The organism is Flagellimonas marina, assembly GCF_042651185.1.
Taxonomy (GTDB): domain Bacteria; phylum Bacteroidota; class Bacteroidia; order Flavobacteriales; family Flavobacteriaceae; genus Flagellimonas; species Flagellimonas marina.
In genome coordinates, this window is the sequence record NZ_JBHSCL010000004.1 from 286953 (window position 1) to 402295 (window position 115343).

The following is a 115343-nucleotide window of genomic DNA, read 5'->3' on the forward strand; positions in this document are numbered from 1 at the left end:
TTTGTAGCAACACGCCAATCAATGGGGGTACCAATGGTTATGGGGTTGACGATTTTAATGGTGCTAGTTCCAGTGGGTGTTTGGAGCAGACGTTATCTGGATCCATAGAATCCAATTCGGCCTGGTACCGATTCAGGACCGCAGCTTCGGGGCAGTTGGGTTTTAATATTGGGCACAATAGTAACGAAGACTGGGATTTTGCACTTTATCGCGCTTCTGATTGTAACATGTTAGGTGAGCCCATTCGTTGTAACTTTTTCGATAACAGTGAAAACAAAAGCTTTATTGGAGTGGGGGTGGACCCTACCGGAGATGAAGATTCCGTACATTATGAAGATTGGCTTCAGGTAAATGCTGGTGAGGATTATTATCTCCTTATCAACAACTTTAGTAATGTGAACTCCGGTTTTTCCATTCAATTTACCGGAAACATATGGATTACCAACCCTAATGATGCCTTGGATTGCTCCATTATCAATAACCTTTTGGGGCCACCCATAGCCGCTTGTGAAAATGATCCTGTAGTGTTGGATGCCGCCACCTCTGGAGCTATGAGCTATGAATGGTATAGTGATACAGGAAGCGGGTTCCAACTTATATCTGGAGCCACTTCTTCAACATATTCTGTTCCATATTCGGCACAATATCGTGTTGTGGTCACAACGGGGATGGAAACAATCATCAGTGATGTTCAAGTTGGATTTACGCCCACGCCCACTACAGCTACTATGGCCGATACGGTTTATTGCCATGTCCCCAATATAGTTTTTGACCTTGGCACTAAGGATGCAGAGGCATTGGGTTCCCAAGATTCCAATGATTTTATGGTCAGCTACCATAGTTCTCAAGCGGATGCCAATTTGGGAATCAATCCACTTCAAAAACAATATGAAAAAAGTCCTGGACCGGAAACCATTTATGTACGGACCACTTCTTTGGCGAATCCAGATTGTTACGATGCTTCACAAAATTTTGTTTTGGATTCCATTGAAACCCCTGAAATTACCTTTGATGAGGAAGCGGTTATATGTGAAAGCTTGGGATTTGTTGAAATTGGTGAGACCATGCCCAATCCTGCATTTACCTATTTGTGGAGTACCGGGGAACAATCGCCCAGCATTATGGTTTCTGAGGAAGGTGAATATACCCTTACCATAACCAATACGTCAAGCAACTCATCTTGCGAGGTCACCAGTACAATTGCAGTAAGCATGTCCACTCTACCTAGCATTGCTGATGTGGCCATAGACATACAAGATTTACGAACCAATAATATGGTTACCATCATCACAGAAGGGAATTCTGCAAATTTGGAATACCGAATGGATGATGGAGCCTATCAATCCAGCAATGTGTTTGAAGGCGTTACCCCGGGAAACCACAGGGTATACTTGCGCGATATTTATGGTTGCGGCGAAGTGGAGGATGACATAGTGGTGGTTGGTTTTTTGACCTCTTTTTCACCCAACGGCGATGTCCTTAATGAAAGCTGGCAAATTGAAGGGCTTTCTGAACTCAATTCTCCCATTGTTACCATTTATGACCGCTATGGAAAATTGATCAAGCAGATGACCGAATTTGATTCAGGGTGGGATGGTAGCTTCAACGGAAAACCGCTTCCGTCTACAGACTATTGGTTTAAACTGTCCTATATAGATGACGATGGTGTTCGCGTAAATGCCAAATACCTACAGAGCCATTTCTCCTTGGTTCGATAAGATGGCATGCAGTTTATCGATTAACTGCATATTTTTTCGTCCAGCGTATACTAAAACCATGGCGTAGGGAGTTATACAGGTTAGAATATAGAATAACCTTATAGCCCCAAAATTCTATGAGAGCTCTATTAAGTGCTATCTGTTTACTTCTGTTTACCATTGTAGCGAGCGCTCAAAACTCCCCAGATTGTAGAACTGCCATTCCTGTTTGTGCCGATGCTCCTATCTTAGGAACCACTGATGGAGGGGGTGATATCGACGATTTTGACCCTGAGGTGATTACCCAGACCGGTTGTTTGGAAAAAGGGAGCAATAGTTCTGCCAATATAGAGAACAATACAGCATGGTATGTCTTTAGGGCCGGAACCGATGGACAGATAGGATTTGATATCGAAGCGCTTCCCGGACCAACCGGAGTGGTGACTGCAGAATGGGATTTTGCCTTGTATGGACCCTTTGATGAAACCTCTGGGCAGACGTTTTGCACCATTATTGGGGATGGAAGCGCCCAACCGATTCGATGTAACTACGAAACCAATGACACCAACTTTACTGGAATGGGCGTAAATCCGGTGGATGGAAGAGTGGGGGCTCCTTTTGTAAAGCAGAGCCAGAACACTTATGATGAATGGTTGGACGTTACCGCCGGTGAAATATATTACCTCTACATCAATAATTACAATACCAATTTTGATGACGACCCAGAATCTTTTGAGTTGACCTTTACCGGAAGTTCCGTTGATGCCGATCAGGACAATGCCTTGGATTGTACGCTTCGAGATCAATTTTTAGGATTGGATATTGTAGCCTGTGAGGGTGATCCTGATATTGTCCTCAGTGCCCTAAATTCTCCAGCCGGCCCAAATATTGCTGATATCACTTGGGAATTGGATGCAGATGATGACGGAACCTACGAAACGGTTCTTGCTACTGGGGCGGGGCAGACCGAATGGACGGTTTCCAGTCCAAACTCTGGAAGGTATAGAGTGACTATTGAATCCACCTTTGGAAATACCATTCAAGATGATATCCTCATTACTTTTTATGGAATTCCAGAACTGGATGAGGTACGGGTCTTGGATGATTTGGTCAATAGTGATCAGACGGACCCCTATAATATTGAAATTGTTCCTGTGGGTGATGGCGACTATGAATATGCCATCAATGGTGGGGAGTTTCAAGATGACCCTATTTTCATGGATGTGCCTCCTGGGCTCAATACAGTTATCATTAATGATAAAAATGGTTGCGGCACCAGTGAACCCTTTGAGTTTTTAGTAGTGGGTTACCCTAAGTTTTTTACGCCCAATGGAGATTCATTTTACGATACATGGAATGTTTTTGGCATTGAGGAATTGAACAATCCTGTGGTGTATATTTTTGACCGCTATGGAAAATTATTAAAGGAATTAGATCCCAGTCTTGGGTGGGACGGCACCTATAATGGCAGGGACCTGCCTTCTTCAGATTATTGGTTCCGGTTGGACTACGACCGAGATAATAGCGGGGTAATTGTGGCGCGTTCGGTACGTAGGCATTTTTCTTTGGTGCGATAGTAAACAAAAAAGGCCAGAATTTCTTCCGACCCTATTTTTAGTATTCTTTTTTCGATTAAAATTTAAAGGTGTACCCCAATGAGATGTTGGTATTGATTCGGTTGACCATAGCGGCATTGTCGATGCCTGAGTCAAAAAAGAAAGCATTTACATCCTGCTCTGTTCTGCTGAAAGCCAAATCCAGTCGGCTTCCGCCAAAACTATATCCAACACCTCCAGAGAACCCGTTAAGGTCACCTACCAGGTCGCCATCTTCATAAGGACTGCTCTCAAAGCGATATCCTCCTCGTAAGCTTATTTCATCAAATCGAATTTCCCCACCCAAACGATACGTGTTCACCACACCCAACGTGCTGGCGATAAAATCATTTTCAGCAGAAAAATTAGGGTCCGAAGCAGGCCTAAGCTCCGCTTGCGACATATCTTGATAGCCATAATCAAAGCTCAAAAGGCCATCTTCACCAAAAACCACGGCAACACTTCCGGTCAGTTTTCCCGGAGTTTTGATTCGGTATTCCTCATAAAGGTTCACAATGCCAAAATCTATGAAGTTGATGTCAGAAACCGCAAGGGTAGAGTTGATACGTTGTGAAAAATCGTCGGTAAGTTCATACCAAGTGGGCGACTGATAGCTACCCCCCACACGGACACTTTCATTCAATTTTGCTATGGCTCCTAAACTAAATGAGAACCCATATCCTTCAGTGTACAATAGATTGTCAAAAGAAGTAAATTGAACAGGTGAATCTTGGTTATATCCGCTTTCATCCAAAAAGCTTATACGCTCATAGACAACACTATGGAAATTCAAAGAAGCCCCTAAATAGAGATTTTCTTCGTATTGACTGGCAAAGTTCAGGGTAAACTTACTGTTGTACCCCGAGGTTCTCTGTAAGTACTCTTGATTGACACTATTGTAATCGGCATTTGAAAAATAAGAGGTATTGGTATCATCGTCCTCTGTAGGTTCAATAATACCTGCCTGAAAACCAAGAAACGCCTGCTGTGCTCCAAAGCCAAGGCTTGATCCGATATCCAAATAAGCTTCTTCTATAAACTCACCTTGCTGCACGCGTAGTGGACCCAAGGGTTCTCCTTGGGCAAAGTTCAAAAAGTAATTGTCAATACCCAGTGCTGTATTCCCTGCAGCGAAAAACTCGTTGTCAAAGTTTTGTACCATGTCATAGTTAAAGGCAAGTGCGATTTTCTTCCAAGGGCTATTGTTGGATTTAAAAACAAGAACTCCTCCCACCTGATTCAGCTCTAATGAGTTGAGCGTTGTGTTGCTGACGCTGTTTCCAAAAAGGGCATCATTGTTCCTATGATAATTAGACCCTGTGACACTTAGTTCACTATAATTGAAAACCGCAGAACCCGCAGGGTTGACGTTGAGAGAGGACAGATCGCCCCCCAATGCTCCAAATGCACCGCCCATGGCTTGGAACCGTGCGGTTCCTATTGTATTATCCGTGCTATATCTTAGTACGTCATCAATGTTCTGGGCGCTTGCATATACGCATACCAATGTCATGATGAGAGTTGAAATTCGTTTCATTTCCCGAGATTTAGTTTAACGTTAAAATTAGAGGAATCTTAGTTTCTTCCGTTACCTCTTCCACCCCTTGAGGAGCCTCCAGATCTACTGGCACCAGAACTTCTGGAGCCACCACCAGAGCTTCTGTAACTTCCGCCTGAGCTTCTGGAACTTGACCCACTGCTTCTGTAGCTTCTAGAGCTTGAACCACTGGAAGAGCGACTATAGTTGCTTCTACTGGGTGTTGACCTAGGTGAAGATTGATAGCTTCGTGTGCTTCTGCCCGAACTTCTGTATGTGGGTGAAGAAGAACTTCTGTTCACACTGCCACTCCTACTTCTGCTATAAGAGCTATTGCTTCTGGACGAAGGCGATGTACCGTACGAACGATATGACCTGGAATTGCTGTTATAGTTAGGTGAGGTACGTGTACTTCTACTTGATCTATAATTTTGATTTCTGGCGACAGCATCTGCACTAACAGCTCTTCTTGCTGTAGTTCCATTGCTATATGACCTTGATGTTCTTGATGAAGACCTAGCCACCGATCTATTGGAACGTCCGCTATCCGCCCTATATCTGGAGGTATAACCGCTATTTCTAGAGGCTAAGTTAGACCTTCCTCTAAGTGAAGTGCCAGGAATTCTGGAATCGCTGTATCCTCTGCGACCACGTGTAACGGCGTAGTTTCTTCCGTAATAGTTGTTGTAATAATAGGGATTCCAACCCCAATTGTTCCAGCCCCAACCGAGACCTCCCCAGCCCCAATTGCCAGCATAGCCCCAACCCCAATAGGGATTGTTCCAGCCGCCGTAGAAGCCACCCCAGCCCCAACGGTTCCATCTCCAAGGGTTGTTCCATCCCCAGCCGAGACCTCCCCAGCCCCAACCGGCATTCCATCCCCAACCAGCGTTCCAAAGCCATGGGTCGTTCCACCCCCAACCTAAGCCACCCCAGGCCCAACGGTTGTCATATACATTAATGGAAACATTGGTAGGATTGTCTCCCCAACCGGGATTACCGTTGTAATTGTTGTTGTAGGCAAAATAATCGGTTTGTTCACCGTAAGGAATGGTGTCATTTTGTGATTGACTTGAATAGCTGTCAACATCGGTAAAAATCTCATCATCTAGAATTTCTGCATATTCATCGGCCTTTGCGCCGAAATAATCACCATAGATGTTGCTTTCTCGTTCTTCAATTCGAACGGCCTCTACAGATTTTTTTTCCACATGGACCACTCTATTGCCGCTGGCATAGATGCCATCATCATAATAAGAGGCTTGCTGGTACGATCCACATGAAGCCGCAAGGAAAGCGGCCACAAGGAGTATGGCAAAAACCTTAAATTTTGGAAGGGGTGTAGACTTTATCATTGTGCAATTTTTATTGTTGAACATACTAAAAATAATTAGTTTTACCGAATTATTCTTGCTAATAAAAACACAAGTTTTGTGCCAAACTACAGTAGATGGGTAAAAATTTAACAAGTCGAGCCGAAGATTATTCCAAATGGTATAATGAACTTGTCGTAAAATCGGATTTAGCTGAAAATTCAGGAGTTAGAGGTTGCATGGTCATAAAACCCTATGGATACGCCATATGGGAAAAAATGCAGGGCCAGTTGGATAAGATGTTCAAGGAAACAGGTCATGAGAATGCCTATTTTCCACTTTTTATTCCAAAATCGTACTTGAGCAAGGAAGCCAGCCATGTGGAAGGTTTTGCCAAGGAATGTGCCGTTGTAACGCACTACCGTCTAAAGAATGCCGAGGATGGAAGTGGTATTGTAGTGGATGAAGATGCCAAACTGGAGGAGGAGCTGATCGTTCGCCCTACATCAGAAACCATTATTTGGGATACGTATAGAAGATGGGTGCAATCTTACCGTGATTTGCCCATTTTAGTAAATCAATGGGCCAATGTGGTCCGATGGGAAATGCGTACACGACTTTTCTTGCGTACTGCAGAATTTTTATGGCAAGAAGGCCACACCGCCCACGCTACAAAACAGGAGGCAGTCGAAGAAGCTGAGCTTATTATGAACTTGTACGCGGAGTTTGCCGAAAAACACATGGGGGTTCCTGTGATCAAAGGAACCAAAACGGAGAGCGAACGTTTTGCCGGAGCAGAAGAGACGTATTGCATTGAGGCCTTAATGCAAGATGGAAAGGCGCTTCAGGCTGGTACATCGCACTTTTTGGGCCAAAATTTTGCCAAGGCGTTTGATGTGAAATTCGCGAACAAGGAAGGGCAACAGGAATATGTTTGGGCAACCTCGTGGGGAGTTTCCACTAGACTGATGGGAGCTTTGGTGATGACACATAGTGATGATAATGGATTGGTGCTCCCTCCTAATTTGGCACCGATTCAGGTGGTGATTGTGCCCATATACAAAGGATTGGACCAATTGGATGCCATTTCTGAGAAAGTGGAACCCTTGGTAAAGGAACTTCGTGCTAAGGGTCTTTCCGTAAAATATGACAAAAGGGATACCCATAAGCCAGGTTTCAAATTCAATGAATACGAATTAAAAGGGGTTCCGGTGCGTTTGGCCATTGGGCAGCGCGATTTGGAGAACGGAACCTATGAGGTGGCCCGAAGGGATACGCTTCAAAAAGAATCGGTCAAGGCAGATGAGGTTGTGGACAAAGTGGTCTCCCTCATGGATGAGATTCAGGAAAATATTTTCAACAAAGCCTTGGCGTATAGGGAACAGCATGTTACCGAAGTTGACTCCTACGAGGATTTTAAGCAGGTGATTGAAGAAAAAGGCGGATTTGTATCCGCACATTGGGATGGTACATCGGAAACCGAGGATAAGATAAAAGAGGAGACCAAAGCAACCATTCGCTGCATTCCTTTGGACGCAAAACAGGAAGATGGAAAATGCATGGTGACCGGAAAGCCATCCACCCAGAGGGTGTTGTTTGCAAAGGCCTATTAAACAGTGTGCCAAAAAATAAAAATTACTGTTGCAAGACTTAAAAATAGTTGTATTTTTGCATCCGCAATTGTGCAACCTTAATGGCCCGTTCGTCTAGGGGTTAGGACGCCAGGTTTTCATCCTGGTAACAGGGGTTCGATTCCCCTACGGGCTACGAAGAAAGTGTGAAGGTTAAAATACGAAGTTTGAAGTATTGAATTCGTCCTTTGTCGTTTTAACTTCGTACTTAAATTAAGGCCCGTTCGTCTAGGGGTTAGGACGCCAGGTTTTCATCCTGGTAACAGGGGTTCGATTCCCCTACGGGCTACAAAAAAGAAATTTGAAAGTATAAATTAAGACAATGGCAAATCATAAGTCAGCATTAAAGAGAATCAGAAGAAACGAAGCGGTTCGTTTGCGTAACAGATATCAGCACAAGACCGTGCGTAATGCCATCAAAAAATTGCGCACCGAGGAGGACAAGAAAGCTGCTGAAGCCTTGTTGCCCACTGTGGTTGGGATGATTGATAAACTGGCGAAAAAGAATATCATTCACACCAATAAAGCCGCCAACTTAAAAAGTAAATTGATGAGCAAGGTTGCAGCAATGTAATCCCTTTGTTCCTTTTAAAATATGAAAAGCTCCATTTTTGGAGCTTTTTTTGTTGGTGCGAAGTTGATGAACCTACTGAAAATCCCTCCTTCTGTGGAACAGCACCCCTACCAAGAAAGTTCCGTATAGTACAAAGATGAGGGCAATTAGCCAGTCATGTAAATGCAGTTTCGTATATAAGTCCGGCCCCAAATACAGGAACAATAAAGTGAATGGAAAATAAGCGTAGAATATGCCCAACCCCACACTCGTCCAAAACATTAAATTGTATCTCAGCGATTTGAAACTGTGCCACTCAAATTTTTCCTTAAAATATAAAGCTATCACCGACAACAGAATCAACGCGGAAATGAGCTCTGCAATGTACAAATGGGAGTAGTTGGGATTCTGAAAGAACAAACTGATGAGGAAACTTGCCATACTCATACATCCTCCATACGTTACCCATTTTTTGTGTTTTTCAGAGCTTAAAACATTCCAGTAGATGTAAAAGAAGTACATATATGTGACCACGGAATAGATATTGTAAATGATTACGTTGTACCAGTGGTACCTATCATCAGATACCAATTGAAAGCTATCTGTGTACTTCACCAAATACCCCAACAACTCGGTAAGCAGGGTATACATAAGGTAAATGGGGTGGTATTTTAAAATAGTATCATAATAGGTGCGGTACTGGATAACCGCAATCAGCCACGTGATAAGATAAAAGGGGAGAATTATAAAATCCGTATTTAAAGTTTCTAAGATTTCCTCTATCATCTACACTTTGGTGGTTTGGAACTAAGAAAATGGTATTTAGGTTGAATATATAAAAAAAGCCCCAATGTTTGGGGCGTTAATTTTTAAGGGTTCAGCGTTTTACCGAAAGGCTTGTCTCTTTCCAACCAAAAGACCAATAATAAAACAGCCGTACATTACACCGATCATGGAGAGCAAAATTCGTCTAAAATAGAATTGTACCTCAATGCTTATATTTCCAAAAATCAGAAATAAAGGGAAGATACTATAAAAGGCAAACAGACCAATACTTACCCAATACATTAAATTTTTCATTTGGGAGAACATACTTTCTTCTGATTTTTTCTCCAAAAAATAAAAAAGAAGAATACCGATTAAAATGAGTGATCCAACTACATGGGCATAACTTAACCGGTTGTGCAATGGATTGGTTATAAAAGAATTAATTACATAGGCCAAAACACAAAGATAACCTCCATACTTCACCCATGTTCTATGAGATGCTTTTTTAAGAGTTCTACGGTAGACACGATAGAAAAATAGAAAGAAAATCAATTGGTACACATTGTATATGATTACATTGTGCCAAGCATATCGATCATCAGAAAAAAACAAAAAATCATCATTGTACTTGATAAAATAGCCCAGCAGCTCAGTAAAAAAAGTGTAAATGATAAGCATGGGAAGGTACTTAAGGGGTGTATCAAAAAACCTCTTGTACCTAAAAACCGCAATTATCCAAGTGATTAGATATAGTGGTATGTAAAAATGCTCTGTTAAGAGTCTGACTAGCTCTTTAGGCATCACTTTTTAAAAATCTCCATCAGGTGGGGGTCCTGAGGAACCGTGATTCTTATTGAGACTTTTGCCATCTTGTAACATTGCAGACGTTGTAATATTGGGTACAAAACTTGCATAGGATTTCTCCTGATTTTTTGCTGTACTACCCACTGCAGTTTGGCCAACGGCATCTTTAATGAGTTTTGCCTTACCGTCCCCTCCAATATAAAACCCATAATCCTTGCCGTCAACCTTCATGGTGGGCACAATAAATATGGAGTTTTGCCTAGGGTGTACAATTTTGTTTCCATCTGGGAAATCGGTTTTATCTGGATAGTTGGCAAAATAAAAACGTAAGGAAGAAATATCCACTTGCGCCTCCTTGGCCTCTTGTTCAATGTAGGCCATATAGTGTTTCATGTCAGCGTAGGTAAACGAAGTGAAACGCGCAGCTTCAAACTTCTTTTCTGGGCTCCGCTCAGCCTCATACTGCTGGATAATCTCTAAACGGTTTTTGGTGTAATTGTCATAAAGGGACTTTGACTCTTCCAAAGAAATAATGCCCTCCGGGGGTGATACCCTTTCTTGTTCTACAGCAGCTTTGGATTCAACGGGTTCTTCTTTTTTAGGACCTTGTTGGCATGCGCCAAGCGTAAATAAAAAAGCACCAAGCAAGATGGCGGCAACTTTTTTTAGGTTTTTCATAGTTGAAGTGTTTTAAAGTTCGGTTTTGAGGAAACTGATTTAAAGATAGGTTTTTTCTTTAATACTATTCAAGAAAAAACCCTTTGAAAAATTCCAAAGGGCTTATAATTAACTGTAAATCAATTAATTGATTTATTCATTCATTGTAAGTAAAAACTCTTCGTTGTTTTTGGTCTGTTTGATGCGCTGCTCCATAAATTCCATGGCTTCAACAGGATTCATATCTGCCAAATACTTGCGCATAATCCACATGCGTTGAATGGTATTTTCATCCAACAATAGGTCGTCCCTTCGCGTAGAAGAAGAAATAAGGTCGATGGCAGGGAAAATCCGTCGGTTGGAAATTCGTCTATCCAACTGAAGCTCCATGTTGCCCGTACCCTTAAATTCTTCAAAGATTACCTCGTCCATTTTTGAGCCTGTTTCTGTCAAAGCCGTGGCAATAATGGAAAGAGACCCTCCATTTTCAATATTACGGGCCGCACCAAAGAAACGTTTTGGTTTGTGCAATGCATTGGCATCCACACCACCACTCAATACCTTACCGGAAGCAGGTTGTACAGTGTTGTAAGCACGAGCCAAACGAGTTATGGAATCCAAAAGGATGACCACATCATGGCCACATTCCACCAAACGTTTTGCTTTTTCCAAAACGATATTGGCCACACGAACGTGTTCCGTAGCTTCCTTGTCAAACGTAGAGGCAACGACCTCACCACGCACATTACGTTGCATATCGGTAACTTCTTCAGGGCGTTCATCAATCAAAAGAATGATTTGGTACACCTCTGGGTGGTTGGCTGCAATGGCATTTGCGATATCTTTCAACAACATCGTCTTACCCGTTTTTGGCTGGGATACGATCATGCCACGCTGTCCTTTACCGATAGGGGAGAAGAGATCCATAATCCGTGTGGAAATGGTACTCTGCCGTTCCGCCAATTTAAATTTTTCCTTTGGAAACAAAGGCGTAAGGTGCTCAAAGGATACACGGTCACGAACCACTTGAGGGTCCAGGCCATTAATTTTGTTCACTTTGATCAGTGGGAAATACTTTTCACCCTCTTTTGGAGGTCTAATGTTGCCTAAAACCGTATCACCTGTCTTCAATCCAAACAATCTGATCTGCGACTGCGATACATAAATATCATCTGGTGAAGAAAGGTAATTGTAATCAGAAGAACGCAGGAATCCATAGCCATCCTGCATGATATCCAATACACCTTCACTCTCAATAATGCTGTCAAACTCAAACTCGGGCTCCTTATATCGGTTCCTCAAGTCCTTGTCAAAATTGCTATTCTTTTTGTCGTGGCCACCACCTTTTTGGTGCTGGTTGTTTCTTTTGGTGTTGTTTTGGTTCTGATTCTTTTGGGAGGTATTGGATTTGCTCTCCTTTTTCTGGGGCTGTTGTGCCCTAGAATCTTCTTTTTTCTCGTTGGAATCTCCCTTAGCTTGTGTGTCTGCCGTTTCAGGAGCCTTATTTTTTGGCTCACTCTTGGGTCTTGGGGTCCTTTGTCGTTTTGGTTTTGGTGCAGGGGTTCCGTTGTTCTGTGGAGCTGCGGCACTTTCTGCCACGGCTTTTGGGTTGGAAGCTTGGACGTCCAGTATTTGGTATACAAGGTCCAGCTTTTTCAAAGATTTGAATTTGGGAACATTAAGATCCTTGGCAATTTCTTGCAACTCAGGAAGCTTTTTAGCTTTTAGATCTGAAATCTCGAACATTAAATAATGAATAAATTAAACGTGTCTTAATCTGAAAATATTGAAGTAAAGTTATTTGAGTGCTACTGGAGGAAAGATTTCCTAGGTAAGTGCTTCGATAATAACGTCACAAGTATACAAATTATTTTTCAAGAATTACGCCTCATTTCTCAAAAAGACGCCTATTTTTGCGTTTTGAAATCAATTTGCACAATGATTCAACGAATTCAGACGTTTTTTTTAGTGGTTGTTGCCCTTTTAACAGGTGTGCTGCCTTTTTTTCTGAATTTATGGATTGATGTGGACGGAAAAGAAATCTACGCCGAAAACGAACTTTGGATCAGTATTGCATTTTACGCATCCGCAGTTTTGGCGGTGTTTTCTATTTTTATGTACAAGAAGCGACAAAATCAATTTGTGGTAAACAGGTTGAATATGATATTGAATCTTTTTTTACTAGGATTTTTCGTTTATCGATCGCTAAGCTTATCCGGAGAAGCTGTTGTTTCTGAGAAGGGTATTGGGATGCTGATTCCTGTATTTTCTATCGTTTTTCTGGTCCTGGCCAACAGGGCTATCAAAAAGGATGAAGATCTTGTAAAATCTGTTGATCGCTTACGTTGAACCTAACATCTTAGTAGTATTAGTGCGAAAAAACCCTGGCTTTGGCCGGGGTTTTTATGTTTTTACCGTTTTCCGAGCTCCACTACTTCCAAATCGGATATGTTTTTTCCATCAATCACAAACCGTAGCATGGTTCGCACCTGATGAAATCCGTGCTTTCCGCATGCGCCTGGATTCATATGGAGCAAGCCCAGTTTTTTGTCGTTCATCACCTTCAGGATATGTGAGTGCCCAGAAATAAAAAGTTTCGGTGGATTCATTCTGATGTCGTCTCTCACCCTAACATTGTAACTGCCCGGGTATCCGCCAATATGGGTAATCCAAACATCGACCCCTTCGCACATAAACCGATTGTGTTCCGGAAACTCTTTTTGGATAACATGGTCGTCAATGTTCCCAAACACCCCTCTGACCGGCCTCAAAACCTTTAATTTATCGGTGACTGAAAGGTTGCCAATATCACCTGCATGCCAGATTTCATCGGCCAGGGCTGCGTATTTTAAAATGGTGGAATCTATATGGCCATGGGTGTCTGAAAGCAATAGAATTTTGGTCATAACGCTAAAAATATGCTAAAAAATAAAGGTTGGATTCCTGTTGGGAGGGATTGAATTATCTTTAACGACTTAAAAATAAGGAATCCCATTGAGATATTTTATCCAATTTTCCTATTTCGGGAAAGCATACCACGGATGGCAGAACCAACCCAACGCCTTAACCGTGCAAGAGGTATTGGAGAAAGCCCTGTCCACGCTATTGCGACAAAAAGTGGAAGTCGTTGGTGCCGGCAGGACCGATACCGGTGTGCACGCCAAGGAAATGTTTGCTCATTTTGATTTTAATGAAATTGAAGATCTAGAGGAATTGGTCTACCGCTTAAATGCATTTTTGCCCGAAGATATTGCAGTTCAACAGATTTGCAGGATGTCTCAAGAGGTCCATGCCCGGTTTGACGCGCATGAACGTACCTATGAATATTGGGTGTTTCAGAAAAAGAATCCTTTTTACGCAGATTCTGCCCATTTTGTGAAATATCCATTGGATTTAAAAGCCATGAATCAAGCAGCATCCCTTTTACTTGAACATTCAGATTTTGAATGTTTTTCCAAATCCAATACAGATGTGAAAACCTATATCTGTGATGTTCGGCATGCCAAATGGGAGGAAAAGGAAGATAGATTGGTTTTTACTATAACCGCGGACCGCTTTCTTCGGAATATGGTACGGGCCGTGGTGGGAACGTTATTGGACGTAGGTGTGGGCAAAATGGCTCCAGAAGAAATCCATACCATCATCGCAAGCAAGAACAGAAGTGAAGCCGGGGTATCTGTCCCCGCAAAAGGATTATATTTGACCAAGGTTTTGTATCCAAACGAAATATTTGATGAGCAAAAGTGACGAAATAGGCAAAGCGTTTGATTATCGGTTGTTCAAACGGGTCTTTGCACATACAAAGCCCTACAGGCTTATTTTTTGGGTGGTGGCCATTGCTGCCATATTATCCGCTGGCTTTGCTGTGGGAATCCCTATTTTGGTGCAGGACATTATCAATGAAGCCTTGGACAGCAAGAACTCACAAGCCCTGTTTTCAGCTGTAATGTTGATGTTGGGTCTGCTTATCGGGCAAGTGACCATGCAGTTGGCTTTTAACTACTATGCAAACCTTTTGGGGGAATCAGTAATTAAGGATATTAGAGTAAGGCTCTTCCAAAAAATGATGAGCTTTAAAATGACCTATTTCGATAATTCATCCATTGGTGTTTTGGTAACGCGCGCCGTAGCTGATATGCAGCGCATCGGAGAGATTTTTAGTCAAGGCTTTTTTATGATTGTGGCCGATGTCCTCAAGATGATTTCAGCCGCTATCATTATGACTATCATGAATTGGAAATTGGCATTGATCGTATTTGCCATTCTTCCAGTGATCTTGGTCGCGACTAGATTGTTCCAACAGGCCATGAAGGTAGCTTTTGTCGAAGTTAGGGCACAAGTGTCCAACCTCAATTCCTTTGTACAAGAACGTATAGCGGGAATGAAAATAGTTCAACTATTCAACCGAGAGGAGATAGAGAAGGAAAAGTTTCGTGTAATCAACGAAAAGCATCAAAATGCCTGGTTGAAAACAGTCTGGTACAACTCCATATTTTTCCCCATTGCCGAGATTTCCAATTCCATTGGAATAGGGTTAGTGGTTTATTTTGGGGTCATCCAAAACATTGAAAATATAGGTCTGGAGAATAAAGGAGCCATCGTAGCCTTTTTCTTTTTGATGGACCTTTTGTTCCGTCCACTTCGTCAGATAGCGGATAAGTTCAACACCTTGCAAATGGGAATGGTGGCGGCCAACCGGGTTTTCAAGATTTTGGATACCGATAGCCACATTGCGGATGAGGGTTCCTTGGTAAGAGATGATGTGAAGGGCGATATTGAATTCAAGGATGTGCGCTTTGGATATATTAAGGACGAGGAAGTACTGCATGGCATTTCCTTTAAGGTGGAAGCCGGCGAGACTGTCGCTATTGTGGGGGCCACTGGAGCCGGAAAATCGACCATCATCAACCTGCTCAACCGTTTTTATGAAATCAATTCAGGCCAAATTTTGATTGATGGGGTCAGTATTCATGATTTCACCCTGCAATCCCTTCGATCACATATTGCGATTGTACTGCAAGATGTCTTTCTTTTTGCCGATACCATTGCCAATAACATATCACTCCGTGACAAAAACATCTCCATAGAAGAGATTGAAGGGGCAGCCAAACAAATTGGGGTGCACGATTTCATCTCAAGCCTACCGGGCGGCTATCAATATAATGTAAAGGAAAGGGGAACCATGTTGTCCAGCGGACAGCGTCAATTAATTGCCTTTTTGCGCGCCTATGTGAGCAACCCCAGTATTTTAATATTGGATGAGGCCACATCTTCAGTGGACACTTATTCAGAACAATTGATTCAGCAGGCTACCGACAAGATTACCGAAGGTAGAACGTCCATCATTATTGCCCACCGTTTGGCCACCATTAAAAAAGCCAGTAAAATTATTGTTATGGATGAAGGGCAGATTGTAGAAATTGGAACCCATAAAGAATTGCTGAAAAAAGGCGGGTACTACAACGACTTGTACACGGCCCAGTTTTTGGAAGAGGAAGTAGCCTGATTCTCATGGTCTAAAATCCTCAAGGGACAGCCGTCCGGTGGTCAAAGAAACTACAATGATCAAGGTTCCAATGACCATCATGAGCAGAACAAAGAGAAAAAGGTATACGAAACCACGGAGAAAAGTACTCCAAAAACCGATTTTGTATATTTTTTTGAACACATAGAATTGGTAGGATATGGTTAGAAGCAAGAAGGACCAAGTGAAAAGGTCATATCTAATGTCTGTCAATCCAAATAGAGGTAGGGAAATAATCACCTGAACAAAAGAAACCTGCCCAGTGATATAGGCATTGGCAACTACATGCTCGGTATAATTCAATTTTTTTTTGTCAAAAAAGAGAAACCAGGTCATTAAGGCATATGCAGGAACGATCAAATAAGTGATAAGACCTTGATAGTCGAATACAAAATCCAGATTTGGTGTTTCTGAATTATTTGAAATGGTACCCCTCAAAAGGTCAACATGGTACACCTTTCGAAGCACATAAAACAGAACTCCGACCAGCGTTATGGCAATGGCAAAATAGCTAATGGGATTCATGTATTTTTTTCGGGTTCCCAAAATGTAACCGTTAATGACGGATTCTGGTTTGGTGAAGAGATGCCTAAAGGTTTTAAGTAAGGTATTATCAAGATTAAAGACTTGAACACTTAAATCTTCCCAGACATTTTTTAAAGTAAGCCTTTTGCGAATGACCTTACCGCCACAGGTGGGACAAAAACTGAAGTCTGACCTTAGGCTGGTATGGCAGTTCTTACAATCCATTACTCCAAATCTTTCTTAATTTGCTGTGAGAGTTCCTCAAAGGTCTTAAAGGGAACAAATTCCCCATTCTTGATATATGAAATAGACCCCGTCTCTTCACTGACCACAAGGCAAATAGCATCCGTTTTTTCGGTGATACCCACAGCTGCTCTATGACGCAAACCAAATCGGAGGGGAATGTTTCGGTCATTGGAAACAGGCAAAATCACCCGCGTAGCGGTAATAAAATTATCCTGAATCACCGCAGCCCCATCATGTAATGGACTGTTTTTAAAAAATATACTTTCCAAAATGGGTTGTGTGATTTCAATGTTCATGGCATCCCCAGTGGATTTTATAAAGTCCAGGGAGTTATTGCGCTCTATAACAATGATGGCTCCGGTCTTGGTACTTCCCATTCGTTCACAAGCTCCAACAATTGCCTCCACGTCGGTAACGGTAGGGACAGCTTCTTGCTTTAAAAATTTAAAATGACGAATGAAATTCCGTTTGGAGGCAAAATTGGTGGAACCGATCATCAGTAAGAATTTCCGTATCTCTTGCTGAAACACAATAATCAGAGCAATAAGCCCGATGTTCATAAACCCACCGACCATGCTGCTGATCATTCTCATTTGAAGTAGTTCCGTGAGCTTCCAGAGTGCCCAAACAATAACGATACCAATAAAAATATTGATGGCCACCGTGCCTTTGACCAGCTTGTAGATGTAGTAGAGCAGCGCGGCCACGAGCACAATGTCGATGATGTCTGTGATTTTAAACTCGAGAAAATTTAAAAATTCCAACCGCGGTGTTTTTGTAAAATTAGCAAAAATAGAAGAACCAAAAATTATAGTGCGTTCGCTTTTAGCACTTCCACAAGTTTAATGCATTCCACAGCTTCTTTTACATCATGTACGCGTAAAATATGGGCTCCTTTTAAAAGTGCAATGGTATGTAAGGCGGTGGTCCCGTTCAAGGCCTCTTTTGGATTTGAGTTCAAGATTTTATAGATCATGGATTTTCTGCTTAACCCAATCAACAAAGGAACTTCAAAAGTCTTGAAAAGGTCCAAATGTTTCAAAAGGGTATAGTTCTGCTCAGTGGTTTTTGCAAATCCAAAGCCAGGGTCAATAATGATGTCGCTTATTTTTTTGGATGTGGCATCCTTCATTTTCTTCGAAAAATAAAATCGAAGGTCTTTGATCAAGTCTTCATAAACAGCCTCTTTTTGCATGGACTGCGGAGTTCCTTTCAAATGCATCATAATATAAGGAACCTGATATTTGGCCACTGTGTTGAACATTTCGGCATCTAAATTTCCTGCAGAAATATCGTTGATGATAGCCGCACCGCGTTCCAGACTTTTTGCAGCGACCTTGCTCCGGAAGGTGTCCACCGAAATCAAAGTGTCCGGAAAATGCTTCAAAATCAATTCTACAATGGGAAGCATGCGTTTGAGCTCGTCATCTTCATCAACATGTTCAGCCCCAGGCCGGGAACTGTAAGCACCCATGTCGATGAAGGTAGCACCATCTTCGAGCATTTTCTCAACTTGTTTCAGAATAGCGACTTCGTCCTTATATTTTCCACCATCGTAAAATGAATCCGGGGTCAGGTTCAGGATGCCCATTACTTTTGGGGTTGATACATCTATAAGTTCACCTTTGCAGTTTATGGTCATAAAGAATACCTGCTTCGTTTGTGTTTCATTATCTTTGACGAAGTGCTTTTTTAGCACGCTCATTTGGACGAAATTTACGCAAATTAGCAACAATACATGCAGCAGACTTCCCAACAATATGATGCGGTGATCCAAACCTCCCGGGAATTGTTTTTAAAAAAAGCGCAAGACTATGGTACCGCATGGCGTATTTTGCGGCTTCCTTCCCTTACCGACCAGATTTTTATAAAGGCACAGCGCATCCGCAGCCTGCAACAGAATGCGGTTCGAAAAGTGGACGAAGGGGAACAATCCGAGTTTATTGGAATCATCAATTATTCCATTATGGCGCTCATACAAATTAAAAAAGGAATTGTGGAGCAACCCGATTTAACCGCTGAAGAGGCCATTGCCCTGTATGATGAAGAAGTGGCCCTCACTAAAAAGTTGATGGAGGATAAAAATCATGATTATGGAGAGGCTTGGCGCGATATGCGGGTGAGTTCTTTGACCGACCTTATTTTACAGAAAGTCCTTCGGGTAAAACAAATTGAGGATAATCAAGGAGCCACTTTGGTAAGCGAAGGCGTGGATGCCAATTATCAAGATATGGTCAATTATGCAGTGTTTGCGTTAATACATCTATCAGCAAATCCCAAACCGTAGAATGCCACTACCTATGGAGATGAATACATTTGTGAAAATTAGTGGGATTCGTGTCAAACCAAGTCGGTATTGTTGTTTAAGTTGTTGGAAGTTGAAATTTTATTTTGAAAAAATATGAACTATTTGGTTTGGATTTCAAGAGTTATCGTTGGGGTGTTGTTCATTTTTAGTGGACTCATAAAATTGAACGACCCCGTTGGGTTTTCATTTAAATTGGAGGAATATTTTAGCCCTGCTGTTCTGGATTTACCTTTTTTGGAACCCATCGCTTTGGGAATTTCCATTTTTGTGGTTATTGTTGAGGTACTATTGGGCGTCCTTTTATTGATAGGGTTTAAACCCAAGATTACCGTCTGGAGCCTCTTGGCGATGATTGTTTTCTTCACTTTCCTCACGTTTTATTCCGCCTATTTCAACAAAGTAACCGATTGTGGTTGTTTTGGTGACGCCATAAAATTGACGCCATGGGAATCCTTTACAAAGGATGTGATTCTTTTGGTATTGATATTGATTTTATTTTTTGGACAGAAATACATCACACCACTTTTCAACACAAAAACCAACTGGATTGTGGGTGGAGTGGCCCTATTGGCCTGTATTTTGTTTGCCAATCATGTGCTGAACCATTTACCGTCAGTGGATTTTAGGCCTTACAAAATAGGAGCCAATATTGAGGAGGGTATGACGGTTCCAGAGGGTGCTCCAGAACCCATATACGAATATGCATGGCGATTCAAAGTAAACGGAGAGGACCAAATAATTGTAACCAATGGGGAATATCCCTCCGTGGACGGGGAATTTGTGGATGTTGAAACTACACAAATACAGGAAGGCTATGAACCGCCTATTCATGATTTCACCATTGAAAAGGATGGACAAAATTTCGCCTCTGAATTTTTGAACGAAGATAAATTGGTCATGGTCATCGCTTATGATTTGGCTAAAAGCAACTATGACGCTTTTTCAGAAGTGGCCCAAGTGACCGAAAAAGCCAAGCAAAATGGATATAAAGTGATTGGTATGTCGGCCTCCAACGATGAATTGTCCAACAAGATTGAAAAGCAATACAAATTACCTTTTGATTTTTATTTTACCGATGAGACGGCCTTAAAAACTATCGTCCGTTCCAATCCAGCAGTATTGGTATTGAAGAACGGAACCATTCAACAAAAAGTACATTACAACGATATTGACAAACTTTCTTTTTAATAATAGAACACAAGAAAAACCAACAACATGAGAACAAAAATAGTGGCAGGAAACTGGAAAATGAACAAGAACTTGGAAGAGACAGAGGCTTTATTAGCTGAGCTTTCTGCAAAACTGCCCGACACCAAAGCGCAAGTTATTGTTTCACCAACATTCGTGAATTTGGCCGCAGCTAAAAGAAGCCTTCAAGCATCTACAATCCAAGTGGCTGCCCAGAACATGCATTTCGCAGAGAGTGGTGCCTATACCGGTGAGATTTCGGCGGATATGCTTCTGAACATCGATGTGGACATTGTTATTCTTGGTCACTCCGAGCGTCGTGCCTATTTTGGTGAAACCGATGAACTTTTGGCCAAAAAGGTGAAAACAGCAGTAGAAAAAGGATTGAAGACCATTTTCTGTTTTGGTGAGGAATTGGAAGACCGAAAGTCTGACAATCATTTTTCGGTAGTGGAAAGTCAATTGAAAAATGCCCTGTTCGATTTGGACGCCGAAGCTTGGAAAAGCATCATTTTGGCCTACGAACCGGTTTGGGCCATTGGCACAGGCGAAACTGCTTCACCTGAGCAAGCCCAGGAGATGCACGCTTTTATCAGAAAGACTATTTCCGAAGCCTACGACAGTTCCGTATCCGACGAAGTTTCCATTTTGTATGGAGGTAGTGTAAAGCCGGACAATGCTTCTGATATTTTCTCCAAACCCGATGTGGACGGCGGATTGATTGGCGGCGCATCCCTTAAATCAGATGATTTTGTCGCCATTATTGAAGCGATTTAATCTTTAGCGCCATATGGCATTGGTGTATCTGGAATACGATTTTAAAATAAATCCGCTGCAGCCCGCGGCGGACATTCTTATTGCGGAATTAGGTGAAGCCGGCTTCGAAAGTTTTGTAGAGAACGATTCGGGGGTGTTGGCCTATATCTTAAAATCGGAATGGAAGGAAGGTATTCTAGATGATTTATTCGTTCTAGAGCATTCCGATTTTGACATCACTTGGACCCGTAAAGAAATTGAGCAACAAAACTGGAATGCGGAGTGGGAAAAAAACTTCCATCCTATAAAAGTAGGGGATAGGTGCATGGTTCGGGCACCTTTTCATGCGGCGGCCGATGTGGAATATGACATTGTCATTGAACCCAAAATGAGCTTCGGAACGGGTCACCATGAGACCACCCATATGATGTTGGAGCATATCCTTGAAAACAATTTTAAAGGTAAATCCGTCTTGGATATGGGTTGTGGCACCGGGGTATTGGCAATATTGGCCAAAAAAAGGGGAGCTGGGCCTGTGGATGCCATCGATATTGATGAATGGTGCTATTTGAATACCCAAGAAAATGTGGAACGTAACGATTGTTCTGATATTCAAGCTTTTCAAGGAGACAGGGGTTTACTAAAGGGAAAAAAATACGATGTAATCCTGGCCAATATCAACCGAAATATACTGCTGGAAGACATCCCCATTTATGCCCAATGCCTCAATGCAGGTGGCCAACTTTTTCTAAGTGGATTTTATTTGGAGGATTTAGATGCCATTTCTTCAAAATGTAAGGCCAATGGTTTAGAATTTGAAAAAAAGCTGGAGAAGAACCGCTGGATTTCAGTAAAATATGTAAATTAGAAAGGCATTAACTCCACGATTATGGGCACAAAAGAAAAAGGCTTGGAAGACCTTCTTCTGGAAGAGGAGACGGTTAAGCAAAATGAAATAGTACTTTTTAATGATGATGTAAACACGTTTGATCACGTCATTGAAACATTGATCGATGTCTGCGAACATACTCCGGAACAGGCAGAACAATGCTCCCTTATTGTGCACTACAACGGTAAATGTACCGTAAAAACCGGGGAATATTCCTATTTAAAACCAAAATGCTCCAAATTGTTGCAAGCTGGGTTAAGTGCCGAGATTGTCTAATTTTCCGGAACGGTTTTGAAATTCGTAAAAGCATTTTACCAGCACTTTACTGCCACAAATTTTGAGGTGATAAATTCTTTACATTGAAATTACAGGTAACAGGCATTATATAGACTAAATTTGCGGGGACAGCAATACAATCAAAAAACCAATATCTAATCTTCTTTTATAGGAATGAGCGAATTCTTTAAGGCTGAATTAAAAGACCGTTTTTTGGAATATGCTCTTGAGCGCACGGATTATTTTGAAATACAGACATTGTATGATGAATTTTTACGCCCAAACTATAGCCTGCAATTTGTGGAAAAGCTGATCAAGGAAATCCAAGAGTATGATATGGAACTTTTGGATGTGATGAGCGGGAATGGAATGGATATTTTTATGCTGGCCTCTACCCCTAGCACCGAAGATTTTTTGGAAGAAGGCGGATTTAAGGATATGTATGTAAAGGAAGAGGAGAAGTGGGATGTATTCGTTGAGCAGTTGTCCAGTGCCCGAAAATTGAGCAAGGACGAAAAGCAACTTCTGAAGAAAAGCTCACCCAGGTTGAAAAGGGAAAAAACCTTGCTTATTGTTCTCATTTCAGCAATCGGCATTAGTTTTCTGTTCACCCTAATCAGTATTTTAAACAGCTCGTTCTTGGAGCCAGATTATGTCCCAGCAGATGAGTTTGAACGAAGAATTGAACAGTTGCATTTACAATATTTGGAGGAAAACCAACGGTTGGAAACAGAGTTGATCAATTCTAAAAAACTTTTGGATTCTATCTTGGGTGTTCAACCCTAGCTAGAATGTATTTTAACCCATTGAATGAGTCGTTTAGCATAAAATTTCAAAGATTGCTTGCTACCAATGTATTGAGTGGATATTTTTGATTAGCATACACCATTTAGGCAAAAAATAACCAGACCAGTGCTAATAATCAAATGTCTTGTGATATTCAGAATAAGACATTTGTAATAGAAACAAACCATAGTAGAATGTCATCCAACCAAAAAATTGAGAAGAACCTCTTCATTTTACTCTATCTTAATGCCATTTATCCACTAAGCCCAAGCCTTAAATCTTTTTTGGTGGAAAAAATCAAGAATATTTCTTTCAGAAAAAACGAACTAATAAGCAGGGAAGGAGAAATCTGTGATAAACTGTATCTGATTAAAAAAGGTTTGGTTCGAGGTTATTTTGTAAGTGAGGGGACGGATATAACAACGTGGATAGATTCCGAGAATGAGATTTTTACCTCTATTACTGGTTTTTTTAAGCATGAAAAGACTAGGGAGTATATACAGGCTATGGAAGACACCCATTGTGATTATTTAGAATATGAAGATTATAAGTATTGTCTTGATAATTTCCCTGAAATAAGGCAGATATATCGGATTATGTTGGAACAATATTATGTCATGGCCGAACATAGGGTGTATTTGGCCCGCATACCCAATGGTAGAAAACGATTGGAGTTTTTTTTGGAACATAGCAAACCAGAAATTGTCAAGCGAATTCCTAGAAAGCATTTGGCCTCATTTTTGGCAATGCGACCAGAAACCTTGTCAAGACTTATGAAACAGGAGGTGAAAAAGATTTCTCTAAGTTAAAATACTTTACCAAGGGTTCTTTTATTTAGGCTTACACCAAGGGTAAGCAGGTTATTTTAAGCAATGATAAGCACAGTACCGGTACGTTCAAAGTCTGATATAAAGACAGTGGCAAGCTTGGCCCGAACCATTTGGACCGAACATTATACGCCTATAATTGGATTGGGGCAGGTGAATTATATGTTGAACCGGTTTCAGTCGGCCAAAGCAATTCAAGACCAATTGGAAAAGGAGATTGCTTATTACCTGCTCCAATTTAAAGAGGAATTTGTGGGTTATTTTTCTTTTGACATCGATGAAGATTTTCTCTTTTTAAGTAAGCTCTACGTTCTAAAATCAGCTCGGGGAAATGGAATTGCTAAAACAGCAATCACTTTTATGGAATCGTATTCACGCGAACGTGGAATTCCTAAAATAAGACTGACCGTCAACAAGTACAATTCCAACTCAATCAAAGCCTATGAAAAAATGGGATTCGTCAACGTGGACTCCATTATACAGGATATAGGCAATGGCTATGTAATGGATGATTATGTTCTTGAAAAAGACATCCTTTAAAGATGAGTTCCCATGACTTCTCAAAATTTATTTAAAAGCTCCGCTTTGAAAAAAGCCCAAACAAAGAACGTCGAAACCTAGACGTTTTTTTGTTGAACTATATATTGATCATCGCCTATTTGTTGTGTATCACTGGACGTTGCAAGAGATGTATGGTTTTAGTAGGTATAAGTGTGCTGGTCCTCTATTGAAAATCTATTTTCATTTTTAGTATATTTAGTTGTTGACAAATCGAAATCAAAATCAAAATCAATGAAACTATTTTCTTCGTCCGTTGGCAAAAAGACGTCGCGCCGTTCTTTTTTGTCCAGGACCACTTTGGGTATTAGCGGTGCACTGTTGGCCACTTCCTATAATGGATTGGCATCCTCCATTGAAAAAACACCAAAATCATCGGCACCTTCCGATCTTAAAATCACGGCGGTGAAATGCGGGTTTATCCGAAATGAACACAGCCTTTTTGTAAAAATCTATACCAATCAGGATATCGTTGGGCATGGACAGGGTGTTGATGGGGTTTACGGAACATATCACGTTGTGCATCACTTGGCAAAAAACCACTTGATTGGCAAAAATCCATTGAACATTAATCGACTCCAAGAAGAAATGCGCAGGGGAGGTCTGTTTAAAGGAGCTCAAGCAGGTATGTATGTCTGTGTAATGACAGCCTTGGAAACAGCATTGTGGGACTTGGTGGGCAAGGCACTGGGATTGCCCGTTTACCAATTAATGGGTGGTAAATTTCGGGATAAGATCAGAGTTTATTGCGATACGGCCGGAAGTCGGCTTGAGCCACAGGAAATGGGCAGAAGAGCAAAGGAAGATGTAGACAAATACGGATTCACTGCGGTGAAATTTGATATCGATGACCGTCAGGACCCCAATAAATTGGATTTGTACAACTGGAGCGTAAGTATTCCTGAGCTAAGGCGTATGGAAGATCAAATTGCTGCGGTGCGTGAAGCTGTGGGACCTAACATAGATATTTGTGTGGACTGCCATGGTAGGTTTGATGAAGCTTCGGGCATGAAAATAGCCAAGGCTTTGGAACCTTATAATCTTATGTGGTTGGAAGAACCAGTGCCTGCTGAGGTTCCAGAGTCGTATGCACGTATTCGTGAATCAACTACAACTCCTATTTGCGGGGGTGAGAATTGGTACTTGACCTATGGCTTTAGACATCCCTTTGAAATTGGTGCAGTGGACGTTATTATGCCGGACCTTCAAAAATGCGGAGGTTTGGGTGAAGGATTGCGTATAGCCAATTTGGCCAATACCTATAATACGCCTTTTGCACCGCATATGGTTGCCTCATATCTTGGAGCAATATCGTCGGCCCATGTCTGTGCGGCAGTACCCAACTTTCTTATTCTTGAATGGCAGATTTACTTCCATGAAAATGAGATGTTCAAGGAAATTGTCAATTTTGAGGGTGATTTTTTAACCAAGGACGGTTACATACCCGTACCAAACAAACCTGGACTTGGTGTGGAGATCAATGAGGAAGCTATGCGAAAATATGCCACACCTGGGATACCTTTTTTTGAATAAAAATCTCTTGATAGAAGATTACGTAATGCCAAAACGATTGGTTCAAGAGGACATTAAAAATCCAGAGACAAATTCGAGCAAACATAAAAATCAATTTACGTTAGGGCGCTTATCTGAATTTTGAATGTGGCACTGTAAATAATTGCGGTGCAAAAAAGATGGATAGTTAGTTTTTTCTTCCTAAGTTCAACATGTGGGCTTACAAGATATAGGTACTTCTAAGAGAGAGTAATATGAAGCATAAACGATAATTTAAAATAGATACAATGAAAAAAAAGGAGGGGGTAGTGAATGAAACCACAATCAATTCGCGAAGGAATTTTCTAAAAACCTCGGCACTGGCTGTAGGCTCCATTACTATTATTCCCAGGCATGTTTTGGGCCAAGGTTTTGTTGCACCCAGCGATAAAATTAATTTAGGATATATAGGCTTGGGGAAACAAGGGGGCATATTGGCAAATCAATTCTTATCATACACTAATTCTGCTCAAATTGTGGCCGGAAGCGATGTTTGGACCCCAAAACAAGATTGGTTCAAGAATGTTGTCGAAGGATATTATGCCGAAAAAAGAAACGTTACAAAGTACAATGGAGTATCCACCTATGTAAATTACAAAGAGCTATTGGAACGTAATGATATTGATGCAGTTGTCATAGCTACCCCCGATCATTGGCATGCCATACAATCCATAGACGCTTTGAAATCAGGAAAGGATGTGTATTGTGAAAAACCCATGACCAACACCATTAAAGACGGAAGGGACATGGTTGATGCAGTGAAAAAGAATAAAAGAGTACTTCAAGTTGGTAGTATGCAGCGTTCCTGGGAAAAATTCAGAAAGGCGCAAGAAATGGTCAGTTCAGGAAAACTGGGGGAAATCAAAAAAGTATTGGTCAATGTGGGAGACCCTTACCGAGTATATGATCTTCCTGCCGAGCCGACTCCAGAGGGAGTAGATTGGAATCTTTGGTGTGGCCCAGCGCCCTTATTGACCTACCATCATACCATTGCCCCAAAAGTAGTGGAAGGCTATCCCGCATGGCGCGATTTCAAAGAGACCGGAGGCGGTATACTTGCAGATTGGGGCACACACATGTTCGATATTGCCCAATGGTGCTTGGGAATGGACAGAACAGGCCCTGTTGAATATATTCCGCCAAAAGACCCCAAAGCTGTGCGGGGGTTACGCATGTTTTATGAAAACGGTATTGAAATGGTGCATGAAGACTTTGGGAGAAGCTGGGCGGTGCGATTTATAGGTACCGAAGGAGAATTGGATGTAAGCCGTTCTTTTTTGGAAACCAGACCCGAAAAAATATTGATGCCCAATGGTGGTGACCCAAGTACGCTCTTCAACGACAGGGGAAATCATTATCAAAATTGGCTAGACGCCATAAAGACCCGGAACCAACCTATATGCGATGTAGAAACGGGTCATCGCTCGGCAACCATCTGTAATGTGGCCAATATTGCTTATGAATTGGGTCGACCTTTGCAGTGGGATCCAGTAAAGGAAAGGTTTAAGGGAGATGCAGTGGCTAACAAAATGAGAAAAAGAAGACATAGGAAGTACTAAAAATAGTGAAGACATCTCCTTCGATTTGTGCATGTGAGCCAATAAGCCCTTCGAGCCGTAATGAACCAGTACCAATGGTGCTAAACTATGATTATTGCTTAGCATTTTACACCACTTTGGAACATGATGTTGAATCATTTGAAAATGTTGGTTTCATAAGTTCATTTACTCAAGGAACAGAATGTACCGCAACAAGTAAAATTACTTAACAACCTCCAAAGGACTTTCCGTTAGATGAAAAAACTAGTAGTAGAAAGTTCTTTTTAAATAAACCATAATATTTCTTCGGTAATACATTCAAGAAGGCCTTTTTACTGTTTTTGCAAATGAGCAACAAGTGCTTTGGTAAATTTATTTTGAATCTCTTGGACGCTCTCATTTCCATAAAGATCATCCCATTCGTTGGGGTCTTTGCTGAGGTTGTAGAACTCACCTGTAAGAATATGTTCTTCTTTGTAGTCTTCGACCATTTTCTGCCGTTCAAAGACCAAAATCAACTTGTATTCTTGAGTCCGCCACATAAATGCAGCCTCTCCGTCATGCTCATGTAGGGCCGAGAAGCTGCCACTTCTTTTTATAGGGCCCAATAGGTCTTGGCCAGGCAGTTCTTTATCCAAATCAATATTTGCTGCGCTGAGTAAAGTGGGCAGAACATCAATATTTTCTACAGGCCGATTGTTCACTGTATTTTTTTGAACGGTATTTGGCAACGCACTTCCTGAAAGAATCATGGGAACCCGCACGCTAGCTTCGTACAAATTGTATTTGTTGAAGCGATAGTAACGTTCGCCCAGCATTTCCCCATGATCCGAAGTATAAATGACAATGGCATTGTCCAAGATTCCCTTATCCTTTAGCGCTTTTAAGGTTCTGCCCATCATGTTGTCTATCCAAGTAACGTTTGCATAGTAACGCATTGTCATTAGTTTCCATTCCTCTTCAGAAGCATTTTTCCAATAGTCTTCGTACATATCACGCCTATTCACTCCTTCGCTATGTGGCGAATAATCCGCTTCCCAAGGAGGTTGCTGGGCATATTGGATGGTATCTGCAGCATACAGGTCTTCGTAACCTTCGGGAACATTATGGCCTGCATGTGGTTTCATGTAAGATAGATAAAAGAATAGTGGCCTTTCATCATTTCGCTTTTTGATGTAGTCAATGGCCTGCTTGGTGATCCATCCATCACGGTGGTCCGATTCGGGAAGTTTACTGGTAAATCCAAGATAGCCAAGATTGTTTTCCTCACCAGCACCCATGGGCGCTATTTCGACATCATATCTTGCCTTGGCATCAGGATTCATTTCTGCCATGCTAATAGCACCGTCTTCAGGAATTTCTGAAACATAGCGCGTTTCAAATCCTCTAGTATTCGTTTTGTATTTGCCCCAGTGTGTTTTACCAAAGCCTGCAGTCTCATAGCCAGCATCCTTAAAATACTGTGCCATTGTCTTACCCGGTATTAATGAATCGGGAACACCTCCATTATTACGAAAAACACCGGTTTGGTTTGGATATAGTCCAAACATAATTGAGTTTCTGCTCGGAACACACATGGGTGCTTGGCAAACCGCTTGGCTGAAATAAATACCATGCGTAGCAAGACTATCCAAGGTAGGGGTGATTACCTGACTATTTATCTTCCCTAGGGCATCCCAACGGTGTTGGTCATCCATAATGAATATAATATTTGGACGGTCTGAAGTGATATCAGCTTTCGTTGAACCATCATCTTTTGGTGTAGTGTTCTTACAACCTAGAAAGGGGCTTATGAAACAAGCAAGAACAAGTAATCGGAAATAAAATCCCATCTATTTAATTTTTAATAGTCATTTTGAGTGTTTTAGCCTTTACCTCTACATTGCTGATTTGAGAACCAATTTAATGTCCTGATACAATTTACTTGATGTAGCAAATCATCAATGAGTTTACTTTGCGACTACAATTTTTTATTGTGTATAAGGTACAGTTCCGGTTTCATCAACAGGATATCCCCATTTCTTTATGTACTCCATGCCCGGTAAAAATGCATCACCTGTTTCTTTCAATCTCTGGGTTAGTTTTTGATCTAACTCTTTTTGAAGTTCTACGTAGGAATCCTTTCCGACCAGATTGTTCATTTGGTAGGGGTCTTCTACATTATCAAACAGCAACCAAGGTCCTTCCAAATCTCGTGCATACGTATAGCGTTTGGTTTTTAAGGCTCTATACTCCCTTGCCCCATGTTGTGGCTTGTTCCATTGACCAAAAGGTTGAACACAAGTTAACAAAGTGGTTTCGCCCACTTGTTCTTTGCCTTCCAGATAAGGTCTATAGTTTATACCTTCTACCGTGTCAGGAATTGGAATATCGCACAAACCTAAAATAGTGGGCAATATATCCTCTGAATTTATCAAAGCATCTTTTTCTTCAGCCCTGATGTTCAGTTTTTTTGGAACGTAAAATAGCATGGGTACCCGTGCGGATTCTTCATAGGGTTGTTGCTTTTTGTAAGCTCCATGTGACCCTAAAAGATCTCCATGATCGGAGGTAAAGACTATTATGGTATTATCCATTTGTCCTGTTGCTTTTAAATGATTGGTAACCTTTCCCACCATATCGTCTAAAGCTACAATATGGGCATAATACCCAGCCAAATCTTTCTTTGCTCTTGCCTTTAAACTATCCGGTACGTTTTCACGGAGGATGATCTTATCAGTATCAAAGCGATTCCTGTATTCCTGCGGTGCTGTGTGGTAAGGGGCATGGGGGGTGCCATAGGAAACGACCATCAAGAAGGGGTTATTGGAATCTTTTCTGTCATTCATATAACCAATCGCTTCATCCGTTTGATTAAAAGTATCGTATCCCGCCCAAATTTTTCGGTTGGGGTCCCCGTTTTCATAATACACCGATTCATTATAGTCGTGGGTACATTCGTTACCCCTCCAAAATGTAAAACCTTGCCTTCTTGGCCCTGGGGGAATGTACTGTAAACGACCGTGTCCATCCAAATGCCATTTCCCAATATATCCGGTATCATATCCTGCTTTAGAAAAAATTTTGCCCATGGTCACGGCATTGGTATCCAATTGTACATCGTTCATAAATACCCCATGGGTAAGTGGCCTTTGTCCGGTTAATAATGATGCCCTAAAGGGTGAACAAACAGGCATGCCCGAAACCGCATTTTGGAAATTAATGCTTGAAGCGGCCAAACTATCCAAGTAAGGGGTTGATACATTGGGATCCCCTGCATAACTTGTGGCTTGGGCTCGCCATTGATCAGTAAGTAGAATCAAAACATTGGGTTTCTTTTTTGGAATGGATTCCTCAGCGTTTTTTGGGTTTTGCTTGCAAGCGCAAAAAACTACAGCAAATAGCGGAAAGAACAAGGTATATCTCATATGGTTTGTTTTTCTAAGAGCCTGGTTTTGATGTCTTGCGGGTCGTCCGATAAATCATACGATTCTTCACGCCACTTTAAAAGTGCATTTTTGAGTTCTTCCTGTTTTTCATGATAGGCTTCTTTTCCTGCTAGATTTATTAATTGTCCAGGATCGTTTTGCATGTCGTACAATTCCTCGAATGGGCGACCCGACTCCAACTGTTTTAAAAGTTTGTATTGAATAGGGTATGTTATCTCGGCATCCAAGGTAGCTTGGTAGCTTCCATTGCCCCATCCTTCTTCTACCATCAAATCTGCGGGTAGTTCGTATGTTTTTTGATGCATCAAATTTTGGATATAGTAAAATCTTCCATCAAAGATTACCCTGCTTGGATAGTGTTCTGCTCGTATTGGCCCGTGAGAGTTATGTTCTCCGAAGACATAATTACGTCCTTGTACTTTTTCGGATTCTCCAGAAAAAACAGGCCTTAATGATTTACCTTGAACGGTTTCGGGAATATCGATTTCCAAATAATCCAAAATAGTAGGCATAATATCGATATGTGATATCAACGCCTCGGAAACCTTATCTTTCTCCACCATTGGGCCACTCGCTACAAAGGGTACGTGGAGTCCAGCGTAATACGGTGATGCTTTCGCCCGATGGTAAGGCTCACCTTGGTCGCCGGTATAGATGATCAAAGTATTTTCCAAGAGTCCTTTTTCCTTTAAAACATCCATAATACTTCCCGCACAGGCATCTGCCAATTGCACGGAACCATAATATTTGGCCAAATCTTCTCGCATAGCAGGAGTATCAGCCAAATATTCGGGAACTTCAATACTGTCTTTATGGGGAAGGAATTCCGGAAAATCTTCCATGTGCTTATCCAGATTTCGATGGGGAGGGGCAATATTGGCCTGAAAAAAGAAAGGTTTATCATCCGCCTCAGTGATAAAATCAGAGATGACCTTCTTGAATTCTTCTGGACTATTTTGAACGGCGTTTCTTGCGTTATATGGAAACTTCCATGGCGGACTCATGTGGAACTTTTGCGTGATAGCGGTGAAGTAGCCATTTTCTTTAAGTATCTCAGGAAGTGTTTCAATATACTCATGGATGCCCACTTTGTCCACAGTGGAAGATGCCCTAGTAAATTCTGTGTCCCCGTCAGATAGTTTGGGTGTTATTGTATTCCGCCAATGCCCATTGGCATGAGGGTACATGCCCGTCATTATGGAACTTCTGCTAGGAGAGCATGAAGGGACAACAGCAAAAGAATTGGTGAACATCATTCCATTTTTTGCCAATGCATCAATGTTCGGTGTTACAATTCCTTTGGTTCCAAGAGCAGACAGATGTGCACCCTGATCGTCGGTAAGGACCAGTACAATATTGAGTGGTTGTTTAGTTTTGGGCTCCTCTTGAGTTTTCTCTTTGCAAGCAAACGTTATTGCTAAAAATGAAAGTAAAGTAAAGTATATCAATGTTTTCATAAGCTAAGACATATAAAATACAGAGTTCAGTTCTTTTGATACAGGGCTATTGTCATCATGGGTCTCCATTATATCGGCCATGTAGGCCCACCATTTTTTACAGATGGTAGTTTCGGCAATGGCATTCCATTTTTCTTCGGATTCAATTTCGGCATAGCCAAAGAGTGTATCCGTATCTGAATCCAAAAAAATACTGTAGTTTTTTACACCAAGCTTTTTGAGTGTATCCTCAAGTTCTGGCCAAATGGGATTATGCCTTTGGGTGTATTCCTGCACCTTATTGGGAAACAATTTCATTTTAAAGGCTTTTCTGATCATGTTCTTTACTTTACGGAATTATGATTTTATACCGATAGGTGAATCTGGCATTTGGGGCAACATCGCCTTGATCATAGAATTTCATGATATCCCCATCGGTGGAAGTGTTATCGGCCCATTTGAATTCCAGATTTTTTCCTTTTAAGTTCAAAACCGATTTTGGAATGGCAAGTTCTAATGCATTGCCCGATAACTTTGCGTCAATTTTAGCTTTTTCCTTCCAATTCCATCCCCCTTCGGATTCTTGAAGTTGTAAACCGTTCGCCCCGATTTTAATCATGTAATGAAAGCCTTCCCAGGCAGGTTTATTGGATTCGTCGTCCTTGATAAAGAGAACCAGCCCTGTAGGCCATTCCTTGGTTTCAAATTTTTCTGAAATCTTAAGGAGGAAATAAAGGTTCTGAGAATTTTCAGCAACCTTCGCCTCTACCAGATCATTTCTTCCCGAAGTGTTTTGGTATGTTTTAATTCGGCCCCATCCCGGATGTGATCGATGAAGAATATCTCCCTGATGGTCATAATAGATGGTAGAAACTTTTTCCCAATCAGAAAAGGTACCATCAATGCTTATTTTGTGGAAGCCTGTATCTTGAGAAAACGGTCTAGTGCCCTTGAATTTTCTGATATTGGCCACCATTTGATAATAATAATTATCCTTAAAGCCACCTTTCATGGGTTCAATGTCCCTACTGAATTCGGCATTATATTGGTCAACAAAATAGGTTTCCCCTTTTTTTATAGGCTGGCCCATCATGTTTTTGGCCTTTCCATCATCAAACCGCATGGCTACCCATTCGTTCCACCCCGTAATGAATACAAATTCGGGATCTACCTCTAGCGCCCTTTTCCATTGCTCATCAAAAAATAGCCCCTTCCCAGATTGAATACTATCTGGTGACGGCTGTTTCCCATTATGGAAACTACGTCCGATATTGGAAATAGGATGTTGCGCAGTTGAAACCACAATTTGTTCCGGTATATCGGGAGAATCGTGCCAACCAAAGTTCTGAGGATAATGATCGATCCAGGGCCATTTGTCCTTTCCGTCTCCAAACCATTCTTGGCCATCCGTCCAGGCCCAGGACCTTCTAAAGTTGAAATAATCGGTCAGTTCGGCATTCAACCCTTCGTTATTGCCCATCAAAAGTGGCTTGCCTTTCCAATAAAACCAAAGATTTTTGTAAAGCCCTTTCTTATAAAAGCCATTGTATATTTTCTCCGTGGTCTCAACATGCTTGGTGTTGGTCAAGAAGGCAATTTTGGGCACTGCCCAACCCTTTTTCTCAAGCTCTGTGAAAACCCTGCATATTTTTTTGACTTGTGGAAGATAGGCCAAGGAATTGGTTACGTCAAAAACGATGACATCAATGCCTGCATCGGACAATAATTGGGCATGTTTTAGAATAACCCATTCGTCATCGGTTAAATAATAACCAAAATAAGGTTCACCCCAATGATGAAATGCCTTGACCGGACCATATTTTGGGTTTTTTGGGTTCTCCTTTATGATTTCAGTAATATCATAAGGACTAAGAGTATCAGCAGCCGTTTTGGGATGTACCCCTTCATCAGGAAGGGTCTGAGTGTGTTCGTCATGTCCATGCGCACCGAGCCATGTAAAATAAAAGATACCCACGAACTTATCTTTTTCAAGATTCCCGGTTTCTTTGTTCAAAGGCAAACTGCGCTGAAGATCATCGGTGGCACTCCAGGTATCTGCAAATTGTTGGGAGATAAGAGGAGGTGATGATTTTTGAGCTTTAATACTGCCTAAGCTAAGAACCAATAAGCTAATGACTACGAGACGATTTTTATGCAATAATCCTAATTTCATGGGTATAGTTTATTTTGTTACAACATCCCAAACTTTGGAACGTACCGACTTACCTTCTGGACCTTCTACCGTTAGTATTACGGTCCATTCGCCGGCCTCGTTATACCGGTGCGATGGATGTTGATTATTCGATGAATTTCCATCACCAAAATCCCAATGCCAGCTTGTAATGTTTCCTTTTGATTCATCCTTAAATTGAAACCACCGTTGGTCACGGTCCAGTTCAACAAAGTCCCAATTCGCTTCGATGGGTTTTATGAACTGTTTTTCTAAGGGCATCAACCGAAAAATGTTGAGGTACGAAGCGTCATAAATCATTTTGGTGTCATGTGCCAAGTTCATAAACGATTCGCAAGCTTCACCATCAAAATCAAGGAAGCACCAAGAAAGTCCAATACGATTGTTTTCCTTCAACTGGGTCACGGTTGATTCTTGGAAGCCTTCAACGGCCGCATGGTCAAACGGAGTCATCCAGAACTCCATTTTTAATTTTCCACTTTCCGAATGTTCAAAAGCATAATCGTAGGCCACATTAAAATGTGGAAACTCCTTTATCCACGGTGTATTGCCCCAAATCATGACAGCATCCTTGTTTTGAACAGGAGTGAAAATATGGTAGTTTTGAGCATGGGCACCATGACCTTTAAAATGCAGTTCTTCTACAGAAACTTTGTCTTTGTTGCCATTGTGTTGTTTGATGAACGGGCCAGCGGATAGGTTTCCATCCACTACCAACTCAAAAATATCCTGGCCCAGTGCTGGGTCGTTATAATCCCAATAATCATCATACATTTCTAAATAGAAATACAGCCTATTGAGTCCTTTAACCCAACCTACCTTTACGGAGATATCAAAATCCTTTGGGTCTAGATTTGTACCATTTCCAAAGCGGGTGTCCATAAGCTGGTCTAGACCTATGGTAAAGGATTCTGGTACCATATCCCAGTCTGAAAACTCACCATCAATTCGGGGAATTTGGTCCTTTGGAAACTGAAAAATATGATATTCCTTTCCGGGGTCTGGAAAGGAACCTGCAAAAATGGGTATCAAGAATAACAGCAATAGCCCACATAAAATTTTGAATCTCAATTTTTTGAACTCCGTCCTCATTTTTTCCCCGCTTTTCTATCTAATAGGTAGTAAATGTTTTCGGCAATAGAAGAGGGCATGATCATCATTCCGCCGTAGTTGCCACTTACACTATTATGTGTATCCGGAAATGCATAATCGTATTCTCCTCTGTGGTACCTATCTTGTGTTTCTGGCAAATTATGGGGCAACCAATTTCTATCGATGGTCTGTGCGGCCATCCATCGAATCGCTGCGTTGGTAATCCCTTCTTGGTACCGCAGCCAGTCAATGTCAGGGTCTATTTCATCCCATTTAAGGTTGTTTTGGGCCACATCGGCGAATACTGCCAGTACTTCCCACTGTACATGATCACGTACCCAGTTGGCAAAATACCAATCGCTTGAGCTTAGCACAGGTTTTGTGTAATACATCATAGATAGGTTGTCGGGTTCCCATAAATGGGTAAAAGCGAGCAATGTACGCATCCAATAGATGGCCTTTTTCCTGTATTTTTCATCTTTGAATTCCTTGTAGGCAAGGTAATTTCCCACGGCTGCATGGCCTGCGGCCAAAAGGTTTGCTGCGTGTAAAGGAGTTTCCCAGAAATCACCTGCTTCCGGTCTTTGGTAGTCCATACAAAAGTCGAAGGCCTTTTGGGCAGCGTCTAAAAAGCGTTGGTCTTTTGTTTCTATTCCTATTTCCAATAATCGTGTAGCCGGTCTTATGGTAATATCCAAGGCGGTTTCACCTCTAAGGCCCATAGGTTCTATAAACGTGGTCGCCACCTTAAAATCGTCTTTGTCGATAACATCTGGATTGAAAACAAAGGAACCATCGGATTTTTGTTCGGCCAATAGCTTATTTCCTTCTCTAATGAGTTCATTTTGAGTTTTTGAACCATTGCTCATTTGTGAAAGGCTCCAATCTATCTTTGTCTGTAGCTCCCTAGCGGTTTTACTCCTCTTGTTCTCCTTGATATAACGCAATAAGAAGTCCGGTACATTGGGTTTGATGGATTTTTCTGGTCGCTGAATCAACCCAAAACCTTTTCCTTCATGCCAAAAATTGGTGTTGTATGCCGCCGCAATTCGATCTAACGTTTCTTTATGTGGCCAACGTGGCTCAGAGGGTTCTGGAAGGCCATGTTGTTTCACCCAGTCGGTTAAAACAGCTACGCTATTGCCATCGCTAAGCCATAATTCGGCATCAAAATTTATGGTTTGGTCAATTTTAAGCTCCAAAGGTATCTCGGCGACCACCTCATTTTCATGCCCTTCAATAGAGGCATCGGGCACCATCAGCCCCATAAGATGATTGTTCTTTCGGTCTATGAAATTTGGGGAGGCAAAAACAGGCTGTGGTCCATGGGCACGATAATTGAACCATCTTGAAGCGGTTTGTTTAGGGTTCCAGGAAAGGCCCACACCTGTACCGTTATGACTTATCGCCATTACCGGAACGGATACTTTGTTGGGATGCGGTACAAATCGCATGGCCCAAGGATCTTTGAAGAAATCAGTTCCACTGGTCCATTCCTTTTCTATGGCCCAATCGACACCAGGCAGCAAGGCATCTGTTTTTTGGGTCTCAAATGAAGTTTCACCGATTTTGAGCCATGGTCCACGTATATATTGGGCGTTATAATTGCCAGTGGATTTTAATCGATATTTAAGTTTTACGAACCGTGAGTCGTTATCAACCGTAAAGGTCACGGTTCCCGTTATGGCAGGTTCTGTATACGGATACGCCATCCAATTTTCAAATGAAGTGCCTTCAAGTACTTCCCTGACAACTACCGAGGCAACATCAAAAACCACCTCTTCACCATTTTCGGTCTTTTTTTTGGAATAAGTTTCTGCAACAAAACGAACGGGAATGTCTTGGTCTTGGAGCTTTATTTCCCCTAAGTGTTCCAATACGGCCATCATTTTGCCTGAAGGTGTAAGCACTTCGCCCCATCCCCATCCTAAAACTCTTTTATAAAAGTTCAGTTTAATATATTCGTTTTCCATCGAGAAGGTCTCCCCTGAATAACTAGTGCGTTTATTATTAGGATTGTTTTGACCTACGGTTTCTATCACAGAACCAAGTATAAACAAGGCCATGACGATTTTAGGAAAAATTGCCTGTTTCATATTTAAAATTTGTTTAGGTAATCCCTTATGTCAATCGATTTCTATTCTGGTTTTGTTTCTTGGACCATTAGGCTGAATACCGATAACTTCTGGGTGATATTCTTGTTGGTTAAAATTTGGATTGATTCTTGGAATGACTGCATTTGCATCTTTTAAATGCATTTCGATATATGCATCCAATTCCGCAACTTTTTCGGGATATACCGCAGACATATCGTGTGTTTCACCAATATCCCATTTTAGGTTGTACAGGCGATAATCGTGGTTTCCGTTTTCACCCTGATGAAACAGGCGAATCAATTTCCAATCCCCTTCATGGGCCGACACAGAGGCGGGTAACCAATCGGGAACGGGCGGTTGATGCGGAAAATACGTAATGATAGGATTGCGTTCCAAAGTACCACCTGCCAACGCTTTTTGTATGCTGACACCATCTACTTTGTGATTCTTCGGTTTTTGAATGTTCATCTGCTCTAGCAGGGTCGGATAGAAATCCGTAGCTTGTATGATTTCGTTTGAGACCGACCCTGGTTGTGTCACTCCCGGCCAAACCACAACGCAGGGCACTCTAATTCCACCTTCAAACATAGTGGCCTTGCCTCCCCTGAGTGGCCTGTTGCTGGTCGGTTCCGTCAAGAATTTTTCCCCATCGGGAAGAGTTTCAACAATGCCGTCGTACATATTGCCTCCATTATCACTGAAAAAGATGATGATGGTATTGTCTGCGGCTCCCATGCGATCTATTTCGTCGAGTAAGGTTCCCACTGCATCGTCCAGGGAATGAACCATGGCTCCATACGTGGGGGAGTGCTGTGGATTGTTGAAATCGACCTTGGTTCTGTAATGTTTGATGAGACTTTCCTTGGCATCAAAAGGTGCATGGACAGAGAATTGCCAGTAGTTCATATAAAAAGGAACATTTTTATCTTGTTTCCTCAACCAAGCAACAGCCTCATCGGCCATACGGTCCTCTATGTGCTCTTGGGGGTATTTCTCCTTGAAATCGGGATATTTCCATGGGGCCACAAAGCTTCCGGCAGGCCCTGGTCCTGGCCAATGGGGAATATCCACATCAAAACCGTGTTCCAGTGGGCTGTAGGGGGGAGAGCCTAAGTGCCACTTTCCAAAATGTGCGGTACTGTATCCTTCTTTTTTCAATAATTTGCTTAAAGTGGGGTAGGTAGTATTCAATCTGGTGGCCGATTCCGTGATGATGGCCTTCTCCTTTGAGGGAGCTTTATCTGATTGCGTTGCTGAAAGTTTAACTTCGGGTAGATGGCCTACCGGTGCTGTAAAACCATGTCTCGCCACGGTTTGCCCTGTTAGTATGCTGGCCCGTGTGGGTGAGCAGAGTGGACTGGCAGAATAGGCTCTGGTAAAAGTCATTCCACGAGCGGCCAAACGTTCTAAGTTGGGGGTTTGATAAAAGTCGGTAGTGCCATATAGTGAAGTGTCGCTCCAACCCAAATCATCAGCCAAAATAAAGACTACGTTCATCGGTTCGCTGCTTTGGGCAGTGAGAACATGAGCCATTGATAATACTAGAGTTCCGGTCAAGAATATTTTTAAAGATCGTATCATATTGGATTCATCATTTTATTTTGAATATTTTTTAGTTTAAGCTGAGCCAATTGCCATTGGATTTCCCATCTAGTTGAAATTGAATTGAGCCATCGACAACCTTATGTTTAATGCTTCTTCCTTTTTCGTTTTTTAATTTAGGATGGCGGCCATAAGATTCAGATAATGGAATGGATACTTGCCCACTACCTTCCACCCATATCAGCGTGGTGTTTTCACTTTTGTTCAAAGACGGGGCAAATGCAATTTTCTTCAATGGACTCTGAGAGAATGTATAGGTTTTTCCATCAATGGTCACTGAGTTGCACTGCTGCCCCTGAAAGGCGATAAGTTCTTTTTCTTCATTGAGTCGGAAACCCATGGTCAATCTTCCTTGAAAGTCCACGTTATGACCATTGACCTTGAAATTTGAAAGTTGGAGGTCGGCTGGTGGCAATGGATTTAGTTCCAAAGCTTCTCGGTCTTCTTCAATATCTCTTGAGAATCCACCTGCCCAAGTTTCCCTATGTTTGTTATAATGACGAACAATAGCCGTTGCCCCGTTCGGGAAACGGGTTGCCAAATAATCTGTTGTTCTTGAAATATGTTCTGTGTTGTCATTGACCTTAGGGAAAGTATCTGTTGTGGGATACGCGCCCAACCCATCCAATAGTTCAAACAGAGTACGTGTTTCATAGCCCAAACTAGAAGATTGATCATCTCTGGGTCTGAATCCAAAATAATACGCGTTGTCATTTCCGGTTCCAACCAGCAAAGTGTTATCGCAAAACGATAGTTTTGAAGTGCCATTTTTGGCTTTTACGGGGTAAATACGGTCTACTAAAAAGTCAGTAAGGATATATTGTGGTGAAACTTCTTTCAATTGATTGTGAAAATCGATTCTCTTACCCACTGCAATTTGGCCTTGTAGTTTTTCGGATTCATAATCCACGCCAAAGAGATTTTCCCATTTTTCAAGACAATTTTCTCCATTCCCGTTTAAGATGGGTGGCGGTCCGAACCAAAAGACCTTTCCTCCTTTGTTTTTTAAATTAGCCATAATGTCCAGAAGACCAGCTTGTGGTAATGGTTCGAACAGGGTAACAAGAGTGCTGTACTCTTTTTCCTTTACTTGTAGTTTTCCATTGGGATTTATTTTACCGAGCTCCACTAATTTCTCTGCGGTGATAAAATTGGCGTAGCCATATTGGGTCATCCAGCTGCCAAAACGTTCCTCTACGGCAACGAGGTTCATGGGATAAAGAATGAGGACATCCACATTGCGATGCACTTTTTCGGTAAGCAGGTCCATTGCCTTTGAGCGTGTACGCCCTCCGTAGGCATCGTTTATGGCACCTTTTCTTTCCTTAACCTCTTCGGGCATTCCCCAAAATGCAGGGTAGGAGGCAGGAATACGGTTCAAAACCCCTAGAGAGGCAGACATGGCAGCTCCGTAATAATTTCGATCATTCCAGCCTAATTCGGCAAAATCGTTTCTTGTTGGCTCAAGATATTCGCCCCATTTAAAATAATCGTAACAGGCGGCCGCTGCCTGTTGCACCGTATTACCCCAGATAAAATTTGAGGTGTACTCATATTTATAGGCGTGGCGCTCCAGATCTTCAGTATTCCATAGGTCAACCGTGGGACTTTCTGCCCATGAGGAATGCCCGCTTGTTCCAAAATCATCGACTCCAAATAGCCCACTGGCATATTCTTTTGCTTCTTTGAATAGGTCAACAACATGGGTGTTGAGCAATTTATAATAGCGGTCCCGAAATAAGAACGTACGCTGAATATCCTCATCAGATTCTCCAAATACATATTGCACATTTTGTGTTGCAGTGGCATTGTTACTATAAATGTTTGGTCCATACGCAAAGAACAGTATGTCCTTTTCTTCAAAGGGAGTTCCAAATTTTTCTTCAAAAAGCTGTCCCATGGTTGGTGCATAATAGCGCAATGCTAATTGACCATTGTCGTGATGTTGAAAATATTTCCAGTCTTGCTGGATGTGCATCTCGTCAGAATAAAAATGCTCTATTTTGATGCCTTTATCGTCATACTTTTTTAATAAATCCTTCAAAAAAGGCAATGCTTCAGGGCTGAAATACTCCATTTCAGGAACTTCATATTCCAATAGTACCAAGACCCGGTCATAGCCCTTAAATTCGTCAGTTTCATCGGCATAAACACTGACTCGTTTACTTCGATTTGGATTTGGTGTAGAGGGGTTGCTCCACAAATCGGTATCCATATCTCGATCATTATCAGCGTCTGGTTGCTCTTCCCAAACATCCATTTTTACATTGGTCAAAGGCAATATATTCTCGCGATCAACCACTTTATACGGACTGTTTGGCAACATTTTTTCTTTAAATGCGTAGGCCTTGTGGGATTTAAGCTTAATGGCAAAATTCCCTTTGTTGTTGGACCAAGTTGTTTGTTGCCACAGCGGTACATTGAACTTACCGGTCAGCGGGTCGCGTAGCCCCACCTTGTAATGTAACCAAAGGCCATTTTTTCCTGTTTTATTTTTAAAGGCGGGTCCTAATTCTAGCGGGCTTAAAAGACTTAGCCCCATTCCCAAGCCGTATTTAGCCGCAAAATCAGCGATAATTTTGATTTTGTCCACATAGGCATCCATATCTGGGGTAAGTTTACGCTCCGTAGCCTCTTGATCTCGATATTGCCTGAAGAATTCATCAAAAGCAATGGTCAGGATATGGTCACCGTTTCGTTTCGCCTCTTCGCAGACATCCCTAAGACTGGCATACCGTTTTGTATATCCCGTGGACATATCTATTTTTTTGTCGGGATCGGTTAAATCGGTCAATTGTTGATCGCTGGTCAAAATAATAGTCTTTGCAATCATAGTGTGACTCACTAAGATGAGAATGACCAGTAAATAGAATGTTCTAATACAATTTGGCTTTGATTTCTTCATTGTGAATTTTCAGTTTTATTGGATTACGGTTAATCCATCAGGCGCTTCATATTCTGTTTTTATAGTACCATCAGCATTTCTTGTATGGCTTACTTTTAACACGCCATATTTTGTTGGGAAACTTCCTTTGGCCCATTTTAAATTTCCAAGATTGGGTTTGATTTCAATCTTTTCACCAGCATCCATTACATTGATTCCTAGTACATGTTGACTGAGCCATGCTGTTGGTCCGCTCGCCCAACCATGACATAGGCTGTGCCTGTAGCCTACATAACAATACTCACCAAAGTCACCATGGATGTCGAATTTGTTGGCAGGACTCAACTCATCAATACGTCCTGTGTTTTTGGTATCGAGGATATCAAAGTCTTCCCAAAAGGTTGTGGCTCCCAAATCGAGCATGCCGCCCCAATACTCGCGAATTACATTAAGAGCTCCATCATAGTCCCCGGCTTTGGCCATGGCTTCTAAAATGTAGTAGCCGTAAAACGTTGACATTCGCTCTACACCATCTTTCTTTAAAATGTTGGTATTGATTTTTTGGGCATCTTCCAAATCAGCCAATGCCATCAATGCGGCAGCTTGTTTGGTAGTGTTGTCCTTGGGCTTGTGCTTGCGAAGTCTTTCAGCTACTTTGCCATACTTTTTCTTGAGTTCTGGTTTTTCGTAAATCTCCATGATTTCACTTCCAGCCTCAAAGGTCATTACCATCATAGCCTGAAGCCCTGCGTGGACTGCCTCTGGAATTTCACTTGTGGGCCAATCCATAAACCGGCCTCCATCAAGGATTTCCTTATTGTCCTTGTCTATAAAAGATGCAAGTTGGTCTAAAAGTGCAATCATATAACTTTCTTGCTCCTTTAGATATTCAAGATCACCGTGATAGTCATAAATGTTTTTATGGATCAATAGCCACCACATGGAGTATGAGCTGATACCGTTCATCCATTGAGGCAGCGGATGTTGGTCCCGTGCCAGGTCCAAACTTTTGCGAACGATATCATGATTGCCAAAAACGGTATTTATCGTCATTACCTCAGGATGCATGTCGCCGACCCAAACCAGACGGTCTCTTTTAATGCCGTCCCAGAGATAGTCTTGCATGTTCAAATGGACAGTGTAAGCACCGGTGAGCCATATGTCATTGAGTCTTTCGTCGCTACTGTTGAAGGATCCCAAATAGGGAATGTCACGATAAACAAAAGCGGCTTCTACAGATTTAAGAGGAACTTCCTGATTGGCCTCGATCACATCAATACGCAGAAAGCGAAACCCTGTTTCACCTACCTCTATAGTGCCCAACCATGGTACTTCAACAATAAAATCACGCATGGAATGTTCGTTGGTGGCGTTGGTTTCCCCACCAATTTCCGACATGGCTTCCCCAACAGATTCACCAAAGCGCAAACGCAATTTTACTGGCGATTTATCCTTTTTGATACCCATGGCTATTTTAACACCGCCATGTATCTCTTTTCCATAATCCAAAAGGATTCCTGGCTTATGTTCCTGGGTGCTCTTGAGTTGAAAGAGATTATTCTCGTTGACGGCAAGTTGACCATTTCCCTTTTTTAAAAGCTGTTCTGGATTGATGAGAAATTGACCGGTATTGTCAGACTTCCAGATAACTTTTGAAGGGGTTAGATATACTTTGGTCATTTCTGAAGGTCGTGCTCTTTGAGACACATCCTTACCGAATGATGGCGGAAGTTGAGCGTTTAAACCTAAGGTACATACAAGAACAGCGATTATGAATAGGGTGTTTTGTTTCATATAGTTTTACTTTCCTTTAAAAATACTGGTGGGACAGAATTGATCCATCCTGTCCCATGCTGTGATTAAAATTTTGGATGTTAACTTTTCTACTCTACCAGACTTTTTATGGTAACCGGACCTAATAATCCTGACGGTATTAGCTCTTCCTCAGGTTCCGTGCTATCTACCAATACCCAAGTAGTGCGGTCCGATTCTGGCAGCGTCTTATCTCCTGTTAAACGATTGCGCCAGACATTTACAACTTCAACTTCTAGTTGATTTTCTCCTTCTTGGAGTAAATCGCCAAGTTTTAAGACATGTGGAGGCATCCAAGAGGTGCCTATTTCCGTTCCATTCAGTTTTACTGAAGCCATAACGCCAAGGTGACCCAAATCCAATACATATTCGGTTTTTTCTTCCTTTTTTATCTCAAACGAAGTAGAATAGGTAGCGGTGCCTGAGTAATATTTTACCTTAGGATTTTCGCTTTGGGTCCAATCCATAAGGTTATCCAATTGAATTGTTTCTTCTGGGCCAATGGTTTTATCTGAAAAGTTCAGTTCCCAATTGGTATTGAGCTCCTGAATAACTTTGTTTTTGGGAAAGTTGATTTGATGAGCATTGGCTACAGCGTTATTTTCTTTGTTGGTGAAAACAACAAACCAACTTTGTCCAGGCTGCATGACCAATGGCACTTTGGTATGGTTTTCTGTTTGAGTGTATTCACTTAGATGCCTTATTTTACCTGTCATGGCATTCCACAACTGTGGTTTTAATCCTTTAACCCTAAAAGAAGGCGCAAATTCCAGTTTTTCATCACCCTGATTGGTCAAAAAGTAAATATCCATTCCAGGAAGGCTTCTATGCGTCCATAGCGCAGGTACATCCGCATTTAAATCCACATCTTTTGGAATTTTTAGGTGAGTCAGGGCAGAATCTAAAGTCATGTTCTGCAAAACGGTGCCATCACCGTAGGTTTGTATTTTACTTGAGGCATCTTGCCACATTTTTTGCGCTAACTCTTCAACCTTGTTATCCGATTCTGGATAATTCTGCAAACTAGGGGATTTTTCCGGTTGACTTCCGTAGACTTTGCCACCTTCACTAATAAGTGATTCTATTTTTTCGAGCAGTTCGGGCCGCATAGTATTAAGTGAGGGCAAAACCATCATTTTATATCGCATCCCACTGGACAATACCAAGTCTCCATTTTCCACTTTCATATCATTTAAAATGACTTCGGCATTTATAAAATCATGGGAATATCCTTTAGGAATTTCCGGGTTTGTGGGGCCTGTCATCAAAGGGGTATTCTCTCCAATGAAGTAACAGATGTCTGCGGCATAGTTTCCTTGTTGTAGCAAATGCTGGCATCTGCGCAGGTAATCAAAATATGCCTTGGATTTTTCGAACCACGTATTGTGCCTGTTGAATTCGGTGCTGAACCAAGCATTGACGCCGGGAACCCTTGCATCATCGGGTTGATGTATGTAAAGATGCAATACAAAATGATTAATCCCTTCGGTATAGGACCAATCCCCCCTTTTCTTCAATAGTGCCGGATGTCTTACATAGCTTCTATGTGCAGCTGTAAAAGCTTCTGCCGATACCATTGGCTTGCCGTAAATATGAGCGGCCGAAGAAGCCGCCTTGCACTCGATATTTCCTAATGTGCCCTCATTCCAAAACTCGCCGGAAACCAAGCTGGATTGCCCGCCGTACATTAAAAATTCTGAAGGGAAGCCCCAATGCCCGTAGTTTTCAAGCCATAGTTTTAAATCGTTTTCTTCACTTATCTTTCTTAGACCTCCAACATATTCATAGGCTACTTTATCCGCAACCAGTCGTCTTACATCCCAAAGAAAACGCTCAGAGGCTTCAAGACTTTGAACAATTTTGCCTGAGTAAACGGGTAAAAAGGGTACTGGATCATAACCATACGTAGTCTCAAAGGTTTCCTTGAAATTATCGGTCCAGTTCTGTGAACCCATTTCATAACTATCTGCAATGACATATTTAAAGGCACTTTTGTTTTCTTCAGGAATCTTGTCAATGAACTTGCCTATGAATTGTTCAAAATGAAAGCGCACAAGTTCTTCGCTCATTTTATCAATTTCATAACCTTTTCCTTGTGGTGCAGAAGGAGCATTCTTGGTTCCGGTCGGTGTCATTCCAAAGCGTTGAATGGTCCATTCCCCTTCAGGTGCATTCCAAGAAAGTGTTCCATCAGCCTCCATTTTATCACTGACATCGATAACTTGGTCTTTAGCTATTTTTAAGGAGCTTTTTTCTATGGCTTCTTGCTGTTCCCACAAATAACTATTCCATGATGGAAATGGCGTTGGATGCATTTTGCCCAAACTTTTCTCCGAATAGTCCTCAAGTCCCACTGCCTCTGAAAACACTATTTCGGATAGGTTCCAAGCTTCTATTTTGGCGTTGGGGTAGGTATTGGATTGGAATACGTTGCCCTCGGCTTTAAATTTTATTCGAAATTGCTTGGCTTGCGTTTCGGGTAATGCAACCAATATTGGAGCATATCTATCTGGCCCCACGTTAGGACTCAATTTGCTTCGGTCTATATCAAAAGACCTGATTTTGGTATAAGTTCCGTCTGTATTTGCATATACCTCACATGTTGCCTTAAACTCATCAGTTGAGGGGATAAGTCGCAGACTTCTTGCAACAAAAGCTTCGTTGGCAGTAATATCGACTTGATAGTTTTCAACCGATTTTAAAAATCCGGCTACCGTTGTGGTATCCCTGTCTATGAGTTGGTCTACATTTTTGATGACTGGACTAACATTGATTTTTGCATTACTGCTGGAAAGCGTTTTCTCTTCGGATGCAATTGAAGGAAATGCGAGTACATAGGTGTCTTGGAACTCTGAGGTAGGTTTGGTCAGTTTTATCTTCACTTCTTGACCTCCTTTCACTTTGGCTTCAGAATAGGTCATATAGCGCATGGCCATTTCGGGTTTTACCCACGGCCCGCCTGATTGACTCCACCCTGGGCAGTTAAATGCACCGATGTCAACACCAAGACGTTTACCCTCGTTTACTGCATGGACCATATGATCCCACCAGTCCTCACTCAGCATGGGTACTTTACCGTCCACTTCATCTGGATTGATATTTCCAATCAATGCAGCCCCAATACCCGCTTTTTTCATAGCTTCCAAGTCTTTTGTGATGCCTTCTTTTGAAATATCATCACCTATCCAATACCAATAGCACCATAGGGTGTTGTCATCTGTTGGTTGTGAAAAATCTTCTTGAAGCTTTGTGAAATTTAAAGCAGGTTGTTCGTTTTTAACTTCGCATGAAGTGAATAACAGTAACAGTACATAAAGTATGGGTAATGCTAATTGATAAGTGCTTCTATTTGTTTTCATAATCAAGGGGTTGTTTGTTTGGCCTCGTTTTTTAATCTGTTATAAATTCTACGCTGTTCTGTTAAAATGGTTTTGTAGTTTGAATCCTCGGTCAGATTTTTTGTCTCGAACGGATCAAGTTTTAAATCATACAAGGTCTCATAGTTATGCTCAGTAAAATTCATATATGAAAAATCCTTACTGACAACGCCTTCAACATTGGGTAGTTCAGGGCTCTGAAACACACTATGTTCATAAAAAAAAGTAGTTCTTTCAGACGAATTAAATTTATCACTGTTAAGGTCTAAACCTTGCATTTGCTTAGGGGCCTGAACGCCTGCAAAACCAAGAATGGTTGGTGCTATGTCAATGTTGAGAACAATATCTTTACTATGCTTTCTAAGATTTTCCATGTTGTTTCTTGGGTCATGAAAAATCATGGGGACTCGTATTGATTCCTGATGACCATACCATTTTCCGGCAAGTCCATGCTCGCCCAAATACATGCCATTGTCGCTTGTGAAAATCAATATTGTGTTATCTGCAATTCCCATTTGCTCAAGTTTCGCCCTCAAATCTCCAATTACTTGGTCCACCCCGCTGATTAAGCGATAATAGTTTTTTACACTTTCTTGATACTTTTCTTCAGTTTCAAATCTCAATTTCCAACGTATTCGGGCAATGTTTTTTTCAGTTCTAAAAAAATCTGGAAAAGAGTCCCAATACTGGCTTTGGGCCGTTTCCGGTTTTTTAATGGTTATATCATTGTATAGGCTATCAAACTTAGGATCCGGAATAAATTGCCTTGGATCTCCATCTTCAGCATGTGGTGCTTTAAAGCTTACCGACAAACAAAACGGTTCATCACCCTTTGTTGAATTTAAAAAACGGTCTATATGATTGGCCACCATTTGGGTGTGGTGCAGATAATTGCCTTTTTCGTCTTTGTTCTCGTAGTTGGGTTGATGCTTCTCTTCAACTGCCCAAAAATCAAAAGACTTTTTAGGTTGGTCTTTAGGATTTCCTACACCGTACTTGCCAATAAACCCAATCTTGTATCCATTTTGTTTCAGCAGCAACGGATAGGTTTGATTTAGGGCCTCTTGCGAAAAACTGGTATAAAAATCCTGTATGCCATGCATCAAAGAGTATTGGCCGCTCAAAATACTTGCTCTGCTTACAGCGCAAATTGATGTGGTCACATAAGCATTTTCCATGTGCACTCCACTTCGGGCCAAAGCGTCTATGTTTGGGGTTTGGATGATGGGGTTTCCACTTGCTCCCAAAGCATCCCAACGTTGATCATCAGTAAGAAGGAATATTATATTTGGTTTTTGATTTTTAATGGGATTAGGCCCCTTTTTGCACGAAAATGATAATAGTAATGTGCTCAGTACAATTGCTGAATAATAAAGTTTTTTATGGTTGGGTTTTTCGGGCATGTTTCTCTCTAATTTATTCGGGAAGTTTTTGGTTAAACCTGCACAGTCGACAATTAATTTTTATTGATTGGATATTTTTGCTTTAAAGAATGGGGCATGGCAGATGGCACATAAGTTTCACCAGAACCCCGATCTCCCTGTGGTTTGTAATGGGGACTTTCATGTGTACTTTCTGGCGTATAATCATTGTTATTGCTCGTTAGTTTCCACCAGGACATCCACTTTTTCTCCAATTTGTTGACCATGTCAGGATGTTTACTGGCAAGGTCATGGGTTTCCAAAGGGTCTTTTTTTAAGTCGTATAACTCCCATCCATTCCCATCAACTTCTACCAGCCCCCAGTTGTTGGTTCGTATGGCGCGGTTATCCATAAATTGAAAGAACATAGGTTCATTTCTTTGCCAAGACTTGTTTTCTAGGATTTTAATAAAAGATTGACCGGAAAAACCCATGTTCTCCTTATCTCTTTTTGGTTCTTCTTGCGTTGCTAATTCAAGGAGGGTAGGGGCTATATCGACCACATGAAGAGGTTGTTGATTGGTCCTGTTGGTTTTTAAAATGCCTTTGGGCCAAAAGGCAATGGCACCGGTTTTTATACCTCCATTGTGCTGGCTGATTTTATAGAGACGGTTTGGGGCTACACTTGCGTACGCCCATCCAGTACCAGGTTGGTAATTGGAACCAACATCGCCTGGCAAAAGGTTTTTTTTGAGCATTTCATCATCCATGACTGAGAAAGAGTCGGTGCCATTATCGCTTAAAAATAGTATTAATGTATTGTTGAGAACGTCAGTTTCTTCCAGGGCAGTGATGACTTTCCCGATACCTGAATCCATATGTTCCACCATGGCGGCAAACACAGACATTCTTAGATCCTCCAATTCTTTTTGGCTGGGTGACAATGTTTCCCAAAGCGGTAGGTTTTTTGGGTAAGCTGGAAGTGGAACTTGCTTTTCAACAATGCCCAAATGTTTTTGTTTTCTGATTCGTGCGTCACGGATGTTCTCCCAACCCTGAAGATACTGTCCCCTGTACTTCATTATTTCTTCTTTTGGAGCCTGAAGGGGGTTGTGCGGTGCCTGATAACTTAAATAAAGGAAAAAAGGTTTGTCCTTTAGTTTAGAACTCTGCTTTATAAAGCTGGCCGCATGCTCTGAAAATGCATCTGTGCTGTAAAAATTCTCCCCAAAATCGCTAAAAGGCTCATGATTCAATCTATAATCTGGGCTTCCCTCAAAATAGCTTGAATAACCTCCAAGAAAACCAAAAAAATAGTCAAAACCCTTCTCCATTGGATTTCCTGCCAAATGCCATTTGCCAATAATTCCGGTGTGATAATTCCTTTTTTTGAGCATTTCGGCTAAATTTTCTCCCTTTTTAATGCCATAACCCGTTTCCGGCCACCATTTTCCTGTTAGCATTGAACTTCTAGAAATAACACACATGCCGGCATTGTTCATGTTGGCCAGCCGTACGCCATTTGCGGCCAAATTATCAAGGTGAGGTGTTTTTATTTCACTACCGTAACAGCCAAGGTCACTGTAACCCAGATCATCTGCTACAATTAGTATAATGTTGGGTCTCGTGGATTCTTGACCTACGGAGGACCAACAAAATAGGATCACTAGCAATAAAAGAAGGGGTTCACTTTTCTTGTACATTTCTATGTCTGAGTTAGTGGCCAACAGCACTGTCGCGCCTAATTATGGTGGTAATAAAAGGATAAATCCAACTTTCTTCATCCTGCACAATACTGGTATTGTAAAGTTTTGATTAAAATTAGCGTACATGGAAGTACAGGATACATTTAAACAGCTGCGGCCTTATCCTTGAGATCAAATTAAAAAAGAACTTATCTACGTTGAAATATATCAAGTCTTATTAATTTCTATTGGATTTGATTTGTTTGACGTAGGATATTTTTAGTAAAATAACCCGCATCAAAGTTGTCAAAAATGCCAAATCACCGTTTTATGAAGAACACAATACTTTTTATTTTCACTCTTATACTCCTTGTTTCTTGTAAAAATAAAGATACAGACAGGACAAGGATACAGATAGAAAAGGTGTCCGTTAACTACTTTAATAATCCTTTGGGAATCGATGATTTGACGCCCAGAATAAGTTGGGTCATGTATTCTGAGGGCAGAAACAGAAAGCAATCGGCGTATCAAATAAAGGTGGCGGATTCAAAAGAAGGCTTGGACGAAGAGGGTAACCTTTTGTGGGATTCAGATAAAACAATTTCAAGTCAAAATACACATATCCCATACGCCGGAAGACCACTGCAATCGGGCCAAATTTGTTATTTTAAAATTAGGGTTTGGGATGAAGATGATTCGGTATCTGATTGGAGTGAAGTAGGATTTTGGACAATGGGGCTACTGAACAAGGAAGATTGGAATGCCAAATGGATTGGGTTTAAAACCAAGGACAACGACCCAAAAGACCCACTTCATCTACCTGCTCCACCTTATTTGCGAAAATCATTTTCGGTAGAAGGAGAGGTCAAAAGGGCCACGCTATATGTAACCTCTCTAGGTGTTTTTGAAATGTCCTTGAATGGTGAAAAAATCGGCAATGACCTACTGGCCCCCGGATGGTCAGATTATGACAAAAGAATCTACTATAAGACTTATGATATCAGTGAAGATTTAGACCAAGGCACCAATGCAATGGGCGCTATTTTAGGTGATGGCTGGTATGCAGGGTATGTTGGCCCCAAAGTATTGTCCAATCCTAGAAACCGTGAGTTGTATGGTCTGCATCCAGCATTATTCTGTCAATTAGAAGTCGAATATGAAGATGGGAAAAAAGAAACAATAGTTTCGGACGAAAGTTGGAAAGCAAGTGAAGGCCCTTTGCGTTATGCAGATCTTTTGATGGGGACCGGGTACAATGCCAATTTGGAATTTGATGGATGGGATACTGCCGGTTATGATGACCAAAGTTGGGCCAATGTATATTTACATGAAGGTACCGAAGCTGCATTGGAAGCCTATCCAGGAAATAGCATCCAAGTGTATGACCAACTGGAGCCCATAGAAATTACGGAGCCAAATGAAGGTGTCTATGTTTTTAATTTGGGACAGAATTTTGCTGGGCATGCCAAATTAAAGGTGTCTGGAAATAAAAACGATACCATTGTAATCCGTTATGGTGAACGGCTTCACGATGATGGAAACTTGATGACGGAAAATCTCCGTTTTGCCAGGGCAACGGATACATATATTCTCAAAGGAGAGGGTACGGAAGAATGGGAACCTAAATTTACCTATCATGGATTTCAGTATATTGAGGTCACCGGATTAAAGAGTAAACCAGATAAAAATACTATTACTGGAATTGCTTTTGGTTCATCCATCCCCATGGTTAGTGAATTCACTTCTTCAGACGAAACATTGAACCGTATGTTTGAGAATGTGATATGGACGCAGCGCTCCAACTTTATGGAAGTGCCTACCGATAGTCCACAGCGAGACGAACGTTTGGGTTGGTTGGGTGACGTACAGATATTTTCAAAATCGGCCCTTTACAATGCAACCCTTGGAGCATTCAATGCCAAGTGGTTTGCAGATGTTCGAGATGCTCAGTACGATTTTGGGGCGTATTCCACATTTGCACCGAGACCTTATCCAGAATTGGTCTGGTTTTCCCCTGGGTGGATGGAAGCAGGTGTAATGGTGCCCTACAACACCTTTAAGTTTTATAACGACACTAAAATTGTTGAAGATCATTATGCGTCTATGACCCAGTTTATGGATTACCACATCGAAAAGAGTGGCAAAACAGACTACTTCTATCCAGAAAATTCTTGGACAGAAGTAAATCCTAAAGGCGGATTTGGAGACTGGTTATCCATGACCGATAAAAATCTGGCGCATGACATCATGGCCTCGATGTATTATCAATATGCACTAAAAATTATGGCCGAGATGAGTACTGCTATTGGAAAGGATGAGAAGGCAGCATACTACAAAGAAGTGTATGACAAATCCGTATCAGCTTTTATAAACCATTACATTGACGAGGATGGAAAATTTGTCATAACTGAAGATGCTTATGGTGATGGAAAGGGTTATTTTGAAGGTGAAAAAGGGTTTACCGGCCATACCCAATCAGCTTATGCAACTGTAATTTATTTTGATATACTACCAGATACCCTAAAAGAAAAAGCTGAAAAACACTTGGTGGACCTTCTCGAAGAAAACGACAACCTACCCTCATCCGGTATTTTGGGCATTCGGCAATTATTGCCCGCGTTATCTTCTGTGGGACGTGGAGATCTAGCATATCAGATTTTGTTGAAAAAGGATTATCCAAGTTGGGGCTTTCAGGTCAAGAATGGGGCCACAACCATTTGGGAACGCTGGAACAGCTACACGCCAGAAGCTGGTTTTAATGGAGAAATGAACGCTGAAATGAATTCTTTTAACCACTATGCTTTTGGAGCGTTTTCCCAGTTTCTTTTTGCTCAAATGGCCGGTATCAAAACCAAAGGTGCAGGTTTCAATAATATCATTATAAAACCCGATTTGGGAAATGGTTCGTTATCCCATGTTAAGGGGGAATATGGGTCTATAAATGGTAAAATCGTTTCTTCATGGTCAATAGAGGGAGCGTCCTTTTTGATGAAGGTTGAAGTACCTGTAAATACAAATGCAACCATTTATGTACCCTCCGTAGTAGATACACCCGTCATGGAAAACGGAGAAAATATTGACTTGGAATCTATAAAATTTGTTGAAGAGAAAGACGGATACAAGGTTTACGAAATAGGGTCTGGAAGTTACTCTTTTGAATCCAAAATATAGTGTTTGAAAAATCAGGAACTTTTCTTTTAATAAGGACATTTTACCTTTTTCTTATTGTATTCCAGTTCAGTGGATGTTGGTCAGAAACCAGAAATGAGTTTGGTGCTGCCATTAGTACCGATACGGATACGATAGAAATAGGTAGAAGAATTTTTGAGCAAAAATGTGCCCATTGTCACAACTTCAAGCAAGATGCCATTGGGCCTAATCTTGGTGGACTTACCAAGAGTGTTGAAACGGATTGGATAAGGCGGTTTATCAGAAATCCATTTAAAATGGTAGCTGAAAACGATGCCCGCTCAATTGCACTTCATAAGGAATACAAGATATACATGCCTGGCTTTGATGATTTTTCCAAAAATGAAGTGGACGCCTTGCTGAGTTACATGCATACTCACACCAAAAAGAAGTTACCTGATGAAAGCTCAATTCAGAATAGTATAAAGAATCCGATACCGGACACTCTGCGTTTTTCTAATTTAACGGCCAACTTGGAATTTGTGGCTCAAGTTCCGCCCTCGTCTGAAAAACCACCCTTGGCCCGGATAAATAAGCTGGAATGTACAGGAAGCTCAAAACGTATCTTCATCAATGATTTGAGGGGAGTCCTTTATGAACTTCAACAAGATACTTTGTTACCATATTTAACCATTTCTGACCATAGCAGAGACTTTATTCATGAGCCTGGGCTCGGTACAGGTTTAGGTAGCTTTGCATTTCACCCCGGTTTTGAAGAGAACGGATTGATCTATACAGCCCATTCTGAGAAAAAAGACAGCCACAAGGCCGATTTTTCGCTTCCTGACAGTATTCCAACGACATTACAATGGGTCATTTCGGAATGGAAAACAAAATATCCTGAAGAAGAACATTTCGTAGGTGCGGTTAGAGAGCTTTTGCGAATTGATTTTGTCAGCGGCATGCACGGAGTACAGGAAATTGCATTCAATCCCACCTCAAATAAAAACGATATGGATTATGGTATGCTCTATATTGGTGTTGGCGATGGAGGGAGTGTGGTTGAGGGTTATCCCCAAGTTGCTTTGCATGATGGCGACATGGTTTGGGGGACAATTTTACGGATTGATCCCATGGGAAAGAATAGTAAGAATGGCCAGTATGGGATTCCGAGCGATAATCCTTTTGTGAAATTTACGGATAAGCAGGAAGAAATATGGGCCTATGGTCTCCGCAACCCAAATAGGATAACTTGGAATGTTGATGGCAAGATGTACGCTAGTGATATTGGGCATAAAATAGTGGAAGAGGTCAACAAGATTGAACCGGGTAAATTTTACGGTTGGCCCATTCGCGAAGGTACCTTTATGCTCGACCCGTTTGAAAATCAAAGCTTGGCACTGAAGCTTCCCGAAGATGATGACGATTTTGGCGTAACCTATCCAGTAATACAGTATGATCATGATGATGGTGCCGCTATCAGCGGCGGATTCTTTTCTAGAGAGCCTCCCTTTCAAGGGAAATATATTTTTGGTGACATCCCAGAAGGCACAGTGTTTATATCAGATTTTTCAAAAGCTCACGGCAACATTGAAAAGTTGAATCTGACACACCAAGGTCAAAAGACCAATTTTGCAACACTTACAAAAAAACATCGGATTGACCTTAGGTTTGGCCAAGACTGCGATGGTAAAATCTACATGATGACCAAGGCGGATGGCAAAATTTATAGAATAGTTCCGTAAATACTGAATAAGATTTATTTGTCAATCAAAAAAAATATAGAGTGTCAGCATGGTGGTGCAGGATGGTGTTCTTTTACCCATAAATTAATATTGAGGTAACATAAAAAGAAACTTTATTATTAACTAACTACAAAATTTATGAAAACCTATTTGAAAAGAGTTCTAAACAAATTATGGGTTCCTATCTTTTTGTTTTTCTGTTTCTCTGCTTTTTCCCAAACGGGAAAAACTGTTACGGGAACAGTCACTTCCGCAGACGGACAACCCTTACCTGGGGCAAGTATAGTTCAAAAGGGTACAAACAATGGAGTCCAATCTGATTTTGATGGCAATTATCAAATACAATTGGCATCAGGATCTGGTGTTTTGGTATTTTCTTATGTAGGATTTACTACTAAGGAAGAGATTGTTGGAAATAGAAACTCAATCGATGTAGTACTGGAAGAAGATGCACAAAACCTTGATGAAGTGGTAGTAATTGGATACGGTAGTCAAAAGAAATCGGATATTACCGGGTCGGTTGCTTCTGTTGGAAGCGAAGACCTTGAAAAAGCCGTTTTCAACTCCGTAGATCAAGTGCTACAGGGACGAAGTAGTGGTGTTTTGGTTACCTCGGCCTCTGGTGAACCTGGAGCCCCAGCCTCTATTAGGATTAGGGGAAACAATTCAATATCGGGTGACAATTCTCCTCTGTATGTGGTGGATGGTATCCCAATTAGTGGAACACCAAACTTCAACCCTCAAGAAATAGAGAATTTAGAAGTGCTGAAAGATGCATCTGCAACAGCTATCTATGGATCTAGAGGAGCTAATGGAGTTATATTGATTACCACAAAAAGAGGTGAAACGGGAGAGACATCTTTTGATTTTTATACGAACATAAGTTACTCGACCATTGATACTCCCTATGAGGTTCTAAGTGGACAGGATTATGCGGAATACAGAAATGAAGCAAATGCAGCTCTTGGCAATGCATTACCTTTTCCCAATCCAGAACAGTATGAAGGACAGGGATTTGATTGGTTTGATGAAATAGTGAGAACTGGTCTTCGACAGGAATATGGACTAAATATTTCCGGAGGTAGTGAGAAGACACGATTTTTTGTTTCAGGAAACCTTTTGGATGATAAGGGTGTTATAAAAGGCTCTAAATTCAAAAGAGGTAGTGTTAGGGTAAACCTGGATATGGATGCTCTTAATGACAAGCTGAACTTGAAGTTTAGTTTGAATGGAACCCATACACAGAACTTTAGATCGGTAACGGATAATAGGGCATTCCCATCTGGAGGGGGGCCTATTTTCAATGCGCTTTTTTCAGAACCAATAGTTCCTTCTTTGGATTTTTCTGGCTTCACAGGAGAAAATCAACAGTTCATAAATCCATATCTAGAAGTAACCGAACAGGATGATAGGGATTTTATCACGAATTTATTGGGGAACGTGGAAGCTACTTTTAAAATAACCGATAATCTATCCTATACCTTCAATGGAGGTTTGAATTATAGGTTAAGAACAAGGGATATTTTTACTCCATCGAATGTGGGTAGCGGTATTCTTCCAAATGCGGTCGGTTCTTCTTCTAATAGCAGGGCCTATGATTATATTGTTAGTAATTACCTGACATTTGCTGACGAGTTTGGAGAAAACCATGAGTTCTCAGCAACTTTAGGGGCAGAGTACAGTGAATTTAACAACTACGGTGCCTCTCTGAGCGTCAATGATTTTGACATCCAATTGCTAGGGTTTGATAATTTTGGAGTTGCTACAGGGATACCGGTTGTAGGTTCCAATCGTTCCCAAAGTATTCTGCAATCCGGATTTACAAGATTCAATTATTCCTTTAAGAATAAATATCTATTAACGGCCACGGTAAGAGCGGATGGATCATCGCGCTTTGCAGAAAATGAAAAGTGGGGCTATTTTCCTTCGGCAGCTGTGGGCTGGAGAATATCGGAAGAAGATTTCTTAAAGGAGAGCAACACTATTTCCAATTTAAAATTGCGTGGTTCATGGGGAGAAACGGGTAGTCAGGCAATAGCACCTTATCAATCCTTATCTAGATATGGTACAACTACGTACTCCATAGGAAACGCGCCTACTCTGGCTTTTACACCCCAAAGTGTTGCAAACCCCAACCTTAAATGGGAAACAACGGAACAGAAAAACCTAGGGCTCGATTTGGGGCTTTTTAGAAATCGATTAAACTTTACTTTCGATTATTTTGTGAAAACCACGAAAGATTTACTACAGAGCGTTCAAATCCCTTCTCAATCTGGTTTTGGGGGTGCTTTGGTAAATTTTGGCAGTATCGAAAACAAAGGTATCGAACTGAACCTGGATGCTTTGGTGGTCAATGTTAAAGATTTCCAATGGAACTCTTCATTGAACTATACTTCCTATAAAACTGAAGTATTGGAATTAGGTGGAGCTGAAGAAATTTTCGGCCCCGGTTTTAGTATCAATGTTTTTGGCAATGGACACATTTATAGACCAGGTGAAGAATTTGGACAATTCTTTGGGTTGAATGCGATTGGCCTAATACAAGAAAGTGATTTCGATACAGGAGGAAATCCAACTTTTCCCGTGTTCAGAAATGACACACAATTGGGACACTGGAAATTTGAAGATGTAAATGGAGACGGGGTAATCACCAATGACGATAGAAAGGTCATAGGTAATCCCAACCCAGATTTTCTCTTTGGATGGAATAATGATTTCACGTACAAAAACTTAACCTTAAATGTTTTCATTCAAGGCTCAATAGGTAATGACCTGTACAACCCCCTTAGAACAACACTAAGCTCAGGGTTCTTTAACAATGAAGCCTACAAAAATCAAACGGTTGAATGGTATGAGAACCGATGGACACCTCAAAACCCAACCAATGATATTAGGTTCCCATCAATAAATTCTGTAGCACCTGCAGTTGCAAATTACATGGTGGAAGACGGTAGTTATATACGATTTAGAAATATTTCCCTAAGGTATAATGTACCATTGCCTGATAGAATTGGGTTGACCAGCCTTCAAGTTTTTGCTACTGGAACCAATCTGATTACCATAACCGATTATAGTGGTTTTGATCCTGAGGTGAGTTCTTTGGATGCAGATACCATTAGACCCAATAACAGTGGTTTGGCCCCTGGTGTGGATTTGGGAGCTTATCCTAGGCCCAAGACCATCACTTTTGGAGTAAACTTATCATTTTAAATTTGAAAAGATAGATATCATGAGAAAATTTATAATAGCAATAATTACAGTTTCAGTCTTTTTGGGATGTGAACCATTGGAGGAAGTTCCGTTCTCGTTTTTATCGGTAGAAAACCTGTATCAAAACGAAGGAGATGTTGACAAAGCCTTGTACGGCGTGTATTCTTCTATGAATCAAGGTATTGATGAGCTTTGGTATTTTTTGGCCACATCAGGCCCCGGTGAAGGTGTTGTTGTACGTCTCAAAGGCGATGGTAACCAAGGCCAATTATCCGGTTTGAATTTTCAGCCAACAACAGCCCATGGCGTTTGGTGGAATAATTTTTATAGAGGTATCAACCGGGCCAATGTTGTAATTGAAGAGGTTTCAAATGTAGGTTTGGAGCCAAGTGTGGAAGAGCAAAAAATAGCGGAAGCCAGGTTTTTGCGAGCTTGGAACTATTTTAATTTGGTGAAATGGTTTGGTGATGTGCCCTTGCATCTTGAAGCCACCTCCGATTTTTCAGATGAATCGGTTAAAAAACCAAGAAGCCCTATTGAAGAAGTATATAATGTAATTATCGAAGACTTTCAATTTGCGGAGACCAGGCTTCCTGAAAGTTGGGATAATGCCAATTTGGGCAGGGCCACCTCATGGGCGGCGAAAGCTTATTTAGGAAAGGTATATCTGCACATGGCGGGAAAACCTTTGGAGCAAACTGAAATGTATGGTTTGGCCGCAACAAAATTGCAAGAAGTTGTAAACAACGGACCCCATGGTCTTCAATTAAATTTTGCAGATATATTTTCGGTGGACAACGAGTTCAATTCAGAAATTATTTTTGCTCGTCCAAATGTTGCTCAAAATGGCGCGGGTAGTGTTCTAAATTTTTTCGTTGGAGCTCCACTTTCACCACACGCATTTAATGGTGGGCAATATCAAGTAGGGTTTGCAGAATCTTTTTATGACTCCTTTGCCGAAACGGACCTAAGACGGGATGTTACGCTTTTATACTCCTATGTTAACAGTAATGGTGATACGGTAACTTATAATGACCCCAACAATCCAGGAAACCTGCCATTTGGGGGCTACAATGACCCAAAGGGAATCGGATTTGGTAAGTTGTTGGATGTTGGTGGCGCACCGGCAAGTCCATTTCAACATAGAAGTGATTTTATTTTTATGCGCTATGGCGATGTTTTATTAATGCTTGCAGAGGCTCTGAACGAAAGTGGAAGTTCATCTGAGGCTTTGCCCTTTCTAAACCAAATAAGAGATCGAGCAGGTTTGGATGATGTTGTTACAACGAATCAATCCGAGCTAAGGGACATCATCAAGCAAGAAAGAAAATGGGAATTGGCAGGTGAGTTTACTGAATATCCTGATTTGCAACGTTGGGGTGATATCGAACAATCGTTGCAGAACAATGAGGATGCCCAGTTTTTTGGTACGGTCTATGACCCAAAACTGGAATTGTTCCCTATTCCGCAGAATCAATTGGATGCCAATGAGAATTTAACACAGAACCCAGGCTATTAAACCTTGGTTGGATAATGTAAAAGGGCGGTATTCTTATACCGCCCTTTTTTGTTTGTTAACATTGGAAATAAAAATTGATCAAAAGAATTTTTTGTCTTATGCAGTAGGGGTTGTTCGGAGTATTCACTTAAAGCGTAGTATTTGTAAAATTCCATATATGGAAATTGTCAAATCGTTAAAATTTTAAGGGGAAATTTATAATATCAGCATGGTACAGGATGGGTTTATACACGGGGCTGATTAATATTGGCTTAACGTACAAAAAAAACTAAAGTAACCTAACTACAGATTTTATGAGAACCTTTATTAAAGAAAAATCGAACAAATTATGGGTTCCTATCTTTATGCTTTTCTGCTTAATGGGTTTTTCCCAAAACGGAAAAACAGTGACCGGAACCATTACCGCTGAAGATGGGGCACCACTTCCAGGGGCAACAATCATCCAAAAAGGGACACAGAACGGAGTACAGTCCGATTTTGATGGAAACTATCAAATTCGATTGGTTTCCGGATCGGACATTTTGGTGTTTTCCTATATAGGGTTTAAGGCCAAAGAAGAGACTGTTGGTGCCAGAAACCAAATCAACATAGTGCTCCAAGAAGACTCACAAAACTTAGATGAAGTTGTTGTTGTGGGTTACGGAACCCAAAAACGGTCTGATCTGGTAGGTTCCGTAGGATCTATAAAAAGCGAAGATATTGCGGTTACACCGGTACCAACGTTTGACCTTGCGCTGCAAGGTAGAACAGCTGGACTTCAAATCACCAATACTTCAGCTGAACCAGGTGGAGACGTAACTATTAGAATTAGAGGTAATAATTCTGTCTTAGGGGACAACCAACCCTTGGTCGTGATCGATGGTTACCCAATGCCAGAAGGCGCGGAAGCATCGGCATCAAATGCAGGACAGGGGAATTTGACATCTTCTAACTTTTTGAGCTATTTGAACCCTACTGAAATTGAGTCCGTAGAGATTCTAAAGGATGCTTCTGCAACGGCCATTTATGGGTCTCGGGGTGCCAATGGGGTAATAATGGTGACCACCAAAAAAGGAAACTACCAGCAAGCCACCCAAATTAATTTTACAACCGAGGCAGGATTTAGCGAAATATCGGATTTTCCACCAGTTTTGGATGGTCCAACGTATGCCGCTTGGAGAAACGAAATAGCAATAAGACAGGGTGGTGATCCCCTTTTTGACGGGAACGAGAGGCCTCTCCCAGAAGATGCCCCAACTACGGATTGGTTAGATCGGGTTGTAAGAACGGGATTGACTCAGAGATATCAGTTGACAGTCTCGGGAGGTGGAGATAAATCCAAATATTATTTATCGGCCAACTATTTGGAAAACGGCGGTATTTTAAAATTTACCGATTTTAAAAGAGGTAATATAAGATTGAACATAGACAACAATTTAACAGACCGTCTTAATGTTAGCACATCCTTGAACTATGTAAGGTCTTTAAATAGCCGTGGTAATGAAGGTACAGGAACTATCATAAACTCTGGAGCGGTTTTTTCAGCTTACAAAAACGCACCTACCGCTACTCCTGGAGATCCCATTGATGAAGGAGATGGAACGACCAATTTCTTTGTTGATCCTTTAACGGAGTTGAGGGACAGAAAAGATGAGACGAGCAACCAGAACCTTATTTTAAGTATTCAATCAAGATATAACATTGCGGATGGTCTAGACTTTAATTTAACTACTGGTACTACCACTTTGGATAGTGAGCGTGAAGTATTTTTTCCAAAGACCACCAGATTGGGTCAGTTATTCAATAGCCGAGCAGTTTACAATACTTTTAATTCTAGAAATTACTTGATTGAATCGTATTTAACATACGCCAAGGAATTTAACTCCCACAACATCAATGCCACTGGAGGTTATTCATGGCAAACCGATGTTCAAAAGCGATTAAACACTTTGGTAACCGAATTTCCAGTGGATATTTTGGAGACTGATAATGTTGGTTTGGGATTGAATCCATTTATACCTAGCAGTTCCAAAATTAAAAGAGATTTATCCTCTTATTATTTACGATTTAACTATAATTATGACCAGCGATACTACCTTTCATTAACTGGCCGGGCTGATGGGTCCAGCGTATTTGCTGAAAACAAAAAATGGGGCTATTTCCCATCTGTTGGGGTTGGTTGGACCATTTCTAATGAATCCTTCTTAAAGGAATCACCAACATTATCAAACTTAAAATTAAGGGCAAGTTATGGTATTACAGGGTCCCAATCCATACAACCATTGCAATCCTTGACCCTTTTAGGCACGGCCAATGCTGTATATGGGGATATCCTGTACTCTGGCTTAGCTCCTACTAGACTCGGAAATCCAAATTTAGAATGGGAAAAAACTTCGCAATTTAACGTAGGTTTGGATGTTGGTTTTTTAAGGGACCGCTTTTTTGCCTCAGTGGATTACTACAAAAAGACAACGGATGACCTTCTGTTGAATTTCCCACTTCCAACCTCCGCTGGTCTTGGCTCAATAACAGCCAATGCTGGAAGCATTGAAAATAAAGGTTTTGAAGTTGTACTTGGCGGTTACATTGTAGATTCCCAAAATTTTAAGTGGAACACCAATTTTAACTGGAGTAATAATAAAACAACAGTGTTGAGTCTAGGTGAGGGTGATGCTGATATTTTTGGGCCAGGCCCGGCAACAAACATTGTTACCGAACCTTCCAATATTATGCGTGTAGGTGAACAATTTTCATCATTATATGGCTATAAGGTAACTGGAGTTTTGCAGGAAAGCGATTTTGACACTAGTGGCAACGCCTTGGTTCCTGTATTGGGAGTTTCGTCACCCGGCGCCTATAAATATGAAGATGTTAACGGTGATGGTACCATAAATGGAGAGGACCGGACTATCATTGGCAACCCCAATCCTGATTATATCTTTGGATGGAACAATGATTTTCAATATAAGAACTTTACGCTGAGCGTATTCATTCAAGGATCGGTTGGTAATGATCTGATGAATATCAACAGGTTGTTTCTTGCTTCAGGAAGATTTATCAACAATGCTTTCCAAGATTGGTTTGACAATAGATGGACCCCTAGTAATCCTACTAACGACCCTAGATACGTCAACATCAGTTACGGTAGTGAAACCAACCAATTTTTACAACCCAATTCAGCCATTGTGGAAGATGGTTCCTACATACGATTAAAGAATGTGAGCCTAGGCTATAATCTTCCCTTGCAAAATGTAAAAGGCATTAATTCTGCCAGGGTTTATGTTACAGCCACAAATCTTTTTACCATAACTGATTATAGTGGTTTTGATCCAGAAGTTAATATTCGAGGTGGGAACAATCTTGCCCAAGGTGTTGATTTTGCTGCTTATCCAAGAGCACAGACCTTAACCTTGGGAGTGCAAATTGGTTTATAAAGAATTGTAAAATTTAAAAGAAAACAAATGAAAAATTTAAAATATATATTCTTTCTTTTTGGAATCATGGCCTGTTCAGATTTGGAAGAGGAAGTATTCTCAGAAATCAGCCCATCCAATTTTTATGGTAATTCGGCTGACGCCAATGTGGCCGTAACATCAATCTACAACTCTTTTAATAGAGCCGTTGGCTTATACGATTTTGGCATGTCTTCCATGGTATCGTGCCCGTCTCCAAAACTTCAGGGCCGAGTGCCATGGAGAAGAATTTGGGCCAACTATACCACATCTAGTAATGATGCATTGTCTTTACCACGAGTTTGGAATTCATTTTATCAGGGCATATTTAGGGCCAATACCGTAATTTCTGAATTAGAGGGACGTACTTTTGAAGAAGATGATGATAAGCGTGTTGAATATATTGCGGAGGCCAAATGGTTGCGTGCTTGGTCATATTTTAATTTGGTACAATTGTTCGGAGCAGTACCACTTCCTTTGGCCCCAGCTGTAACTATTGAAGATGCGCAATTGCCAAGAACAGCCATAGCTGATGTTTATGCGCAAATCATAGCGGATTTGGAAGCTGCAGAGTCCAATTTGCCAGTGGATAAACGTCCTGAATCTGAAATAGGCCGACCCATACGGGCAACAGCTACCTTTTTGTTAGGCAAAGTGTATATGACCATGGCTGGACTACCTCTTCAAGATGCCTCTAAGATGCCTTTGGCACAAGCTAAAATTCAGGAGATTATTAATTTGGAAGGCACTAATCAAGGTTATGAGTTAGTGGCAAGTTATGAGGATGCTATCCGAGTTGACAACAATGCTGAGCGAATCTTTGCCGTACAGCAAACGCAAGCTGTGCCTGACCAAGGTACTGCATTTTCCCATGTTTGGGGTGCTCAAAACAGATTTACACCAGGCTTGGGGCAATTTCATTTTGGATTCACAGAAGATTTTTATTTTGAGTTTGAGGATACTGATGAGCGTAGGGATGTTACCATGTTGTCGTCCTATGTCAACAACGCTGGGGTTTTTAAAGATTATTTTGGTACAGCTGAAGAGGGTGATGGATCACCTTGGGATGCCCGCCATGGTCTTTTTCAAAACAAATATGTTGATTTTGATCAGGCCTGTTGTGACGGTGACCCCGATATGATTATTTATAGGTATTCAGATGCCCTGTTAATGGCCGCCGAAATAGAGAATACCCTAAATGGTCCAACCACTGTGGCTTATAATCATTTAAATCGAGTAAGATTAAGAGCCAATGCCAGTGAAGCACCCGCAGGGATGTCGCAAGCAGAGTTTGCCGAATATATCTATGAAGAGCGCTTCAAAGAACTGTCTCTAGAGTTCCAGGAATTATTTGATATAAGGCGTTTGGGCAAAGTGGAAGAAGTTTTGGCGATGCATCCTGAAAACATTACCTGGCAACCAGCCAACACACCCTATAATCCAAATTTTGACCTATCGCCTTTACCAATAAGTGAAATTAACGCGAATCCTAATTTGGAACAGAACCCAGGGTGGTAAGTAGAAACACTAATAATAACTAAATAAAAAAGCTACTACAAGTAGCTTTTTTTAATCTAAACTTTATGAAATCAAAACTGATTCTTGCAGTTATTGGCTTTTTTGCGATTTACTTTTCATTTGCCCAGAGCCTGGACCATGCACCCTTAAAAGCTCATCATTTAAGGACTGAATATTTGACCAACCCAAAAGGTATTACAGTCACAAACCCCCGGTTCAGTTGGCTTATTGAGGGAAATGGAAGGAATAGGTCCCAATTGGCATATCAAATTCTTGTTTCATCTTCAAAGAAAAAGTTGGAAGAGGACCAAGGGAATATTTGGGATAGTGGAAAAGTAAGTTCGCATGATACAAATCAAGTTGTCTTTGCGGGAGATGACCTTATTTCAAATACGGATTACTTCTGGAAGGTGAAGATTTGGGATGAATCCAACCAAGAATCCGAATGGAGCGAACCTGCTCACTGGTCTATGGGCCTTCTGAATTTTTCCGATTGGCATGGACAGTTCATCAGTCATGATGTAGGGTATGATACTACAGATAAATACGATAGCCTTTACCTTCCTCCAGCCAGATATCTGAGAAAGTCATTTCAAATAACAAAGAAAGTAAAAAGAGCGACTGTATATTCCACTGCCCTGGGACTTTATGAGCTAAGACTCAATGGAGAAAAAGTAGGTGATGATTACTTTGCACCCGGCTGGACCGATTATAACGAACGTCTGTACTATCAAACCCATGATATAACAAATTCCATAAAGCAAGGCGATAATGCCATTGGTGCCGTAATCGCGGATGGTTGGTATGCCGGTTATTTAGGCTATGCCTTATTGGTACGATTGGATAAGGTGCGGGAATTTTATGGCGTGAACCCCTCGTTTATGGGACAATTGCATATTCAATATGAAGACGGTACTGAAGAAGTATTGGCAACAGATTCAACATGGAAATCCAATGAAGGGCCCATTCGCGAGGCGGATATTTTGATGGGGGAAAAGTACGATGCCAGATTAGAGCATTCCGGTTGGGATACTCCCGGTTATGATGACCAAGATTGGAAAACCCCCAAGGTGTATACCTATCCAGATGGAAAACTTGAGGCACATCCAGGTAGCTTAATAAAGAATATTGAGCGATTGAAACCAGTTAAAATGACCGAACCAGAACCTGGAACTTATGTTTTTGATTTAGGAAAGAATTTTGCCGGTATCGCAGAATTAAAAGTGGAGGGCCCAGCTGGGACCGAAGTTCGTTTGCGTTTTGGAGAAATTTTAAAACGAGACGGGAACATACAAACGGAGAACCTTCGGCTGGCCAGAGCTACCGACACCTATATTTTAAAAGGGGAAGGGGTAGAGGTTTGGCAGCCCAAGTTCACCTATCATGGTTTTCAATATGTGGAGGTTACCGGATATCCTGGAAAGCCTAGCTTAGACGCTATCACAGGTATAGTTTTGAGTTCTATAAAAACGGATGCCAGTGCGTTCAAAACCTCCAATGAAATGAACAATACGCTATATGAGAACATAAAGACAACACAGGCGGCTAATTTCTTTGACATTCCTACGGATTGCCCCCAACGTGATGAACGTTTGGGCTGGACCGGCGATGCACAAACCTATATGCGTTCCGCTACCTACAATGCCGATGTTTCAGCTTTTATGACCAAATTCTTGGTTGACCTTGACGATGCACAGCGCTGGTATGGAGCCTATCCAAATTTTGCGCCTTTTCCCTACTCAAGACCCAATCAGTATTCCCCTGCATGGATGGATGCGGGTATCATTATACCCTATAACATGTACAAGGTCTATAATGACAAGCGTATATTGGAATTTATGTACAAGGGCATGGAAAAGTTCATGGAGTTTCAAGCCGATGCAAGTACGGACTTTATACGACCTGGTGGAGGAAACAACTGGGGCGATTGGCTTGCCGTGGATGAAGAGACCAGTAAAGGGTACATAGGCGCGTCCTTCTATGGGTATGATGCCAAGTTGATGGCAGAAATTGCAGAAGTATTGGGTCGTACCCAAGATGCCCAAAAATACCGGACTCTGTTTGACAATATTAAAAAAGCATTTTCTGAAAAATACATTTTGCCAAACGGCAGAACTACCGAAGATACACAGACCACCTATGCCCTTGCCCTGTATTTTGACCTGTTCCCGGAAAATTTGGCAGAGAAAGGAGCGGCAAGATTGGCAGAAAAAATCGAGAAAAATAATTTCAAATTTTCCACGGGTTTCCTAGGCACAAAACATGTGATGTTGGCTCTATCCAAGTACGGGTATCACGATTTGACCTATAAACTGTTCAAACAAACGGAGTATCCCAGTTGGGGGTATTCAGTGGAAAATGGTAGTACTTCCATTTGGGAACGCTGGAACAGCTACACCAAAAATGACGCAGAAAACTCCGATCTAAATGCAAAGATGAATTCATTCAGCCATTATGCATTTGGCTCCGTAGCTGAGTGGATGTTCCTGCATGCCGCGGGTATTGATACGGAAGATGGCGGGTATCGAAACATTAGGATAAAACCTGTCATAAGCAAGCAAGTCGATTTTATAAATGGAAGCTACAAGAGCATCAACGGCACCATAGCCTCCTCTTGGAAATGGCAAGGGAATAAGGTTCTCATGACCGTAAAGATTCCAGTGAATACGAAAGCAAAAGTCCATATTCCTATTGAGAAAGTTTCCGATTTAAGGGAGGGGAATAAAAAAATAGCCAAAGTACCTTCAATTAAAGTTGTAGCGTCCACTGAAAAAGAAGCTGTTTTGGAAATTGGATCTGGAACGTATTCTTTTAGCTTTACGTATGCACCCTAATGTTATAGCTATGTTCGGTAGGCTTTTGTTGGTTGCACTTTTAATTCAACTATGTGCTTCGAGTTGCGAAAAACAACCGGATGTATCGGTCTTGCACACTGTTGATCTATGCAGTCTTTGTGATGTTCCATTTTCATTTAGTTGGAATATACAATCGCCTACTAAAAATGAACAAAAGGCATATCAAATTGTTGTGTATTCTGAACCGGAAAATATGTCAAAAGCTATTTTTGATTCTGGGAAGGTAGAGAGTGCGCAGCAGCTTCATATACCCTATTCTGGAAATTCTATGAAAGGAGGTCTAAAGTATTACTCCAAGGTCCGGATATGGGACAAAACCAATAGCGTTTCAGATTGGAGCAAGGAAAGAGTGATAATAGCACCGCTCAACCATTCCAAAGATTGGAAGGCAAAATGGATTACTTATAATTATGCAAAAGATTCGGCTCTGCCTCTTTTTCGAAAAGAGTTTCAATTGGATGTTGAAAAAGAAATAGACTTCGCAAGACTTTATGTGGCTGCCCCTAGTTTTTATGAGGCGTATTTAAATGGGGAAAAAATTGGAGATCATGTATTGGACCCAGCACAGACAAACTATGAAGATTACACCTTTTACACGAGTCTGAATATTGCCAAGGAACAACTAAAACAACTGAACGTTTTGGGGATTATGTTGGGCAATGGGTGGTACAATCAGAATGTTGTCTGGAACGACTCCATGATTTATGGGCAACCTGTGTTTTCAGCAGAGCTTGAAATTTATTTTAAAGATGGTTCAAAAAAAACGATTATTTCGGATAATTCATGGAAATGGAAACCGGGGCCTATTACTTTTTCAAACATTTACGCTGGAGAATTTTACGATGCCCGCAAAGAAGCGGACGATTGGTTTGAGTACACTGCCAATACATCGTGGGAAAATGCCCTTGTTGGTAAAGAGCATCCTGCCAAGCTGATTGAACAATTTGCGGAACCCATAAAAGTTATGGATTCCATCTATCCGAAAGCAATAATCTCGCAACGTGATGACACCTATATTTTTGATTTTGGTCAAAATTTTACTGGATGGAACCGATTAAAAATTGACGGGGAGCCGGGACAGGAGATAACCATACGGATGGCAGAAGAATTGAGTGAAGATGGACAAATGGATTTTAGATCCACTGGGGTAAGTGCTACCAAGGTAATTCAAACTGAAAAATACATCTGCAAGGGTGGTGATTCCATAGAAATTTGGGAACCCCGTTTTACATATCATGGTTTCAGGTATGCTGAAGTCGTAGGACTGGATAAAACTCCAACAAAAGATTTGTTGACCGGGATGGTGATTTATTCAGCTATGGAGAATACGGGTAAACTGAACACCTCAGAACCGAATATCAATAAATTACATGAATTAACGGTACATACGCTAAGGGGCAATCTACAGGGTATCCCAACGGATTGTCCCCATCGTGAAAAATGTGGTTGGACGGGAGACGCACATGCCATCGCAAAAACCTTGATGTATAATTACAATGCCAAGAAATTCTTGACCAAATATTTGTTTGATATGCGTTCTTCTGGCCGTGAAGAAAAACAGGAACTTTACTTTGGAACTGACTTTCACGATAGGAGCATTGTTACTAAACCAAAAGGTATTACAACCATGATAGCCCCTGGAAGAAGGACCAGTGGAACAGCAAGCCCGGACTGGGGCACCGCCGTAGTTCAGATTCCATGGTATTTGTATGTGCACCATGGCGATGATAGTGTTTTAAAAGAGTTTTACAACGATATGAAAACTTGGGTGGATTTTGTCCACTCCAAAAAGGAAGACGGCATTATTGTTCATGGACTTGGAGATTGGTGTCCACCCGGAGGTAATGTCAATATTGATTGTCCTGTTCCCATAAGCTCTACGGCGTTTCACATTTTGGATGTGGATATTCTAAGTAAAACGGCCAAAGTTTTGGGATTCTCTTCGGATGAAATCAAGTACACCCAAATGAAAAATGAACTTACCGAAGCTTTCAATACTGCTTTTCTAGACAAAGGCTCTCGGTCCTATGGTAGCCAGACGGCTAACTGTTTAGCGCTGGACATCGGTATAGTACCAAAACCATACCGTAAAGATGTCGCCGCTAGCATTGTTTTGGATAGTCATGAAAATTTTAATGGCTTTATTAATACGGGTATTTTTGGGATTGCAAGAATTTTTAAGGTACTCTCTGAAAATGGTTTCGAGAAAGAGGCGTATGACCTACTGGTGAAAAAGGGGAACAATAGCTTTGAACCCATGTGGGATTACTACAACGCAACGACCCTTTGGGAGATACTTCCAACAACCATTGGCGAAACAGGCTCTGATATTTTTGAAACACTAGCCAAAAGAAGTCATAGTCATCCTATGCAAGGAGGTTTTGATGCTTGGTTTTTCTCAGGAATCGGAGGTATCAATCCGACAATCGAGGACCCCGGTTTCAAAAGCATTGTATTCAAACCATATTTGACCCAATACATTGAAAATTCCGATATTTCCTATAAATCTGCGTTTGGAACCATAGAAAGTAGATGGACTCATCAAGAAGATTCCTTCATATGGAACGTCACAATCCCAAATAATTGTAATGGGAGCATTTACGTGCCAAATTACGGTGAAACCGTTTCCATTACCAACAATGGAAAGTCAGTTGATCACATAAAAAATGAAAATGGTTTTTCATATATCGGAGATTTTGGTTCTGGCACTTATACCATTGTCGTAAGGAATAGGGTTTCAGGATAACTCATCTCGTTTATTACAATTAAAAATATAGACATGAAAAAAGGATTGTTTTTGTTTGTTTTGGCAACTATTATTGCTCAAATTTCATGTAAAAACCAATCAAGTAAAATCACCCAACAAGAGAACAAACCCAATCTCTTGATTGTACTTTCCGATCAACATAGTTATGATATGCTTGGGGCTTATGGAAACAACCAAGTGATTACACCAAATCTGGACCATTTTGCCTCGGAAGGTATCCGTTTTGACATGGCCTTTTCCAACCAGCCTGTTTGTACACCCTTTAGAGGGATGTTGCTCAGTGGCATGCACCCTTTGAAGAATGGTGCTTTTGTTAACGACAAACCTTTACTGCCCAATAAGACTGAATTACTTGCCGAAGTGTTGAAAGCCAATGGATACCAGACTGCCTATGTTGGAAAGTGGCACCTGCTAGGTGGAAATCGCGATAGGCCCATACCCAGCGAAATGCGCTATGGTTTTGATACTGTACTTACCAATAATTGCCATGTGGATTTTAGGCCCGGAAAAGCATTTTTTTGGAATGCTGAGGGAAGCAAGGAATATTTTGACAAATGGGAGGTTTATGGACAAACGGATCAGGCAATGCAATTGTTGGATAATTTTGATAAGGATAAACCCTTTGCCCTAATTGTCTCTTGGCATCCACCCCATGATTGGGGAAAGTTCAAAGGGGATGACGGGAAAATGCATTACCGGTATGATACTTTAGAAGAACTCATGGAGCTCTATGAAAGGGATTCGATTCAAGTTAGGCCAGATTTGAAGTCCTCACCAGATAGAAGGCGCATGTACCATGGTCATATGGCAATGATTTCAGGTGTTGATAGGGCGTTTGGCCAACTTATGGACAAGCTCGATAAAATTGGAGCGACAGAGAATACACTGACTATATTTTCCGCGGACCATGGCGATATGTTGGAATCTTTCGGAGCGCGCCTTCCCAAACAATACCCTCATGATTATTCTGCCCGCATACCATTGATGATGCGATATCCCCAAAAACTTAAAAAAGGGGCTACAACCAGTTTGCTGATAGGCACCTTGGATTTTATGCCTACCATTCTAGGTTTAATGGACATTGAGACCCAACAAGACTATGACGGTGTAAACCTTGCAACCGCTATTCTAAATGGGGACGAGCATGCACAGCAGTTTATACCCACTTGGGTATATAGGACGGGGGTTAACACAAATGAGGATTGGCGAGGCGTGGTCACCAAAGATTTCTCTTTTGCATATGGTGGTACGGATGAGCCGGATATGTCTTCGTTATCCAACGTGCTTTTTGATAGAAAGAATGATCCGTACCAAAGCAACAATCTTTTCTGGGATACAAATTACGCTCAGGTCAAGGACAGCCTAAAACTGCTAACCCAGAAATGGATGAAGGAGTATGAAGACGCCTTTTACACAGCGAGCGATTTCAAAAGGGTAGAACCCAAAGACGGCTGGGCTCAAAATCGGGTTAAAAGCCCGTTTGAATTGTTTCGGGAAAATCGCAAAGAAGGTGACCTTCCTTAGATCATAACTTCACTTATTTGAAAATAAGGTTGTACGTTGGTGTAATTCTGTATATCGCCCATAATTTCGTTTAAATAGGGTTCAAATGCCTTGTGCATCTCATCCACGGAGTCAAAATATAGGTGTCCCATGGCCATAAAAGGACTCTCTGAGTCTCTTTCAAAAGCACTTACCCCTTTTTCCACGGCAGAGTGTTTCATAGCGTCTCCCAATAGTCTTACCACCATGGGCGTATGGGTATTGCAATAGTATTCCATATTAAAATAGCTGCCTTCTTTTTTTGGGTATAGGGCACTCAGTTTGATCATTCCTTTTTTCATAAATCAAATTCTAATGGGTGTTGTACTATTTTCTAGTCTTTTTGTTCTTTTCGGATGCCATATAGGATAGGTGGCCAGTTGACTCCTTTCCAAGGATTTCATGGCGCACTTTGGGGATTTCTGCCCTATGCATTTCAATTATTTCGCTGTAGACTTGATTGTTGATTTCATTATGCCACTCTTCTGCATCTTTGGTGTGGTCATAAAATTCTTCGGAACCATCATTATATTGAATAAAGCGATAGTTTTCCGATACAATGGCGTAATTACCGGGACCAAAACTGGTTCTTGAATAATGCGGCCAGTCAATTTCAGTATTTTGTAGTAAGGGAATCAGTGAATTTCCTTCATGGCTTGAATCTGGTTCAAGGCTGCACAACTCCAGTAATGTGGGATAAATATCCAATAACTGAACGGGTTTCTTGCATACTTTCCCTTCGGGAATGCCTGGCCCCATGATAATCAAGGGAACCCGTGTGCCGTCTTCCCACAGGCTACGTTTGGCGTGACGTTCTTTTTCACCGATATGGAACCCATGGTCGCTGAACAGAACTACATACGTATTTTCTCCATAAGCCCCTTCATCCAATGCAGTAAGAACGCGCCCTACCTGTTCATCCACAAAGCTTACGCAAGCTAGATAAGATTGCACTAGAGGCTTCCATTCATCATTGTTCAAAACCCATTCGTGGGTGGGGGATACATGCTCTAACCGAGTAATATCTGAACCATAGGATGATATATCCTTCAAATCTCCAGATATTGTTTTTGGAAGCTCAAGTGATTCCAAGGGGTACATATCAAACCATTTTTGAGGGACAAATTGCGGCACGTGTGGGCGGTAAAAACCAACGCCCATCCAGAACGGTTGTTCGCGTTTCCCAGTCAGTTGTTCCTCGGCCCAACCTGCAATTTTATAATCGGGCATTTGGTCATCGCTTTCCGGATAAACACCCCAATCCCAGAGCGGATGTCCGGGAAATGTGCTTATTTTTTCTTTAGGCATTGGGCCAAATCCCCCAAATTGGCCTGCATAATTTGGAATATGTCTCTCATTGATTCCTTCAGCATTATGGAAAAGCTTACCCGCTCCGGAAACATGATACCCTTCCTGTTGAAATCGTTTCGGCATCACTACTGTCTTGTCGGCCATGGGTGATTCCGAAATATCAGGATTCAGAAAATAAATTCCTGTAGTGCTGGGATAGAGTGATGTCATTATGCTGACCCTTGATGGATTACAGACCGGAGCTTGACACTGGGCATTGGTAAATAGCACACCACGACGTGCAAGCTTGTCTATATTAGGGGTTTTGGCTTGTGGATGTCCCCCGAGTGCACCTATCCAATCGTTAAGGTCATCCACTGCAATAAAAAGTACATTCGGTTTGCTGGGGGTGTGTTGTTCTTTCGTCTTTTTGTTAGGGTTGCACCCACCGAATATGCCTAGAAGCACTAGCAGCAGTATAAGTTCTGTTTTCGCGGTCATTGTATAGTACTATTTGTTCTCGTTATCTCTTAAAATTGGTTTACTGGTGACTAATAGCCTGTAATTTCTTTGAGTTTTTTGAAAAAGGCCTTTTTTCTGGTTGAATTGATGCCCCAGTCAACGGGAATACTCTGAAAACCGTCCTCAAACCCTTCGCCACTCATTCTATAGTCAAAATAGCCCCATGATGTATAGGATTCAATGGCTGATTTAAAGTTGTAATCATCCGCATCAAAATTGAAATGGTCATCTTCATTAAACAAGATAGGCTGACCACTATACCCGGTTACGTTTTTAGTTTTTCTCACCATTTTGGTAATCCCCGAAGGTTCATCAACACCATTTCCATGAATGAGAACTAAATCTGAAACTTGCAATACATTTTGTTGGGGAATTACACCACCTCCGTAACTTGTTCCGACCAACAGATTTTCACCTCCTAATTTCTTTGCTCTTTGAACTAGTTCGTGAACTCTTGAACAGGTAAGGATCTCATGATCATAGGGGCCATTGCATTCATTGTTTATTTCAATGAGAATATTTTGGTAGCCCTTTTCGAGAATCCAGCGGGTGATGTTATCCGTTGCATTCAATATTGCTTTTTCATCTTCCAAATATTGATCTTGTCCAAAATAAAAGTACCCCAGTATCACAACCATGCCCAACTCATTGGCCCGGTCTAAAATTTGTGTTAACCGTTTGATGTAAGCAGGACGAAGATTTCCTTTTTCGTCAAAAGTTGAATTGATCCATCCGTGGTTCCCATACCCCAAAGGGCTGCCTCCTTGGAGATTTAAAGAAAAGGCCAAAAGGCCATGTTTTTTCCAATCCTCCATTGCGGAAACAAACTCATCGGTGTTGCGGTCTGCATCCCATTTTTGTGTATCGGGATAACCAAAGTTTTTGACCGTTTCAGGATTTAGGTCATCAAATATCCCTTGAACCATTCTAGAGTTCATCAGAAGCCCCTCAATTTTATTGCCTTCCCAATACCGGTCTTTGTATGTTAGTTCTCCATTGATATAAAATTGGCCATCTTCAATCGTAACCAATGTTTTAGGGTATGTTCGGGAACAATGGGACAGACATCCCATAAACACCATTAATAGAAGTGCCTTGGCTAAAAAATGCGTTTTGTTCATCTTACGTTTTATCATGACAATTAAAGAATAATCAAAGCAAACCATATCCTGCACTGTACCGCTTTTAAACATATTTCGACAAAAGCAAGGTTTAGGGATTGCATGTCATTGTAGATATGGCAGCAGGAAAATAAAAAACCAAAACTCAGACTTTATAAAGATAAGCTGCATTGTCATGAAAAAGTTTTCTTTGTTCGGCAAGAGTTCTGGATTTTACAATGGTCTTCAGGGTATTTACCCATTTTTCTAGACTCATATTATATAGGCAAACGGGCCAATCGCTGGCAAAAATGACTTTGTCATCATCAAAGGAATCAAGGCAGTGTTCAATAGGAGTTCTAAGTAATTCTGCTGAAAGTTCAAATTCACGAACATGAGAAATAATACCAGATATTTTGCAATAGATATTGCTGTAAGAACCAAGGTTTAACATATTCCTTTTCCATGCCTCGGCATCACATCTTGGGGGTCTGGGTCGTTTTACGTTGTTCGGAAAGAAAGCGACAGGGTCCGCATTTCCACAATGGTTTAGAATAAATGTGGTTTCTGGACAGGATTTTACTAAATTTTCAGCTTCTCCTAACCAGGCAGGCAAAATACCCAAATCAAAGGACAGGCCCTGATCTCCCAACCATTGTAAGTTTGCTATGGTTGTTGGTGAAACCATGGCGTCAACTGATGAGAACCTGCACCGTACGCCCTGAATATACCTATTGCCAATAAATTCTTCCAAAAAAGCCCTAAAATTTGCTTCTGAGGGATCTGCGCAGATTACGGCCTTCAGTGTATTATTGTTGGGGTCTTTACATATTTCTTGCGCAAAAAGGGCTTCTTCCATCCTCTGATGGGACGGAACATCAACCTCCATGTAGATGGACTTTACAAAGTTCAGACCTTCGACAGCTTTTTTATATTCTGGAATCAAGAAACTTTGATTGGTGATTGGTGGAACAGGCCATCTTAGTTTGAAACGATTAATATCCCAAAGGTGCTGATGGGTGTCAATGATTGGTATATTCAAATCTTTTTCCAGATTTAATAATTCCATGGCATGGGTGTAAGGTGCTAGAGCGGTCGCCAAAGCAGAATTTGAGGTCTTTTTTAAAAATTTTCTGCGTTTCATACAATTTGATTTTTATTGGCCGTTTTCTACTGTTGCTTGTTTTCAAAATTTGGGCTCTTGCCTGTCAACCCACCCATGTCTGTCAGTATAGGGATTGTTCTTATTTACAGGGCATACATAATCTTTGTGATCAAAACTGTTGTATACTGTTTTAGTATCCTATCGTTCGGCTAAGATTAATCTTTAAGCAGGCTAGTACAGGATAGGTGGTGGTTCGGGTTACATTAATTTTATCCAGAGACAAGTGGATTTTGTTTGAGTTTTTTAGTTGGAGGGCGATTTTTTAAATCGCCCTTTGTTATTTATAACAATGCGATTACTTAATCTGCTATTTCCTTTAATCTAATGTCCCTGAACTCAACCTTCATAGGTGGCCCAACATGTACCTGAACACCTATCTTACCAGACATGGTCCTATTTGTTGTATCATTATCAGTTACATCGCTCATTAAAACGCCATTGACATAATGTTTCATCCTATTGCCATTGACTATTAAATGAACTTGATTCCAATCATCTTTTTTTATGTGCGCGAGCAATGATTCTTTACTGCCCAACGATTTGGTGACTTCCCTATTTTGCCAACAATTTTTTTCAATATTGGCTGCCAAAGAACTTTTTGTTTCGGAATTGCCTAGTGGATTCACATTTACTTTTTCACCTTGATACGCTAAAGTGGTCCTTTTTCTCTCTTCGTAATTTTGCCCGGTATAGTTGTTTTTTCCGTCAATATCAGCTTGGTACCCCCTTAATGCATATGGAATTGAATCTATGGACTCACTCCGATAATTTATTCCACTATTACCGTCTTCACTGATGCGGTATTCCAATTTTAGCTCAAAGTTACTGGGTTCGCCACCCTGCCAAATAATGAACGTATTTTTGCTTAGCAGTGTTTCCGGCGTTATTATGCCAGTGAGGTTGCCATTTTCCACACTCCAGTAAGTAGGGTTACCTTTCCAATCATTTAAGGTTTCACCATCAAAAATGGAAATGAACCCATCATTTTTAGGTAATGACTCTTCAGATTTGGTATTTGTTGGATTATTGTTTTTACATGCAATCAATCCAACCAGTAATGAAATATAAACTACAATCGATGTGGTTTTTACTCGTATCATTTTTTTTACATTTAATTTTTTACCACCAAATATTCGGAGAACATGTCCTTAAATGGTACGTCCCTAACTTCTTCATCAGCCTTATAGTTCTCATTGAAAGTGGGCCAATATCTTTTTTCAATATTGTTTTTAAGCCATTCCATTAAGTTTTCAAACAATTCATTCTTCAAATCGGGCATTTGGGAAGCTAAGTCGTTTTTTTCATAGGGATCTTTCTGTATGTCAAAGAGACGAAGTCTTCCGTACCAATCAAAGATTAATTTATAATCTCCCTTTCTAACGGCAGAATGGGGGGTAAGGGCATACGGCTCATAAGGACTGTTGTAAATGACATTGAACGGATAATGCCAGTAATGGGTTGTTTTGGTGTAGCTTTTGTCAATATTTTTCACATCGGATAAAAGCGGCAAAACACTTTGACCGTCTAGGGAATTTTCTTTGATAAGTGTATTGGTGTCATAGTTTGCAGCATCCAAGAGGGTAGGGTAGATGTCCGTACAATCTACAGGAACATCAACCCATTGCCCGGCTTTGATTTTTCCTTTCCAACGAAATATCAATGGCACCCTGATTCCACCTTCTGTTAAACAGGCCTTTCCTCCTAAAAATGGAGTATTGTCTGTGCCATCTCCCTTTGGGGTTATCTTCGAATCTATACCGCCATTGTCTGACATGAAAACAATCAAAGTGTTTTCTTCCAATCCTGTTTGCTTGAGTTTTTCCATGATCTGTCCAACTGAGCGGTCCATGCTTTTGATCATTGATGCGTAAACTGGGTCTTTGTGGCCGTTCCATCCTTTAGAGGCTTTGCCATCAAAATATTCCACTTCATTTTCTTTTCCTTGGTACGGGGAATGCACTGCGAAGTGGGAAAAATATAAAAAGAAGGGTTCGTTTTTTATGGTGGCTCTTTTCGCTATAAAATTAAGGGCCTGTGCAGTTAAGTCATCCGTAAGATATTCCTCATTTGTTTCCGCTCCAGAATTTCCCATTTCCGATTCAGCCTGTGGCATTTTTGGAAACCGGTTCTTGACTTTATTGTCCCAGTGCTCCTTCCAATTGTAATATACCGAACCACCTGCATCAAACCAGGCTAAAGGCTCAAAACCTTGGTCTTTGGGTTGGTAGCCCTTGGCTCCAAAACCCCCGATATGCCACTTGCCTATGAACGCAGAATGGTAATCCCGGAGCGCCTCCGCCAAGGAAAGTTCATCTCTGCCAGCATCATGCTCAGTTCCTGTTGGCACAGCAGAATTTGAAGTCCCATTGGTCAAAGCCTGCTCAATTAAAATATTGTCCTTATGTTCCAATACATCATGGGCATAATAGCCTTCTGGTGTGGCGAGATTTTGATTGTAATATGTTTCTCGAGGTGGCATTGCAGTAGTAAAACCCAGTCTCCCGGCATATTTTCCTGTCATGATGCTTGCCCGGGTAGGGGAGCACAATTGATTGGCATAAGCTTGGGAGAAAGCGGTGCCTTCATTGATTAAGCGATCAATATTGGGTGTCTCATAAAACATTTTGGATGATTCAATGCCGGTAAATTTTTGGGCATACGCTTGCGAGTCCATAATGCCATAGTCATCGGCAAGGATAAATATGATATTGGGCCTTTGTTCTTCGGTTTCAAGAGATACACTTGTTTCAGTTTTGCTCTTACATGCGGCAAGGAATAAAAATGAAATAAGTATAAGTGTATTGATATTGTTGTCCATTTGGGTGATTTTAGGTTAAAGATTTCCTTATAGTTTACCAGGGTTTGCTTCCCTGAGATCGAGTAATAGTTGTCTATCAGGATTTTCTTTGATGATTCGGTCGTATATCAACTTGGTATTCTCACTATCTCCGGCTTCATGAAGTAATTTATCAAGTTTGACATCCAACTCTGCGATTAATTTAGAATAGTTGGGATCATTCACTAGATTTTTCATTTGGTACGGATCACTTACATTGTCATATAACAACCAAGGACTTTTATCTTCATATCGTACATACGTATATTTTTTGGTTTGTACCCCTCGATAGGTATCCAAACCATTCGCTAAACTGGTGTTGTTCAAATGGGTCAAGTTCATAAGTAAAATGGCATCACGAGTATCCTCTTTTTCTTTTTTGATTATCTCGCTCAAATCGATTCCATCTATTTTGGCGTGTTCAAGTTCTGCCAAACCGAATACGGTAGGCAGAAAATCGATGGGAGAAAGTAAAGCATCAGAAACGGTTTTAGGTTCAATTTCCTGAGGATACCTCAATAGAAAAGGAATTGAAGTTGATTCTAAAAAAGGAGTATTCTTGTCCACAAATTGATGTGACCCTAAATGATCGCCATGATCTGAGGTGACAACAATTATGGTGTTATCAAGGATTTTTTCATTCTCAAGGGTTTTGATCAAGCTACCCAAATAATCATCCAAAGCCAATATGGCCGACAGGTACCCAGCATAGTTTTGTCTAATGTGTTGTACTTCCTTGGCAAATTTTCGGGGGTTATTGTAAGTGTCAATATATGCTTCGGGAATGGTAAAACGAGGATTGTTTTTTAACTCATCAAGAATCTCATGCTCAGCACAATTTTCTCTCAACACCAACTCTTCCGGATTAATTTGGTCCATGTATTCCTGTGGGGCAATGTAGGGTCCGTGGGGAGGTCCCCATGAAAGCGTGAGAAAAAAAGGATTTTCAGTATTTCTGTCTTGAATAAAGTTGATGGCAGATCTGGTTTGTGCATCCGCATCATAACCTTCCCAATATTTAGGCTCTTTGGAATCGTTGTCATAGTAGAGCGATTTAAAATAATCGTGTGTACACTCCAAGGCTTGCCAAAACTCAAAACCCAACCTGCGCCCAGGAGGGATATAAGCCTCCCTTCCAATTCCATTGATGTGCCATTTTCCAATAAATGCCGTTTCGTAACCTTGTTTTTTAGAGGCTTTGGCAAATGAGGGTAAATCTGGGTTTAAAGGATGGTCGTTACATGAAATGCCAGATTTCAAAGGATAAAGTCCTGTCATCAACATTCCCCTAAACGGTGAACAGATGGGATAAGTGCTATAGGCATTAGTGGCTTTAAGGCCTTCCATGGCCAGACGATCAAAATTGGGGGTTTGAATATTGACCCCTCCATAGCAACTTAAATCTTGTGACCGGAGCTGATCAGCAACAATGACCAAAATGTTTGGCTTGGTACTTGCACTCTTTTTTGAATTGTTGTTACGGTCTTCTGATTTGCAGCCAAGCAGAAGAATTAATATGCAAAAACTAATAACGTATAAAGGTTTCATTGGTTGATTTAAAATATGATTGAAGATCATTCAGTATAAATGTAATTCGCCCTCCTGTTTGGCGCATTGTCGCCTGCAGTAAAAAAATCGTAAATACTTTCCAGTTTTGGTGGATTGTCTATCCAGTGGAATTCAAAATTTAAATGGTTATCCTTGGAAAAATGGACTCTTGGTATTGAAAACATCAATTGGTTTTCTTTAACTGTATATGCTGCTTCACCACTTTTTTTCCACCCCTTTTTGGGATGGAATTTTTTGATGGTGGTTTTTCCATCTGCCATCAACTCATGATTTATCAAAAAATCATACCCTTCCCAACCGGTGGACTTGTCACGGTCAGTGTCAATGAACAACAACATCCAGTTTCCATCTTCTGGACTGGTAATGGGATTTAGGGTCTTCGCATAGAAATAAACTTGGTTTTCATCCCTTGCCACTTTGGTTTGCACAATATCGTTCCTTCCTTTAGTATTGATATAGGGCCCGGCGGCACCCTGTTTTTGACTATTCCTGTGAGCGGTGTCGCCAATGTGATCGTAAAAAGTCATTTCCACTGTATTCCATTGATCAAAATCGCCAGCTATATCAATGCTCCTTTTTTCCTCTGGTGCTATTGGTTTGGGCATCCCTTTATACCTTCGAACATTTGCCATCAATTGATAATAATAATTATCGGAATGTCCACCTTTCATGGGTTCTATATCCCTGCTGTATTCCTGATTATATTGATCAATAAAGTATATATCCCCTTCCTTCAGTTTTTTTCCTACTTTACCTAAATGTGCACCCGGATAAAAACTCCACTTCTGAAGATCCTTGCTAATATCCTTTCCCATTTGTTGCCTGCCCGCCGACCACTCATTCCATCCAGTCACAAAAACAAATTCTGGGTCAACCTCCAAGGCTCTATCCCATTGTTCTTGAAAGAACAATCCTTTGTCAGTATCTGGAGTAACATCAAGCATATTGATTTCTGGCTGATGGAAATGATGAAAGCTACGACCAATATTGGATAAAGGATGTTGTGCAGCGGCAACAGGGACCATTTCTTTCTCTTTGGGGTCATTGTGCCAGGCTATGGCTTGTGGAAAATGATCGACCCATGGCCATTCATCCTTACCTTTTTGATCATACCAGGGCAAAGATGTCCATGCCCAGCTTTGTTTTAAATTGAAAAAAGACCGTATTTCTTCTGAAAAAGTTATATCGTTCACTTTATTCCTGCCGGGCATTTCATGCTGTCCATATAATAGGAGCGGTTTTCCCTTCCAATAAAACCAGAGGTCTTGGTACAAGCCTTTGGAATAGAATTCATTCCACAGGGTATTGACCGATATTTCGCTGCCCAAAAAAGCAATGTAAGGCGTTTGCTCCCCTTCTTTTCGCATTGAAGCAAAAACCTCGCATATTTTAAGATAGGTCTCTGGATAGGTTTTGTTATTTGTCACATCCATAATGATGACATCTATACCTGCATCTACCAATTGATACGCATGTTTACGAATGGCCCACGCCTCGTGGTTTAGATAATATCCAATCTCTGGCTCTCCCCAGTAGTGGCTGCCATTGCCCCATTGTGGGTTTTTTGGGTTCTTTTTTAAAATTTCGGTTACGTTGAAGGGACCCGGAGCATCGGTATTGTTGTGCGTCATAAAATAGAACATGCCCACATACCGATTTTCTTTAGGGGCACCGACTTCTTCGAAATCGGGCAATATTCGGCCCAAGGCATCCGTGGCGGTCCAGTTAGGGTTACTAATGTTCGATGAGGATTTTAGTTTTTTTTTTCGATTTTACCCTTGTATCGGATTTCATCCCAACTGTCTATCCCGATCATTGATTTGTATTGGTCGTACACTTCATCTTCTTGTTCCGTTCCGAAGGCTTGATAGACCTTCCAAACGGGTTTTATGCCGCTGGGGTCTTCCTTGTCATCTGGAAAGCGCCTTAATCCAATGCGCAGCCCGCCTTCTTTTCGGTTATCTTGCCAATTGTGATATTGGAAACCATCGATACCGTCCAGATATTTTATTTTTTTCATGGCATAGGCCATACCAGCTGCCTGTTCTTTTAAGTCTTGTTCACTATAGGTAGGTGAGTTGGTACCATTCTCCGAAAGGTAAACGAGGCGTTTCGTCTTTCCTTTAAAAAGTACTTCGGGCTGTTTTACCCATGCATCCAAAACCTCCGTGTTTTTAAAGGTGATAAGTTGTGTGTCAAAATCAAAACTGACTTTTTTGTCCAACCAAGTCTTTGGCTCGCGCAGTGATTCTGGATAGGGGTGATGGGCAATGGCCCACTCAAAGTCACCTTCCTTTTTTGAAAACTGGAGAAGTTGTTCCAAGAGTTCTTTGGAATGGTAGAATTTTGGATTGGAAGTCCAGTTCCAATAATGGGTCAAGGAAATAAATACTTTTGAATTTGGGTTGTATTTACGAGCTATGTTATGGGACATGCGCATGGATTTATGGTAGAGGTCCATGAACACCAAAGGGGTCTTCTCTCCGGCGTTTGTCCAAACCCAGCCTGCATCTACTTCATTGTGGATAATGTAATGGTGTATTCTCCCATATTTTTTATCAGGTCTGCTGTATCTGTCCGCTAAGAAATCCAGAACGGCTGCATAATACTGCACCCCTTCAGGGGTAGTTAGGTTAGGCATGCTGTAGATTCCGGCGGGATCACAGTCTGGATGCTGAAGAATACGGCCTATCTCGGGATCTTTTGCTTTTGAAGCCTTATCCACCAAAAGTATGGCAGAGACCTCTATATCCCTTTCCGCAGTGGTAAGCAGGGTCTTGTCGTAATTCTCCACCTGTTTTTTATCAACATAATATGTCTTGCCCATATATTCAAAAGGCATGTTTTCAGGAGATGGTCCAGAGCGGAAAAAATGGGTGACCCAAATATTCACCGTAGCACTGGTGATTCCCAAATCGTCGAGATCGGAGATGGGTGCCTCTCTGTTGGCGCTATACCCACCAAGCCCTTTCTTGGTGGAAGGTTTTACAAAGGAATAGGTATATTTTGGAGCGATGGAATCCGCGTAACGCGCATGCGAAACCGATAGGTAATCTTCTCCTTTTTTCTGTACAATCATCCATTTTGAAAGTACTCGGTCTTGATCAAATCCATGGCGCTGTATGGTCCGGTCAACAGAAATTTTGAATTTTTCTTTTTCGGATTCCACAGGTACCATGAATTCAAAATTGTCTAATTCCGTGGCGTGTTCATAAGGGCTGATTTCAGCCAAGAATAAATTTCCAGTATTGGCAACCTTTCCCTCTATTTGCACGTTATCATCGGTTACCAAAACATTTGAAATGGAGTTTGGATACTCCTTGTTTAGATAGGATATCAAATTTTTTTCGAGAAGGGCTTCCTGTTTCTTTTGAATTTCCTTTTTGGCTTCCAACTCCTTTTCGCGAGCAGTCTGCGGTCTCAGCACCAAATCTCTGATCTGAATGTTCAATGCTGGGGCAGCGCCAAAATCCAAACGGAGGTAATCCCCTTTTTTGCCCCATTCCTTTAATTCTGTACTTAAATCGATTTTAAATTCCACCCAGCCCTCTGTTGAACCTACGTCCCTCACAATTTTGGGTTTTAGTCCTTCGCGTTCCGGATAAAACCGCAATTCGATAAAATCTACTCCCGTTGGGCAGAAGTATTCAAAAGCCAATCTGTTATGTGATATGTTTACATTAGATGAAAGGGCATTGGTGAATATATGGGGGTCTTTTCCTGTTGTTTCAAGGCTAAACGTTGCGTTTTCCAAAGTTTCAACAGTAATATCATTGACTTTTTGGGTATTCAAGGACAAGGGCGTTTTTAAGTTTTGTGAAAGGATGGTCCAAGGAGAAATCAAAAGAAAGAATAGAAATTTTTGCATTGTATATTTTGTTATCAAAATACTCTAAAACTACCTTGAGATTTTAGGTAAACTATCCTGCTCTATGATGCTGGTTACTTTTTTACATCAGGATAGTGCATGATGACGGTTATGTTCAGCAAGAATACATTTACCATCATTTAATCTATAAACCATGAAATCAAGGTATCCCATTTTAGTATTACTTCTATGGATGACTTCATTGTCTTTTGGTCAGGATAGGCCAAATATCATCCTAATATTCACTGATGACCAAGGGTACGCCGATGTGGGGGCCAATGGCCAAGTAAGTGACATTAAAACCCCGAATCTTGATTTGCTTGCCAAAAACGGAGCAAGAATGACTTCAGGTTATGTGACCGCGCCCCAATGTATTCCTTCAAGAGCTGGATTGTTGACAGGTCGTTACCAACAACGATTCGGTCTTGATCATAATGGACTTATTCCGCTTCCTTTAAGTGAAACCCTGATTGCAGAACGCATGCAGAAAGCAGGTTATGTAACAGGTATGACGGGCAAATGGCATTTAGACCCCAACCACCAATCAAATGAGTGGATTGTTGAGAATTTACCGGAACTCAATCATAAGAAAAAATACCTGCCAGAAGACATTCCTTTTGAAAAGAAAATACCGTATATGAGTTCCAATCGGGGTTTTGACAAAACGTTTCAAGGCTACGGGACTAATTTTTGGGCTACCTATACTTTAGATGGTGATGAAATAGAGGCGCAATGGATAAAACAAGAAGGTTATCGCTTGGATGTACAGACTGATGCCACTGTTGAATTCATAAAAAAGAACAGTGATAAACCCTTTTTCTATTACCTCTCCTATTTTGCTCCCCATGTACCGTTGGAAGCTACCAAAAAATATTTGGACCGGTTTCCTGAAGATATGCCGGTACGCCGTCGTTACTGCTTGGCCATGATGTCGGCAATTGATGATGGTGTCGGCAAAATAAAACAAACCCTTCGAGAAATGGGAGTGGAAGAGAATACAATCATATTTTTTATCAGCGATAACGGTGCTCCTTTAAAAATAACCATGGAAGACAAGCCCATCTCTTTTAAGGGAGGAGCTTGGGATGGTTCTCTAAACACGCCATGGGTAGGTGAAAAGGGAATGCTATCCGAAGGAGGTATCCGAGTACCTTTCATCATCAATTGGCCCAAGGGCATACCAGGGGGGCAAGTTTATGATAAGCCAGTTATCTCCCTTGATGTAGCAGCGACCTGTGTTGCCCTTGCAGGGTTGGGAACAGTGGATGAACTTGATGGCGTTAACCTGATACCGTATTTAAATGGAGAAAAAAAAGAAGATCCGCATGAGGCAATTTATTGGCGTTTTTGGGGCCAGCAGGCTGTTAGAATGGGGAACTATAAATTCTTAAAGGCTGGAGATACGGAGTATCTGTTTGATGTCTCTACTTCAGAACATGAAAACAAAAACCTAATACAGGAATATCCCGAAATGGCCAAAACCATGAGAAAATCCTTGATGGATTGGGATAGTGAACTTAAGAACCCTGTAAGTCCATTCGGTGAAATTGGTAATGAGAATGAATGGTATGAGCATTATTTTAAAAACTAAATAAAAGTGATAAAAGGAAAAAGCATATTAGTTGCATTAGCTACCCTGTCGGTAGTATTGTCCAATGCGCAAGGAATAGAGAAATCGTTGTACGCATTTGATTTTAAAATGGATGGGATGTCAGTGCCTGAACGGTCAAGATTGTTCGCTGAATTGGGCTACAAGGGTGTTACCTTCGCTGTTAAAAATGATGGTCAAAGACAAAAGCTGCTGGAATATCTTGGTTCACCTGAATTTTCATCGGGTAAATTGTCAATCCCAATAGTCTATTTTCCTTTTGACTTTAGCCAAGATTACGCAAGCGAAAGGGAGTTATGGAAAAAGACATTGAATGCCTTGCCCAAAAACGCTTCATTGTGGGTCATTATCCTTGAGCCAAATGCCACCGAACAAAAAGTGATAGCACTATTAAAGGAGATGACCGCTGAGGCTGAAAAACTTGGGAAGGATATTGTGCTCTATCCTCATGATAACACCTTTATTGAATCTGCCGAAGAATCTCTAACATATATTGATGCATTGAATACCAATAATCTGTATACAACGCTCCATTTGTGCCATGAAATGCGTGCGGGCAATGGAAATAGATTGTTGGATGTGGCCATTAAAACAGCTCCGTACGTAAAGTTTGCTTCAATCTCAGGAACAGATGTGACCATGAGGGAAAATGACAAGGCAGACTGGTCCGATGCCATACAGCCATTGGATAAAGGGGATTTTGAGGTGGAGAAATTTGTTTCCGTACTTCAGAAAATCGGATTTAAGGGTAAGACCATACTACATACTTTTGGGATTGAGGAAGAGCCAAAAAACCATTTGTCACGTTCCATGCTCAAGTGGAAAGATATGGTAGAAGCAACATATACCAATTTTAGCAACAACCTTGATCAGATTTTGGATACTCCAGAAAATGCCTACTGGGATACGGGGTCAAAATCCTGGTTTATATCAAACTTGGGTGGTGAAAAGGTTACTATTGAAAAAGATGGCTATGGTTGGATTACCCGTCTCGATGAAAATGGAAATGTTTTAAAAAATAGATGGGTAGAAGGTTTGGATGCGCCCACTGGCATGTCTTCACATGATGGACACTTGTATGTTGCAGATAGAGGGGTATTGGTGAAAATACGCATTGAAGACGGTAAAATTGAAAAAAAAATACCACTTCCTGGATCGCGTTTTGCCAATGATGTCGCAGCCACACCTGAAGGAAATATCTATGTATCTGATACCTATGAAAACAGTATTTATAGAATAGACAATAAAGGGAATGTGGAAATTTTTCTACAAAATGAGGAATTGGAATGTCCCAATGGCTTGTGGGTGGATGGTGATGACCTCATTGTGGCCACTTGGGGCCCAATGACCAATGAGGCTACTTTTGAAACGAGTCGAAAGGGTACTCTGAAGACGGTAAATTTAAAAACAAAAGAGATTGTGGCAGTTGGAAAAGGTTTGCCCATTGCCAATTTTGATGGTGTTGTCAAGTACAAAGGTTTTTATTATGCAACAGATTGGGTTGGTGGAAGACTTCTAAAAATATCCGAAACCGGAAACGTTAACGAAGTTCTGACCGGGTTTGTACAAATGGCCGATTTGGGCATTGATCCAGAAAGAGGCACTTTGCTAATTCCGGAAATGAGTAAAAATAGATTTATCAAGGTTGACTTAGAGTCCTTTTAAACTTTAACAGACGATTCATATGGGAGTTTCCGGTACACATCCAAGCATTTTAATTGCAAATGCATTGGAGCAAATCTATAAATCAAGACTGACCACCACATCAGGCGGCAATATTTCCATCAAAGGAGAAGACAATGTTGTTTGGATCACTCCTGCTGGAGTGGACAAGGGTTCACTATCCAGAAAGGACATCGTTAAAGTAAAGACTAATGGCGATTATGAAGGTAGGCACAAACCTTCATCTGAATTTCCATTTCACGCGGCGATATACAACAAAAGACCTGACATTAAGGCAATTATACATGCACATCCTCCTGCATGTGTTGCTTTTAGCATAGTAGGGCAAATTCCAGACACCACAATCATTCCGCAAGCAAAACAACTTTGTGGTTCGGTAGGTTTTGCACCTTACCGCTTGCCAGGTAGTGAAGCTTTGGGCCAGAGTATAGCTGAAGAATTTCAAAAAGGTTTCAATTCGGTCATCATGGAAAACCATGGTATCGTAATCGGAGGAAGCACCCTTTCAGAGGCATTCATGCGCTTTGAGACACTGGAGTTTTGTGCAAAAACATTGATACGTTCTAAGATGCTCGGTAAGAGTAAATCTCTTAGTAATACGCAATTGGGCGCATTTGAAGCTTTAAAGAATGGTTTTGGAGCCATTCCAGAACACAATCCTTCGGAAGAAGAACTGCTCCTTCGGCATGAAATGGCAAACATCATACAGCGGGCATGTAGGCAAGGGCTTATGGTCAGTTCATTTGGCACAATTTCCCACAGGTTGACCGAAACAGCTTTTTTGATTAATCCTACAAATTCCAACAGAAGGGAAATAACCCCTGGAGATTTGGTGTTTATAGATAAGGAAACAAAAGAGGCTCAAAAAGAGCCCAGTAGGGCAACACCCATGCATCAGGAAATCTACAAAAATCATAAAAACATCAATTGTATAATTTCTACACAATCACCCAACGCAATGGCATTTGCCATTACACATTCAAAAATGGACACGAGAACCATTCCTGAATCGTATGTTCTGTTGGAAGATATACCCTTGCTTCCTTATGGTGATCCATTAAAAAGAGGAGGTGACGCTGTTAAGGTTCTGGGCAAGCACACCCCAATAGGTCTTTTTCAAAACAATTCCATTCTAGTTACAGGATCAAGTCTTTTGGAAGCTTTTGACCGCTTGGAAGTGGCAGAATTCAGTGCAAAGTCTATTATTGACAGTAAGGCACTTGGCGTTGTCAACCCAATTAAAGAAAATGAGATCAAGGACTTAAGGGCGAAATTTTTAAAAGATTAGGGATTATATGGAATTCCTATCTATGAAATTGAATTCATTTTTAAAATTCCCTCCTTTTTTATTTAGAATCCTTTCTGCCGCATGTTGCCCCATTTTAACAAAATTGGTCGATATTACGGTGATGCCCAATAATTCCTTTAGCGGTGTTTCATTATAGGATATTACACCAATTTCTTTGCCTAAAACCAAGTCCTTTTCTCGGATTCTTTTGAGAAGGTTAACCAAATCGTTTTCTTCAATAACAATAAAAAGGTCCCCTTTTTTTAATATCATTTCATCGTATATCTCGTCGTAAATTTCAAAATCGAGATGATGCTGGACACAAAACTTTCTAAAGCCATGTAAGATTCGCTTTGGATAAGGATATACTGATTTTTCTGGATATACCAATACCAATTTGTTGTATCCCAATATTTTTTCAATGCCCTCGTTCAAAGCATTGTAGATATCTTCTTGAAAGTCTTGGTAAATCTGCAAAAAAATGTCCTCTGAAGGTCCTTTATTATTATCAAGGAGCACTAATTTATCTTTAGATATCTTGGCTAACGCTTTTTCAACATCTGGGGTTGTACTGACGTGGTTTAGGCTATCAGTTTTAAAATGGGGCATTACTACATAATAGTCGTAGGCACCAAAATTTTTATTCAAAAGGTTCAGAAAGAGCCCTTCGTCGCAATGGTAAACCTGAAGATCAACATAAGCTTTGGCACCGGCATGTGCTACGAATGAATTGTAAACCTTCATTTTGTAGTTGCTCAACTTATTTATTAAGAACAGGATATTGGTTTTTGCAATCAGAGGCGTTCGGTTCACAAAATATCCCTTTCCCTTGATGGATACAATTACCTTTTGCTCTTTCAAAAGATTATAAGCTTTTTCCACGGTATCCCTGGACAAATAAAATTCCTCGCTCAAGTTGTTAATTGAAGGAAGCTTTTCATCAATTTTAAAATTGTCAGAAGCTATATTCTCAATTATACTGTCAACTATCTGCAAGTATTTTGGTTTACGTGATTTAGGATTTATCTTTATTTGATTGAGCATGGGTTAATTTTTTACGGAAGTAAAAGCATTTCTTAGTTGAAATACAGCAAAAATAGAAAAATAATAAAGTCCCACGGTACAGTACAGGATACCGCCTACTATATCTTTAATTATGTTAGCTGAATAAATAACAAAAACTGTAAGATGAGCACTAAACCTAAGGCTTTTAAGTACGTAAACTACCTTTGGGACGATAAAAAGGCAAATGAATTTGGTGATGACCAAGTTTCACTTTTTTTATACAGATCTAACATATTGGGATCTGACCTGAGAATTACCAATTATGGCGGTGGTAACACAAGCTGTAAAACGATAGAAAAAGACCCGTTGACCAATGAAGAAGTTGAGGTGATGTGGATCAAGGGTTCCGGAGGTGATATAGGGACTTTGGACAAGAGTGGAATAGCAGGTCTCTACACAGCAAGACTTAGAAGTTTAAAGAATGTTTACCAAGGACTTGATGATGAAGATCGAATGGTCGGCCTCTTCAATCATTGCATATATGATCTAGACAGTCGGGCCCCTTCAATAGATACACCATTACACGGTCTGTTACCGTTCAAGCATATTGACCATTTGCACCCAGATGCACTGATTGCTGTAGCTGCCGCAAAAGACAGCGAGAAGGTTACCAAAGAAATCTGGGGTGATACCATGGGCTGGGTACCGTGGCAACGACCAGGGTTTGATTTAGGTCTGCAATTGGAAAAGTGCTTGGAAGAAAACCCTGGAATTCGAGGGATTGTCTTGGGTAGCCATGGGCTTTTCACTTGGGGTGACACTTCCTACGAATGTTATATCAATAGCCTTGAAGTAATCGAGATGGCCTCGGAATACATTGCTAAAAAGGTAAAAGAGAAGGGGAGTGTGTTTGGCGGCGCAAAAGTAAAATCGCTGCAAGGTGATGAGCGTAAAGAAAAAGCAGCACAATTGATGCCTTTGTTAAGGGGGCTTTGTTCATCAGAAAACAGAATGATAGGTCATTTTAATGACTCGGATACAGTCTTGGAATATATCAACAGTCATGATTTAGAGCGCCTTGCACCTATGGGCACCTCATGTCCTGATCATTTTCTTAGAACAAAGATTCAGCCCTTGGTTTTGGACTTGAGCCCCAATGAAGATATTACCGATGCGGAAAAGACATTGAACAAGCTAAAACCTGCTTTTGAGCAATACAGGAAAGAGTATGAAGCGTATTACAATACGTGCAAAAGGGACAATAGTCCCGCAATGCGGGATCCAAACCCAGTGATCATTTTGTATCCTGGGGTTGGTATGTTCAGCTTTGCCAAAAATAAGCAGACAACGCGGGTGGCAAGTGAATTCTATATCAACGCCATCAATGTAATGCGAGGTGCCGAAGCAATCTCGGCATATACCTCACTTCCAAGACAGGAAGCTTTTGATATTGAGTACTGGTTGTTGGAGGAAGCAAAACTGCAACGAATGCCGAAAGAAAAACCATTGTCAAGGAAAGTTGCCTTGGTCACGGGAGCAGGGGGCGGTATTGGAAAAGCCATTGCTGATAAATTGGTTGAAGAAGGGGCAAATGTTGTCTTGACGGATGTGGCCGAGAATAGATTGCAAGAAGCTGTTCAGTCCTATAAAAAAGATACAGCCGCCTATGAGGTTTGTGATGTCACCAAAATAGAGTCAATACAAAATGCGTACAAAAAAGCATGTCTTGAGTTTGGAGGTGTGGATATTGTGATTCATAGCGCAGGTCTTGCCATATCTAAACCTTTGGCGGAGACATCCGAGTCGGATTGGGATATTTTACAAGATGTTTTGGTGAAAGGTCAATTTGAACTGGCAAAGCAAGGTGTGGAAATTATGAGAAAACAAGGACAAGGTGGGGATTTTATATCGATTGCCAGTAAAAATGGATTGGTAGCTGGCCCAAATAATGTGGGTTATGGTACCGCCAAGGCAGCCCAACAGCATATGGTGCGCCTATTGGCATCCGAACTCGCCTCAGACAAAATTAGAGTCAATACGGTTAATCCTGACGGCGTGATCGTGGGCAGTAAAATCTGGGAAGGTGATTGGGCAGAAGGTAGGGCAAAAGCCTATGGTATTACTGTTGAAGAACTTCCGGCCCATTATGCCAAAAGAAATTTATTGAACGAGATTATTTATCCGGAGGATATAGCAAATGGCGTATTTGCGCTTGTAGGTTTGCTAGATAAGTCCACCGGTAATATTATCAATGTTGATGGAGGTATGGCCAACGCCTTTGTTCGATAGCAAAAATTAAGTTTTAGTTAATTTAAGTTGGTTTGAGTTAGTTTGTGAAGTCTATGAGGCCGTTTAACAGCGGCCCATGGATTTCCTAACCTATTTGATGATGACATATGGAAATTAGAAAAGACATACTCCAAGAACAAAATAAGAAGCAAATTCAAGACCTTGAGGATGATTTTTCCAGAGTAGCGGAAAAACTCACAAAAAAAGGAGTCAATATACAAGGGTTACTTCAAAGGCTACAAGACTTTCAAGTGGCCATTCCAAGTTGGGCCTTAGGCGCAGGAGGTACCCGTTTTGGTAGATTTGGGTTCTACGGAGAACCTACCAGTTTGGAAGAAAAGATTGATGATATTGGAATTCTGCACACTCTCACAAAGACGGCAGGAGCTGTTTCGTTGCACATACCTTGGGACATACCTAACGACTATGCTGCAATAAAAGAGAAAGCCAAAGACCACGGGATAATCTTTGATGCGGTAAATTCAAACACCTTTCAAGATCAATCCAATGCCCAATTGAGTTATCGCCACGGTTCACTCAGCAGTATGGATAAAGAAGTGAGGCAAATGGCGGTTCAGCATAACAACGATGTTGTTGATATAGGTGAAAAATTGGGATCTAAAAGCTTGACTGTTTGGTTGGCGGACGGAACCAACTTTCCGGGGCAGAGAGATTTTCAGAGCTCCCTTCTCAACACTGAGGACAGTTTAAAGAAGATCTATGGTCACATGCCGGATGATTGGAAGCTGTTTATAGAATACAAACCCTACGAACCCAATTTCTACAGTACCGTTATACAGGACTGGGGCACCTCATTTATGTTGGCCAATGCCTGCGGTGATAGGGCCTATACCCTTGTGGACTTGGGGCATCATTTGCCAAACACGAACATTGAGCAAATTGTGGCCACCTTGATGCTCAAGGGCAAACTGGGCGGATTCCATTTCAATGATAGCAAATATGGGGATGACGACCTTACCGTAGGAAGCATAAAACCCTACAGCTTGTTTTTGATTTTCAACGAATTGGTCAATGGAATGGAAAGAAACAAACAAAACCCGGAATTGGCGTGGATGATCGATGCAAGCCATAACATAAAGGATCCCTTGGAAGATTTGCTACAGTCACTGGAGGCCATACAGGAATCCTATGCCAAAGCAATGCTAATTGATCAAGAAAGTCTTTCCGAAGCGCAGTCCAAAGGCGATGTGGTCCAGTGCCAAGAAATTCTGCAGGATGCCTTCAGGACGGATGTGAGGCCCTTGCTTGCAAAAGCGCGGGTCGACTTAGGTGGAGCTGTAAACCCCTTGAAGACCTACAGGGCAATGGAAGTAAGAAATAAATTAATCGCAGAGCGTGGAAAACACACGGTTGCAACAGGATTATGATTGAATGGGCAAGAAAAAAGTAACCGCGGTCTTTGATATTGGTAAAACAAATAAAAAATTCTTCCTTTTTGATGAGAATTATGAGGAAGTGCATCGGGAATACCGCCAGTTTAAAAATAAGGTTGACGAAGAAAACCACCCTTGCGAAGATATAGAGGAGCTTCAAGTTTGGCTAAAAAGTGTTTTTGAAAATACCATCAACTTGAACAATTATGATGTGCAAGCCCTTAATTTTTCTACGTATGGTGCCAGCTTTGTGCATTTAGATGAACATGGCGACCCTTTACTGCCCATGTACAACTATACCAAGCCCATACCAGAGGAGGTCACCAAAGGTTTTTTTGCCAAGTACGGCCCCAAGGAGCAATTGTTGGCCTTGACAGGTTCAGACGATGCAGGTTTATTGAACTCGGGAATGCAGTTGTATTGGCTAAAACACTATAAGCCTGAAATCTTCAAAAAAATTAAGGTATCATTACACCTACCCCAATACATTAGTTATGTATTTACAGGTGTTCCAGTTTCAGAATATACTAGTTTGGGTTCTCATACTTTACTATGGAATTACCAAAAGAAGGACTATCACGATTGGGTTTATAAAGAAGGTTTCCACAAAATATTGGCACCATTGGTACCTTCGGAAACCAGTATAAACATGAACTACAACGGTAACCGAATAAAAGTAGGGGTGGGCATACACGATAGTTCCGCAGCACTTCTGCCGTACATTAGGGGAGCAAAAGAAAAGTTCGTGTTGGTGTCAACGGGTACCTGGAGCATCGCTTTCAATCCATTTGTTGATGGAAACCTATCCGAACAGGACATCAAAAATGATTGCATTAATTATATGCGAATCAATGGTAAGCCTGTGAAGGCCTCAAGAATATTTCTGGGCAATGAATATAAGCTACAGATTGATTTTCTGAACAAACATTTTGGAGTAGAAAAAGATAGACACAAAAAGGTGAAATTCGATTTTGACACTTTTTTTGAAATCAACAAAGATTTTGTGCATCTTTTTAGGTGGCAAAGCTTTTCGGACGAGAACATGCCCGATAAAACAGAGATTCCATATAATACGTTTGAGCACGCTTACCATCATTTAATGATCGAGCTTACCATGATACAGGTAAAAATCATTAAAAGGGTTATGGATGATAAGATTATCGACAATCTTTATATTGATGGTGGTTTCACTGATAATGATATTTATGTGAAGTTGTTGGCCCACTACTTGAAAAATACACAGGTAATGACAACTGATTCGGCATTGGGGTCATCAATAGGAGCTGCGATAGCCATTTCTGATCAGAAGCTGAACTCAAAATTTCTAAGCAAGAATTACGCACTTAAAAAACACGTTCCATTCGTTATAAAATGAACCTTGTAGCACAAATAGATAGTAGATACCCATCCACACAAGACCTACGGCTGCGTTCCAAGAAGAAGGTGCCCGGCTTTGCATTTGAGTATCTTGATGGAGGATGCAATGAAGACATCAATATCGTAAGGAACACAAAGGAGATAAGGGACGTAAAACTTCAACCCAGATACCTTAGGAATTATGGTGAAAGTTCGTTGAAAACCTCACTTTTTGGAATTGAATATGATGCTCCCTTCGGTATATCACCAGTCGGCCTTCAAGGGTTGATGTGGCCCAATTCGCCTGAAATTTTGGCCAAGGCAGCCTTTGAGCACAACATTCCCTTTATTTTGAGCACGGTCACCACTATGAGCATAGAAAGGGCAAGTGAATTGACGGAGGGTAAAGCTTGGTTTCAGTTATACAACCCTGTGGATGATCATGTAAGAAATGATATTATTGGTAGGGCCGAAAGTGCGGGGTGCCCCGTTTTGGTGCTATTGTGCGATGTGCCCACCTTTGGATATCGCCCTCGAGACATTAAGAATGGTCTTGCGCTTCCTCCAAAAATGTCGGTTAAAAATATTTTACAGATTCTGGGCAAGCCCGAGTGGGCCATTAAAACGTTGCGCTATGGCCAGCCTACGTTTGAAACACTCAAACCCTACACACCAGAGGGATTGAACTTAAAACAGTTGGGATTGTTCATGGACAAGACTTTTTCAGGAAAATTGAACCGTGAGAAGATTATGCCGATAAGGGACAAATGGAAGGGAAAGCTGGTGTTGAAGGGCGTAGCTTCGGAAGAAGACACAAAAGATGCCATAGATATGGGGTTTGATGGGATTATTGTATCAAACCATGGAGGCAGACAATTGGATGCGGCGGAATCCACCATTGCGCCCTTGAGCCGAATTGCTGAAAAATATAAAGACCAGTTGACCATAATGATGGATAGCGGTATACAATCTGGACCAGATATTGCCAGAAGTTTGGCAAGTGGCGCTGATTTTACCTTTATGGGCAGGTCCTTTATGTACAGTGTCGGTGCTTTAGGTAATAAGGGCGGCAACCATGCCATTGCCATGTTCAAAAGACAGTTGGGTCAAGTCATGGATCAGCTATGTTGCAAAAAAATCGAAGACTTGCCAAATCACCTAATTAAATAACCAATTTAAAATGACCAAGCACAATATTGAAAATGAGCAGGAGAATTCCGCTTCAGGCGAATTTGAGAGAGAACCGGTACCAAAATCAAAATTAAAAAGCTGGAAAAGCTTTTTGGGCATGTATGCCGGGGAGCATGCCGCTGGCACAGAATTCATGATAGGCCCATTGTTCTTAACGGCGGGCGTAAGTGCTTTCGATTTGATCATAGGGCTGTTATTGGGAAATCTTTTAGCCGTGCTGAGCTGGCGTTTTCTTACGGCCCACATTGCTGTGAAAAGAAGATTGACGCTCTACTATCAGTTGGAAAGAATAGCTGGTAAAAAGTTGGTAACGTTTTACAATCTGGCCAATGGATTCTTGTTTTGCTTTTTAGCAGGTGCCATGGTTACTGTTTCGGCCACAGCAGTGGGTGTTCCTTTTGATATGGAAATGCCAAAGCTGACCGATACCGTGCCCAATAGTTTAACCTGGGTAATTATTGTGTTGCTGATAGGATTGGTAATTTCCATTATTGCGGCAAGGGGGTATGAAACAGTGTCAAAAGCGGCCAATTGGATGTCGCCCATCATCGTAACAGGTTTTATTGCCTGTGGCATAGTGGCCCTTTCACAATTGAACGTTGGCAGCCTTGAAGATTTTTGGAACATTTGGGGAGAGGGAACCGATCCCTTTCCTGGTCAGCTTAAGTTTGGATTCTGGCATGTGGTGATTTGGTCATGGTTTGCCAATGCGGCCATGCACGTGGGCATGTCAGATTTATCGGTTTTTCGATATGCCAAGCATGAGTCCAGCGGTTGGACCACGGCTGCGGGGATGTATGTAGGACACTATATGGCGTGGATAGCAGCAGCTTTGTTGTATGCCGTTTACCTGAAATCTCCAGAGGCACAGGCCTTTTTGGGCAATGGGGAAGCACCACCAGTGGCTCCCGGACCCTTGGCCCATAACGCAATCGGTATTTTTGGAATCATAGTGGTCATCCTTGCAGGATGGACCACGGCCAATCCCACAATCTACCGTGCTGGACTTGCATTTCAGGCCATAATGCCAAAATTGAGCACGGCCAAGGTGACTTTCATCGCTGGGATGATTGCGACAGTAGCCGGCTTATTTCCTGCCTTTGCTATGAAATTATTGGGCTTTGTGGCGTTATATGGATTCATTTTGGCCCCGTTTGGAGCCATCATTGTATTTGAACATTTCTTTGCCAAGCGTTTTGCTCTTGTTGAGGATTATGCGGCCAAAGAACGTATTGGGTTCAATAAAGCCGTATTTTGGTCTTGGGCCGTAAGTTTTGGTGTCTTCTATTTTATTTCCCTGTATTTTGATGTATTCCTTTCATTTGTAACCCTTCCTGCATGGATTTTGTGTGGTATACTGTTTTTAGTGTTCAGTAAGTGGCTCCAAAGAGGGTATACTGTTGCAAATGGTTCTTAGATGGAAAGGCCAATTACACTTGGAGAGTACATTGTTGAGAACCAAAAAGATTTTGCCTATGCCAAGGGAGAACTCACTGCGCTGTTAAGTTCCATTAAACTGGCAGGAAAAGTTGTCAATGAGAAAATAAATAAGGCTGGACTGGCCAATATCATTGGCAAATTAGATAAAGAAAATGTTCAAGGTGAGATTCAGGCGAAACTTGATATTATTGCCAACGATGTTTTTATAGACACATTAAGAAATCGAGGCGAGATCTGTGGTTTGGCCTCTGAAGAGATGGAAAGTTTTATCTCTTTTGATGAAACCATAAATCTGGATTCCAAATACGTGGTGCTGATAGATCCTTTGGACGGGTCTTCCAATATCGATGTAAACGTTACGGTTGGAACCATTTTTAGCATATACCGAAGAATATCGCCTGTTGGAAGCCCTGTGACCCTTGAGGACTTTTTACAGCCAGGGATTAACCAGATTGCGGCAGGATATCTTATTTATGGTTCATCCACAATATTGGTGTACACTGTTGGTAATGGAGTAAATGGATTCACTTTTAATCCGGGCGTGGGGTCATTTTTTCTTTCACATCCCAATATAAAATTTCCTGATACTGCTGAGATATATTCTGTAAATGAGGGCAATTATGAACATTTTCCTAAGGGAATAAAAAAGTTTATCAAGTGGGCGCAACGAACCGATGTTTCACAAAATACGCCCTTAACTGCACGATATACAGGTTCTTTGGTGGCGGACATCCATAGAAATATGCTCTTGGGGGGTATTTATTTATATCCCCAAGGCTCATTATCACCTAACGGAAAATTGCGGTTGCTTTATGAAGCCAATCCCATCGCATTTATCACAGAACAGGCCGGGGGCAAGGCAGTTGATGGCAAGAACAGGATTTTGGAAATCCTTCCAAAAGAACTGCACCAGCGCTCACCATTGATTTGTGGTTCAAAAAAGCTTGTGAACCGTGTGGAAAACTTCATCGACAAATTTCCGGGCGGATGTTGAGTTTTAAAAAGAGCATAGAACGACAAACTCGTCCAACAAGCATATAATTGTTTGATTCAAAGTATGGAAAACAATAATCTTCAGAAATTAAGATCCTATCGGGCCAAGGCTACCTTTGTATTGCTCTTTGTTTCGGTTTTTGTTCTGGGTTGCTTCAATATAAAAAAAGATAAAAAACAGAACGAAGCTCCTCAAAAGGTTGTAGAGGATAAGATTATTGTGGATGTACCAAATCATATTGAGTCAATACCAGAAGGTATGGTATGGATACCCGGTGGTAGCTTTGATCAGGGTGCGGTCGATGTTGATAAATTTGCCATGGCACACGAAAAACCAAGGCACAAGGTTGCTGTTGATGGGTTTTTTATGGATGCCCATGAGGTTACCAATGCCCAATTTTCCCAGTTTGTGGAAGAAACGGGGTATGTTACCGTAGCTGAAAGGCAAATTGATTGGGAGGAAATGAAAAAGCAACTTCCCCAAGGGACACCCAAGCCCCATGATTCCATTTTACAGCCTGGTTCGTTGGTTTTCAAGAAAACAAAGTCGAGCGTACCCAATCTTTATGATTATTCCCAATGGTGGGAATGGAAAATTGGAGCCAATTGGAAACATCCTTACGGGCCCAACAGTACCATAGAGGGGAGGGAGAACCATCCAGTGGTGCATATTGCTTTGGAGGATGCCCAAGCCTATTGCAAATGGGCGGGAAAAAGGTTGCCTACCGAAGCGGAATGGGAGTATGCTGCGCGAGGAAACAACAAAGATGCCCAATTTTTCTGGGGAGATGAAATAGGCGTGTTGAGCAACTATGCCAATACTTGGGAGGGTGAGTTTCCGGTGAACAATTCACTGAATGATGGCTTTGAAAGAACAGCTCCTGTGATGAGCTATCCAAAAAACGGATTTGGACTTTATGATATGGCAGGAAATGTTTGGGAATGGACCAGCGACTGGTTTAACATAGATTATTACAAGGAATTGGCGAACGGAAACAGTGTTGCCAGAAATCCTGTAGGAGCTTCCAAAGCTTATAATCCCAATAATCCATACCTTCAAGAAAAGGTCATAAAGGGAGGGTCCTTTCTATGTAGTGCGTCGTATTGTGCCAGTTATAGAATATCTGCTAGAATGGCCACGAGTCCAGATTCGGGCATGGAACATTTAGGGTTTAGAACTGTCTTATCTGTAAAAAGTGAGTAAGTAGTCCTACTTGTTTACTTTAGATAGGCTAAGCATCAATAATTTTCCCGCAGTTCAATATACCTCTAGGATCTAGGGAAACCTTTAATAACCGCATCAATTCAATTTCTTCGGTAGACCTACTGAGTTGCAAATACTCTTTTTTGTGCACTCCTATACCATGCTCAGCTGAAACGGAACCTTCAAGATGTTTTAAAGGACCATATACAATATCATTGACCTTTTTGGTTAGTTCGGTAGTTCCATTGGATTTTCCGACAAGGAAATGAATATTGCCATCGGCGACATGCCCATGTGCAAAGTAGATTTCCACTTCGGGCAGATTTTCAAATGCGTCAAAGACCTGATCCACGTAATTTCCGATGTCTTTAATGGGAAGGCTTACGTCAAAATTCTGTACATGGTTGCATTTCTCAACGAGAACATCCACATCTTCACGTATTCTCCAAAAAAAGTCAAGGTGTTGTGCGGACTGGGCCAATGTGGCATCATCAATCAATTCTTGGGATAGTGCTTCTCCCAAGAGTTCTTCCAATAGCTGCTGATCTTTGGAATGGTCACTCCCTAAAGTTTCCAAAAGAACATAATATGTATAGCCATAGGGCAAGGGCTTGGGAATGTTTGTGCTGGATGAGGTCATCTCCTTAAAATTAACTTCCCACAAAAGCTCATAACCACTTAGGATTCCACCAAGCTCCATATCCATAAATTTTAAAAAAGCAACTACATTCCCATAGTCGTTAATGCCCACAAAGGCACTATTTCTGCTTCTGGGTTTTTCTTGTAATCTTAAAACAGCCTTAGTCACAACCCCTAAAGTGCCTTCTGAGCCGATGAACAATTGTTTAAGATCATAACCTGAGTTGTCCTTGATGATTTTTTTCATGGAAGAAATGATAGTACCATCTGCCAAGACCGCTTCAAGGCCCAAAATCAAGTTTCTCGTCATTCCGTACTTAAAAACCCGAAGTCCACCCGCATTTGTTGAGATTACACCTCCTATTTGGGCAGACCCTTTTGCTCCAAAAGTCATTGGAAAGAGTAAATTTTCCTTTTCAACTGCAAGGTGGATATTTTCCAAGATCACTCCAGCTTGAACGCTAATGGTTCTACCTGACGGATCTAATTCCTCAATTTGGTTCATTCGCTCCATGGCAATTACTACCTCGTCTTTTGATACCTCCGTACTACCTACCAGATTGGTTAGACCACCATGAACTACCGTAGGCTGATGGTATTTATGGCAAATGGATAGAATATCTGATACATCTTTTGTAGTGGTTGGAAAGAAGACCGCTTTGGCCATTAAAGGTTTTTCCATTTCCCAAATGTGACAGAATCTATCCTTTAATTCAGACCCAACAAGTACTTTTTCAGCACCAATTTTTTTTGTGATTTCTTCTATAAATCTATCTTTCATGCTGTTTGTTCAAATATGTATTCACTGAGAGCCGGCATTGATCGTATATTCGCCAAGACCTTCTGGCCCCATAGAAAGGTATCCTCCATCTACCATTATATTGGTTCCGGTTATAAAAGAGGCATCGTTGCTTAATAGGAAGAGAACGGGTCTTGCCACTTCAATGGCCAATCCCATTCGTTTTAGCATATGAAATCGTCCCCAGATGGGATCCCATTTTTTACGCCCACCGCCATCTAAGTCGGCTGCTTTATCGGTTTCTTTGGTCCATATCCAACCAGGGTCTACACTGTTCACTCGAATATTATCATTTGCCAAATCCAATGCTTGGCATTTAGTAAGTTGGTTCACCGCTCCCTTTGACGTATTGTACGTCCATCTATCCTTTTGTGCGATATGGGCAGAAATACTGGAGATGTTTACAATTGCCCCGCCACCGGACTTTTTCATAAATGGATGTACTGCTTTTGCCATGCGGGCATAGGCCAAGGGACCAACTGTAAAACTTCGCATCCAATCTTCGGTTGTTGCATTTACCCCTGTAGCGGTAAACGAAAAGGCATTATTGACCAAATAATTTATGCTTCCGTATCTTTTGAAGGTTTCCAGCACAGCTTCCTCGCAAAATTTTTCATCTCCCATATCACCTTTTAGGAAAGTTGTCTGATATCCCTTTTTTTGATTTTCTTCCTGTACGTTCTTACCGGCAGCATCGATGTCTGTAAATAAGACTTTGCCACCTTCCTTACAAAACTCTTCTGTAATTGCACGTCCAAGTCCAGATGCTCCACCTGTGATGATAGCTACCTTATCTTTAAACCGATTTGAATAAAAACTATGTTTATCTATATTGGATGTGTTCTCCATTTCTAAGAGGATTATAAATTATAAAAATGAATCGCATTATTTTTAAAAATGGCTATACGATCTTCTTGGGAGAGCCCATTGGTTAGGGCAGTTGCCGTTTTGAACCATTTTGACCAAGACGAAGCACGAAGGGCATGCGGCCAGTCGCTTCCCCAAATAAGCCATTCGGGACCAAAAGCATCCATTACGGCTTCTGCATAGGGCCTTAGGTCTTCGATGTTCCAATTTTCCAAATCGGCATTGCATACCAGATTTGAGAATTTACAATAATGAGGTCCGGAATTGGCAAAGCTCTTAAGATGGCTTTTCCAGGGCTCCATTTGTTTTTCCAAAATGTTGGGATTGCCAATATGGTCTAGAATAAATCGTGTGTCAGGGCACTTTTCAACAAGCTTTAACACAGCAGGGAAATGTTCTGGTCCAATGGTAAGTTCAAAGTGAAGACCGTAAGTCCCCAAAAGTTGTACAGCTTCCACAAATTTGGGTTGAATACAAAAATTGATGTCTTTCTCTGGTTCAATTAACTGTCTAACCCCTTTTATTCGTTTATCTTTTTTAAATGCTTCCAACGTCTTCGCCACAATGCTTCCGGTGTGCAGTGGAGCCCATGGAACAATACCGGATAGTTTTTTGTCTTCATCAGCAAGTGTCTGCACCCATTCTATTTCATCCATAAATTGCGAGGGCTTGCACTCAGCTTGCACAAAAACCATTTTTTCAACATTAACTTCACTTGATGCCTCATAATAATCAGACAAGGAAAAGCTTCGGTTTATTTTCGGGAAATTCATTAACCATGGATAGTTCAGCTTTTGTAAATCCCAAAGGTGAATATGTGCATCAACAACTGATAAATTTTCCATATAAAACAACTAGCCATTCATAACATAAGTGGAGTAGCCTAATAGGATGAAAGCGATGCATAGGGTGAAAACACCATAAAGCATTATGCGACGAGGTTTTGATCCTGAGTTTTTCCATTCTCCCCCTAGAGCCCCTGCTAAATTACCCGTTAAAATTGAAGCGAGTATCATCATGGGAAAGCCTGCATAAGCGCCATAATCTCCCATTGCGTTTGCGCCTATTCCATAAATGATTATTCCTCCTGGCCAAGCCAATCCCATAAAAAGGGCACCAAGCCATTCTATGGTAAGACTTCCTTTTTTCAAATTCTTGAGTGTCCCTTTTTTAACCATCATATAAAAACCATAGACGGTATTAATGAAAAAGTTGGCTGTAAAGACCAAACTCCATAGGGCAAAACTTGTTGCATATTCGGGTACGTGCATCGCTATGGCCTCATCGGTGATGGGTGCACCAAAAATAAAGGCAAAGTTGACACCGGCAGAAAGGATACCGGATATAATACAAAAAAGGATGCCTGACTTAAAACTCCCTTTAACATGAGATCTAGTTGTGCTTTTGTCTTTGGATAGTAGGACAGTCTCTTTTTGCTTAGCCGCCACCGACATGATGACTACCCCAAGAATCATAGTTGTGACCGCGATAATTAGAATATAACCTCCCTTGGTAGCGAGTTGCGAAGGCTCAAAGACGGACAATGGTACAATGGAACCAAAAATATTGATGAGCCCCATTAGAATTGAAACTCCCAGAGCCATGCCCATTGCAGCTATGGCCCTTCCCCAGTATATTCCGCCGATTCCCCATGCAACACCACTTAAAATAACCCCTATTAAGACTGTGCTCGGGATTGAGGAATATAATTGGGATAGGTCTTCAACATATAGAGAGGCTAACGGCCAAGGCAGTAAAAGGAGCGCAAAAAGAGAACCAATCCCCCATATATTCTCAAACTGCCAAGATTTTACTTTAGTCACTGGTATGGAAAACAATCCTTCCAGGATTCCTCCCAATGTAACAAGTATAACCCCTATAGAGAACGACATAATTAATTGCTTTTGATTGGCTTATCAGAATTTTATTTCGGTTAGGCTGTTCACCAGTACTTTTGTATAACTCAGTCCTATGAAACCACAAACCGGCAATGGTTTGGTAAGTGAAACTTACAGGAAATCCGAACTTTGAAATGCAATGAAACTGGTTTTCAAAGTAAACTTGGTCTAAGAACTTTCAATTACACTTGTATGCATCTTAAATCATCACACGAAATTGAAAGTTGGCTCTTATATCCGTCATCCGGATTTCTATTGCCTCTTGTAGTTCAATAGTGTTATTTATCTCAATGATAATCGGAAAGCCCTATAATAGTATCCTGCACCTACCTGACTTTAATCTTCAGCAGTAAATAGGATTGGTTCTGTGAATAGGTCGGCCAGCATTCAAATTTTTGGACTTTTAGTCTTTATCTGAATGGGTATGGCACATGTGCGATCAACCGTTTGACGATTATTTAAATAGATGATTTCTGCCTTGGTAAATAGGTATTTGGCACTTGATTTTATGAGCAGTTCTAAAAAGCCCAATCCATCAATTTATTGTAATCGAAGTGCTTTCAGTAATCAAAAGATTTAGAGGTACTCTCTATTTTTTGTAGGCGACACAGGTTTGTTTGGAAGATCCTAACCCTTCAATGCCAAGTTCCATAGTATCGCCGGGGGAGAGGTATCTGGGTGGGTTAAAACCAAGGCCAACCCCGAAAGGCGTCCCTGTTGAGATGACATCCCCGGGCAAAAGTGTCATAAATTGGCTAATGTAGGAAACCACTTCTTGCACATTAAATATAAAATCTGATGTAGATGAATGTTGTAGGCGTTCACCATTAACATCCAACCATAAATCTAAATTGTTGGGATTTTTTATTTCATCTGATGTGGCAATGAACGGGCCTAATGGAGCAAATGTATCACAGCCCTTGCCTTTGCACCATTGTCCTTCTTTCTCTATTTGGAATGCCCTTTCACTAATGTCGTTATGAAGAACATAACCTGCAATGTGCTCCATGGCCTCGGTTTCTTCAATGTATGAGGCTTTCTTGCCAATTACAATGGCGAGTTCCACCTCCCAATCTGTCTTTTGGGAATTTTTCGGAATTATCACCTCATCATAAGGGCCACAAATAGCCGTTGTGGATTTAAAGAAAAGTACAGGTTCTTTTGGGATGGTCATACCAGCTTCTTTGGCATGCATTGCATAGTTTAACCCCACGCAAACAAGTTTAGAAGGTCTTGCCAAAGGTGGTCCCAACCGAATTTCACTTCCTACTTTTGGACAGTCAGATTCATTATCATTCAACCACTTTCTTAGTTTTTCTATGCCTTGGGAGCCAAAAAATTCCTCATTGTAGTCCATTCCAAATGCAGATACGTCAAGTCTTGTTCCGTCTTCCAGTTGCACACCCGGTTTTTCTTTTCCGAAAGCTCCAAATCGAATTAATTTCATATGCCGTGTTTAACCTTTTAATTTTATGAACCCACCATCGATGGGGTAATCTGTTCCAGTAATAAATTTTGCCTCATCTGAACAAAGAAAGAGGGCCAAGTCAGCAACTTCTTGAGGATTTCCCATGCGTCCTAGTGGCTGACTCTTAGAAAGTTTATCCAATATTTCTTCTTCCTGACCAGGGTAGTTCTTTTTGATGAAACCCTCTACGAAAGGTGTATATACCCTCCCGGGAGAAATACAATTGCAACGTATTCCATAGTTGATATAATCATTGGCAATGGAATAGGTCATGGTAAGCACGGCACCTTTGGTCATTGAATAGGCAAACCGGTCCGTAATCCCTACCGAAGCTGCTACAGATGCAATGTTTAAAATAGTGCCATTTTTCTTTATTTTCATGTGGGGGAGAATGGACTTGGTGCAATTATAGATGCCTTTAATGTTGACCTGATATAAGCGATCTAGGTCTTGTTCCATAACTGCCTCTATATTTCCTACATGGGCAATGCCTGCATTGTTTACCAGAATGTCAGGCACCCCATATTCTGTAATTTTGGCAAGGACTTCTTTTACATTTTCAAGATTTGAAACATCGCACATATACCCTATAGCGTCTTGTTTCAATGCTGCGATTTCTTCAGCGGTCTTTTGAGAGGATTCTAAGTTTGCGTCTAAAATAAAGACCTTTGCACCTTGCGCGGCAAACGTCTGGGAGATTGCTTTCCCAATGCCACTGCCACCTCCTGTAACAATAGCCAACTTGCCGTTCAAATTAAACTTCATATATAGGATTTGCTTCCAAATAAAAAACACAAAGTTCTTAATCTGGGCTACAATTATAATCAGTTTTTAACTAACAATAAATATCCAGAGGTGTTTCATTTTTATATAAAAATGTTGCAAATAAAAGTGGTAAATAAAATTTATCTTGCGATTTCCATACTGAAATCCGAGTTTTTTTGTAATAAATATTGCCTTTGCTCTTCCTGAAAATGCTCTGTTTTGAAAATAGCCCAAATAAAAAAACGCTCAAGCAAGCTTGGCGTTTTTTCTAGTTGAACAATTTATTCGTGACCGCGGCAGGATTCAAACCTGCAACCTTCTGAGCCGTAATCAGATGCGCTATTCAGTTGCGCCACGCGGCCTTTTAACAGGGCTGCAAATATATTTCTTTTTAACTTTACTACAAAACCACCTCATCTAAAATTATTTATGGATTTTGCTGCTTACGTCCGCGATATCGAAGACTTTCCAAAGCCTGGTGTGACCTTCAAGGATATTACGCCGCTCTTAAAAAATCCTCAGACACTAAAGAAAGCGTGTGATGCGTTGTACAACTTCACTACAAACTTAAAGATTGATAAGGTGGTTGGGGTGGACAGTAGGGGTTTTATTTTTGCACCCATGTTGGCAGCACGGCTACAAGCAGGTTTTGTTCCCGTGAGGAAAAAAGGAAAACTACCTTATAACACAGTTTCAGAGGCCTATGAGTTGGAGTACGGGTCTGAAATTTTGGAAATCCATACTGATGCCATTGAAAAAGGGGAGAAGATATTGATTCATGATGATGTTTTGGCAACGGGAGGAACAGCCAGTGCGGTTTGCAAGCTGGTTGAAAAATTAGGAGGAGAAGTGGTTCAGTGTAATTTTTTGATAGAGCTTACTTTTTTGAACGGGGCCGAAAAGCTAAATGGATATCAAATTGAGTCTTTGCTGCAATACTAACTGTCCAGCGCCCTTGTGGTGATATAGTACCGCCATCCAATTATCGCCAATTGTAATTTTGATGCTTTTGCTAAATCCAATCCCCGTTTGGTGTAGGAGGGAAGAATGGCTTTATTGATTTTGGCAAGAATCTTATAGAACATGGTCCACTGTGTTGGTCATTACAAATATAGCCAAGATGTTGCTATCTGTCTAGCTTAACTTAATAAAAGAAGCCGTCCAGAAAAGCATAAAATGTCAGTTCGAGCGCAGTCGAGAACCTTTGTGGAGTGCTAGGTTAGAAATACATCTCGACTGCGCTCGATGTGACACCGTTTTAATCAAGCTTTCTAGATAGCTTCTCTGTACTGGTGTTATTTACTGGCCTCAATCCAGCTGTTGATTTTATCTTCCAGCAACGCCAATGGTACGCACCCGGGTTCCAAGACTTGGTTGTGAAATTGGCCAATATCAAACTTGTCCCCAAGCATATCTTCCGCTTTTTTGCGTAACTCCTGAATCTTCAACTGACCAATTTTATAGGATAAAGCCTGTCCCGGATTGGCCATATAACGCTCAATTTCAGAGATGATGCTGGCTTCAGATTCGGCTTCATTGTCTAAAGAATATTGGATGGCCTGCTCGCGGGTCCATCCTTTGGAATGCAATCCGGTATCCACTACCAAGCGGACGGCCCGGTGCATTTCTGCCCCCAACATCCCAAAATACTGATAGGGATCGGTATATAGTCCCAATTCTTTCCCCAAAGATTCGGTGTAAAGGGCCCAACCCTCACCATAACCACTGTACCAAAGGGTTTTTCTAAATTTTGGCAATTCCTCATTTTCCTGCATCAATGAAATTTGATAATGATGACCTGGAATAGCCTCATGCAAAAACAGGGATTCATCGGAATAGATGTTGTATTCTGAGGCATCAGGAATGGGTACATAAAATACTCCTGGACGGGTACCATCCAAGGAGCCGGGATTGTATTCCGCACTGGCTGATTTTTCACGGAACGCTTCTGTCCTTCGAACCACAAAAGGAGTTTTTGGCTTAGTATCGAACAACTTTTCCAATTGTGGTTTCATGCGCTCATGGATTTCATTAAAATGTGCGATAACTTGCTCTGGCTCGGTAAACGGCATGAGTTCTTCATTGCTCCGTACATAGTCAAAGAATGCTTTTAAGTCACCTTCAAAACCAACCTCTTCCTTTATTTTCTCCATTTCGGAACGGATGCGGGCCACCTCGCTCAATCCCAATTCATGAATTTCTTCGGCGGTCATATTGGTTGTAGTGTATTTTTTTATTTGATGCGCATAATAGGCATCGCCATTTGGCTCTCCTTGAATACCACTGGATTCCCTTCCTGCATCAAGATATTCAGTGCTCATAAAATTGTGCAATTTGGCATACTCAGGAACAATCTTGTTTGTGATCATGTTTGAATATGCCTCAGCGAGCATTGTCTTTTCTTCCTCTGAAAAATCAGCGGGCATATTTTGAATAGGCTGGTAAAACAGATGTTTCTCTACATCTTCTTCCATTTGGGATTCCAACTGAGGTAATACTTTTACGATTAAGGACTTGGGTAGAACATGCCCTTTTTCAATGCCTTCGCGCATCTTGTCCTCGGTACTGGCAAGCCATTCCAGGTATTCATCCACGCGTTGCATCCATTCTTGGTAATCCTCAACAGTTTCAAAGGGTTGCGCACTGGCACCACTGGCCAATTGCCCAATGAAAAGATTTTGGGACCACATTTGATCAACCGGTGTAAGGTCAGCGTTGTAGTCAAACTCTGCCAAATTGATGTTGCATTCCCATTCCAGGATTGCTTTGCTCATTTGCTGGCTATCGGTAAGCTCCGCATCTGGAAAATCTGATAGTTTGCCTTTATAACTTTCATAATAAGCCTTCTTCTCGGCTTTATAGGTATCGGAAAGCAAATTAGGAAATGAATCGTCGTACCTATGATCGCCCGCCATGGTGGCATTGATGGGATTTAATTTCAAGCCCTCTTCGTAATATCCGTTTAATACGGCTTCAAACTCTGCATTAAGGGCGGGTGCTTCCTCTTTTTTAGGTTCCGGTTTACATGACATCATAGCCGTTAGGACTATGAGCAAAATTGTTATTTTTTTCACGTTTTTTGGTTTGTAATGTTACATATGTAAAATAACTAAATCGAACCCACAAGTCATAATTTGAGTGCTAAAGTTTTAATAAAATGAAAAATACAGTTCCCACGGATGATACGGAAGATAACAAAGAGGACAGAATCTTCATGTACTACAAAAGAATGGTTTCTATCAAATGTAATAGCAAAAAGACAAGAAATTTTACAATGGAAAGCATGGAATGTTTGATTTAAATGGTTGTTAATAATCGGGTTAAATCGATATTGTTTTTTGAAGATAAAATGATAAAACTCATGTCTCCAAGGATTTACATCAAAATCTATGCATTTGCATACAAGATTGTAGCTTTTTAAATGAGATACTGCTATACTATTTTACTATCATCTTGAGTGAAGTTATAATATGTAATGTTAAATTGAAATATATATTACATAATGTAATATTTGTAGGGGGTTTTTGGAGCTGTTTTTGAAAACCAAGGGAGCTTTCGTTTAAAAATGGGCCTTTTTGGGCGATCTCGTTTATTTATGATGGGCAGCAGATCTTGTAAAAGCGATATGTTTTGGGTCAGATTATTTTGACCAAAAGTGGTTTTTCAAGATACTTCGTTTACGTAATCTTCCTCTATATTTGCCATAAATTGAGCTTCTTTGGAAAACCTACTTTTTATTGTTCTTGGATTGGTGCTGCTTATAGCTGGAGGAAATTGGTTGTTAAAATCTGCGGTTGCCTTATCGTTACGATTGGCGATTCCCAAAATTGTAATAGGAATGACGGTGGTCTCTTTTGCCACTTCAGCTCCAGAGCTTATAGTGAGCGTTAAAGCTGCTTTGGATGGATTTCCAGACCTGGCCTTAGGGAATGTAGTGGGGTCCAATATAGCCAATCTTGGATTGGTATTGGCAATCACTGTAATTATGGGCAGTATTGATGTTCGCAAAAGTTTTTACACCACGGATTGGCCTGTTATGATGGCCGCATCATTGCTTTTTTGTGGCTTTATTTATTTTGATGGGCAGCTACAGCAGTATGAAGGGATTGTTCTTGTTTCCTTGCTGTTTCTGTTTTTGGTATATCTGCTACGTTTTCAGAAACCTGCTGTTGTGGATGAAATGCCAGAGGACGATGTGCCGCTTCCCTTATATAAAATTGTATTCTTTTTAGGTATAGGGGGCACGGCCCTTTGGGGTGGTTCGGAATTGCTGATCAATGGCGCAGTGGGCATGGCCTCAACACTTGGTGTGAGTGATAGGGTCATTGGTATAACGGTGGTGTCCGTTGGGACAAGCGTCCCAGAATTGGCTGCTTCGGTGATTGCGGTGTTGAAAAAGGAAAAAGCGATATCCCTAGGGAACCTGATTGGTTCAAACATCTTTAATTTGTTGGCGGTACTTGGGATTACCTCCATCATAACCCCTATCACCGTAATGGATCAAGGTTTGCTTTCCAGTGATATTTTTTGGATGCTGGGCATCTCCTTCTTGATATTGCCCCTAGTGTTTTTTCCTAAAGGATTGCGTTTGGGATGGCGGGACGGTCTGGTGTTGCTTCTTTTTTATGTGAGTTTTGTTTACATGACCATAAAATAAAAAACCGCCCCTAAAACAGGGACGGTTTCATCTATAATCAACAACTAATTTATATACATTTTATACATCAGCTGACTTCACGGTCTTGATGATTCTTGCCGCTACTTTGTATGGGTCTGCATTGGAGGCAGGTCTTCTGTCTTCCAACCAACCTTTCCAACCTTTTTCAACAGTTAAAATTGGAATACGAATAGATGCACCTCTGTCGGAAACACCATAGCTAAAATCTCTAATTGAAGCCGTTTCGTGCTTACCGGTCAAACGCTCATCATTAAATTCCCCATATACAGCAATATGCTCTTTAGTTACAGGACGGAAAGCCTCACATACTTTTTCGTAAGTTTCCTTAGATCCGCAAGTTCTCAACAGAGTATTGGAGAAATTTGCGTGCATTCCCGATCCGTTCCAATCTCCCTTAATAGGTTTTGGGTGGTACTCAATATAGTATCCGTAGCTTTCTGTCAATCTTTGAAGTAAGTAACGGGCTACCCAAATTTCATCACCAGCCTTTTTGGCACCTTTAGCAAACAGTTGGAATTCCCACTGTCCAGCAGCAACTTCTTGGTTGATTCCCTCAAACTGAAGACCAGCTTCCAAACAAAGATCAGCATGCTCTTCAACGAGGTCTCTTCCCCAAGTATTTCTTCCACCTACCGAACAATAGTATAGACCTTGAGGTCCAGGGTAACCACCAACAGGGAAACCAAGCGGCAACAATGTGGCAGTATCCATAATGAAGTATTCTTGCTCAAAACCAAACCAGAAATCATCATTTTCATCATCGATCGTAGCTCTTGAGTTACTTTCGTGAGGAGTTCCATCTGGATTTAAAACCTCCGTCATTACCAAATATCCATTTTTTCGTGCAGGGTCCGGGTAAATGGCAACAGGTTTTAGCAAACAGTCAGAAGAACCACCCTCGGCCTGTTTTGTGGATGAACCATCAAAAGACCAAAGTGGGCAATCTTCCAATTTCCCGCTGAAATCTTCCTCAATCCTTGTCTTGCTTCTAATGTTGGCTGTTGGCTCATAACCATCCAACCATAGATACTCTAATTTAGATTTGCTCATAATTCTGGTAGTTATTTGTTCTCAAATTCACGATTGACAAAAATAGTTTTTTCATTGAATAATATGCATTTTACAGGGTTAAAATCACAAAGTACACCATATTATTTATAGAACCCCATATTTTAGGTAGGGTTGAATGAAAAAAAAGTATTTTTTAGAGGATTTATTATTAAATTGTTAATTGTAGCTTTGCGGAATCAATACAAACGAACATGCCAAAAACAAGATTTCAAGCCTTGGCAGCAAGCCAAAAAAGAGAATACAAGAATATAGATGAATCCGGTAGACGATCTGAACTGTTCGGGAGACAGGTGTTCAATGAAGAAAAGATGCTTCAATTCCTGACCAAGGAGGCTTTTGACAATGTTAAATCAGCTATTTTTCAAGGAAACAAAATCGATAGGAAAATAGCTGACCAAGTGGCTGAGGGAATGAAGGCCTGGGCCTTATCTATGGGAGCAACCCATTACACCCACTGGTTTCAACCTTTAACTGGGGCCACGGCAGAAAAACATGATGCCTTTTTTGATGTACTCCCCGAGGGCCGGGCCATGGAAAAGTTTGGTGGCGCCCAGTTGGTTCAACAAGAACCAGACGCATCCAGCTTTCCGAGTGGAGGTATTCGAAATACATTTGAGGCTCGTGGCTACACTGCATGGGACCCAACGTCACCTGCGTTTCTATATAAAACTACCCTTTGCATACCCACAATTTTTGTAGCATACACCGGGGAAGCTTTGGATAACAAGGCGCCCCTGCTGAGGGCTTTGCACGCCGTAGATCAGGCGGCTACGGGTGTGGCTCAATATTTCGATAAGAACGTACGGAAGGTATATGCAACCCTTGGATGGGAGCAAGAATACTTTTTGGTAGATAAGGCATTGGCACAATCCCGATTGGATTTGACCATGACCGGCAGGACGCTGGTTGGAAATTTCTCGGCAAAAGGCCAGCAGTTGGACGACCACTATTTTGGAGTCATTCCACCACGGGTTTTGAGCTTTATGAGTGATTTGGAAAAACAATGTACCCAACTTGGTATTCCTGTAAAAACCAGACATAACGAAGTGGCCCCAAACCAGTTTGAGCTGGCCCCGGTCTTTGAAGAAGCCAATCTCTCCGTGGACCATAACCTCTTGTTGATGGATGTGATGGAAGAAGTGGCAAGTCGACACCATTTTAAGGTATTGTTCCATGAAAAACCGTTTGCTGGAATAAATGGATCAGGGAAGCACAATAACTGGTCTTTGGCAACCGATACTGGGGTGAACTTGCTGAGCCCGGGCACCACTCCCATGAAGAATCTCCAATTTTTAACCTTCTTTGTCAATACCATCAAAGCGGTGGACACTTATGAGGAATTGTTGCGGTCTTCCATCGCATCAGCCAGCAACGACCACAGGTTGGGAGCCAATGAGGCACCCCCGCCAATTCTTTCTATTTTCATTGGCAAACAATTGAGTGATGTTCTCGATGAATTGGAAGGTGTTTCCAAAGGAAAGCTTTCTCCAGAGGAAAAAACAGAACTCAAACTGAATGTGGTCGGGAAGATTCCCGAGATTTTATTGGACAACACGGATAGAAACCGAACATCTCCCTTTGCATTCACGGGTAATAAGTTTGAAATGAGGGGCGTTGGGTCCAGAATGAACTGTGCCAAGCCCATGACCGTGCTCAATACCATAATGGCCAAACAGCTCACCGACTTTAAAAAGGAGGTAGACGCTTTGATTGACAAGAAAAATCTAAAAAAGGACGAAGCCGTCTTTAATGTGTTGCGAGAGTATATCAAAACCTCTAAAAGAATCCGGTTCGAGGGTGATGGCTATGGCATGGAATGGCAAGAAGAGGCTAGAAGACGTAAGCTTAGCTTCAATACAAATACACCAGAGGCCTTACAAGTAATCACGGCCAAAGAAAGTGTTGAACTTTTTAAGGAGATGGATGTGATGAGCGATGTTGAGCTCAAAGCACGGCAAGAAGTGGAACTGGGGGCCTATATTTTCCATATTCAGATTGAAGGTAGAGTATTGGGCGAAATGGTGTATAACCACATTGTTCCTGCCGCCATACGTTACCAGAATCTTTTGTTGGAGAATATCGGTGGATTAAAGGAAGTCTATGGGGCAGCTCACAAGAAAGTGGCCGAAAGTCAATTGAACCTCTTGGAACAAGTGGGCGAACATATCCTTGAAATCAAGAAACTGACAGATGAAATGACGGATGCCCGTAAAAGGGCCAATGGCCTTTCTACCATAAACAAGAAAGCCCAGGCCTATTGCAATAATGTAAAACCCTATTTTGATACCATTCGGGAGCAATCCGATAAATTGGAAAAATTGATTGCGGATGACTTATGGCCCTTCACAAAATACCGGGAAATATTGTTTACAAAGTAAAGGTTTCAAATCCAAGGTAGTTTTTAAAAGAGCGTAACAACCTATCAATGAATTGATGGTTTTCCGCTATTTTTGCCCAAACCAAGATTATGTCGTCGGACACCAGTAAAAGATATGCACAACGAGGGGTCTCTGCCTCAAAGGAAGATGTGCACAATGCTATCAAAAACATTGATAAAGGCCTTTTTCCAAAAGCGTTTTGCAAAATAGTCCCAGATTATTTAACAGGGAGTGAGGACCATTGTTTGGTAATGCACGCTGATGGTGCAGGCACCAAGTCTTCCTTGGCGTACATGTATTGGAAGGAAACCGGCGATACTTCAGTTTGGAAAGGCATTGCCCAAGATGCGCTGATCATGAATGTGGACGACCTTATTTGCGTGGGCGCTACTGACAATATTATGCTGTCATCCACTATAGGTCGGAACAAAAACCTGATTCCAGGGGAGGTGATTTCTGCCATCATCAATGGTACGGAGGAACTGATTTCCGATTTGGAAAAACATGGCATTACCATTCGCTCAACAGGAGGTGAAACAGCGGATGTTGGCGATGTGGTACGAACGATTATCGTGGATTCCACGGTAACGGCGCGTATGGAACGTTCCCAAGTCATTGATAACGCAAACATAAAGGCTGGTGATGTTATTGTAGGATTGGCTTCCTTCGGAAAGGCAACTTATGAAACTGAATACAACGGGGGAATGGGCAGCAATGGATTGACTTCGGCCCGACATGATGTCTTCGGAAAATATCTGGCCAAAAAATATC

At 41.2% G+C, this 115343-nt stretch carries 82 protein-coding genes and 3 tRNA genes (2 of these 85 cut by a window edge); 42 read left to right on the forward strand and 43 right to left on the reverse strand.

Annotation, left to right across the window (positions count from 1 at the left end; all coding sequences use genetic code 11):
- A protein-coding gene (locus tag ACFOWS_RS04850; RefSeq protein WP_379762832.1) for a T9SS type B sorting domain-containing protein crosses the window boundary here: on the forward strand, nt 1-1718 show its 3' portion. Its footprint begins 94 nt before the window's first position; only the last 1718 of its 1812 coding nucleotides appear in the window; its start codon lies off the left edge, out of view; its stop codon occupies nt 1716-1718.
- A 116-nt stretch (nt 1719-1834) separates the two neighbouring features.
- Complete coding sequence (locus ACFOWS_RS04855; RefSeq protein ID WP_379762833.1) at nt 1835-3274, forward strand: T9SS type B sorting domain-containing protein; 1440 nt, start codon at nt 1835-1837, stop codon at nt 3272-3274.
- Nucleotides 3275-3329: 55 nt separating this feature from the next.
- On the opposite strand, the gene ACFOWS_RS04860 is transcribed toward ACFOWS_RS04855, so the two are convergent.
- Together ACFOWS_RS04860 and ACFOWS_RS04865 are read right to left on the reverse strand one after the other, a co-directional pair.
- Nucleotides 3330-4829 carry an OmpP1/FadL family transporter gene (locus ACFOWS_RS04860; protein ID WP_379762834.1) on the reverse strand — a complete coding sequence of 500 codons (1500 nt, stop codon included), beginning with the start codon at nt 4827-4829 and terminating at the stop codon, nt 3330-3332.
- Between the two features lie 38 nt (nt 4830-4867).
- On the reverse strand, nt 4868-6184 hold the full coding sequence (locus tag ACFOWS_RS04865) for a hypothetical protein (RefSeq protein ID WP_379762835.1): 1317 nt from the start codon (nt 6182-6184) through the stop codon (nt 4868-4870).
- Nucleotides 6185-6279: 95 nt separating this feature from the next.
- Between ACFOWS_RS04865 and proS the strand changes: the two genes are divergently transcribed.
- The 4 genes from proS (at nt 6280) to rpsT (ending at nt 8347) form a co-directional block, all read left to right on the forward strand.
- Nucleotides 6280-7755, forward strand: a complete 1476-nt coding sequence (proS, locus tag ACFOWS_RS04870) for a proline--tRNA ligase (RefSeq protein ID WP_379762836.1) — start codon at nt 6280-6282, stop codon at nt 7753-7755.
- An 82-nt stretch (nt 7756-7837) separates the two neighbouring features.
- Nucleotides 7838-7909 (forward strand) — tRNA-Glu (locus tag ACFOWS_RS04875).
- Nucleotides 7910-7990: 81 nt separating this feature from the next.
- Nucleotides 7991-8062 (forward strand) — tRNA-Glu (locus ACFOWS_RS04880).
- A 33-nt stretch (nt 8063-8095) separates the two neighbouring features.
- Nucleotides 8096-8347, forward strand: coding sequence for a 30S ribosomal protein S20 (gene rpsT / locus ACFOWS_RS04885; RefSeq protein WP_207096905.1), 252 nt, complete (start codon nt 8096-8098; stop codon nt 8345-8347).
- 72 nt (nt 8348-8419) lie between these two features.
- Here the strand turns inward: rpsT and ACFOWS_RS04890 are convergent, their stop codons facing one another.
- From ACFOWS_RS04890 to rho, 4 genes are all read right to left on the reverse strand, one after another.
- A complete protein-coding gene (locus tag ACFOWS_RS04890) occupies nt 8420-9112 on the reverse strand; it encodes a hypothetical protein (RefSeq protein ID WP_379762837.1) in 693 nt (230 codons plus the stop codon).
- A gap of 99 nt (nt 9113-9211) precedes the next feature.
- Complete coding sequence (locus tag ACFOWS_RS04895) at nt 9212-9772, reverse strand: hypothetical protein (protein ID WP_379762839.1); 561 nt, start codon at nt 9770-9772, stop codon at nt 9212-9214.
- A 129-nt stretch (nt 9773-9901) separates the two neighbouring features.
- A complete protein-coding gene (locus ACFOWS_RS04900) occupies nt 9902-10576 on the reverse strand; it encodes a hypothetical protein (protein WP_379762841.1) in 675 nt (224 codons plus the stop codon).
- Between the two features lie 132 nt (nt 10577-10708).
- Nucleotides 10709-12301, reverse strand: coding sequence for a transcription termination factor Rho (gene rho, locus ACFOWS_RS04905; RefSeq protein WP_366587522.1), 1593 nt, complete (start codon nt 12299-12301; stop codon nt 10709-10711).
- Nucleotides 12302-12493: 192 nt separating this feature from the next.
- Between rho and ACFOWS_RS04910 the strand changes: the two genes are divergently transcribed.
- The gene (locus ACFOWS_RS04910; RefSeq protein WP_366587524.1) at nt 12494-12904 is read left to right on the forward strand and encodes a DUF4293 domain-containing protein; all 411 of its coding nucleotides are present in this window, start codon (nt 12494-12496) and stop codon (nt 12902-12904) included.
- Nucleotides 12905-12966: 62 nt separating this feature from the next.
- On the opposite strand, the gene ACFOWS_RS04915 is transcribed toward ACFOWS_RS04910, so the two are convergent.
- A complete protein-coding gene (locus ACFOWS_RS04915) occupies nt 12967-13461 on the reverse strand; it encodes a metallophosphoesterase family protein (RefSeq protein WP_379762843.1) in 495 nt (164 codons plus the stop codon).
- 88 nt (nt 13462-13549) lie between these two features.
- On the opposite strand from ACFOWS_RS04915, the gene truA reads away from it, so the two are divergent.
- Nucleotides 13550-14302, forward strand: coding sequence for a tRNA pseudouridine(38-40) synthase TruA (gene truA, locus ACFOWS_RS04920; RefSeq protein WP_379762845.1), 753 nt, complete (start codon nt 13550-13552; stop codon nt 14300-14302).
- Nucleotides 14289-16061: an ABC transporter ATP-binding protein gene (locus ACFOWS_RS04925; RefSeq protein ID WP_379762847.1), complete on the forward strand. Its 1773-nt coding sequence runs from the start codon at nt 14289-14291 to the stop codon at nt 16059-16061. Before truA ends, ACFOWS_RS04925 begins: the two co-directional genes overlap by 14 nt.
- A gap of 3 nt (nt 16062-16064) precedes the next feature.
- Here the strand turns inward: ACFOWS_RS04925 and ACFOWS_RS04930 are convergent, their stop codons facing one another.
- The 3 genes from ACFOWS_RS04930 to folP are packed head-to-tail and all read right to left on the reverse strand — an operon-like array spanning nt 16065 to nt 18492.
- Nucleotides 16065-16829, reverse strand: coding sequence for a DUF3667 domain-containing protein (locus tag ACFOWS_RS04930; RefSeq protein WP_379762848.1), 765 nt, complete (start codon nt 16827-16829; stop codon nt 16065-16067).
- Nucleotides 16829-17614 carry a diadenylate cyclase CdaA gene (cdaA, locus tag ACFOWS_RS04935; protein WP_366587535.1) on the reverse strand — a complete coding sequence of 262 codons (786 nt, stop codon included), beginning with the start codon at nt 17612-17614 and terminating at the stop codon, nt 16829-16831. Before cdaA ends, ACFOWS_RS04930 begins: the two co-directional genes overlap by 1 nt.
- A gap of 44 nt (nt 17615-17658) precedes the next feature.
- A complete protein-coding gene (folP, locus tag ACFOWS_RS04940; protein ID WP_379764474.1) occupies nt 17659-18492 on the reverse strand; it encodes a dihydropteroate synthase in 834 nt (277 codons plus the stop codon).
- Nucleotides 18493-18588: 96 nt separating this feature from the next.
- Here folP and ACFOWS_RS04945 point away from each other — a divergent pair, with 96 nt between their 5' ends.
- The 10 genes from ACFOWS_RS04945 (at nt 18589) to ACFOWS_RS04990 (ending at nt 27548) form a co-directional block, all read left to right on the forward strand.
- A complete protein-coding gene (locus ACFOWS_RS04945; RefSeq protein WP_379762850.1) occupies nt 18589-19137 on the forward strand; it encodes a DUF1599 domain-containing protein in 549 nt (182 codons plus the stop codon).
- A 114-nt stretch (nt 19138-19251) separates the two neighbouring features.
- Nucleotides 19252-20346, forward strand: coding sequence for a BT_3928 family protein (locus ACFOWS_RS04950; RefSeq protein ID WP_379762851.1), 1095 nt, complete (start codon nt 19252-19254; stop codon nt 20344-20346).
- Between the two features lie 27 nt (nt 20347-20373).
- Complete coding sequence (gene tpiA / locus ACFOWS_RS04955; RefSeq protein ID WP_366587541.1) at nt 20374-21123, forward strand: triose-phosphate isomerase; 750 nt, start codon at nt 20374-20376, stop codon at nt 21121-21123.
- Nucleotides 21124-21136: 13 nt separating this feature from the next.
- On the forward strand, nt 21137-21970 hold the full coding sequence (prmA, locus tag ACFOWS_RS04960) for a 50S ribosomal protein L11 methyltransferase (protein ID WP_366587544.1): 834 nt from the start codon (nt 21137-21139) through the stop codon (nt 21968-21970).
- Between the two features lie 21 nt (nt 21971-21991).
- On the forward strand, nt 21992-22267 hold the full coding sequence (locus ACFOWS_RS04965) for an ATP-dependent Clp protease adaptor ClpS (protein WP_067032625.1): 276 nt from the start codon (nt 21992-21994) through the stop codon (nt 22265-22267).
- 174 nt (nt 22268-22441) lie between these two features.
- On the forward strand, nt 22442-23053 hold the full coding sequence (locus ACFOWS_RS04970) for a hypothetical protein (RefSeq protein ID WP_379762852.1): 612 nt from the start codon (nt 22442-22444) through the stop codon (nt 23051-23053).
- Nucleotides 23054-23247: 194 nt separating this feature from the next.
- Nucleotides 23248-23862 carry a Crp/Fnr family transcriptional regulator gene (locus ACFOWS_RS04975; RefSeq protein WP_379762853.1) on the forward strand — a complete coding sequence of 205 codons (615 nt, stop codon included), beginning with the start codon at nt 23248-23250 and terminating at the stop codon, nt 23860-23862.
- A 63-nt stretch (nt 23863-23925) separates the two neighbouring features.
- On the forward strand, nt 23926-24420 hold the full coding sequence (locus ACFOWS_RS04980) for a GNAT family N-acetyltransferase (protein WP_379762854.1): 495 nt from the start codon (nt 23926-23928) through the stop codon (nt 24418-24420).
- 252 nt (nt 24421-24672) lie between these two features.
- A complete protein-coding gene (locus tag ACFOWS_RS04985) occupies nt 24673-25971 on the forward strand; it encodes a mandelate racemase/muconate lactonizing enzyme family protein (protein WP_379762855.1) in 1299 nt (432 codons plus the stop codon).
- A gap of 266 nt (nt 25972-26237) precedes the next feature.
- Nucleotides 26238-27548, forward strand: a complete 1311-nt coding sequence (locus tag ACFOWS_RS04990; RefSeq protein WP_379762857.1) for a Gfo/Idh/MocA family protein — start codon at nt 26238-26240, stop codon at nt 27546-27548.
- 311 nt (nt 27549-27859) lie between these two features.
- On the opposite strand, the gene ACFOWS_RS04995 is transcribed toward ACFOWS_RS04990, so the two are convergent.
- The 13 genes from ACFOWS_RS04995 to ACFOWS_RS05055 all read right to left on the reverse strand — a co-directional run bounded on the left by ACFOWS_RS04995 (nt 27860) and on the right by ACFOWS_RS05055 (nt 50509).
- Entirely contained in the window at nt 27860-29359 is a 1500-nt protein-coding gene (locus ACFOWS_RS04995) for a sulfatase family protein (protein WP_379762858.1), read from the reverse strand.
- A gap of 138 nt (nt 29360-29497) precedes the next feature.
- Nucleotides 29498-30934: a sulfatase family protein gene (locus tag ACFOWS_RS05000; RefSeq protein WP_379762859.1), complete on the reverse strand. Its 1437-nt coding sequence runs from the start codon at nt 30932-30934 to the stop codon at nt 29498-29500.
- Nucleotides 30931-32412, reverse strand: coding sequence for a sulfatase family protein (locus ACFOWS_RS05005; RefSeq protein WP_379762860.1), 1482 nt, complete (start codon nt 32410-32412; stop codon nt 30931-30933). Before ACFOWS_RS05005 ends, ACFOWS_RS05000 begins: the two co-directional genes overlap by 4 nt.
- 3 nt (nt 32413-32415) lie before the next feature.
- The gene (gene rhaM / locus ACFOWS_RS05010) at nt 32416-32730 is read right to left on the reverse strand and encodes an L-rhamnose mutarotase (protein WP_379762861.1); all 315 of its coding nucleotides are present in this window, start codon (nt 32728-32730) and stop codon (nt 32416-32418) included.
- A 10-nt stretch (nt 32731-32740) separates the two neighbouring features.
- Complete coding sequence (locus tag ACFOWS_RS05015) at nt 32741-34564, reverse strand: hypothetical protein (protein WP_379762862.1); 1824 nt, start codon at nt 34562-34564, stop codon at nt 32741-32743.
- A 9-nt stretch (nt 34565-34573) separates the two neighbouring features.
- Nucleotides 34574-35653: a PKD domain-containing protein gene (locus ACFOWS_RS05020; RefSeq protein ID WP_379762863.1), complete on the reverse strand. Its 1080-nt coding sequence runs from the start codon at nt 35651-35653 to the stop codon at nt 34574-34576.
- Between the two features lie 17 nt (nt 35654-35670).
- The gene (locus ACFOWS_RS05025) at nt 35671-37770 is read right to left on the reverse strand and encodes a hypothetical protein (protein WP_379762864.1); all 2100 of its coding nucleotides are present in this window, start codon (nt 37768-37770) and stop codon (nt 35671-35673) included.
- A 30-nt stretch (nt 37771-37800) separates the two neighbouring features.
- A complete protein-coding gene (locus ACFOWS_RS05030; protein WP_379762865.1) occupies nt 37801-39267 on the reverse strand; it encodes a sulfatase in 1467 nt (488 codons plus the stop codon).
- Nucleotides 39268-39382: 115 nt separating this feature from the next.
- Nucleotides 39383-42277 (reverse strand): hypothetical protein, encoded by a 2895-nt coding sequence (locus tag ACFOWS_RS05035; RefSeq protein WP_379762866.1) that lies wholly within the window; start codon nt 42275-42277, stop codon nt 39383-39385.
- A 15-nt stretch (nt 42278-42292) separates the two neighbouring features.
- The gene (locus tag ACFOWS_RS05040; protein WP_379762867.1) at nt 42293-44050 is read right to left on the reverse strand and encodes an alpha-L-rhamnosidase-related protein; all 1758 of its coding nucleotides are present in this window, start codon (nt 44048-44050) and stop codon (nt 42293-42295) included.
- Between the two features lie 89 nt (nt 44051-44139).
- The gene (locus tag ACFOWS_RS05045) at nt 44140-47427 is read right to left on the reverse strand and encodes a glycosyl hydrolase (protein ID WP_379762868.1); all 3288 of its coding nucleotides are present in this window, start codon (nt 47425-47427) and stop codon (nt 44140-44142) included.
- A gap of 2 nt (nt 47428-47429) precedes the next feature.
- On the reverse strand, nt 47430-48848 hold the full coding sequence (locus tag ACFOWS_RS05050; protein WP_379762869.1) for a sulfatase family protein: 1419 nt from the start codon (nt 48846-48848) through the stop codon (nt 47430-47432).
- 53 nt (nt 48849-48901) lie between these two features.
- A complete protein-coding gene (locus ACFOWS_RS05055; RefSeq protein ID WP_379762870.1) occupies nt 48902-50509 on the reverse strand; it encodes an arylsulfatase in 1608 nt (535 codons plus the stop codon).
- 312 nt (nt 50510-50821) lie between these two features.
- Between ACFOWS_RS05055 and ACFOWS_RS05060 the strand changes: the two genes are divergently transcribed.
- From ACFOWS_RS05060 to ACFOWS_RS05100, 9 genes are all read left to right on the forward strand, one after another.
- Nucleotides 50822-53662 (forward strand): family 78 glycoside hydrolase catalytic domain, encoded by a 2841-nt coding sequence (locus ACFOWS_RS05060; RefSeq protein ID WP_379762871.1) that lies wholly within the window; start codon nt 50822-50824, stop codon nt 53660-53662.
- Nucleotides 53662-55365 (forward strand): PQQ-dependent sugar dehydrogenase, encoded by a 1704-nt coding sequence (locus tag ACFOWS_RS05065; protein WP_379762872.1) that lies wholly within the window; start codon nt 53662-53664, stop codon nt 55363-55365. The genes ACFOWS_RS05060 and ACFOWS_RS05065 overlap by 1 nt, the downstream gene beginning before the upstream one ends.
- Nucleotides 55366-55503: 138 nt before the next feature.
- Nucleotides 55504-58575 (forward strand): SusC/RagA family TonB-linked outer membrane protein, encoded by a 3072-nt coding sequence (locus ACFOWS_RS05070; RefSeq protein WP_379762873.1) that lies wholly within the window; start codon nt 55504-55506, stop codon nt 58573-58575.
- A gap of 19 nt (nt 58576-58594) precedes the next feature.
- On the forward strand, nt 58595-60094 hold the full coding sequence (locus ACFOWS_RS05075) for a RagB/SusD family nutrient uptake outer membrane protein (protein ID WP_379762874.1): 1500 nt from the start codon (nt 58595-58597) through the stop codon (nt 60092-60094).
- A gap of 293 nt (nt 60095-60387) precedes the next feature.
- The gene (locus ACFOWS_RS05080; protein ID WP_379762876.1) at nt 60388-63507 is read left to right on the forward strand and encodes a SusC/RagA family TonB-linked outer membrane protein; all 3120 of its coding nucleotides are present in this window, start codon (nt 60388-60390) and stop codon (nt 63505-63507) included.
- A gap of 27 nt (nt 63508-63534) precedes the next feature.
- A complete protein-coding gene (locus ACFOWS_RS05085) occupies nt 63535-65043 on the forward strand; it encodes a RagB/SusD family nutrient uptake outer membrane protein (RefSeq protein ID WP_379762877.1) in 1509 nt (502 codons plus the stop codon).
- A gap of 65 nt (nt 65044-65108) precedes the next feature.
- Nucleotides 65109-67877: a family 78 glycoside hydrolase catalytic domain gene (locus ACFOWS_RS05090; protein ID WP_379762878.1), complete on the forward strand. Its 2769-nt coding sequence runs from the start codon at nt 65109-65111 to the stop codon at nt 67875-67877.
- Between the two features lie 10 nt (nt 67878-67887).
- Nucleotides 67888-70644: a family 78 glycoside hydrolase catalytic domain gene (locus ACFOWS_RS05095; protein ID WP_449267388.1), complete on the forward strand. Its 2757-nt coding sequence runs from the start codon at nt 67888-67890 to the stop codon at nt 70642-70644.
- A 33-nt stretch (nt 70645-70677) separates the two neighbouring features.
- Entirely contained in the window at nt 70678-72189 is a 1512-nt protein-coding gene (locus ACFOWS_RS05100) for a sulfatase family protein (protein WP_379762880.1), read from the forward strand.
- Here ACFOWS_RS05100 and ACFOWS_RS05105 read toward each other — a convergent pair.
- The 9 genes from ACFOWS_RS05105 to ACFOWS_RS05145 all read right to left on the reverse strand — a co-directional run bounded on the left by ACFOWS_RS05105 (nt 72186) and on the right by ACFOWS_RS05145 (nt 84557).
- Nucleotides 72186-72509, reverse strand: coding sequence for an EthD family reductase (locus ACFOWS_RS05105; RefSeq protein ID WP_379762881.1), 324 nt, complete (start codon nt 72507-72509; stop codon nt 72186-72188). The two genes, ACFOWS_RS05100 and ACFOWS_RS05105, sit on opposite strands and share 4 nt — an antisense overlap.
- A 25-nt stretch (nt 72510-72534) precedes the next feature.
- Nucleotides 72535-73998, reverse strand: coding sequence for a sulfatase (locus ACFOWS_RS05110; protein ID WP_379762882.1), 1464 nt, complete (start codon nt 73996-73998; stop codon nt 72535-72537).
- A gap of 50 nt (nt 73999-74048) precedes the next feature.
- A complete protein-coding gene (locus ACFOWS_RS05115; RefSeq protein ID WP_379762883.1) occupies nt 74049-75140 on the reverse strand; it encodes a hypothetical protein in 1092 nt (363 codons plus the stop codon).
- 145 nt (nt 75141-75285) lie between these two features.
- On the reverse strand, nt 75286-76263 hold the full coding sequence (locus ACFOWS_RS05120) for an amidohydrolase family protein (RefSeq protein ID WP_379762884.1): 978 nt from the start codon (nt 76261-76263) through the stop codon (nt 75286-75288).
- A 320-nt stretch (nt 76264-76583) separates the two neighbouring features.
- The gene (locus ACFOWS_RS05125; protein ID WP_379762885.1) at nt 76584-77384 is read right to left on the reverse strand and encodes a 3-keto-disaccharide hydrolase; all 801 of its coding nucleotides are present in this window, start codon (nt 77382-77384) and stop codon (nt 76584-76586) included.
- An 11-nt stretch (nt 77385-77395) separates the two neighbouring features.
- Nucleotides 77396-79102, reverse strand: a complete 1707-nt coding sequence (locus ACFOWS_RS05130) for a sulfatase (protein ID WP_379762886.1) — start codon at nt 79100-79102, stop codon at nt 77396-77398.
- Nucleotides 79103-79129: 27 nt separating this feature from the next.
- Entirely contained in the window at nt 79130-80668 is a 1539-nt protein-coding gene (locus tag ACFOWS_RS05135; RefSeq protein ID WP_379762888.1) for a sulfatase family protein, read from the reverse strand.
- A 26-nt stretch (nt 80669-80694) separates the two neighbouring features.
- Nucleotides 80695-82395 carry a hypothetical protein gene (locus ACFOWS_RS05140; protein ID WP_379762889.1) on the reverse strand — a complete coding sequence of 567 codons (1701 nt, stop codon included), beginning with the start codon at nt 82393-82395 and terminating at the stop codon, nt 80695-80697.
- 47 nt (nt 82396-82442) lie between these two features.
- Nucleotides 82443-84557: a DUF5722 domain-containing protein gene (locus ACFOWS_RS05145; protein WP_379762890.1), complete on the reverse strand. Its 2115-nt coding sequence runs from the start codon at nt 84555-84557 to the stop codon at nt 82443-82445.
- Between the two features lie 154 nt (nt 84558-84711).
- Between ACFOWS_RS05145 and ACFOWS_RS05150 the strand changes: the two genes are divergently transcribed.
- From ACFOWS_RS05150 to ACFOWS_RS05160, 3 genes are read left to right on the forward strand one after another with little or no spacing between them, the layout of a single operon-like run.
- Nucleotides 84712-86148, forward strand: coding sequence for a sulfatase family protein (locus ACFOWS_RS05150; RefSeq protein ID WP_379762891.1), 1437 nt, complete (start codon nt 84712-84714; stop codon nt 86146-86148).
- Nucleotides 86149-86154: 6 nt separating this feature from the next.
- Nucleotides 86155-87831, forward strand: a complete 1677-nt coding sequence (locus ACFOWS_RS05155; RefSeq protein ID WP_379762892.1) for a TIM barrel protein — start codon at nt 86155-86157, stop codon at nt 87829-87831.
- A 19-nt stretch (nt 87832-87850) separates the two neighbouring features.
- Entirely contained in the window at nt 87851-89137 is a 1287-nt protein-coding gene (locus ACFOWS_RS05160) for a class II aldolase/adducin family protein (protein ID WP_379762893.1), read from the forward strand.
- Between the two features lie 3 nt (nt 89138-89140).
- On the opposite strand, the gene ACFOWS_RS05165 is transcribed toward ACFOWS_RS05160, so the two are convergent.
- The gene (locus tag ACFOWS_RS05165; RefSeq protein ID WP_379762894.1) at nt 89141-90181 is read right to left on the reverse strand and encodes a GntR family transcriptional regulator; all 1041 of its coding nucleotides are present in this window, start codon (nt 90179-90181) and stop codon (nt 89141-89143) included.
- Nucleotides 90182-90325: 144 nt separating this feature from the next.
- On the opposite strand from ACFOWS_RS05165, the gene ACFOWS_RS05170 reads away from it, so the two are divergent.
- The 7 genes from ACFOWS_RS05170 to ACFOWS_RS05200 all read left to right on the forward strand — a co-directional run bounded on the left by ACFOWS_RS05170 (nt 90326) and on the right by ACFOWS_RS05200 (nt 100009).
- Complete coding sequence (locus ACFOWS_RS05170; RefSeq protein WP_379762895.1) at nt 90326-92431, forward strand: bifunctional aldolase/short-chain dehydrogenase; 2106 nt, start codon at nt 90326-90328, stop codon at nt 92429-92431.
- 107 nt (nt 92432-92538) lie between these two features.
- Complete coding sequence (locus tag ACFOWS_RS05175; RefSeq protein WP_379762896.1) at nt 92539-93819, forward strand: sugar isomerase; 1281 nt, start codon at nt 92539-92541, stop codon at nt 93817-93819.
- A 4-nt stretch (nt 93820-93823) separates the two neighbouring features.
- Nucleotides 93824-95200, forward strand: coding sequence for an FGGY-family carbohydrate kinase (locus ACFOWS_RS05180; RefSeq protein WP_379762897.1), 1377 nt, complete (start codon nt 93824-93826; stop codon nt 95198-95200).
- Complete coding sequence (locus tag ACFOWS_RS05185) at nt 95197-96351, forward strand: alpha-hydroxy acid oxidase (RefSeq protein WP_379762898.1); 1155 nt, start codon at nt 95197-95199, stop codon at nt 96349-96351. Before ACFOWS_RS05180 ends, ACFOWS_RS05185 begins: the two co-directional genes overlap by 4 nt.
- Nucleotides 96352-96361: 10 nt before the next feature.
- Nucleotides 96362-97789 (forward strand): purine-cytosine permease family protein, encoded by a 1428-nt coding sequence (locus ACFOWS_RS05190; protein WP_379762899.1) that lies wholly within the window; start codon nt 96362-96364, stop codon nt 97787-97789.
- Nucleotides 97790-98806, forward strand: a complete 1017-nt coding sequence (gene fbp / locus ACFOWS_RS05195; protein WP_379762900.1) for a class 1 fructose-bisphosphatase — start codon at nt 97790-97792, stop codon at nt 98804-98806. It begins immediately after the preceding gene.
- Nucleotides 98807-98869: 63 nt separating this feature from the next.
- Nucleotides 98870-100009 (forward strand): formylglycine-generating enzyme family protein, encoded by a 1140-nt coding sequence (locus ACFOWS_RS05200; protein ID WP_379762902.1) that lies wholly within the window; start codon nt 98870-98872, stop codon nt 100007-100009.
- A gap of 28 nt (nt 100010-100037) precedes the next feature.
- Here ACFOWS_RS05200 and ACFOWS_RS05205 read toward each other — a convergent pair whose 3' ends face one another.
- The 7 genes from ACFOWS_RS05205 to ACFOWS_RS05235 all read right to left on the reverse strand — a co-directional run bounded on the left by ACFOWS_RS05205 (nt 100038) and on the right by ACFOWS_RS05235 (nt 106807).
- The gene (locus ACFOWS_RS05205; RefSeq protein ID WP_379762903.1) at nt 100038-101429 is read right to left on the reverse strand and encodes an FAD-binding oxidoreductase; all 1392 of its coding nucleotides are present in this window, start codon (nt 101427-101429) and stop codon (nt 100038-100040) included.
- A gap of 21 nt (nt 101430-101450) precedes the next feature.
- Nucleotides 101451-102296 (reverse strand): SDR family oxidoreductase, encoded by an 846-nt coding sequence (locus ACFOWS_RS05210; protein ID WP_379762904.1) that lies wholly within the window; start codon nt 102294-102296, stop codon nt 101451-101453.
- A gap of 11 nt (nt 102297-102307) precedes the next feature.
- On the reverse strand, nt 102308-103159 hold the full coding sequence (locus tag ACFOWS_RS05215) for an amidohydrolase family protein (protein ID WP_379762905.1): 852 nt from the start codon (nt 103157-103159) through the stop codon (nt 102308-102310).
- A 9-nt stretch (nt 103160-103168) separates the two neighbouring features.
- Complete coding sequence (locus ACFOWS_RS05220) at nt 103169-104206, reverse strand: L-rhamnose/proton symporter RhaT (protein WP_379762906.1); 1038 nt, start codon at nt 104204-104206, stop codon at nt 103169-103171.
- A gap of 595 nt (nt 104207-104801) precedes the next feature.
- Nucleotides 104802-105659, reverse strand: coding sequence for a fumarylacetoacetate hydrolase family protein (locus ACFOWS_RS05225; protein WP_379762908.1), 858 nt, complete (start codon nt 105657-105659; stop codon nt 104802-104804).
- Nucleotides 105660-105668: 9 nt separating this feature from the next.
- A complete protein-coding gene (locus ACFOWS_RS05230; protein WP_379762909.1) occupies nt 105669-106445 on the reverse strand; it encodes an SDR family NAD(P)-dependent oxidoreductase in 777 nt (258 codons plus the stop codon).
- A gap of 288 nt (nt 106446-106733) precedes the next feature.
- Nucleotides 106734-106807, reverse strand: a tRNA-Arg gene (locus ACFOWS_RS05235).
- 67 nt (nt 106808-106874) lie between these two features.
- On the opposite strand from ACFOWS_RS05235, the gene ACFOWS_RS05240 reads away from it, so the two are divergent.
- Nucleotides 106875-107387, forward strand: a complete 513-nt coding sequence (locus ACFOWS_RS05240) for an adenine phosphoribosyltransferase (protein ID WP_379762910.1) — start codon at nt 106875-106877, stop codon at nt 107385-107387.
- On the opposite strand, the gene ACFOWS_RS05245 is transcribed toward ACFOWS_RS05240, so the two are convergent.
- Both ACFOWS_RS05245 and ACFOWS_RS05250 read right to left on the reverse strand, forming a co-directional pair.
- Complete coding sequence (locus ACFOWS_RS05245) at nt 107384-107530, reverse strand: SsrA-binding protein (RefSeq protein WP_366587572.1); 147 nt, start codon at nt 107528-107530, stop codon at nt 107384-107386. The two genes, ACFOWS_RS05240 and ACFOWS_RS05245, sit on opposite strands and share 4 nt — an antisense overlap.
- Before the next feature lie 210 nt (nt 107531-107740).
- On the reverse strand, nt 107741-109519 hold the full coding sequence (locus ACFOWS_RS05250) for a DUF885 domain-containing protein (RefSeq protein WP_379762911.1): 1779 nt from the start codon (nt 109517-109519) through the stop codon (nt 107741-107743).
- 644 nt (nt 109520-110163) lie between these two features.
- On the opposite strand from ACFOWS_RS05250, the gene ACFOWS_RS05255 reads away from it, so the two are divergent.
- A complete protein-coding gene (locus ACFOWS_RS05255; protein ID WP_366587578.1) occupies nt 110164-111102 on the forward strand; it encodes a calcium/sodium antiporter in 939 nt (312 codons plus the stop codon).
- Between the two features lie 60 nt (nt 111103-111162).
- On the opposite strand, the gene ACFOWS_RS05260 is transcribed toward ACFOWS_RS05255, so the two are convergent.
- Nucleotides 111163-112173 carry a glutamine synthetase beta-grasp domain-containing protein gene (locus tag ACFOWS_RS05260; RefSeq protein WP_366587581.1) on the reverse strand — a complete coding sequence of 337 codons (1011 nt, stop codon included), beginning with the start codon at nt 112171-112173 and terminating at the stop codon, nt 111163-111165.
- Nucleotides 112174-112385: 212 nt separating this feature from the next.
- Between ACFOWS_RS05260 and ACFOWS_RS05265 the strand changes: the two genes are divergently transcribed.
- Together ACFOWS_RS05265 and ACFOWS_RS05270 are read left to right on the forward strand one after the other, a co-directional pair.
- The gene (locus tag ACFOWS_RS05265; RefSeq protein WP_366587583.1) at nt 112386-114572 is read left to right on the forward strand and encodes a glutamine synthetase III family protein; all 2187 of its coding nucleotides are present in this window, start codon (nt 112386-112388) and stop codon (nt 114570-114572) included.
- 89 nt (nt 114573-114661) lie between these two features.
- Nucleotides 114662-115343, forward strand: the 5' portion of a protein-coding gene (locus ACFOWS_RS05270) for an AIR synthase related protein (RefSeq protein ID WP_379762912.1). It continues 497 nt past the right edge of the window; only the first 682 of its 1179 coding nucleotides appear in the window; the start codon lies at nt 114662-114664; the stop codon falls past the right edge of the window.

Coding starts and splice junctions, on each gene's coding strand:
- ACFOWS_RS05170 (WP_379762895.1), top strand. CDS start 90,326: ATGAGCACTAAACCTAAGGCTTTTAAGTACGTAAACTACCTTTGGGAC.
- ACFOWS_RS05080 (WP_379762876.1), top strand. CDS start 60,388: ATGAGAACCTTTATTAAAGAAAAATCGAACAAATTATGGGTTCCTATC.
- ACFOWS_RS04895 (WP_379762839.1), bottom strand. CDS start 9,772: ATGCTTATCATTTACACTTTTTTTACTGAGCTGCTGGGCTATTTTATC.
- ACFOWS_RS04855 (WP_379762833.1), top strand. CDS start 1,835: ATGAGAGCTCTATTAAGTGCTATCTGTTTACTTCTGTTTACCATTGTA.
- ACFOWS_RS05265 (WP_366587583.1), top strand. CDS start 112,386: ATGCCAAAAACAAGATTTCAAGCCTTGGCAGCAAGCCAAAAAAGAGAA.
- ACFOWS_RS05055 (WP_379762870.1), bottom strand. CDS start 50,509: ATGTACAAGAAAAGTGAACCCCTTCTTTTATTGCTAGTGATCCTATTT.
- ACFOWS_RS05135 (WP_379762888.1), bottom strand. CDS start 80,668: ATGAAACCTTTATACGTTATTAGTTTTTGCATATTAATTCTTCTGCTT.
- ACFOWS_RS05230 (WP_379762909.1), bottom strand. CDS start 106,445: ATGAAGTTTAATTTGAACGGCAAGTTGGCTATTGTTACAGGAGGTGGC.
- ACFOWS_RS05200 (WP_379762902.1), top strand. CDS start 98,870: ATGGAAAACAATAATCTTCAGAAATTAAGATCCTATCGGGCCAAGGCT.
- rpsT (WP_207096905.1), top strand. CDS start 8,096: ATGGCAAATCATAAGTCAGCATTAAAGAGAATCAGAAGAAACGAAGCG.
- ACFOWS_RS05145 (WP_379762890.1), bottom strand. CDS start 84,557: ATGCAAAAATTTCTATTCTTTCTTTTGATTTCTCCTTGGACCATCCTT.
- ACFOWS_RS05185 (WP_379762898.1), top strand. CDS start 95,197: ATGAACCTTGTAGCACAAATAGATAGTAGATACCCATCCACACAAGAC.
- ACFOWS_RS05045 (WP_379762868.1), bottom strand. CDS start 47,427: ATGAAAACAAATAGAAGCACTTATCAATTAGCATTACCCATACTTTAT.
- ACFOWS_RS05130 (WP_379762886.1), bottom strand. CDS start 79,102: ATGGACAACAATATCAATACACTTATACTTATTTCATTTTTATTCCTT.
- ACFOWS_RS04910 (WP_366587524.1), top strand. CDS start 12,494: ATGATTCAACGAATTCAGACGTTTTTTTTAGTGGTTGTTGCCCTTTTA.
- ACFOWS_RS05095 (WP_449267388.1), top strand. CDS start 67,888: ATGTTCGGTAGGCTTTTGTTGGTTGCACTTTTAATTCAACTATGTGCT.
- ACFOWS_RS05205 (WP_379762903.1), bottom strand. CDS start 101,429: ATGAAAGATAGATTTATAGAAGAAATCACAAAAAAAATTGGTGCTGAA.
- prmA (WP_366587544.1), top strand. CDS start 21,137: ATGGCATTGGTGTATCTGGAATACGATTTTAAAATAAATCCGCTGCAG.
- ACFOWS_RS05245 (WP_366587572.1), bottom strand. CDS start 107,530: ATGTTCTATAAGATTCTTGCCAAAATCAATAAAGCCATTCTTCCCTCC.
- fbp (WP_379762900.1), top strand. CDS start 97,790: ATGGAAAGGCCAATTACACTTGGAGAGTACATTGTTGAGAACCAAAAA.
- ACFOWS_RS05105 (WP_379762881.1), bottom strand. CDS start 72,509: ATGAAAAAAGGAATGATCAAACTGAGTGCCCTATACCCAAAAAAAGAA.
- ACFOWS_RS05190 (WP_379762899.1), top strand. CDS start 96,362: ATGACCAAGCACAATATTGAAAATGAGCAGGAGAATTCCGCTTCAGGC.
- ACFOWS_RS05240 (WP_379762910.1), top strand. CDS start 106,875: ATGGATTTTGCTGCTTACGTCCGCGATATCGAAGACTTTCCAAAGCCT.
- ACFOWS_RS05090 (WP_379762878.1), top strand. CDS start 65,109: ATGAAATCAAAACTGATTCTTGCAGTTATTGGCTTTTTTGCGATTTAC.
- ACFOWS_RS04890 (WP_379762837.1), bottom strand. CDS start 9,112: ATGATAGAGGAAATCTTAGAAACTTTAAATACGGATTTTATAATTCTC.
- tpiA (WP_366587541.1), top strand. CDS start 20,374: ATGAGAACAAAAATAGTGGCAGGAAACTGGAAAATGAACAAGAACTTG.
- ACFOWS_RS04975 (WP_379762853.1), top strand. CDS start 23,248: ATGTCATCCAACCAAAAAATTGAGAAGAACCTCTTCATTTTACTCTAT.
- ACFOWS_RS04925 (WP_379762847.1), top strand. CDS start 14,289: ATGAGCAAAAGTGACGAAATAGGCAAAGCGTTTGATTATCGGTTGTTC.
- ACFOWS_RS05025 (WP_379762864.1), bottom strand. CDS start 37,770: ATGAAACAGGCAATTTTTCCTAAAATCGTCATGGCCTTGTTTATACTT.
- ACFOWS_RS05125 (WP_379762885.1), bottom strand. CDS start 77,384: ATGATACGAGTAAAAACCACATCGATTGTAGTTTATATTTCATTACTG.
- ACFOWS_RS04970 (WP_379762852.1), top strand. CDS start 22,442: ATGAGCGAATTCTTTAAGGCTGAATTAAAAGACCGTTTTTTGGAATAT.
- ACFOWS_RS05160 (WP_379762893.1), top strand. CDS start 87,851: ATGGGAGTTTCCGGTACACATCCAAGCATTTTAATTGCAAATGCATTG.
- ACFOWS_RS05085 (WP_379762877.1), top strand. CDS start 63,535: ATGAAAAATTTAAAATATATATTCTTTCTTTTTGGAATCATGGCCTGT.
- ACFOWS_RS05180 (WP_379762897.1), top strand. CDS start 93,824: ATGGGCAAGAAAAAAGTAACCGCGGTCTTTGATATTGGTAAAACAAAT.
- ACFOWS_RS05110 (WP_379762882.1), bottom strand. CDS start 73,998: ATGACCGCGAAAACAGAACTTATACTGCTGCTAGTGCTTCTAGGCATA.
- ACFOWS_RS05215 (WP_379762905.1), bottom strand. CDS start 103,159: ATGGAAAATTTATCAGTTGTTGATGCACATATTCACCTTTGGGATTTA.
- ACFOWS_RS05150 (WP_379762891.1), top strand. CDS start 84,712: ATGAAATCAAGGTATCCCATTTTAGTATTACTTCTATGGATGACTTCA.
- ACFOWS_RS05210 (WP_379762904.1), bottom strand. CDS start 102,296: ATGGAGAACACATCCAATATAGATAAACATAGTTTTTATTCAAATCGG.
- ACFOWS_RS04900 (WP_379762841.1), bottom strand. CDS start 10,576: ATGAAAAACCTAAAAAAAGTTGCCGCCATCTTGCTTGGTGCTTTTTTA.
- ACFOWS_RS04965 (WP_067032625.1), top strand. CDS start 21,992: ATGGGCACAAAAGAAAAAGGCTTGGAAGACCTTCTTCTGGAAGAGGAG.
- ACFOWS_RS05070 (WP_379762873.1), top strand. CDS start 55,504: ATGAAAACCTATTTGAAAAGAGTTCTAAACAAATTATGGGTTCCTATC.
- ACFOWS_RS05005 (WP_379762860.1), bottom strand. CDS start 32,412: ATGAAAACATTGATATACTTTACTTTACTTTCATTTTTAGCAATAACG.
- ACFOWS_RS04915 (WP_379762843.1), bottom strand. CDS start 13,461: ATGACCAAAATTCTATTGCTTTCAGACACCCATGGCCATATAGATTCC.
- ACFOWS_RS04995 (WP_379762858.1), bottom strand. CDS start 29,359: ATGGGATTTTATTTCCGATTACTTGTTCTTGCTTGTTTCATAAGCCCC.
- ACFOWS_RS05075 (WP_379762874.1), top strand. CDS start 58,595: ATGAGAAAATTTATAATAGCAATAATTACAGTTTCAGTCTTTTTGGGA.
- ACFOWS_RS05000 (WP_379762859.1), bottom strand. CDS start 30,934: ATGAGATATACCTTGTTCTTTCCGCTATTTGCTGTAGTTTTTTGCGCT.
- ACFOWS_RS04985 (WP_379762855.1), top strand. CDS start 24,673: ATGAAACTATTTTCTTCGTCCGTTGGCAAAAAGACGTCGCGCCGTTCT.
- ACFOWS_RS04990 (WP_379762857.1), top strand. CDS start 26,238: ATGAAAAAAAAGGAGGGGGTAGTGAATGAAACCACAATCAATTCGCGA.
- ACFOWS_RS05060 (WP_379762871.1), top strand. CDS start 50,822: ATGAAGAACACAATACTTTTTATTTTCACTCTTATACTCCTTGTTTCT.
- ACFOWS_RS05040 (WP_379762867.1), bottom strand. CDS start 44,050: ATGAAACAAAACACCCTATTCATAATCGCTGTTCTTGTATGTACCTTA.
- ACFOWS_RS05050 (WP_379762869.1), bottom strand. CDS start 48,848: ATGCCCGAAAAACCCAACCATAAAAAACTTTATTATTCAGCAATTGTA.
- ACFOWS_RS05035 (WP_379762866.1), bottom strand. CDS start 42,277: ATGAAGAAATCAAAGCCAAATTGTATTAGAACATTCTATTTACTGGTC.
- ACFOWS_RS05175 (WP_379762896.1), top strand. CDS start 92,539: ATGGAAATTAGAAAAGACATACTCCAAGAACAAAATAAGAAGCAAATT.
- ACFOWS_RS04950 (WP_379762851.1), top strand. CDS start 19,252: ATGAACTATTTGGTTTGGATTTCAAGAGTTATCGTTGGGGTGTTGTTC.
- ACFOWS_RS04930 (WP_379762848.1), bottom strand. CDS start 16,829: ATGGATTGTAAGAACTGCCATACCAGCCTAAGGTCAGACTTCAGTTTT.
- ACFOWS_RS05260 (WP_366587581.1), bottom strand. CDS start 112,173: ATGAGCAAATCTAAATTAGAGTATCTATGGTTGGATGGTTATGAGCCA.
- ACFOWS_RS05015 (WP_379762862.1), bottom strand. CDS start 34,564: ATGAAATTAGGATTATTGCATAAAAATCGTCTCGTAGTCATTAGCTTA.
- ACFOWS_RS05120 (WP_379762884.1), bottom strand. CDS start 76,263: ATGAAACGCAGAAAATTTTTAAAAAAGACCTCAAATTCTGCTTTGGCG.
- ACFOWS_RS05225 (WP_379762908.1), bottom strand. CDS start 105,659: ATGAAATTAATTCGATTTGGAGCTTTCGGAAAAGAAAAACCGGGTGTG.
- ACFOWS_RS04860 (WP_379762834.1), bottom strand. CDS start 4,829: ATGAAACGAATTTCAACTCTCATCATGACATTGGTATGCGTATATGCA.
- proS (WP_379762836.1), top strand. CDS start 6,280: ATGGGTAAAAATTTAACAAGTCGAGCCGAAGATTATTCCAAATGGTAT.
- ACFOWS_RS05030 (WP_379762865.1), bottom strand. CDS start 39,267: ATGAACGTAGTCTTTATTTTGGCTGATGATTTGGGTTGGAGCGACACT.
- ACFOWS_RS05115 (WP_379762883.1), bottom strand. CDS start 75,140: ATGAACAAAACGCATTTTTTAGCCAAGGCACTTCTATTAATGGTGTTT.
- ACFOWS_RS04945 (WP_379762850.1), top strand. CDS start 18,589: ATGCAGCAGACTTCCCAACAATATGATGCGGTGATCCAAACCTCCCGG.
- ACFOWS_RS05100 (WP_379762880.1), top strand. CDS start 70,678: ATGAAAAAAGGATTGTTTTTGTTTGTTTTGGCAACTATTATTGCTCAA.
- ACFOWS_RS05220 (WP_379762906.1), bottom strand. CDS start 104,206: ATGTCGTTCTCTATAGGGGTTATACTTGTTACATTGGGAGGAATCCTG.
- folP (WP_379764474.1), bottom strand. CDS start 18,492: ATGACCATAAACTGCAAAGGTGAACTTATAGATGTATCAACCCCAAAA.
- ACFOWS_RS04865 (WP_379762835.1), bottom strand. CDS start 6,184: ATGATAAAGTCTACACCCCTTCCAAAATTTAAGGTTTTTGCCATACTC.
- rho (WP_366587522.1), bottom strand. CDS start 12,301: ATGTTCGAGATTTCAGATCTAAAAGCTAAAAAGCTTCCTGAGTTGCAA.
- ACFOWS_RS05165 (WP_379762894.1), bottom strand. CDS start 90,181: ATGCTCAATCAAATAAAGATAAATCCTAAATCACGTAAACCAAAATAC.
- ACFOWS_RS04980 (WP_379762854.1), top strand. CDS start 23,926: ATGATAAGCACAGTACCGGTACGTTCAAAGTCTGATATAAAGACAGTG.
- rhaM (WP_379762861.1), bottom strand. CDS start 32,730: ATGATCAGAAAAGCCTTTAAAATGAAATTGTTTCCCAATAAGGTGCAG.